This window comes from Sphingomonas sp. S6, assembly GCF_043498045.1.
Taxonomy (GTDB): Bacteria; Pseudomonadota; Alphaproteobacteria; order Sphingomonadales; family Sphingomonadaceae; genus Sphingomonas.
The window spans coordinates 112,838-226,580 of record NZ_JBIEOE010000005.1 but is presented as its reverse complement, the minus strand read 5'-3'; the positions used below and the strand labels follow the sequence as shown (position 1 = coordinate 226,580).

Below are 113,743 nucleotides of genomic sequence, written 5' to 3'. Positions count from 1 at the left end.
GCGTCCCCTCGCCCGTGCCGCAGGCGATCGTTCGAATCGCGCGCGGTTTCGGCTGCCGGTCGCCCATCGGGCGGCGCGGCGCCTGATGCTTTCAGGGGATCATCGTGCCTTCATTCCACTACCTTGCCGCGGCCTCGCTGGCCGCGCTCGCCGCGTCGTCGGCGTCCGCCCAATCCACCGACCCGCGCCGCGCCGAATTGCTGCGCCAACGCGACGCCATCGACGCCGAATTGCGCAAGCTCGACGCGCCGGCACCAGCCGCCACGCCGACGCCGGTTGCATCCACGCCCATCGACACGCCCGCGGCGCCTGGCGACATCATCGTCACGGGACGGGCGCTGACGCTCACCACGCAGGTGACGGGCCAGACCGACACCACGATCTCGGACCGCGAGTTCCGCAACACGCCGGCGCGAACCATCGCGGACATCGTCAAGCTCTCGCCCGGCGTTACGGTCATCGGCGGCAACGGTCCGCGCGACGTGGGCGTGTCGATCCGCGGGTCCAACGCGCGCAACAGTTTCGGCGCGCGCAACATCCAGGTGTTCGAAGACGATTTCCCGGTCACCCAGCCCGACGGCCTCGCGCGCTTCGATCTCACCGATCCGCACGCCTACGGCGCAGTCGACGTCGTCCGCGGGCCATCGTCCGCCCGGTACGGCAATTACGCGATCGAGGGCGCGATCAACTTCCGCACGCGCCGCGGCCGCGACATCCAGGGGGCCGAGCTGGGGCTGGACGCTGGCAGCTACGGCTATCTCAATGCCTATGCGACGATCGGCCACGGCAACGCCGACCAGGACTATGCGCTGTTCGGCAGCTTCGTGCGCGCCAACGGTGCGACGGGCCATACCGGCTATGAGACGGGCACGATCAACGCGCTCGCGACCGTCGCGCTGTCGGATCGCGACCGGCTGACCGGCAAGGTCATCTACAATGAAGGCGAATTCCGCCTTTCGACGCGCCTGTCGTTCAACCAATTCGCCGCCAACCCCTATCAACAGGGGTGCGAGCAAGCGGCGACGGCCGCGCAGGGATGCGGCACGATTTCGGTCCTGGTGAACGGGATCAACGGCACCCGGATCGCCCAGACCGCGACCGAGGGCGACCTTGCCCGCAACGATCGCCGGACGATCGTCGGCGTGCGCTGGGAGCATGATCTGTCGTCGGCGACGACATGGCGCACGCAGGCGCTGTTCGACAGCCGCGTCGTCAACCAGCCGACCGGCGCCACCCCCTTCAAGGGCACGCTCGACAGCTATGCGATCAGTTCGGACGTGACGAACCGTGGGCGCCTGTTCGGCATGGATGCGGTCAGCTTCGTCGGCCTGTTCTACGGCTATCTCGATAACCAGAGCTTTTCGTTCAACAAGACGCCCGCCGGCCGCAACGGCATCGGCGCACCCACGCAGACCGTGTTCGGCGACGTGCGCAACCTCGGCATCCGCGCGCGTGAAGAACTGCGGCTGACCCCGACGCTGACGTTCGTCGCGGGCATCGGCGCCGAACGGTCGATCATCAACATGCGCCAGACCGCTTATGCCTATCCGGTCGGCGCCAGCCCGACGCTGACGCTGGTGCCGGCGCTGCGCCGCTTCGGCAATGTCGCCCCGGAAGCCTCGCTGGTCTGGCAGGCGGACCCGGCGCTGCGCCTGCACGCACGGGTGGGAACCGCCTATGGCATACCGCAATCCGGCCAGCTGTTCGTCACGTCCGCTGGCGTGCCGGGCGACAATACGGCGCTGAAGAGCCAAAAGAACACCGGCATCGATCTCGGCGCCGAACTCAGCCTCGGCCGCACGCTCACCGCCGAACTGACCGGCTATTACGAGTGGTTCCGCAACGAACAGGTCACCCAGTCGGCGGGCGTCAACCTGCTGTCGTTCACCACCAACGTGCCGCGGTCGATCCATCGCGGCGTCGAACTGGCGGTGGAATGGCGCCCCGATCTGATCGAGGGCAGCTACGTCCGCGGCAATTACAGCTACAACGACCAGCGCTACACGCAATATCTCGAACGGCTGACGTCGGGCGCCGTGTCGTCGGTCTTCGATCGCGACGGCAACCGCATTCCCGGCGTGATCCCCACCTTCGCCAACCTTCGGGCGGGCTATGACCGCCCTGCCGGTCCGCTCGCCGGGCTGGGCGGGTTCGCCGAGGTGACGTGGCGTTCGCGCTATTGGATCGACAATGCCAATTCGCTGCGCGTGCCGGGCTATGCGCTGGTCAACCTCAACCTGCATTACGATCCGCCGGCCGGCGCCGGATGGTGGTCGCGCCTGTCCTTCTACGCCTCGCTCGAGAACCTGGCCGACACGACCTATGTTGGCTCCGCATCGATCATCGCCAACAGCCTGGCCGCGAACGGCACGCTCAATCCGGCAGCGACCCTGCGCGGCGTCACGGGCTCGATCTATGCGGGCCAGCCCCGCACGATCTACGCCGGCATCAAGGGACGGTTCTGATGGCACGCGACACGCAGGGCCGCACCGCCCAGGCAGGCGGCTTCTATTCGTCGGTCTGGCGCTGGCATTTCTACGCGGGGCTGTTCTGCATCCCGTTCGTGATCTGGCTGGCGCTCACCGGCACGATCTATCTATGGCGCCCGCAGATCGAATCCTGGCTCGATTGCCCGTACGATCGCCTGCCCGTCGCCGGCGCACCCGCCTCTCCGGACGCACAGGTCGCCGCGGCCTTGCACGCCGTGCCGGGCGCCACCTTGCGCAAATATGTGATGCCCGAACGGCCCGACGCCGCAGTCCGCGTGCTCGTCACGCGGGACGGCGCGGACCGTCGCGTCTACGTCGATCCCCACTCGCTGGCCGTGCTCGGCATCGTGACGGAGGAGCAGCGCCCCATGCGGCTGGTCTTCCGCCTGCACGGCGAGCTGCTGGCCGGAGCGACCGGCAGCTATCTCGTCGAGATTGCCGCCTGCTGGGCGATCGTGATGCTGCTGACCGGCCTGTATCTGTGGTGGCCCCGCGGGCGGCGTGGCCTCGCCGGCATCCTCTACCCCCGGCTGCGCGCGAAGGGGCGCCTGTTCTGGCGCGACATCCATGCGACCGCGGGCATCTGGGTCACGGTGTTCGCCCTGGGACTGATCCTCACCGGCCTGCCGTGGGCCAAGGGTTGGGGGACCTACCTCACCCAGGTCCGCCAGGTCACCGGTACATCGCAGGGCCCGGTGGACTGGACGATCGGCGGCAAGGCTCCAAAGGCCGATGCCGTGTCGGGCGAGCATGCCGGGCATGGCGGCATGACGATGCCGGCGCCGCCGCCGGCGCCGGGCGATCTTGCCCGCGTCATCGCCACCACCCGTCCACTGGGCCTCGCCGGACCGGTGCTCATCACGCCCCCTGCGCAGGGCGGTGCTCCCTGGTCCGTCGCCTCCGACACGGCAGACCGTCCCTTGCGCAGCACGCTCAAGGTCGACGGCACGACCGGCCGGATCGTCAGTCGGACGGACTTCGCGCAACGCCACTGGATCGATCGGGTGATCGGCTACGGCATCGCGGCACATGAGGGCGCGCTGTTCGGCCTCGCCAACCAGCTGCTGGGCACCGCCACGGCGCTGCTGCTCGTCCTCTTGTCGGTGTCGGGCGCGGTCATGTGGTGGCGGCGGCGGCCGATCGGCCTGCTCGGCGCGCCCCTCCCCGTCGGCCGGGCGCGGTTCGGCGCCGGGCTGGTCGTCGCGATCCTCGCCCTCGCGCTGTACCTCCCGCTGTTCGGTCTGACGCTGATCCTCGTCCTGCTGTTCGAGGGGGTCGCCCGCCGATGGCTCCCCGGCCCGTCGCAATGGCTGGGCCTGCGATCCGCCTGACGTGGTCGCCCAGCGTCATTCGGGGGCAAACCGGCAGCTTGCCCGCCCCCGGATGACGCCAGCACGTTGATCGCCGCCCCCGGCCGGCGTATCGCGGGGCATGACCCGCACGCAGCCCTGGCGAAAAGCCCTGATCGCGCTGTTCGTCGCGATCGTGGCGTTCACCGGTTATCACGCGGTTCGGACGGTCAGCGATGCCATCTATTGGAACGCGCACCGCGACGAACCGATCGAGCCGTGGATGACGATCGGCTATGTCGCGCATTCCTATCACGTCCCGCCGCACATCCTCCACGCCGCGCTGAACCTGCCGCCGACGCCGGATCACCGGCCGCTCGCCCGCATCGCGCGCGACAGCGGACGGTCGATGTCGCAGGTCGAGGCGAAATTGACCTATGCGATCGTGCACGTCCGGCCGCCATATCCGCCCCCCGGCCCGCCGCCGCCGCCCGCCGCCCCATCCCGATCGGCGTCGTCCGCCCGATGACCGACCAACTGCTCGAACTGCTGACGACCTATGGGCTGCCGGCATTGTTCGTCGCGATGATCCTGGCGGCGGCCGGCATGCCCTTCCCCAGCTCGCTGACGCTGGTGGCGATGGGATCGTTCGTCGCGCAGGGGGAATTGTCGTTCTGGCCCGTCGTCGCCGCGGGCTCGGCCGGCGCCGTCATCGGCGACCAGATCGGCTATGCCTTCGGGCGCTACGGCGGACGCCCGCTGCTCGCGGCGGTGACCAGGCGCATCGGCGGGGCGGACAAGGTCGAGCAGGCCGAGGCCTATTCGCGCAAATGGGCGGGATGGGGCATCTTCTTCAGCCGTTGGCTGATCGGGCCGCTCGGACCGTGGATCAACGTCACCAGCGGCCTGACCGAATATCCCTGGGCGCGCTTCATCGCGCTCGACGTGGCGGGCGAGGTCCTGTGGCTGGTGATCTACGTGTCGCTGGGCCGCGCGTTCAGCGATCAGGTCCAGACGATCGCCAGCCTGCTCGGCAACCTGACCTGGGTGATCGTCGGCCTGCTGGCCGCCGTCCTGCTCGGGTGGAAGCTCTTCGGCCGATCACAGGCGCCGGGCGTCGATCCAGACTCCAGCCGCGCATAGGGCATAGCCGCTGGACCGACGCGGCGGCGATCAGCGCTGCTTCTTCGTGATCGTCGCGGTGAAGTCGGGGTCCTTCTTCGCCACCCAATCGACGAATTTGCGCACGTTGGGATGATCCAGCAGGCCCGCGACATTCATGCCGTGCCGCTGCAGTTCGGAATTGGTGAAGTTTGCGGTCAGCGTCTGCTGGCAGATCGGATGCATCGGCACGACGTCGCGGCCCCCGCGGCTCTTGGGCACCGGATGGTGCCAGACGATGGTCTTGCCCGTCGGCCGGCCGCACAGCCAGCAGGGCGGCGGCGCGGCCGGCGTGTCGTCTTCTGCGGGAAGGTGATCGTAGGGATCATATTTCGAACGTCTGGCCATAACGCGATCCGATTGCTTCGATTGCCCCCGCCTGTAGCGAAGCGATCCGCCGCGTCCTAAGGAAAGCGGCGAACAGGGTCCGATCGCCGCGGACCGATCGGGGAATATCATGACAAATCCGTTGAAACCTTGGGACGCGGCGTTGGTCCGCCGGTGGCTGGAACGTCGGCACGCCGCCGCGCGGCTGGATCAGGCCGCGGCGGACCGGCAAGGCTATGACGCGCGCGACGATTACGACAAGGCGGCGGCCGAGGAATGGGTGTGCCGCACGTTGAAGGATGACGATAGCACGACCGACCAGGCCGCCTTCGCCGCCCGCCTCAAGCAATTGATCGCGCAGGAAAATTATCCCGCGACCGGTCTGAATGACGAAGACCGGTTCGAACGGCACGTCCGGACCTATCTGCGCAAGGTCGCCAAGATGACGAAGGCGAACGAAGGCTTCGCAAAGACGCTGCGCCACCAGTGAACGCGGCGGCCTCCGGCCGCTTTGACCATTCCCGAACCTCCGACCTCCCCTCGCGCACGACCGGCGGCCTTGCCCACGCCTGCCATCGTTCGGCAGCGCAAGCTTCGACACTGGTAGGACCAAAAAGCGCTAGTGAGTCAGCTAGCCGCGTTGACGCGTGTTACAGCTCAGCCGATGAATGTCCACAACATCGCATATCTGGTACTACCAGAAGAGAGAGGTGCCGTGGACGTTTGGGCGCAGAATTACGATCCGTTGGGCAATATCTGGCTTTCCAGCCTGGTCGCGGCCGTGCCGATCATCTTCTTCTTTCTGGCGCTGACCGTTTTTCGCCTGAAAGGCTATGTCGCGGGAACGATCACCGTAGCGCTGACGCTGGCTGTCGCCATCGCGCTCTACGGCATGCCGGTGCACAGTGCGCTCGCCGCCGGCGTGTTCGGCTTCTTCTACGGCTTGTGGCCGATCGCCTGGATCATCCTGGGCGCGGTGTTTCTCTACCGTATCGCGGTGGCGACCGGCGCATTCGACATCATCCGGCAATCGATCCTGAACGTCACGGAGGATCAGCGGCTGCAGCTGCTGCTGGTCGGCTTTGCGTTCGGTGCCTTTCTGGAAGGCGCGGCGGGGTTCGGCGCGCCGGTCGCGATCACCTCGGCCTTGCTCGTCGGGCTGGGTTTTCGTCCGCTCTATGCCGCGGGCCTGTGCCTGATCGCCAACACCGCCCCCGTGGCGTTCGGGGCGATGGGCATTCCGATCGTCGTCGCCGGACAGGTGACCGGCATCGACCCGTTCCTGATCGGACAGATGGCGGGGCGGCAGTTGCCGCTGCTGTCGGTCCTCGTGCCTTTCTGGCTGATCCTGATCATGGACGGCCCGCGCGGGGTACGTGAGACTTGGCCCGCCATTCTTGTCGCCGGTGGGTCGTTTGCCATCGTCCAATTTCTGACCGCGCAATTCATCGGGCCGGAGCTGCCCGACATCACCGCGGCGCTCGCGACCCTGATCACCCTGCCCATCTTCCTGCGCTTCTGGCAGCCCAAGCGCATCTTCCGCTTCGACGCGGCGGAGGTCGCCGCCGACGGCGCGGTGCCGGTCGCGCCGGTCACGGCGCAGACGGTTCGCCATTCGCCCGCACAGATCGCCTGGGCCTGGTCGCCGTTCCTGATCCTGACCGTGTTCGTCACGCTGTGGAGCATCGCCCCGGTCAAGGCGCTGTTCGCTGCCAACGGGCCGCTCGCACACCTCGTGCTGAAGCTGCACGTGCCATTCCTCGACAAGCTGGTCGCCAAGGTGCCGCCGATCGTCCCGCAGGTCACGCCCTATGAAGCGGTGTACAAGTTCGACTGGCTGTCGGCGACCGGCACCGCGATCATGCTGGCGGCGATCGTCACCATCGCCTTCCTACGAATGAAGCCGGCAGACGCGGCGCGCACCTTTGTCGAGACGTTGAAGAGCCTGCTGATCCCGATCTATTCGATCGGCATGGTTCTCGCCTTCGCGTTCCTCGCCAATTATTCGGGGCTGTCGGCGACGCTCGCGCTGGCATTGGCGCATACGGGATCGGCCTTCACCTTCTTCTCGCCGTTCCTCGGCTGGCTGGGCGTGTTCCTGACCGGATCGGATACCTCGGCCAACGCGCTGTTCGCCGCCCTCCAGGCCAATACTGCGCACCAGATCGGGGTCAGCGACGTGCTGCTGGTCGCGGTCAACACGACCGGCGGCGTCACCGGCAAGATGATCTCCCCGCAGTCGATCGCCATCGCCTGCGCCGCGGTCGGGTTGGTCGGCAAGGAATCCGACCTGTTCCGCTTCACCGTACGCCACAGCCTGCCGCTCTGCGCGCTGGTCGGGATCATCACCACGGTCCAGGCCTATCTCCTATCATGGATGATCCCATGAGCGTGCCAGCCAGCGTATCCCACCGGGCGGAAACCGCGATCGAGGCGCTGATCGCCCAGCGCAAGCTGCTGCCCGGCGCGCGCCTGCCCTCCGAACGATCGCTGGCCGAGACGCTGGGGGTATCGCGCAACATCCTGCGCGAGGCGATGAACCGGCTTGCGGCGCAGGGACGGATCATCATCCGCCCGCGTGCCGGGGCGATCTTGGCCGAGCCGTCGGCGCAATGGACCGAGCAGATGATCGCCGAACCGCTGGCCCCGCTGGTCGAGGCCAATCCGGGCTATGGCCATGACATCTTCGAGGTCCGGGAGTCGCTGGACGGCACCGCCGCCTATCATGCCGCCCGGCGCGCGGATGCGGTGGACAAGGACCGTATCCGCCGCCGCTTCGACGCGATGGAGAAGCTGCACGGCGCGGGCGACGTCGCGGCGGAGGCGCATGCCGATGCCGCTTTCCACCTCGCCATCGCCCATGCCTCGCGCAACGCGGTGCTGACGCATGTCATGTCCAGCCTGTTCGGGCTGCTGCACACCAGCATCTCGCAGAGCCGCGAAACAATCTACGCCGTGCCGCGCACGTTCGAGGCGCTGTCGGCGCAGCACCGCGCGATCATGGAGCGGATCGTGGCGGGCGACGCGGACGGCGCGCGCGATGCGGCCGACGTCCATCTCGAATTCGTGCGCACCACGGTCCGGCAGGTCGAGGACGACTTGGCCCGCACCGAGCGCGCCACCGCCGCGCGCAGCGCCGAACTCTCGTTATAGATTGGGAACAACCCGATGATCATCTCCGCCCCGACCGACTATCGCGAAGCCGCGCGCCGGCGCCTGCCGCCGTTCCTGTTCCACTATATCGACGGCGGCGCCTATGCCGAACATACGCTGCGCCACAATGTGTCCGACCTGTCCGAGGTGGCGCTGCGCCAGCGGGTGTTGCGCGACGTCGCCGATATCGACCTGGGCACGACGCTGTTCGGCCGGTCGGTCGGCATGCCGATCGTCCTCGCCCCCGTCGGGCTGACCGGCATGTATGCCAGGCGCGGCGAGGTGCAGGCGGCGCGCGCGGCGGCGAGCAAGCAGGTGCCCTTCACCTTGTCGACCGTATCGGTCTGCGCGATCGACGAAGTGCAGCGCCAGTCGCCCGCGCCGATCTGGTTCCAGCTCTATGTGCTGAAGGATCGCGGCTTCATGCGCGACGCGTTGGAACGCGCGCAGGCGGCGGGGGTGGAGACGCTGGTCTTCACCGTCGACATGCCCGTCCCCGGCGCGCGCTACCGCGATGCGCATTCGGGGATGTCGGGACCGGGGGCTGCATGGCGGCGGATGCTGCAGGCGGTCACGCACCCCCGCTGGGCCTGGGATGTCGGCATCCATGGCCGGCCGCACGATCTGGGCAATATCTCCGCCTATCGCGGCGCGGCCACCGGCCTTGAGGACTATATCGGCTGGCTGGGCGCCAATTTCGATCCGGGGATCGGCTGGCGCGACCTGCAATGGATTCGCGATGTCTGGAAGGGATCGATCGTCATCAAGGGCATCCTCGATGTCGAGGATGCGCGCGAGGCGGTGCGTTTCGGTGCGCAGGGTATCGTCGTGTCGAACCATGGCGGGCGACAGCTCGACGGCGTGCTGTCGTCTGCGCGCGCCCTGCCCGCCATCGCCGACGCCGTGAAAGGACAGCTGACGATCCTCGCGGACTCGGGGGTGCGATCGGGGCTGGACGTGGTGCGGATGCTGGCGCTGGGCGCGGACGCGGCCATGCTCGGCCGCGCCTTCATCTACGCGCTAGCCGCCGATGGCCAGGCGGGGGTCGCCAACCTGCTCGATCTATTCGACCGCGAGATGCGGGTGGCGATGGCGCTGACCGGCGTGCGGACGATCGCGGACATCGATTCGACCATCATCGCGCGCTGACGCCGACCGGGCCGGCGACGCGCGCCGGGCCTCTCGATAAGGGGATATCACATGCCGCATGTTCGGCAGCGGAAGACCTGTGCCCTATTGCTGTCCGGCGTGGCGCTGATCGCAGCGACACCCGCTGCCGCGCAATCCGCCGAGGACTACCAGGCGCTGCGCAGCAAGGTGGCGCAGTTACAGCAACAGCTCGACGCGCTGCAACGCGCGCTGGATGCGACGCGCCCACCCGCGCAGCCCGTGCCGGTCGCCGCCGCCACGCCCGCCCCCACCGCGCCCAGCCCGACTGCGCCCAGCCCGACTGCGCGCGTGGCCATGCCAGACCCCCTGCCCCGCCCAGTGGGCACCCCGTCGATCACCGCGCAAGGCGGCACGTCGTCGCTGCCGTCGGGCTATGGCTTCCGCATCGGCGAGACCAGCTTCCGGATCGCGGGCTTCATCAAGGGCGACCTGATTGTCAGCCGCTACGGCAACGGCGATACTGCGACCAACCCGCTGGGGCGCGAACTGTCGCTGCCGCAATCGATCCCGGTCGGCGGGCGGCGATCCGGCATCCTCACCGATGCCTCCGCCAAGCAATCGCGCATCGCCTTCCAGACCGCGACACCGGTCGGCACCCAGTCGCTGACCACGCTGATCGAGGCGGATTTCCAGGTCGCACCCGCGGTGGCCGGCGGGGAACGCGCGCTCAATCCCTATACCTTCGGCCTGCGCCGCGCCGTCGCGGGCTATGGCGGTTTCGCGGTCGGACAGGATTGGAGCAACTTCCAATATGTCGCGGCCCTGCCCGAGACCGCCGATTTCGTCGGCGTCACCGACGGCACCGTGCTCGTCCGCCAGATGCTGCTGCGCTACAGCCGCCCGATCGGCAACGGATGGACCGTGTCCGCCTCGATCGAAAACCCCGAAACCGTGTCCGCGATGGCCGGCGCGACCGCGCTGTCGGACAATGACGATGACAGTATCCCCGACCTCACCGGGCAATTGCTCTGGTCGGCCAGGGGCGCCAGCCTGTCGCTGACCGGACTGTTCCGATCGATGCGCGTCGATCCCGCCAACGGACGGCCAGCGGCAACGGCACAAGGCTATGGCGTGTCGCTGGCGGGCATCGCACCGCTGCCCACCGGCAAGGGCGACGATATCCGCTTCATGATGACCGGCGGCCGCGGGCTCGGGCGTTATGTCAGCGCCAATGTTGCGGCCGATGCGATCTATCAGGCGGCAGACGACCGGCTCGTCCCCGTGCCGCTGATTGCGGGATTTGCGGCGGTCCGCCATGTCTGGACCGGCACGCTGCGCAGCACGTGGATGGGGTCGTTCCAGCGCATCTGGAACCCGGCGTCGGCCTCGCCCCTGTCGACGCGGCAGGTGTGGGACACGGCGATCAACCTGTTCGTCTCGCCGTTGCCGCGCCTGGATCTGGGCGTCGAAGCACGCCTGTCGCACCGGGAGCTGGCCAATGGGTCGGCGGGAACGCTCGATCGCCTGCATGTCACGGTCAAACAAGGTTTTTAGTTCGCGCCCTGTGCCGGCGCCTCCATGGCGAGGCCACAGCCCAGCCGTTTTCCGCAGACATAAGGATGGACACAGCGGCCCCGTGCCTCGTTTACAGGGGGCATCGCATGCAAACGCCGGAGTGCCTCCCATCTTCAACATCGTCTTTGCCATACCGGCGCTGATCGTCATCGCGCGCTGGTTGTGGCCCCTGCCGCTGCCGCTCTGGGCCAAGATACCGGCCGGCCTCCTGATGCTGGCGGCGTCACAATTTCACCTGTGGAGCCGCTTTTCGTCGGGTTCGGTCTTTGCCCCCGAATTTCCGCGCCCCATCGTCATTCTCTTCAACTGGGCATTCGGTGCTCTGGTGCTGCTCGCCGTCTTCCAATTGGTCCTCGACCTCGGCGCACTTCTGACGATGCTCGTGCGGCAGGCGGCGATCCGCGAGCCGGACGTGCTGCGCTACGCCGTCGGGGGTCTCGCCGCGATACTCGCCGGGATCGGTGTCGCCAACGCGCTGCGCGTTCCGCCGATCAAGGACGTGACGGTGGCGATCCGCGACCTGCCGTCATCCTTCGACGGCTATCGCGTCGTCCAGCTTACCGATCTGCATATCAGCCGGCTCTTTACGCCCCGCTGGGCGCAGGCGGTCGTCGATCGCACCAATGCGTCGGGCGCCGACCTGATCGTCGTCACCGGCGACTTCATCGACGGGTCGGTGGATATGCGACGCGACGACGTGGCGCCCCTGCAGCGGCTGCGCGCACCGGACGGCGTCTATGCCATTCCGGGCAATCACGAATATTTCTTCGATTACGGCGCATGGATGCGGCACTTGTCGGGCCTGGGCTTCCGCATGCTGACCAACGCCCACACGGTCGTCGCACGCGGCGGGGACCGTCTGGTGGTCGCCGGGGTCACCGACCTGTCGGCCCCCAGCGTCGGCGAGGCGGGGCCCGATCTCAGCCTCGCGCTGCGGGGTGCCCCCGCCGGCGCGCCGGTCATCCTGCTCGACCACCAACCTCGCAAGGCGCGCGACGCCGCCGCACGCGGAGTCGCGCTGCAACTGTCCGGGCATACGCATGGCGGCATGATCCGCGGGCTCGACCGGCTCGTCGCGCGCGGCAACGCCGGCTTCGTGTCGGGCCGTTATACGGTCGGCGGGATGACGCTGTACGTCAGCAACGGCACCGGCCTGTGGCCGGGCTTTGCGCTAAGGCTCGGCGTGCCGTCGGAGATCACGCGCCTCACCTTGCGCCCCATGCCATAGGGCCACGCACCGCACTCGGCGGCCAAGCCGTTGAAACAACGGGCCATCATCGACGAACGGCCTTCCCCTGATGGCGGGGGAATGCTCTAACCTCCCGATGACCACCCTTCGCTTCCGTACGGTTCTGACGCTGCTGGCCGGCTTCGCCGCGACGCCGCTCCTGGCGCAATCGACGTACGATCAGGTCGATCCGATGATCGGCACCGGCGGCGAAGGCCATACCTTTCCCGGCGCGGTCGCGCCGTTCGGCATGGTGCAATTCTCGCCCGACACGGACACCACCTGCGTCCTGCGCGCCTGCTACAGCCATGCCGCCGGCTATCGGTACGAGGATCCGACGATCCAGGGCTTCTCGCTGACGCACTTTTCGGGCGCCGGGCATTCGGATCTCGGCGATGTGCTGATGATGCCCGTTGCCGGCAACGTCGTTCCGATCGAACCGGGCGATATCGGTAAGCCCGGGACGGGCTATCGATCGCGCTACGACCATGCGGCGGAGGTTGCGCGGCCGGGCTATTATGCGGTCGCCCTGAAGGATCGGGGCGTCCGCGCCGAACTCACCGCGGGGACGCGGATCGGCGTCGCCCGCTATCGCCCCACCGCCGGGGCGCAGCCGATGCATCTGCTGCTCGACCTGCGCAGCTCGCTCTACAATTATCCGGGCAAGGTCCTGTGGTCGTCGATCCGGCTGCGTCCCGACGGCATCGTCACCGGTTGCCGACAGACGCGTGGCTGGGCGCCGGATCGAAATTTGTGCTTCGCCATCCGCTTTTCGGCGCCGCTGACCGGCCACGCCTTTGTCTCGACCGAGACCGACGTCGCCTACAAGGGCTTTCAGGGTCCCGGGCGCGGCAGCGACGCGGTGGCCGAACGCGCCGGGCGGGCGCTCGTCGCCCGGTTCGATTTCGGCACCACCGATCGCCCGATCGAGGTGACCAGCGCCATCTCCTCGGTCGACGAGGCGGGCGCGATCGCCAACCTGCTGAGCGAAACCGGCGATTTCGACGCGATCGCCGCCCGAACCGCGACGGCATGGCACGCCGCGCTCGACGTGCTGCGGATCGACGCGCCCGCGCCCATGCAACGATCGGTCGCGACCGCGCTCTACCACAGCCTCCTCGCCCCGTCCGTCGCCGGCGACGTCGACGGCCGCTATCGCGGGCCGGACAATCAGGTCCATCGCGCGGACGGCTATACGTTCCGATCGACCTTCTCGCTGTGGGATACGTTCCGCGCCGAACATCCGCTGCTGACGCTGGTGCAGCCGGCCAGCACCACGCGCGACATCGTCCGCTCGCTCATCGCCAGCCGCGAACACAGTCCCGACGGCATCCTGCCCGTCTGGCAGTTCCAGGGGCGCGAGACGTGGACGATGATCGGCTATCACGCCGCTCCGGTGATCGCCGATGCCTATTTGAAGGGCATCCGGGGGTTCGACGCCGATGCCGCGCTGGCGGCGATGGTCGCCAGCGCCACCTATGCGCCCTATGCCGGTCTCGGCGAATATATGGCGCGCGGCTACGTGCCAATTGACCGCGAACCCGAAGCGGCATCGAAGACGGTTGAATATGCCTATGACGACTGGACCATCGCCCGCATGGCGCGTGCGATGGGGCGCGCCGACGTCGCCGCAACCTTCGCAAAGCGCTCGGAAAATTGGCGCAACAGCTTCGATGCGAAGACTGGATTCATCCGCGCGCGCAAGAGCGACGGGACGTTCCGCGTGCCGTTCGATCCCACCGCGATCAACTACGGATCGGATTATACAGAGGGCAATGCCTGGCAATACAGCTGGTTCGTGCCGCAGGACCAAGCCGCGCTCGTCCGCGCGCTGGGCGGCGATGCGGCGACCGTCGCGAAGCTGGATGCGATGTTCGACTTCGACACGTCCAAGCTCGACTATAGCCATGCCGAGGACATCGCCGGACTGATCGGCCAGTACATCCACGGCAACGAACCTAGCCATCACGTCGCCTATCTGTACAATTACGCCGGCGCGCCGTGGCGCACGCAGGCGCGGCTGACGCAGATCGTCGGCAGCCAGTATCGCCCGACGCCTGATGGCCTGTCCGGCAACGACGATCTGGGCCAGATGTCGGCATGGCTCGTCTTTACCGCCTTGGGCTTCTACCCGGTGACGCCGGGCAGTCTGGAATATGTCATCGGTCGGCCGTTCGTGAACCGGGCGGTGCTGACGCTACCCAACGGCCGGACACTGACCGTCATTGCCGACGGACTCGACGACCGACACCCCTATGTCGGTAAGGTCCTGCTGAACGGAACGCCCGTCACCCGCGCCTATGTACGCCACGATGAGATCATGGCGGGCGGCGAATTGCGTTTCGTCATGCAAGCGGCGCCGAACACCACCTGGGCAACGCGCCCCGCGGATCGGCCCTATTCCAGCAGCCGCGCGCGCTGAGCCGCGCCCCGCCGTCAGGACCGTCGCAAACCGAGCCGCCACAGCCCGGCCAGCAGCAGCGTCACTGCGCCCCCGGCCCCTGCAACGAGCACCGCGGGCCGCTGGCCGAGCCGCACCGCCGCGCGATCGAGCGCGACCTCCACACCGCCCGCCAGATTGACCAGCCCCGGCACGACCTTCGTGTCGAAGACGTATTTGGGCGCTGAAGGACCAGTGGTCTTTTTCAGCATATAGTCGCGGCCGACCGTCATGGCATTTCTCCAAATAATTTCGCTGCTTAACATGGGTTTGGGATAGTTGGCGCCACCCATCGGTTAACGTGACGAGCGAGCGAATGTTTCGCCGCGACCCGCCGCAGCGCCGGCAGGAGATGCCCGATGCCCGGAACCTACAAGCCCTATCGCCTCCCCTCCGGCGGCTGGGGGTCGGCGCGATCGGTCGGCAATATCCTGCGCCGCGAGGGCGTGCTCGGCAGCGCCAGCATTGCGCTGTCGCGCCACAACAAGGTCGACGGCTATCAGTGCAACAGCTGCGCCTGGGTGAAGCCCGCGACGCCCCTGCCCTTCGAATTTTGCGAAAACGGGGTGAAGGCGGTGGCGTGGGAGCTAACCGCGCATCGCTGCACCCCGGCCTTCTTTGCCGAACATACGGTCAGCGAATTGCTCGGGTGGGACGATTACCATCTCGAACAACCGGGCCGCCTCACGCACCCGCTGCGCTATGACGCGGCAAGCGACCGATACGTCCCCGTCTCTTGGGGCCATGCGATCGAGGAGATAGCCCGCGAACTCCGCGCCGTGGAAGACAAGCAGCACGGCACCGTCTTCTACAGCTCCGGTCGTTTGTCGAACGAAGGCAGCTATCTGTATCAACTGTTCGCCCGGCTTTACGGCAACAACAACCTGCCCGACAGTTCGAACATGTGCCACGAAACGACCTCGGTCGCGCTGCCCGCCAGCATCGGCCAGGGCGTCGGTACGGTCGATCTCGCCGATTTCGCCCGTACCGACTGCCTGATGTTCTTCGGCCAGAATCCGGGCAGCAATTCGCCGCGCATGCTGCATCCGCTGCAGGAAGCGAGCGAACGCGGCGTCCCGATCATCACCTTCAATCCCTTGCGCGAGCGCGGGCTTGAGCGGTTCCTCAACCCACAGTCGCCGACCGAGATGCTGACCGGCAAGGAGACGCGGATCAGCTCGGCCTATCATCAGGTCAAGAACGGCGGTGACCTGGCCGCAATCGCCGGCATCTGCAAGGCGGTGCTCACACTGCACGATGCGGCGCTCGCCGCGGGCGAGCCCCCGGTCCTGGACCTCACCTTCATCGCCGATCACACGCACGGCTTTGAGCCCTTCGCCGATTGGCTGCGCGTACAGGATTGGGACGAGCTGGAGCGCCGCTCCGGCCTGCACCGCGCCGACCTGGAAGCGACGGCACACACCTATGCGCACGCGCCCTCAACGATCGGAGTCTACGGCATGGGGCTGACCCAGCATCGCGCCGGCGTGGAAACCGTCCAGATGCTGGTTAATCTGCTGCTGATGCGCGGCAATATGGGCCGATCGGGCGCCGGCATCTGCCCGGTGCGCGGCCACAGCAACGTGCAGGGCCAGCGGACGGTCGGCATCACGGAGAAGCCCGAGCTGTTTCCGCTCGACCGGCTGGGCGAGCAATTCGGCTTCGAACCGCCGCGCGAAGCGGGCTACAACACCGTCGAGGCGTGCGAGGCGATCCTCGAGGGCACGGTCAAAGCCTTCTTCCTGCTCGGCGGCAATTTCGTGCGCGCCATTCCCGACCACGGCCAGATGGAGCCCGCCTGGCGCCGGATGCGGCTGACCGTCAACGTGCTGACCAAGCTCAACCGCACCGCGCTGCTGCCCGGCGAGATCAGCTATATCCTGCCCGTCCTCGGTCGCCTCGAAATCGATGAGACCGCCGCGGGCCAGCAGGCGGTGTCGATCGAGGATACCTCCGCCTGCGTCCACGGCAGCCGCGGTCTACGCACTCCCGCCTCGCCGCATCTGATCAGCGAAATCCGGCTGCTGTGCGAACTCGCCAAACAGGTGTTCGAGCCCAATCCGAAGGTCCGCTGGGACACGTACATGACCGACTATGCCGAGATCCGGCATGAGATCGCCTATACGCTCCCCGAAAGCTTCTGGGATTACGATCGGCGCATGTGGGAACCGGGTGGCTTTCAGCGCGACCTGCCGGTCAAGCGACGCGAATGGCGCACCGACACCGGCCGCGCCAATTTCGTCACGCCGCAGGCGCTGGACGAAGATCTCGACATGCCCGACGTCGGCCATGACGTGCTGCGCCTGATGACGCTGCGCAGCAACGATCAGTTCAACACCACCGTCTATGGCTACACCGACCGGTTCCGCGGGATCGACGGCATCCGCAACGTCGTGCTGATGAACCAGTCCGACATCGATCGGCGCGGCCTGAAGGTCGGCCAGGCGGTGACGCTGCGCACCGTTGCGGATGACGGCGTGGACCGGCATCTGTCGGGCCTGATCGTCGTCGCCTATGACATTCCGGTCGGCTGCATCGGCGGGTATTATCCCGAATGCAACGTGCTGATGCCGGTGTGGCATTATGCCGTCGGCAGCAAGACCCCCGCCGCCAAGTCTATCCCCGTGACGGTGACAAGCGACGGCGACGCGATTCTGGAGCCCGGGATGGTCGACCGGTCCGCCGAACGCCCGGTCGACTGATCTGCGACACAAAGGCCGCCCGTGCGTTGACGCATCAAACCGGACAAGCGAGACGACCCATGGACTATATCAAGCTCGGCAATACCGGCCTCGACGTGTCGCGCCTGTGCCTCGGCTGCATGACCTATGGCATCCCCGATCGCGGTAATCACGCCTGGACGCTCGACGAGGAGATGAGCCGGCCACTGCTGCGCCAGGCGGTAGAGGCCGGGATCAACTTCTTCGACACGGCGAACGTCTATTCGGACGGGACATCGGAGGAGATCGTCGGCCGAGCGCTGAGGGACTTCACACGGCGTGACGAGGTGGTGATCGCGACCAAGGTTCATGGCCGGATGCGCCCCGGTCCGAACGGCGCAGGCCTTAGCCGCAAGGCGATCATGACGGAGATCGATGCCAGCCTCACCCGGCTCGGCACCGATTATGTCGACCTCTACCAGATCCACCGCTTCGACCATGACGTGCCGATCGAGGAAACGCTGGAGGCGCTGCACGACGTCGTGAAGGCGGGCAAGGCGCGCTACATCGGTGCCTCGTCGATGTTCGCCTGGCAGTTTGCGACGATGCTCCACGTCGCCGAGGCGCACGGCTGGACGCGCTTTTCGACCATGCAGAATTACGTCAATCTGCTCTACCGCGAGGAAGAGCGCGAGATGCTGCCGCTGTGCGCGGCAGAGGGGATCGGCGTGATCCCGTGGAGCCCGCTGGCGCGCGGACGGCTGACGCGCGACTGGGACGAAACCACCGCCCGCTCGGACACCGACGAATTCGGCCGAACACTCTATGCGGCGACGCAGGAGGCGGATCGCAAGGTAGTCGAAGCGGTCGCGGCGGTCGCTGCCGAGCGCGGTGTGCCCCGTGCGCAAATCGCGCTCGCGTGGGTGCTCGCCAAGCCCGAGGTGTCGGCACCGATCGTCGGCGCGTCCAAGCCGGGGCACCTCGACGACGCCATCGCGGCACTCGACCTGGAGTTGTCGGACGACGAAATCGCCCGGCTAGAGGCGCCGTACGTGCCGCATGCGGTGGTCGGCTTCTCGTGACCGAAGCTGCGGGCGGATCGACAGGGGTCCGCTGAAACGCCTATTCCTAAGTCGGCCGGTTCAGCGCGGCGATACCGTCGCCGACCGGCCGGCCCGGTAATCAGCCGCGCAACCAATTGGCCGTGATCTCACCCCTATGCCCCTCCGGCGCCAGCACGGCGCGCAGGGCCTCCAACAAGGGCGGCAGCGCCTGGGTGAAGGCGTAAGGCGGATTGACAATGAACAGGCCGGCGCCGTTGTAGATGCCGGGCTGATCCTCGTCGTACAGCCAATGCTCCACCGTCAGGAATTTCGGGATGGCGAGCCTGTGCAGCTGCTCTTTCCACCGCGAATGCGTGGCGCGGTCTTTCAGCGGATACCAGATGACGGTCACGCCATGCGCCCATTTGCGGTGAGCGGCGGCAAGGGTGGTGACGATACGGTCGCGTTCGTCGGTCTGCTCATAGGGCGGGTCGATCACCACCACGCCGCGTGCGGTGCGGGGCGGCACCACCGCCAGCCAGAATTCATAGGCGTCGCGCTCGTGCACGGCCGCGGGCGTATCGCGCATCGCCCGACGTAGCGTGCGGACATCCTCGGGATGTTTCTCGTTCAGGATCAGGAAGTCCTGCGGGCGCAGCAGCTGCGCCAGAAACCGCGGCGACCCGGGGTAGAGGTTTGGCTCGGCCGCGACATTCACCGCCTGTACGGCGCCACGATAGTCGTCCAGCATCGGGTTCTGATCGGCAAAGGCCCGCAGCACGCCGTGCGCGGATTCGCCAGTGCGCTGGGCATCATCACCGAACAGGTCGTACAGCCCGCAGCCGGCATGGGTGTCGATCAAGGTCAGCGCGGTCTGTTTCTGCTGCAAGGCCTGTACCAGCGCAATCAACAGGCTGTGCTTGACCACATCGGCGCTGTTGCCCGCATGGAAGGAATGGCGATAATTCACGGCGACTGTAGTTCCTGACGATCCAACCCATACGCGCCGCGACAGGTGGCACCGCGCAAGGCGGCGGATGTAGCCCATCGGGCGCGAATAAAAAGGCGATTGGACCGGCCGCGGGCTACGCACGGCTTTCGCGATCAGGCAGGATCGCGGTCGTGCCCGGCTCGCGTCGACCGGTCAATTGCCCTCGGCATCGACCGAAAACACCACCGGCTTGCCCCGCGACGTCGGCTCCCAACCCGCCGACAGAGCGGCACGCACGCATCGCGAGATCGTCGCGTCATCCAGCTGGAGACGACCGCGCGGCAAGCCCTTCAACAGCCGCTTGGGCGGCGGAAATTCCACCCAGGCTTCGCGCTTGGCATCGCGTTGCAGCAGTGCGATCGTCATGCCCTTCCACCCTTCGTCGTCCGACTGATGCGGTTCGCGTTGCAGGTGCCATTCATAGGTGGCGCCGTCGACCATGACGACGCCGTCGGTGTTATGCGATTTGGACATGCTGGCGGCTCTAGCATGCATTCCCGGTCAGGGCACGGGTGGCCGGTGTGCGGGTACGCGGCGCCCATTGGCGAGGATCGCTCTGATGAATGCGACCCGCGCCACACCGCCTCGGGCAACGTCGATCAGGATCGCCTCGCGTCCCTCTTATGATGCCGGGTGACGCGGACGTCGCCATCGACTATATCCGTGGCGAAACCGAAGGAGCCATGACCATGAATGACCGGAAGATCAGCGCCACCCGCCCTGCCCTTTCCGTCTGCCGTGGTCTCTATGTCGAGCTTTCTCACCCTTTCCAATCTCTCCGCCGCCACGCCTGACGGCCGACCGCTCTTCCATGATCTGACCTTATCAGTCGGTGCGGAGCGCATCGGCCTGGTCGGACGCAACGGATCGGGCAAATCGACGCTGCTGCACATCATCGCAGGCGACGCACTTCCCCTGTCCGGCACAATCCGCCGCACGGGCACGGTCGGCCAGCTCGCCCAGCTTTGGCACGAGGGAGATAGCGTCGCCGAAGCGCTTGCCGTCCACGAACCGCTGTCGATCCTGACCAGGATCGAAACCGGGGATGGCACCGCCGCGGACTTCGACGCCGCCGACTGGACGCTGCCGGTGACGATCGACGCCGCGCTCGCCGATGTCGGCCTCGACGGCACCGCCTTGGAGCGTCCGATGGGAAGCCTGTCCGGCGGCGAGCGGACGCGGATCGGCATGGCCCGGCTGGCGATCGCCAAGCCCGACCTGTTGCTGCTCGACGAACCGACCAACAATCTCGACGCCGAAGGCCGGGCCGCCATCGAGCACTGGATTGCCGGCTGGCGCGGCGGCCTGTTGGTCGCCAGCCACGATCGCGCGCTGCTCGAAACCATGGACCGCATCGTCGAGCTCAGCCCAATTGGCAATCGCATCGTCGGCGGCGGCTGGTCGGCCTTCGCGGCGGCACGCGATGCCGAACGCGCGCTCGCAGAGGCTGAACGGACCCGCACCGATGCCGCCCTTCGCACCACCCGCCTTGCCGCGCAGTCCGCGCGCGAGGCCAAGGACCGACGCGACAAGGCCGGGCGCGCCTTCGCCGCCAAGGGGTCGGAGCCGAAGATCCTGCTCGGCCGCCAAGCCGAGCGCGCAGAGAACAGCAGTGGGCATGGCCGCCGCCTCGCCGAAAGGCAGATCGAGGAGGCCGTGCAAGCCCGCGCATCCGCCCAGACGCGGGTCGAGGTGCTGACACCGCTGACGATCGACCTCCCCGCCACCGGCCTCCCGTCGCAGGCCGAGATACTATCGATCGAGCGCGCGACCGTCGCATATGGCGACCGACAGTTCGGACCATGGTCGCTGACGATACGCGGCGCCGAGCGTGTCGCGCTGACCGGCCGCAACGGTGCGGGCAAATCCACCCTGCTCCGCCTCGCCAAGGGCGAGCTAGCGCCGGCCAGCGGTAGTGTTCGCCGACGCGCCGATCGGATCGCGATGCTCGACCAGCATGTCGGCCTGCTGGACGCCGCCGACACTATTGTTGGCAACCTGCGCCGCCTCCACCCCACGTTGGACGAGGAAGCCGTCTATGCCGCCTGCGCACGCTTCGCCTTTCGCAACCGCGACGCCCAGCGGATCGTCGACACGCTGTCCGGCGGGGAGCGACTGCGCGCGGGATTGGCCGCCGCGCTTTCCGGACCGCAGCCGCCCTGGCTGCTCATCCTCGACGAGCCGACCAACCATCTCGACATCGAGTCGATCGAGGTTCTGGAACGCGCACTGCAAGGGTTCGACGGGGCGCTGCTCGTGGTCAGCCACGACGATCGCTTCCTGAACGCGATCGGCATCGAGCGGTCCGTGCCCGCTTAGGCCGTCACCTGTTCCACGAGACTATCGGCGAGCCCCACCGCGCTCAAAGGGCGTAGAGGATTACCGGTACGACCACGCCCGCGACGAGCATGATGATCGCCTCTCGCCGCGTCGTGCGCAGGTAAAGCGCGATCGCGCACCCCGAGATCGCCGAGATTGCCAAAGCGATCGCCATCAGGACGACGAACAGACGCAACACGATATGCTCGCGTGGTGCCGGGGACGCTGGTCCGACCGATGCCGGAGCCACGACCGCCGCGGGTGGCTTGGGCTTCGACAGCCGCTGGTGCTTGTGCAGGCTCGCCGCCGCGGCCAGCCAGGCGGGAACCGGCCCATGCTTGGCTTCGTGCAGCTCCAGCGTCTGGAGCGCGCCCGTTACGGCAAAGAACAGGATCGCGGGGGTAAAGAACAGGCCGATCAGCCGGTGATAACGACGCAGGGTACGCGCCCACTGGCCGCGCGGCCGGGGAGAAGAGGAGGGAATGGCCATGAGGTTCCTTGAAAGAGTGGCCGAGACGACCCGCGCCGTCCCGGCCCGGCATCAGAAGCCCGCGCCGAGCGTCAGGCGGATGGTGCGCGGCGTGCCGACGTACAGATGCGTCTCGCCCCCTGTCGCCCAATAGGTCTTGTCGAGCAGATTGTCGGCGGTCACCCGGACGGTGATCGCATGGGCGTCCGCGCGGGTCAGGCGATACGCCGCACCCAGGCTGACCGTGGCATAGCCGGGCAGGAAGACCCGGTCCTGCAGATCGTCGGACCGACGGCCGGTATAATAGACCCCGCCGTTCAATTCGGCGCCCTCCAGCCACTGCGGGCGGTAGGCCAGGAAGGCCGACCCGGCATAGCGCGGCGCGTTGATGACATGGCGGTTGTTCTGCGCCGCGACGCTGGTCTTCACCTGCACCGCATCGAGAAACTGCCACGACACCGCCCCCGTCAGCGCGGGCAGGATGCGCCCCTGGAACGACGCCTCCACACCCCGGAACCGGGCGCGGCCGTCGCTGACGAAGACGTTGCTGGCATCGACATAGGTGGAGGGCCGGTCGATGTCGAAATAGGCCAGGCTGGCGGTCGCCCCGGCGGCGTCGGCCTTGACCCCGACCTCCTTCTGGCGGCTGACCAGCGGCGGCAGGATCGCGCCCGCATTGGCGGCGGTCAGCGGCGCGGTGCCCGCACTCTCCAACCCCTCGACGTACGAGGCATAGAGGCTGGCCTGGCGAACCGGATGGACGATCACCGCAACCATCGGCGACACCTTGTTCAGTTGGAACGGCGCGCTACCGACCTTTTCCACGCGGAAGTCGGACTGACGCACCCCGCCGATCACGGTCAGCGCGTCACCGACATGCGCGGTGTCCATCAGGTAGAAACCCTTGTCGTCGGTATATTGCTTGAAGGCCGCCGACTTGGGCGTGAACTTCAAGTCCGAGGTCGGGACGGCAGGCGGCACGAAATAGTTGCTGACCCCGGTAAAGCTGCTGGTCGCGGCGGCCCCTTCCCAAAGATGGTTGGCCGCATAGCCGGCCAGTATGTCCTGGCGCAGGATGCCGGTGGCAATGACGCCGTTGATCTCGGCGCGGACGCTATTGTTGCCGAAATCCTCGCTGGGGCTGACATAGCCGATCAGCGTCGCGGCACCGGTCGTATAGTTGGTCGGGTTGATGTCGACGATCCAGCGGCTGCGATGCAGTCGCGCGATGCCGCCGTCGACATGGACCGACCAGGTGTCATCGATCCGGTAGTTGAGCCGCGCCAGACCATTGGTCACGCGCCCGAAATAGGCGGCATCGCCGGGGGCGAAGCGGAGATGCGGGTCGGGATAGGGCGGCAGGGTCACGGTACCGCCGATGCCCTTCACGGCGCCGACCGGCCCCGGCAGCATGACCGCACCGGGCTCGACCATCTTGCGCTCGTAGTGCTCGATATCGAATTGCAGCGACAGCCGGTCGGTCGGTCGCACGTCGAAGGCGCCGCTGGTCAGCCAGCGATAGCCCCTCACGCCGTTGAAGGGCGTTTCTAGATGCGCCGCATAGCCGTTCAGCCGCATCCCGAACTGGCCGTTGCTGCCGAACAACCGCCCGATATCTGCACCGATGCCATACGTTCCCTCGACATCGGTATCGACGCGAAAGTCCGTAACTGGATCGCGGCCGGCCCGCTTGGTGACCATGTTGACGATCACCGACGGGCTGGTGAAGCCGTAATAGAGCGCAGACACGCCCTTCAGCGCCTCGACCCGTTCCTTGTTCTCGATCGGGATCGGCAGATAGTTGATGATCGGCAGCGTGCCGTTCAGGCGGAAGTTGGTACGTGGATTGGCAACGACGCCGCGCGCGGCATAGCTGTTGGCGGTCAGCGGGCTGTTCCCCTGCTGGGTAATGCCCGCGACGTTGCGCAGCGCATCGTCCAGCCCGCGTGCGTCCTGCGCCCGCAGCAGGCTGCTGTCGATCACCGTCACGGTCAGCGGCGTGTCGAGCAGCGACTGGTTGCGGAATGCGCCGACCTGCGTCTCGGTCGGAGCCGCGCCCTTGTCGCGGTGGCCGGTGACCAGGATGTCGCCGTCCTTTGCAAAGCCGGTCTGCGGGTCGGGATCGACAGGATCGGCCCAGGCCGCCGATGGCGTCGCGAGCGTCAGGATCGACGTCAAAAGGATAGCGTTGCGATACCGGCGCATTCGCCGGCCGCTCTGGCCGTTCGTCATGATGATTGCCCCTCAAGCTGTGTTGCCGGGGCCGCTAAGCCTGCGTCATGTCACTTCTGTTGCAAAGCGAATAGGTTGGGAAAATGTATAGGAACCGCACGCGACCTCAGTCGTGCGGCGCGCCCTCGACTTTGAGGCGAAGGACGGCGCACAGCCCCGGCCCGGCATCCTCCAGCGTCAGGGTCATGCGATGCATTTCCGCAATCGCCGCGACCAGGCTCAGCCCCAATCCATGCCCCGGCGTCGCCCGGCTGGCGTCGAGTCGGATAAAGCGCTGGAGCACACGCACCCGATCCGCAGCGGGGATGCCCGGCCCGTCGTCCCGCACCGACAGCAGGATCGCGTCCTCCCCCTGGTCCAGCGTCACGAACACGCGGGTTTCAGGCGGGGTATGGATCGCGGCATTCTCGATCAGATTGACGAGCGCCTGCGCCAGCAACTGCCGATCGCCGACGATGGCCACGCCCTGTGCCACCGCCCAGTCCAACCGCCGCCCGCCATCGCGCAGCGCGGGCTCGTAGCTTTCGCACATGTCCTCGACCAGCGCCGACAGGTCGATCAGCCCGAAGCCGCGCCGCCCGCCACCCGCTTCGATCTCCGAGATGCGCAGCAGCGCTGCGAAGAGGTCGAGCACATCGTCCGCCTGTGCGACGATTGATGCCAGTCGTGCGCGGCCTCTGTCCGATCCGTCCCACTCACCAGCCGCCCGCTCAGCCTCGACCCGCAACCGGGTCAGCGGCGTGCGCAGGTCGTGTGCGATGTCGCTCGACACCTGCCGCAGATTGCCGATCAAGGCGCTGATACGATCCAGCATCGCATTGAGGACCGTGGCCAGGCGGTCGAACTCGTCATCGCCCTTGATCGGCATCCGCCGCTCCAGTCTGCCGACCATGATCGCGCGTGCGGTATCGGCCATCGCCTCCAGTCGGCGGCGCAGATACCCGCTCAGCAGCAGCGCGCTGGCGATGCCCAACATGGCGACGGCCAGCCCCTGGAACACGAACAGCCGGGTGATCGGCGCGGCCGCCGCCCCGACGGCATCTCCGGCGGAGGCGATGACGACGGTCGATCCGTCACCGAGCCGAACCGAGAAGATCCGCGCCGGTATGGGGGCGATATGGCGGAGATGTAGCATGACCTGGCGCCATCCCGGCGGCTCGACTGCGAGAACCGCCGCCCCTGCAATCCGGTGGCCATCGCGGGCGAACACGGCACGCAGCAGATCGGGCATCATGTCGGCCCGCTGTGCCATCGCCCCCACCAGCCCGACACGGCCGCCCTTGCGAAAATGATGGACCAGACTGCGCGCGTCGTCGGTGATCCGCTGGTCGACCTGTCGCTGCACCGTGACGTGGAAGGCGTGGACCACCAGCCCGCCGAGCAACGCGGTGGCAAACAGGATGGCGGCGGAATGGATCAGCGCGATCCGCAGCGTCCCCGTATGCCGCCACCGCAGCAGCCGATCAAACCCCATCGCGCATCCGATAGCCGGCGCCGCGCACCGTCTCGATCGCCTCACCGCAACCCGCATCGGTAAGGCGCGTGCGCAAGCGGCTCAGGTGCGTCTCGACGATGTTGGTGCGGGGATCGAAGTGCAGCTTCCACACGCTTTCGAGCAGCATGGTGCGGGTCACCAGCTTCCCTTGCGCCCGCAGCAGTTCCTCCAGCAACCGGAACTCGCGCGGCTGCATTGGAACCGCCGTCCCCTGCCAGCGAACCACGCGGTCGAGCAAATCCAGCGTCAATCCGCCCCAACCCAGCGAAACTTCGGGACCATCCTCGTCCTTCTTGGCCGCCCATCTCCGCCCCAGCGCGTTGATCCGCGCGGTCAGCTCTGGCAGTGCGAAGGGCTTGACCAGATAATCGTCCGCCCCCGCCTCCAGCCCCTCGACCCGATCTTCGATCGCGCCGAGCGCCGTCAGCATCAGGACAGGCAGATGCCGGTCGCGCCGCCGGATGGCGGCCAACACGCTCATCCCGTCACCGTCCGGCATCAGCCGGTCCAGCACCGCCAGATCGAACGGCTCAGCCTCCAACAGCGTCAGCGCATCACGGCCGGTCGACGCGATCCGGACATAATGCCCCGCCGAACCGAGTCCGACGCCGATATTCTCTGCGGTGGTCGCATCATCCTCCGCCAGCAGGATTTTCATCAGCTGCTAAGCCCCGTCGCCAGAACCGCGCGATAGACAATGGCGAGTAGCAGGCGTGATGGCGGCATGGACCTGGAAACAGCGAGACAGGGAACGGCAATCGCGAAACCTCTTCGACGATCACGGCAAGGGCGACGGCGCCCCTAAAGTCTGTTGATGACCGCGACATGACGGTGCCCGCACCAGTCGTCGTCCGCGCGCGCCCATCGGCGCCGTCTGCCGAAGCCTTCCCTGCGGGCACTGCCACTGGCTAACGCTGGCAGCGGTCCCAGCAGTAGCGGTAGCGCAACTCGGCGGTGCCGCCTGGCGCAACGATCACCCTCCACGTCGGCGCGCCGTCGACGATCGGCAGCGTCGCGTCGATCGCCTCGATCCGCTGACCGGCGGTGCCGATCGGCACGTCGACCGACGCAGGCGCGACACCGGCGTTGGTCAGCACCACGCGCATGATGTCGGCAGAGATACGCTCCTGCATGACCGTCACCTGCGTGCTGATGCCTGCGGAAATGCGAAAGGACTCCCCTTCAGCACGGTCCGTCAACGCGCCCTGACCGAGCAGCAGCCGCTCGCCGTTGCGCGCGGCATAGACCGCGGTGCTGCCCGCCGGCAGCGGCAGCCCGAGACCGGCGTCACGACGATTGCGCAGCGCGAGGACGATGCGCGTCGGCGCGCTCGCGACGGGTTGTCCGGGATAGAGACGGACGCGATACCGCCGATCGAAGGGAACGCCGGCGCGGGACAAGAGCGCGACCTGCTTCTGCGCGCGCGGCGCGACGGTGACACGCATCGGCACCCTGTAGAGCTTGAGGTCGCCGAGGTTCTCCGGTGCCGGCGGTGCCGGTGCCGGCTCCGGTGCCGGCGGCGGCGGCGGCGGAGGCGGCGCTGCCATTCGCGAACCGGTGACGACGATGTCGTCGGCCTCCTCGAACGTCTCCTCAGGCAGATCGGACGTCGTCGTGCCGAGCGGATAGCAGGACAGCGACAGCGCGGCGACAGCCCGCTCGAGCCCCGGCGTCCATACGCGGTTGAGCCTGCCCGCGACCGCACTGAGCTGCGCGTCGGGGAAGCGCTCGGGATTGGCGTTGGCGAGCGTCAGCCAGGCGAACAGGTCGAGCGTACGACCGTCGGGCGCGACGGTGGCGACATAGCTCGAACGCCAGTCGAAGCCGCTGGCGAGGTAGCTCAGCTTCACGGTGACGGTGCGCGCTACCGGGCTGACCGTCGAGACACTGAGCACGGGCTTCGCCGAAAGTCCGCCGGGCACGCCGGCGAAGCTCAGTCGTTCGGGCAAGCCCGAACAGCGCAGCGTCTCGATCCCGGCGCGCGTCTTCAGCACGACGCCTTTCGCAGGGCCGGCGATGATCGTCGCCTGTTCGGAGACACGGCGGCCGGTGGCGCGATCCGTGCGCGTCAGCGTCACGGTGCGGCCAAGCGTACCGTCGACCAGCGCGGCAGGCGACAACAGGCGCGCATCGCGGTTCTTTTCGAGGACGCCACCGGGCAACCCCTCGACCACCGCACTCACCGGTACGATGCCCTCGGCAACGCCCTCAAAGCGCAGGGTCGATGCGCCTTTCGGCACGGCGATACGGCGGGTTTCGGTGACCAGCGCGAAGCCTTGCAGATAGCCGAGGTTCATCGCGCCTCGGCCGTAGGGCGAGCGGTAGACGGTCAGTGCGACTGTTGCGGGCGCCGGCGACGTCACGACGCCCGGTATCGCAGGCAGAGGTGCGGCGCCGATCGCGATGAGCGCCGGCAAAACCGTCAGCAGCGCGCGCATCAGTAGCGCGTATCGAAGGTCGCGGTGACCACCGCCTCCCCATTGGCGGGAACCGGCACCTGCCATGTCGCGCTGCCGGCATTGGGTCGATCGCTCTTGCGGCTCTCCTCGGTGATCCGCGTGTCGGACCAGTCGAGGCCCGACTGCACCAGTTCGACCGTCACGGCGCGCGGCCGCGCATTGGTCAGCGTGTAGCGCATACGCGTCCGCCACCGGTCGCTGCCGAGCCGGGTGCGTTCGACCACGGTCGGCTGCACCTTCACGTCGAAGGCATCGCCGGTCGGCAGCGCGATGGTGGAGCCTTGCGGCGTGTGTTCGATGCGGTTCTCGCCGGTAAATTGCGGCTGGCCACGCGCGTCGCGGATGTAGACGCGCACCGTGCCCGCGGGCAGCGCATCACCAACCCCGCCGGCGCCGCCGCGATTGGAGAAGCGGAGCACGCTCTGCGCGCTGCGCGGGGCGTCCGCCGTGCCGAGCCAGCCGTTGTCGAAGCGATAGCCCGAGCTGGCGGCGACGCCCTTCACGTCGAGGAAGCTGACCTGCTTGGTCTGCTTGTCCGCGATCGTGGTCCGCTCGGCGAGCGGATAGAGGTAATAGTCGCCAAGCTGCTCGCGCGCCGACGTCTCGCTGCCGGCCTGGGTGCGCACCGGCCGCCGCGGACGAACCGGGGCATCGTGCTCGTCGTTCGCGCTGCCCACCTCGCCTGCGACGAGCAGGGTTTTGGCATTGGTGAAGGTGGTGCCGCTCGTGTTGCGCAGCGTTACCCAGCCCTGCACGTCGATCGTGCCAGCCTTGTCGTCGAACAGCGCGACGTAATCGGCGCTCCAGCCGAGGCCGCGGGTGAGATAGGACAGCGTCCCAGGCCGCGATCCCGGTCGTGCACTGGCCAGCGTCACCGACAAGGTCGGGCGTGCGCGCAGCGATTCCGGCACGCGGTCGAACACCGCACGTACCGGCAGGCCGTCGTCGCGCAGCACCTCGATCCGCCCATTGATGTCGAGGACGACACCGCCGTTCACCGCCAGCACCCGCGCGCGCTCGCGCGTTTCGGCACCGGTGGCGGGGTTGGTGCGGACGAGCGTGATCGTCTCGCCCACCGCCTTCTCCATCAGGCTCGACGGGCTGAGCAGATCATAGTCAAAATTCTGTTCGACGATGCCGGCGTCAGGCATCGTGAGCGATACCGTCTCGGGTCGGATCTGGGCGCTGACATCGGGGAAGGACTGACGGACGCGCCCCGCGGCGAGGTTGAGCTGGCGAACGTCCTGCACCAGCGCGACGTCGCCATTGTAGATCGTGACCGACACGTCGCCCTGCGCGCTACCCGCTCCCGGGACAGCGGCCGGTGGCGGGACGGTCGTCGGGGATACCTGCGCGACCGCGTTCGTCGGTAGGGCGAGCAGGCCAGCGATCATCCACCCGTTACGCATGTCTCGTCTCCCCCGGCGCTTATCCGCGGAGCATGCGATGGCGCCGGCGCCGGCGCAACGCGTAAACGTCAGGGGATAGCGTCGCCGGCATGACGGGGAAGCAAGGCGGTCACCCGGTTGCGACCCGAACCCGACATTCGTGCCCGCTTCCCAATGGCGGTCGCCCCTTAATCACCCCGGCGCTCCACGCTAACTCAGCCGCGTTTTCTCCGCCGTGATCCGTTCGATCAGCCGTGCGGCAACCGTCGCGCGGATCGGTTCCCCGGCGGCGATCTTGCGCCAAGTGTTATAGCTGATGCCGAAACGCGGCTGGAGCGCTTCGTCGGTGCGACCGGGGCATTGCGCGACGATATGGTCGACGATTTCGCCGGGTAACGTGCACATGCCCATCACGCACCATCCCGGCTGGCGGCGGCCGTGGCTTTGTGGCCGGCGATCGCCTGATCGATGTCGGCGCTCAGGCAATTACGCCATTCGGCGTCATAGCGGATCACCCCCTCGCGTCCGACGACATAGGGGTTGGGCTCGCCAGCGCGGCGGCGTTGCAACGCGGCGACGCGGGTGAGACCATCGTCGCCCACGGTGTGGTTCGACAACACCACATCTGCCTGCATACGGTCGGTGTAATCGGCGAAATGGTCGAGCGAATGGCGAAAGGTCATCAGCGACGCGACGTCGCGCGGCGATCCCTGCCCACCGAACAGCGACGCCATATGCGGCACGCCATGATCGCTGACCGGGAACAGCAGCGATATCGTGCCCGGCGTGTGCCCCGGCGTCAGCAGTGCGGTCACCGAGCGACCGCCCAAGGTGATGACCTGCCCGTCCTCGATGAAGAAATCGTCCGCCGCCTTGACCGGCAGCGTCCCCATCGTCGGCTTGCCGGTCCAATCCGCACGGCTCATCCCGATCTTCGCGCCCGACAAGGCCTTCAGATACGCAGCACCGCCGAAGTGGTCGAAATGATTGTGCGTGATGACGATGATGCGGATCCGCTTAGGGTCGAGGCCCAGCGTCTTCATATTGGCCACGATGACGTCGCGCGCATCCGCCTCGCTGGTCAACGCGTCGAGCAGCAGGATGCCGTCATCGGTATCGATCGCCCAGATGTTGTTCTCGGCGGTGCCGATCGAATAGACGCGATCGAACACCTCGATCGGCTTGGGCGCAGGGGCTTTCAGCGGGCGTCGTTCGCGCACCGCCTGGCAACGATAATAGAGCGTCACGGGCCAGAGCTTGCCGCCCGCCTCCGCAGCGAGATCGGCATAAGCGCGCGCGCCGGGCGCCGTATAGCCGCCGATCCGCCGCATCTCCTCGACCGTGTGGATTTCGGGGCGTCCGCCGTTGGGCGATGCGGCGCGATCCTGCGCCAGCGTCGGCGCGGCGAGCAAGGCCGCGGCGAGCAGCATAGGCCGGGTCTTCATGAGCGCTCTCCTGCGAATGTATCGATATCCGGGCCGGTCATGCGACGACAACCGCATGGGCGCGCGCCTGCCGACCGACGATCAGCACCGCGACGGCGCTCCCCACCGTCAGCACCGCCAGCGGCAGCAGCGCGAGCATATGGCTGCCGGTACGGTCGTGGATCAGTCCGTAGACGTTCACCATCAGCCCGCCGCCGATCAGGTTGGACGTCGCGTTGATCGCGGCGATCCCCGCCGCGGCGGTGCCGGCGGACAGCCAGCTTGAGGCCATGCTCCAGAACGGTCCCTTGAAGCAGTAGGCGCCCATCAGCACGAAGGTGAGCAGCAGCACTGTCGGCGCGAGGCCGGTCAGCGCGAACGTGCCGAGCACGCCCACCGCGATCAGCAGCAGCGGCAGCGCGGTATGCCAGCGCCGCTCGCCCGTGGCATCGGAATGCCGCCCCCACACGATCATCGCGATCGACGCAATCCCGTAGGGGATCGAATTGACCAGACCGGTCTGAACGTTGGTCAGCCCATAGGACTTGAGCAACTGCGGCTGCCATACCCCCAGCACGCTGCCCGCAGCCGACGCACCGCAGCAGGCCAGCACCATCGCCCAGAACGCCGGGGTGCGGATCAGCCCCCAGGCGGATCCATGCACCATCGGCCGGCCGTCGCTTGGCGCGACGGTGGCGGCCGCCAGCCAGCGCTTCTCGTCCTCGTCCAGCCAATCGGCCTGAGCGGGCCGGTCGGTAAGGACACGCAGGCACGCGAGGCCGAGGAGTACGGTCGGCACGCCTTCGCACAGGAACAGCCACTGCCAGCCATGCAGCCCGCCGAGCCCGTCGAGCGACAGCAGCACGCCGCCCAGCGGCGAACCCACGAAGCTCGACAGGGGAATCGCCACCGCGAACAGCGCCAGCGTCCGCCCGCGATACAGCGGCGGCATCCAATAGGTGAGGTACAGGATCACGCCGGGAAAGAAGCCCGCTTCCGCCGCGCCGAGCAGGAAGCGCATGACGTAGAAGGATTCGACGTTCCACACGAACGCCATCGCGGCGGAGACCATGCCCCAGCTCACCATGATCCGCGCGATCCAGCGCCGTGCGCCGACGCGCTGGAGCATCAGGTTGCTCGGCACTTCCATCAGGAAGTAGGCGACGAAGAACAGGCTGGCGCCGAAGCCGAAGACCGTGCTGCTCAACCCCAGATCGGCGTTCATCTGCAGCGATGCCATGCCGATGTTGGCGCGGTCGATGAACGCGAGCAGGTAACAGAGCATCAGGAACGGCAGCAGCCGCCACGTCACCTTGCGCATGACCCGCGCTTCCAGGGCGTCGGGGGTCCCGTCTGGGCTCGTCATCACCACTTCCTCTCGTTGATCCGCGCGCCCCCTCTTGCGGGTGGACGTCGCGGATCGGTCAGGCGGCCGTCGCGGCCAGCGTATTCACCAGGTTGCGCGGCTCGATCGCCCCCGTCGTCAGATAGGCGGCGATCTGGTCGACCACGCTGATGCCCACCCGAATACGCGCTTCGCGCGTGTTGGCGCCGACGTGCGGGCTGACGACCAGATTGTCGAGCGCCCAGAACGGATGATCCGCCGCCGGCGGTTCGCTGGCGAACGTGTCCAGCCCGGCACCGGCGAGCGGTCCCGATTGCAACGCCTCGACCAGCGCGGTCTCGTCGATCAGCTCGCCGCGCGCCGTGTTGAGCAGGATGCTGCCGGGCCGCATCGCGGCCAGCGCGTCGGCATCGATGAAGCCGCGATTGTCCGGCGTCAGCGGACAGTGCAGGCTGACGATGTCGCTCTGCTCCAGCAACTCGCGCACCGTGGCGCAGCGGATCGTGCCGACTGGGAGCTGCGCGTCGCCCAGGTACGGATCGTAGATCCGCACCGTGCCGCCAAAGGGCGCCAGCAGGTGGAGGAAGGCGCGGCCGATCGCGCCCAGCCCAACCAGGCCGATGCTCTTGCCGGTGATCTCGGTGCCCGCATAGGTCGGCTTGTCCCAATGCCCCTCCCGCACGCGGCGATCGAGCCAGGCGGTCGACCGTGCGGCACTCATCAGCAGCGCCAGCGCCTGTTCGGCGACCGACTGCGCGTTGGCGCCGCCGGCCACTACCACGGGGATGCCCCGCGCCGATGCCGCGGCGCGATCGATGCCGTCGACGCCGACGCCATGTTTGGCGATGATCCGCAATGTCGGGATCCCCTCGATCACCGCGCGCGACACGACGCCCATCCGGACGACGATCGCCTGCGCGCCGATCGCATTGGCTGCGGCGATCATTTCGTCTGCGTCGGCATAGGGCTTGAGAGGAACCAGCGTCAGGCCGTGCTCCGCCGCCGTACGCATGGCCGCGTCGCTCAGCAGCGGTCCGGCGATCAGCGCCGTCATGTCGGTAGCCTGGCTCGTCACGTCCCTCTCCCTGGCGGTTTCTCCGCTCATCGTCTCTTCATAGCCGCCTACACCATAGCCGCAACATTATTCTGAAACGTCGTTGCGTTTTATTTTATCCGCAGATACAAGCCGCTGGCGACGGGCGCAAAGCTCGCATCACATTCCAGGAGAGGCATATGCTCATCGGCCGCATCGCCAATAATCGTCATCTACTGCTCGCTGGCGTCAGCGCCGCCTGTCTGTGGGTGTCGGCAGCCCATGCGCAGACCGCCCCGGCCGCGGACGCGAACCCGGCGGCACAGACCACCCCCGTTCCCACGGCCCCCGAAGCGGTACAGACCCAGGAACCGCAGACCGCTGAAGCCACGCCCGCCGACACCGCCACGCCGCAGGAGGCGCCCGAACAAGGCGCCGACATCGTCGTGACGGGATCGCGCATCGGCCGCAGCGGCTTCACGACGCCGACACCGGTCACCGTCATCAATTCCGATCAGCTGGTGAAGAGCGCGCCCTCCACCCTCGCCGAGTCGCTGCGCAACCTCCCGGCCCTCACCGCGACGTCGGGTCCGCAGCGCGCCAGCGGCACGCAGGGCGGCGGTCAGTCGTTCCTCAACCTGCGCAACCTCGGCGCGGTCCGCACGCTGACGCTGCTCGATGGCCGTCGCTTCGTCGCCGCAAGCCAGTTCGGCACGGTCGACGTCAACCTGTTGCCCGCCGGCCTGATCCAGCGCGTCGACATCGTCACCGGTGGCGCGTCCGCCGCCTACGGGTCGGACGCGGTCGCGGGCGTCGTCAATTTCGTGCTCGACACCAAATACGAAGGCCTGAAGGGCGAGGTGTCGTCGGGCATCTCCGGCGAAGGCGACAATGCCGAAAAGCGCGCGATCCTGACCGGCGGCGTCAGCACGGCGGGCGACCGCCTGCACCTGATCGCCAGCGCCGAATATTACAAGAACGACGGCATCCTCGAAGGCAAGCGCGACTGGGCGCGGCGCGGCACCAACCTGATCAACGGCCCCGCAGGCGGCCCGGTCCAGATCCTGGCGAACGACGTCCGCAACCTCGGCACCTATGGCGGCATGCTGCTGACCGGCAACGGCGGCACCGCGGCGCAGAACGCCCTGTTCCGCGGGCTGCAATTCGGCCCCGGCGGCACGGTCCTGCCCTACAGCTTCGGGTCTTACTCCACCTCGACGCAGCAGATCGGCGGCGACGGCGTGAACACCGAACTGTTCCAGGAAATCAACCGCCCGCTGGAACGCTGGTCCACCTTCGGCCGCGCCGAATACGACCTCACCGACAATCTCTCGGTGTTCGGCGAGGCCTCCTACGGCTGGACCGACACGCGCTATTCCACCTCGACCAACCGCCATCAGGTCCAGAACCCGATCACGATCCGGCGCGACAATGCGTTTCTGCCGCAGCCGATCCGCAACCTCCTCGCCGCCAATCCCTCCGTCACCAGCCTCACCATGCTGCGCTGGTCGGTCGAAGGCGGCCTGACCGATGTCGCCGTCACCACCGACACGCGCCGCTTCGTCGGTGGCTTCAACGCCAAGGTCGGCGGGCTGAAGATCAACGGCTATTACCAGCACGGCCGCACCAACCAGCGCACCGACGTGCTCAACAACGAGATCACGGCGAACTTCACCCGCGCCGCCGACGCAGTGGTCAATCCCGCGAACGGCCAGATCGTCTGCCGCTCGACGCTGACCAACCCCAATGACGGCTGCGCGCCGTTCAACGTCTTCGGCGAAGGCTCGCCGTCCGCGGCGGCCCTTGCCTACACCCGCGGCACCAGCCGCACCGACTCCGTCTTTACCGAGGACGTCGCCGCGCTCAACGTGTCGGGCACGCTGTTTCAGGGCTGGGCCGGCCCGATCTCGTTCGCGACCGGCGCCGAATATCGCAAGGAAACGGCAGAACTGTCGGTCGATGCCTTGTCGCGCGCCGGCGCCTTCCTGTTCGCCAATCCGCAGCCCTGGTCGGGCAAGTATGACGTCCGCGAAGGCTATGTCGAAACCGTCGTGCCGCTGCTGCGTGACCTGCCCTTCGCCAAGTCGGTCGAGTTCAACGGCGCGGTCCGCTACACCGATTATTCGACCAGCGGCGGCGTGACGACGTGGAAGGCAGGGCTCAGCTGGACGCCGTTCGACGCGCTGCGCCTGCGCGGCACGCGCTCGCGTGACATTCGCGCGCCCAACCTGTCCGAACTGTTCACCAGCGGCCGCACGCAGTCGGCGACGATCGTCGATCCGTTTAAGAACAACATCCGCCTGTCCGGCATCTTCGTCACCACCGGCGGCAATGCGCAGCTGCAACCCGAAAAGGCGGATACGCTGACGCTCGGCGCGGTGATCCAGCCGCCGATGATCCCCGGCTTCAACCTGTCGGTCGATTATTACGACATCAAGATCAAGGACGCGATCGGCACGCTGACCGCGCAACAGACGGTCGACCAGTGTTTCGCCGGCAACCAGCTTGCCTGTAGCCTGGTGCAGCGCGACGGCGGCGGCAACCTGACCGGCCTCGTCGCCTTCCCGATCAATTTGTCGGAGCTGGAAACCAACGGCCTCGACGTCGAGGCGAGCTATCGCGTGCCGCTGTCGTCGATGATGGACACCGACGCGACGCTCAACCTGCGCACCGTCGTATCCTATGTCGGCAAGCTGTCCTCGACCACGCCGGGGTCGGCGCCGATCGATCGCGCCGGCGAAGTGGGCATCAGCGCCAACCCGCATTGGCGCTTCAACGCCCAGGCCGATTTCTACAAGGGCAATTTCAACCTGTTCAACCAGGTCCGCTTCATTGGCGGCGGCCGCTACGACGTGACCCGCGGTCCGTCGCAGATCGACCTGCAGAATATCAAGGCGCAGGCCTATTGGGACCTTCAGCTTGGCTACAAGCTCGAGAATGTCGGCCTCAAGGGCGCGGAATTCTATCTGAACATCCGCAACGTTCTCGACACCGATCCCCCCGCCGCACCCGGCGACGGCACGATCGCGCTGGCGACCAACACCGGCCTGTACGACACCACCGGACGTCTGTTCCGCGTCGGTTTCCGCTTCAACTTTTGATCCCCATTCCGGCCGCGCGCCCGCGCGGCCGGCAGGAGCCAATTCCTCATGTCGATCGGTTTTCGTGTCCTTCCCCTCACCCGTCGGATCGATGCCGACCTGGTCCGCCAGTTCGCCGACCTGCCCGTCGCCAACGTCAGCGACGCGATGAACCGCATGGCGGCCGGCGGCGCGGCGCTGCGGCCGATGCATGGCGGCGGCGTGCTCGCGGGGCCGGCGGTCACGGTGAAGGCGCGGCCGGGCGACAATCTGATGCTGCACAAGGCGCTCGACATCGCCGCACGCGGTGACGTCGTAGTGGTGGATGCGGGCGGCGATCTGACCAACGCCCTCATCGGCGAACTGATGGTGGCGCACGCGCAGAGCCGCGGCCTCGCCGGCATCGTCATCTTCGGCGCGATCCGCGATGTCGCGGCGATCCGCGCGGGCAGCTTCCCGGTCTTCGCCGCCGGCGTGACGCATCGCGGCCCCTACAAGGATGGCCCGGGCGAGGTGAACGTACCGATCGCGATCGACGGCATGGTAATCCCTCCGGGCGACCTCATACTCGGCGACGACGATGGTCTCGTCACGGTCGCCATCGACGATGCCGCGACGGTCCTCGCCGCCGCATCGGCCAAACACGCTGCGGAAACGGCGCAGATGGACAAAATCCGCCGCGGCGAAAACCCGCGGGCATGGGTCGATGAGACCCTCAAGCGTCTGGGCTGCGAAGGCGTGTGATGACAGACCCGGCTCCCTCCCGCTATCGGGAGGGAGAAGGGATCAGCATGGCGACGATCATCAAGGACCGGGGCATCAAGGACCGGGGGATCAAGGACAGACCGGCGCTGGAAGGCGTCGCCGCCGCCGAACGCGCGCTGGAACTGCTCACCTGCTTTCGTACCGGCGACAAGGCGCTGACACTGGTCGAGCTCGCCGACCGCACCGGGCTGGTCAAGAGCACGATCATGCGCCTCGCGATCAGCCTCGAACGGTACAATCTGCTCGTCCGCCTGCACGATGGCCGGTATCAGCTCGGCAGCGGCGTCGTCCGGCTCGGGACGATCTATCAGGAAAGCACCGACCTCGAACAGCATGTCATGCCGGTGCTCGCCAGGCTCGCCGCCGACACGCAGGAAACCGCGACCTTCTACGTCCGCCACGGCGAAGTGCGTCTGTGCCTGTTCCGCGTCAACTCGCCCAGCAGTCTGCGCCTCGACGTCGCACCGGGCACCCAGCGGCCAATGGATCAGGCCGGTTCCGCCCAGTTGCTGCGGCTGTTCGCGGACTGGCCGGACACGAAGCCCGACCTCCCGACGCTGCCGATCTATACCGCCGGCGCCACCACGCCCCACGTCGCGTCCTGCTCCGTCCCGATCATCGGCCAGGGCAATCGACTGGTCGGCGCACTGAGCCTCGCCGGACCCGACGCGCGTTTGACCGAACAGCGCGGCGCCGAGGTCGCGCTCCAGCTGCTACGGTCCGGCCTGGAACTGTGTCGCGCGCTGGGCGGCGACGCGGAGGCGATCTACCGGGTTCCGATCGCACTCGCGACGTAACCTACGCGGGCTGGCCTCGATGCCGCCCCGCTTTCTTTCGACGGATTATTTCCGCATCAGTGGCGCTTCGCTGCCGATCGACGGTGATGCCCCCGGTGGCGGAGCGCTCACGTTCGATTGCGATCGTAGCATCTTCGCCGCCTCGGCGCGGATCGCAGCCTGTACCTGCGGACTGGTGAGGTCGACGGGGCCGCTATACTGGTTACCAGGTATCGCACGGCTGTTCGCGACAAGCGCCGCGGGGCGCGCCGGCGAGCCGTCCGCGAGTTTGTAGCGCGTGGCCATCGCCCCGGGGCAGACCTCTCCGGTGGCGGCGAAAAAGGCATCCGCGCTTTTGATGTCCTGACACATGCGCGCCACCGCGACATTGTCGAAGCCCATGGCATGCCACGCGGCCGCATCGGACCGGCGCTGGCACCCCTCGTCGCTCTTGCCGACATTGATGTTGAAGGCGATGGGACCGCCCGCGGCGCCTCCGCCACTGCCGATCAGACACGGATTGGCACCGCCGAAATAGCTGCCCTGGGCGCTCGGCGTCGTCCATGTATGCCCGCCGTAGACGACCTCCTGCCGCGCCGGAACGTCCGTCTGCGGCCCGGTGATGGCCATGACGTTGACCGTATTGCTCGATTGCGCCTCCATTTGCTGCGCCGTGGCACTCAGTGGCAGGAGCGCGAGAACGGCGGCTGGACCCAGGACACGTTTCATCTTCCCTCTCCCTCTTCAAGAAATGGGGTGGCGGCCACGCCACCCCGAGTTTGGTCGATCAGTCGACGTCCCAGCCCAGCGAGCCGAAGCCGAAGGCGGTGGCACCTGCCGCCCCGGCCACCGTCCAGTCGGTCGAGGTGAGGTTGAACTGGTCGGAGTGGGTCGCATCGAACGAGCTGACCAGTTTGAAGTCGGCGGTGCTCTGTCCGAAGTTCATGACCTGCATGTTGAGCGCAGCCGAACCACCGGTCAGACCGCCGTACAGGCCCGCGTTGAAGCTGGTGGTGGTGATGGTGCCGTTGTTCGCCGCATCGATGTTCGCGGCGATCGACGACCCGGACGTACCGACGCCGCCGACGACGGCATAGCTCGATCCGGCCGGCACGCTGCTGATGTTCATCGTGCCGCCGAAGCCGCTGCCGGACGATGCCGAGATGTTGCGGGTGACATCGACGCTGAGCGTCTGACTGTTCGTCCCGCTCACCGCCGAGGTATCGATGGCGCCGTTGGTGAAGCCGCCGGCACCGATGCCGATGCCGGCGCCGCCGGTCACCGTGCCCGATGTCTGCGCTGCGGCGGGCACGGCGATCGCGAATGCAAGAACCGACAGCGAACTGTAGATAGCTTTCTTCATGGCAAGTGCTCCTGTTGACCAACTGTCGTTGGGTGAACGGCCGGCGAAGATTTCGCCGTCCGGCCTGGAACACACCGCGCGGATCGGCGGGCCGCACGATGACGGACAGGCAGATCCCGCGGCAATGAACCGCGCGCGACGAACGCGTCCGTAACGACCGCCGCAGATATGTGTGTTTCGTTTCGATCGGCAGTGCCGCTCGCACCTGGGGGAGGCGCGAGCGACGACCGCCGGGATTCAGGACGGAAGTGGCTGTCGTCCTGATCGGCCAGCCATCGTGGCCACGCCGGGCACCACGCGGGGGGCTTTGGGGCAAGCCCGGCGATCCCGGAACCGATCCGGCAGGATGGAGCCCGGCCGCCCGCGACGGTCGGCACGGGCGTCCATCCTGAGGGCGGGCATCAGCCGGCCGTGCCGATCGTCGGTTTTCCCTTTCACCGCCCGATGCAGAATTGTGTCCGGCATGACGCACCTCCTGCCGCTATCGCTACGACCGCCAGGGCCTCCCGAACATTCGCGCGATTACGGATCACCCTGCGGCATGCGATCCGTATTGTTTCGGAATTGCTGGACATGCCGCTGTGGCAGCAGGGTGCGCCCCGGGGGCGGACGCTGGCTCGTCCCGCTCATGAATTGCCTAGGCGAGGAGCGTCGCATCATGTCCGTCGAAGCATCGCCGGTCTCTCTGACGATCCAGTGGAAGGACCTGCCCGCGTCCGTCCGGATAACGGACCACCCGGACGGCGCGATACGTACCGATCGGCTCCACGGTGGCGGTCTGGACGCAGCCTCGCGATTGCCTGTTACGATTCCCGCGACCACGGACGACGGCCGGATCGTCAGTCTCTACATCGCGTCCGACGAAGACCGTTCGTTCGACATCGTCACCCAGACCGAAGCCGTGCATCGGTCGCGCAACCTCGTCTCGCTGGCCATCGCGCTTGCCCGCCTGTCATTGGCCCCTCTGGGCGCCAATGCCATCGTGGCGGCCTTCATCGATCGTCTGCGCAGCCTGGATGCCGTTGCGCGGATCGGATGCGAGGTTACGGGCGATTATTGCTCGATCCAGCAGGTTACGGCGCAAGTCACCGCCCGGTTCGACGATCCGCAGCGCCCCCGCATCGTGCAATCCGGATCGTCCGTTGCGCTGGCTGCGCGCTGGGCGAACCTGATTGCGATCGTTCTTCACGAACTCTGCGCAAACGCCATTCGGCATGGCGCCCTGACCAGCCCGTTGGGGCGGGTCGATATCCGATGGGCCCTCGTGCGCAGCGAGGCGGAGGACGACACCCTCCATCTGACGTGGCGGGAAATCGACGGTCCTCCCGTGTCCATGCCGGCGAAAACGGGGTTCGGCTCGCGCCTCCTGCGCGATCTCATCGCGTCCAACCGCCGGTGCGAGGCCATCATGCGCCTGCCGCCGAGCGGGCTAGTGTACAGCCTGAGCATCAAGCTGATGCGCGACGAGAGGCGCGAGTGATCCCACGCCCAGCCGGTCGAGTTCGACGCCGAGGCGGATGAGTTCGGCTGTGCTGCCCGCGCCCGTCTTTTCGAGCAGATGCACGCGGTAGGTTTCGACCGTCCGCGGACTGATGCCGAGGGCGCGCGCCGCCTCCTTGCTGGTCGCACCCTGGCTGATCAGATGCAGCACCTGCCGTTCGCGCGGTGACAAGGCGTCCAGCCGTTGCCGCGCGGCCATCCGATCCTGAAGCAAGGATTTGGCGCCCGCCACCGCTTGGCCGATCACCGACGCCTCGAACGGCTTTTCGATGAAATCGAACGCACCCGCCTTCAGCGCGTCGACGGCGAGCGGTATATCGGCATGGCCTGCGATCACGATGACGGGGTCCGGCCGGTCGAGCGGCGGCAGAGCACGCACGAGCGCGAGGCCCGACGACCCGGGCATGATGACGTCGCAGATGATGACGCCGATCGGCAGGGAATCCAGCGTATCGAGGAACAGGTCGGCGCTGCCGAACGATCGTGCCGGCACACCGGATGTCGCGAGCAGCAGCGATAACGAGCGGCACATCTCTGGCTCATCGTCGATGATATAGATCGGCAACTCGTGCTGCATGATGGGTCCCCTATGCATCCCGTCGTGGTAGTGAGAGCAGGAATCGTGCGCCGCCCAACGTCGACTCGTTGTCGCACCATATGCGGCCCCCATGCGCCTCCACGATGCTGCGGCAGATGGTGAGGCCGATCCCTACCCCTTCGGCTTTCGTTGATTGGAATGGTGCGAACAGATCGCGATCCTCCTTGAGCGGCACGCCCGGGCCACTGTCTTCGACGGCAATGGTCAGCGTGTCGGGATGCTCGCTCCAGCTGCGCAGTCCGATGGAGGGCGACGGGCGATTCTCGACAGCCTCTGCCGCGTTGACCAGAAGGTTCAAAAGGACCTGCTGAATCTGCACCGCATCGACCAGTATCTCTGCGGCACCCCGGTCGATACAGGCTTCGAACTGCGCCCCGGATTCCTTCACGGCGAGGTGCGCCAGCCTGACGACGTCTTCCATCAATGCGTGAACGTCCAGCCATTGCAATGTCGGCGGCCGCCGGGCGACGAACTCGCGCAGCTTGCGCAGCACCGCTGCCGTGCGAAACACCTGCCGCAGCGCGTCCCCGAGCGCCTCGTTCGCGGGCGCGACCTGTGGCGTCTGGCCGGCGAGCAGCGCCTGCGCGACGCCCAGATAATTGGCGATCGCGCCCAAAGGCTGGTTGAGCTCGTGCGCGATCGACGATCCCAATTGCCCCAGCGATGTGGCTCGCGCGATCCGGTAGAGCCCGCGCTGCGTTTCGGCCAGTTGCTCGGCGGCCTTGATCGCCTCGCTTTCGTCGCGGAGGTACAGCATGCTGTAGGCGCGTCCGGCGAGGGGGATGGGCTTCGACAGAACCCGCACGTGCAGCGTCCGTCCATCCGCGGTGATCGATCGATGCGGCGCTGCGGCGTTGCGTGACGACGGCGGCACGAACAGGTCGAGCGGCAGCCCGGCGAACGCGCGGCGGTCTATGCCGAACAGTTCTGCCGTCGCGTCGTTCACGGCGGCAATGCGATCGGCGGGATCGACCACCAGCATCGCCGCCGGCGAATCGTCGAACATGATCTGCAACGTCTGTTCGCGTCGCCGCGCATGGGCCGCGGCCCGCTGTTCCCGGCGCCGTGCGCGCTGCATCAATTCGCCGGTTATCGACAGGGCCGCCCCAAACGCGGTGACGATGACGAGGTTGCGACCGGTGACCAGCGGGCTTGACGGACTGGCGAACAGCGTCGTCCCGGTGAGGGTCACGCCCGTCGCGACGAGGCCCGACACGAAGCCTTCGTTCAGCGACGCATACAGGATGGCCCCCAGGCAGAACAGAAAGGGCAGCTCCACGCCCGCAAACACCCGCGCGGCCCAGGTCACCAGGATTGCGGCAGCGGCGACCGTGATGGAGGACGCGGACAGCCGGGCCGCGGGCGGGGGGCGACGATCCTCATCGATCATGGCCCAGAATCGTTGCATTCGTTTGCCCCAGGTCCGATACGGCACTAACCCATTGCGAAACGGAGAACAATGTTTGGCGCTAATCCGGCGCCTGCCTCCCATCCCAAAATGGGGCAAGACGCCAAACGACCCGGCAGCGACCGTCTGATGCGACGATCGCCGACGACGCAGTGCAGCCGAACAAACTGCACCGCAAACCATACGCCTTGACCAAATGCCACGGCGCCCCCCGGTCCGGCCGACGCCGGCGCGCAATCATTGGCATCAGCGCAGTGGATGGTACGGCGCTCCCGCGAAGCGGGACCAAACCGTCGTCCGGTGGCAACTGGAGCCCGACCGCCGGTGTCGCCCGTGACGACATCAGCGTCATGGCCCGACCGACTCGACCGCCCATCCCTTTCGGGACGCCCTGCTAACGGCGGGTTAGCCCACGGATGATGTCGAGAAGCCGATCGATCTCCTCGACCGTGTTGTAATAATGAGGCGAAACGCGGACCAGCGATGGCAAGCCGCGCTTGATGCTGTCCATCAGCGTGCTCGACGGCACCGACACGGACACGTTGATCCCCTGCGACGCCAAGAGCGCAGCGACTCCATTCGCTTCGCGACCATCGATCGCGAACGTCACGATCGACGCCAGCTCCCGTCCAAGATCGAATGTCTTCACGCCGTCGATGTCCGCCAACCCCTCCCGCAGGCGCGAGGACAGGTATCGATTGCGCGTCGCGATCCGGTCCAACCCAAGTTCCAGCGCATAGTCGATCGCAACGCCCAAACCCTCCCGTGCCGCATAATCGGACTCCCAGCTCTCGAAGCGGCGTGCGTCTGGTCTGAGGATGTAGCGATCCGGACCGCTCCACTCCGCGCCGAACAGATCGATCATCGCGGGCTCGGTCCGCTGTATCAGATCGCGTCGCATATAGAGGAAGCCGGTTCCCCGCGGTGCGCGCAGGAACTTACGCCCCGTCGCCGTCAGCATGTCGCAACCGATGGCCTGCACGTCGATCGGCATCTGTCCGACCGCCTGACACGCGTCCAGCAGATAGGGAATGCCATGTCGCCGGGCGATCGCCCCGACCGCCTGTGCGGGATTGATCAGGCCGCCATTGGTCGGAACCCATGTGATCGCGATCAGCCGCACGCGTTCGTCGATCATCCGTTCCAATGCGGCAGGATCGAGCACACCCGCTTCGTCGTCCGGAATCGTGTCGATAACGGCGCCCGTCCGCTTCGCCACCTGAAGATAGGCGAGATAGTTCGCCGCATATTCGGCCGTGGTCGTGAGAATGCGATCACCGGGACGGAAGGTTTGCGCGTAGAAGGCCCATTGCCAGGCCACCGTCGCATTTTCGGCCAGCGCTATCTCGTCGCTGCCAGCGCCGATCAACCGGGCGACGCTGTCATAGACGCCTTCGATGTGTCCGGCGCGCTCGGCCTTGGTTTCATAGCCGCCGATGTCGCCTTCGCGACGCAGATAGTCGATCACCGCGTCGATCACGGGGCGCGGCATCAAGGCCGCACCCGCGTTGTTGAAATGAATACGGTTTTGCGTGCCGGGCGTGTCGGCCCGCAGCCGCTCGATATCCTGTTCGCTGAAGTCGGCGCTCGGAGTGATCATAAAGCCATTATTGCGTGCCCGACGGGCACCGCAATCCCTTCTCATTTTCTATCCAGACGGAGCCCCCAAACAGCCGGTTGCGGCGTGGACGTCGCCTATCGCCGTGCGCCGATCCAGCGCGACAGCGCGAGCCCTCCGCCCATCGCGACAAGCAACAGCACGACCGGCTGCGGCGCGGCGACGAGATTGACGAAGGCGGGCCCCGGACAGATTCCGGTAAGTCCCCAGCCGATGCCGAAGACCGTCGCCCCGATCACCAGCTGCGCGTCGATCCGTCGCACATCCTGCCCCCCGCCCCCGTCGCCACCCCCGTCACCTTCGCGTCGGCGCGCATAGGCGAAGAAGGGTGCCGCGGTCGCGATCGCTCCGATCATGACGAGGGCAAGGCTGGGGTTCCAGTCTCCCGTCACGTCCAGAAACGCACGGATGCGCGCCGGGTCGGTCATGCCCGATATCACCAGGCCGATGCCGAAGAGCAGGCCGAAGGCAAAGGCAGTGAGGACAATTGGATGAGGCCGGGTCATTTCGTCACCAACACGGTCAGGATCGCGCTGAGCATGAACACCGGCACCGCGACCAGCGACCGCGGCGACAGGCGGGCGATCCCGCAGACGCCATGCCCGCTGGTGCAGCCGCCGCCGAACCCCGCACCGAACCCGACGAGCAGGCCGCCGCCGATCAGCAGCGGCAGGCCCATCGCGTCGATCGCCGCTGCCCCGCGCATCGCACCCAGCGCTGTCGCGCCCACCCCTGCCATGACGAGCCCGGCCAGAAAGGCGAGCCGCCACCACCGATCGGGGCCAGTGATGGCCTGTCGATAGATGCCGCTGATGCCCGTGATCCGCCCGGTCATGATCCGGAACCCGCCGGCCGCCGCCCCTATGACCACACCGCCCGCCAACGGCATCAGCGTGTCAGCCAGGATCATGCCACCTCCTTCAGAAGCGCTTGCCGAACGACAGTCCGATCGACGTCTCACCTAAATCGATATCGGCCTCGCCGCCACCGAAAGACGCGGGGATCGAACCACGACCCTCGACCCGCCGTTTCGGGGCGTGCATCGCGAAACCGGTGATCTCGACGCCCGAGCGCGTCGTATAGGTCGCTCCGAGCGTGAAGTGGTCCTGCACAACCCCCGGCGCGAGGATGTTGAGGAACGTCTGCGACGGCGGCACGGGATTGTCCGAATGGCCATAGCCCGCGCGCAGCTGCCAGCGCGGACTGGCGGTGACGCTGGCGCCGACCTTGATGACGTTGACGTCGCGCCAGCCAAAGCCGGGGCCGCCCGCCGCTCCGAACGGCACGCCGCGGAACAGGGGGGCCAGCGGATTGCCCACCGCACCCACCCCGACATAGTCGATCCGCTTGTAATCCGCCGCGATGGTCAGTGCGGGCACCGGCTTCACCGCGAGTCCCGCGCCATAGGAAGCGGGGATGTCGAAGCCGCCACGATCCGCGAACAACCCGGCATAACGACCGAACCGTCCAGTCGCGATCTTCGACTGGTAGAAGGCGCCGACGCTCAACCAGTCGGCAAGCTGCCCCAGATAGCCGATACGCACGCCGACGCCTGCGGACCAGCTGGTGCCACGGTCGGTGAAATGCTGCGGATCGGCGGAGGCGGCGGCGAAGGGCTGCAGGCCGTTCGCGCGAAAGCTCTGCACCGCGATCACCGGCGAAATGCCGATGCCGTGACCGGGCGCGATCCGCGCCGACAGGGTCGGCGACACGAACAGCTGCTGCAGATTGACTCCGGCCGGGCCGGTCGCGCCGAAGCGCGCGAAGGGATTGGTCTTGTAGTTCGTGTTCATCCCGCCATTGCCGCTGATGGCGATGCCGACCGCGACCCTGTCCGACAGCGGCCGAACATAGCCGATCTCGGGCAGCACGAACGGATTGCTGCCATTGCCGCTGAACCGCGCGTCCGGCCCTGCCGCGTTGCCTCTGATGCCTGCGCCGCGATCGGGAACGAAGATCTCCACGCCACCATCCAGGCGATGCCCGATGAATGTCCCCGCCGCCGGGTTGGACACGATCGAAAGGGCGTCCTGCGGCAAGGCGATGGCGACGCCGCCCATGCCCTTGGCCTTGGCGCCGACGCCGTTGAGGAAGTAGCCATCGGTCGCAAAGGCCGGCGTCGCCACCCCCAGCGCAAGGCCAGCGCCTGCCGAACCGACCTTCACGAGTTTGCGTCCCCACATCCGCGCCGCCCCCTATTCCTACCGTATTGATAGGCTATTATGGGAGCGCGCAGGGCAGCAAGATATCTTGGCTTTACCGCCAAAAATGCATCGTATCCGACGTATTCGCGATCATTGAATAAGGATATCACCTTGGACACAGGTCAGACAGGGACTGGACCTGCAATTACCGCCAAGGCACCATAAGCATAAATTCTTCGCGATATGCGCATGTTACATGTACTGCCAGTGCAAAAACTAGACCGACATGTCCGAGGGAATGACGGCATCGGAACGCCCCCGCCCAAGCAGCGGCTTCGCCAGAACAACGATCCAACCATGCCAGTCGAGAGGCAGCACGCGACACGCCCTCGATCCGCACGCGACGCGAAAAAGGCCGCCCCCGCGCAGGCCCGGCCGTCCTGCAGGGTCTCACCGCAGCGTGTTCACCCCATGCTGCGCGCGGCCTTCCGGTCCGCAACCCTGAGCGACAGCCGACCTTCCAAATAGGCCCCGAACGCACGCCAACAACGATGCCGACAGTATCGAGCGGTCGCATCACCGCCGCCGCGTGATCGTCTGCGTATTGGTATATTCCGCCAAGCCTTCCAGCCCGCCTTCCACGCCCAGGCCGGACTGCTTCATGCCGCCGAACGCGGCGAACGGCGTCAGATGCTGCGCCTCATTGACCCAGACGGTGCCGCTCGCGATCCGTTCGGCGACCGCATAAGCGGCGTCCTCGTCCGCACCCCAGACCGATGCGCCCAGACCATATTCGCTGGCATTGGCGCGGGCGATCACGTCCTCGACGTCGTCGAAGCGGATCAGCGGCAGCACCGGGCCGAACTGCTCTTCCTGCACGATGCGGCTGTCTTCGGGCGGATTGTCGATGATCGTCACTGGGATGAAATAGCCCGGCGCGTCGGATGCCTCACCGCCGACGAGGAACGTGTAGCCCTTGTCCTTCGCGTCCGCGATCAGGCTCAGCACGCGCTCATATTGCAGTCGGTTGTTGATCGGACCGAACTGCGTGCCCTGTTCCGAACCGTCGCCCACCTTCACCGTCTTGGCATAGGCGACCAACGCCGCCTTCAACGGTTCGTACACGGCCTCGTGCACGTACATCCGCTTCGTCGCGATGCAGATCTGGCCGTTGTTGGTGAAGGCCGCCCAGAACAGCTTTTCCGCAATCGCCGCGACGTCGGCGTCGGGCATCACGATTGCCGGATCGTTGCCGCCCAGTTCCAGCGTCACGCGCTTCAGCGTCGCCGAGGCGCTCTGCATGACCCGGCGGCCGGTCGCGGTCGATCCGGTGAAGCTCACCTTGTCGATACCGGGATGCTCGGTCAGCCACGGTCCCAGCCGATCGCCGCCGGTCACCACGTTGAGCACGCCAGCAGGCAGGATCGTCGCGGCCAGCTCGCCGAACTTCAGCGTGGTCAGCGGCGTGAACGGCGACGGCTTCAGCACCATCGTGTTGCCCGCGAGCAGCGCCGGCCCAACCTTGAACATCGCGAGGATCATCGGGAAATTCCACGGAGCGATGGCGCCCACTACGCCGATTGGTACATGCCGCGTCTCGCTGTAGCGTTCGGCCGTATCCTCGTTGACCGTTACCGGCAGGTCGAGCGTCGCTGCACCCTTCAGCCACATGCCCGCGCCGCCGACTTCGCCCTGGGCATCGGCGTGGGGCTTACCCTGCTCGCGCGTCAGCAGGCGCTTGAACGCATCGAGATTGGCGAGGATCGCATCGCCCAGCGCGTCGATCATCCGGCGGCGTTCCGCGATCGGCGTCGCCGCCCAGCCGGGGAAGGCATCGCGCGCCGCCTGCACCGCCGCATCCAAATCCTCGCGCGACGCCTCCGGCGCCTGTGCGATCACCGCTTCGGTGGCGGGATTGACGACGTCGAATGTGTCCGAGCCGGGCACCGACCGGCCGCCGATGGTCATGGTGTAGGGACCGTCGAAATCCATCTCGCTCTCCTGTGCGGCGGCTCCGCGGCAAGCGGGCAGCACCGTGTGCAACGGGCGTAGCAGATCGCCGCAGCCGTGCAGCGGTGCGCGCAAGAAATGTGAAAAAGCGAAACAAGGCCATGCAAAGCACCGGACGAAGGGCTGCGCTACACAACAGCATGGAAGAGGCCACCCGAGAGCCTCTCCATCACAAGGAGAGGACCATGATGTCCAGGTTCGCCACGGCCCTGCTTGCCGGCGCCGCACTGACATGTCCTGCGATGGCGCAGGCCCAGATGCAGCCTCAGTCCACGAACAGCACTGATCCGGTCGCGACCCCGCCGGCCGCCCCCGTTGCGGATGACCAGCAGCAGCCCGCCGCCACCCCGGATCAAGGCGGCGACATCGTCGTCACCGCGCAGCGCCGCGAACAATCCGTCCTCGCCGTGCCGATCGCGATCTCGGCCATCGGCAGCAACACGCTGACGACGAAGGGCATCACCAATTCGGCGAACCTCGCCGCCGCAGTGCCCAACCTGCAGGTCAGCAGCCCCTATGGCTCGACCCAGCCCAATTTCTCGCTGCGGGGGATCAGCGTCGCCAACGAATATAATTCGAACCAGGCCTCGCCGATCGGCGTCTATGTCGACGACGTGTACCTCGCCAGCCGCACCGCGCACGGCATGGGCCTGTTCGATCTCGAACGCGTCGAGGTGCTGCGCGGTCCGCAGGGCACGCTGTTCGGCCGCAACACCACCGGTGGCGCGATCAATTTCATCACCAAGGGGCCGACGCTCATCGGCAGCGAAGGCTATGTCGAAGGCGGCTACGGCAACTTCAACACCTACACCGCGCAGGCGGCGATCGAGACGACGATGGTCGAAGACCAGCTCGGCCTGCGCATCGCCGGCAATTATGCCAAGGGCGATGGCCAGATCGAGAACGTCTTTCCGGGCGGCCGCGACGGCAATTCGCAGGACACGCTGCAGGGTCGCGCGACCCTGCGCATCCGCCCGGGCGCCGGCCCGCTCGATATCAAGCTGAAGGTCTATGGCGGACGCGACCGCGGCGCGCAGGCGGCGATCCATGGGCTGCTGCCCTATCGCACGGGCCTCGGCTTTTTCCAGACCAATGAAAACCGCATGGGGCTGAACCGCACCGAAGCCTATGGCGCATCGGCGACGATCGCCTACGAATTCTCGCCGAAGCTGACCTTCACCTCGATCACCTCGCGCGACGGCGGCAAGCAGAACCTGCAACAGGCTGCGGACGGCTCGCCGCTCGACGTGCTCGACATCAACTGGCGCTCGTCCTTCCAACAGTTCAGCGAGGAAGCGCGCTTCAACTACAGCGCCGACCGGCTGAAGCTGGTCGCCGGCGGATTCTACGGCTGGGATCAAGTCACCACCGACAATACGTTCAACATCGGCCAGGCGCTCGGGCCGAACGTCAACGGCGGCTTCTTCCAGCATTACCGCCAGGTGCGGCGCAGCTACGCCGTGTTCGCGCAGGGCGATTACGACCTCACCAGCCGCCTCGTGCTGACGCTGGGCGCGCGCTACACCTGGGATCGCAGCCAGTATCGCGACGGCTATGCCTATCTGTTCGCCGGCAATGTCGGCGGCGCCCAGACGCCGTTGGCGACGACGGTGCCCTGCCCTGGCGTGCCCGGCACCTGCGCCTACAATCCGGCGGCGCGTTTCGCGCTCGACGGCAGGAACAACGCGCTCACCGGCCGCGTCTCCCTCAGCTACACGCTCGACGGCGGCACCTTGGTCTACGCCAGCTACAACCGTGGCTATCGCTCGGGTGCGTTCAACGGGGGCGGCTACACCTCGTCGGCGGGCATCAACTATATCGCGCCCGAACGGGTCAACGCTTATGAGGTCGGGCTGAAGGGCCGCTATTTCGACAATGCGCTAACGCTGACCGCCGCCGCCTTCTATTACGATTATGCCAATCAGCAGGTACAGGACACGCGGCCGGGCCCGGTATCGTTCTTGGTCAATGCGCCCAAGGCGGAAGTCTATGGCGCGGAGGGCGAGGCGCGGCTGCGTGTGTCGCCGGCGATCGTGTTGACCGCTGCGGCGGGTTACCTCCATTCGACGTACAAGCAACTGACGCTCCAGAACACGGTGCTCGACGGCAACGACCTGCCGTTCGCGCCGCGCTTCACCGCACAGGGCGGAGTCGATGTGACGCTGTTCAAGAACGGCACCAACGGCCTCACCGTGTCGCCCAGCGTCGCCTATTTCTCACGCCAGTATTTCTCGCCGTTTAACGCGATCAATGCGGCGGGCACCGGGCAGCGGAACAGCGAGCTACAACAGGGCGGCTATGCCAAGGTCAATCTGACCGCCGCGCTGACCATGGGTCGCTTCACGATCAAGGCGTTCGCCAACAACCTCTTCAACGCGCGCGTCTATGCCTATGGCCTCGATCTGCGCGGGGCGGGCTTCCCCTACAACTTCCTCGTTCCCGCGACGCCGCGCACCTACGGCGGCTCGATCCGGGTGGCGTTCTGATGGCGACGCTCCTCGCCACCGACCTGAAGGACCCCGGCCTGTACGAAGCCGGGGTGCCATGGGATCTGTTCGCGCAACTGCGGCGCGAAGACCCGGTGCATTGGACCCCCGAAAGCGACGGCGCCGGCTTCTGGTCGGTCATGCGGCACGCCGATATCGTCGACGTGTCACGCCAGCCGCAGCTGTTCTCGTCGGCATATGAGAATGGCGGCCATCGCATCTTCAACGAAAACGAGGTCGGGCTGACCGGTGCCGGCGAGTCTGCGATCGGCATCCCCTTCATCTCGCGCGATCCGCCGATCCACACCCGCTATCGCAAGTTCATCATGCCGGCGCTGTCTCCCGCGCGGCTTGGCGATATCGAGGCGCGCATCCGGACGCGGGTCGCAAAGCTGGTGGCGGACATCCCGCTCGGCGAGACGATCAATCTGGTCCCGGCACTCGCCGCGCCGCTGCCGCTGATGACGCTGGCGGAGCTGCTCGGCGTGTCGATCGACCTATGGCCCAAGCTGTACGACTGGACCAATGCCTTCGTCGGCGAGGACGATCCGGAGTTCCGCCAGAGCCCCGAAGCGATGGGAGCGACACTGGGCGAATTCTTCGCCTTCGGCCAGGAGCTGTTCGAGGCGCGCCGCGCCGAACCGACCGGCGACATCGCCTCGCTGCTCGCCAATGCCGAGATCGACGGCGCACCGGTGCCGTTCCGCGATTTCATCGGCAATCTGATCCTGGTGCTGGTCGGCGGCAACGAAACGACGCGCAACTCGCTCAGCCACAGCGTTGCCGCCTTTTCGGCCAACCCGGACCAGTGGGATGCGATCCGCGCCGACCGCGACGTGCTGAAGACCGCCGCGCCGGAGATGGTCCGCTATGCCAGCCCCGTCATGCACATGCGCCGTACCGCGATGGAGGACACGATCGTCGGCGGTCAGGCCATCGCGAAGGGCGACAAGGTCGTGCTGTGGTACATCTCTGCCAATCGCGACGAAAGCGCCTTCCCCGACGCGGACCGCTTCGACGTCCGCCGCAAGGGCGCGCAGCATGTTGGTTTCGGCGCCGGCCAGCACGTCTGCGTGGGATCGCGCCTTGCCGAAATGCAGCTGCGCATCGCGTTCGACACGCTCGCCGATCGTGTTACATCGTTCGACGTGCAAGCGCCGCCGCGACGGTTCCGGTCGAACTTCATCAACGGCCTGAAGAACCTCGACGTCATCCTGCGGGCTGCGTGATGGAGAGGGACGCGACGGGCATGCCCAGCAACGAAACGATCATCGCCAAGACACTGGGCCGCGCGCCCGATCGCAGCGTCAACATCGGTGCGTGGCAATTCGCCCGCTGGCGGCAGTTCATCGGCAGCTACGAACTGCCTGCGCTGGTCGATCCCGTCTTCGTCGTCCATGTCGGCGGCAAGCCCGACACCCGCCTGTGGGAAGCGGATCAGTGGAGCAAGTCGCGCTCGATCCCCGGCTGCGCGACAATCGTGCCCGCAGGGGTCAGCACGGGCTGGCGGATCGACGGCGAACTCGACGTCGTCACCGTCTCGGTGCCGATCGACGAGTTGCAACGGCAGAGCGCGGTCGAACAATTTCGCGCGATGCGCTTCGCCTTCGCCGACCCGCTCGGCATCGCGCTGACGCGGCAAATCCTCGGCGAATTATACGCCGCGCAGACCGACGAACGCGCGAACTACATCGATACGCTGCTCGGCGCGCTGCGCGCGCACACGCTGCGGGGCACCACGCCGGTCACCGACGCCGCCTTCCCCAGCACCGATTTCTCCGCCTATCGCATCCACCAGATCATGAACGACATTCTCGCCCATCCCGAAGGCGATCATACGCTGGAGGCGCTGGCGCAGCGAGCGGGCCTGACACCATCGCATTTCTGCCGTGTGTTCAAGAAATCGACCGGCACGACGCCGCACCAATATGTGATGAAAGCGCGTCTCGATCGCGCGCAGGAACTGCTCGGCGCATCCGACATGTCGATCGCCGCCATCGCCGACCGGCTGGGCTTCACCAGCCAGAGCCATTTCACCCGAGCCTTCCGCCAATATGCCGGCCAGACGCCCAGCGGCTGGCGCCATACGATCCAGTAGGGACAGTCATGCAGACCATCGCCGCGGTTGCCCGCACACCCAAGGGCGCATTCTCGATCGAGGAGGTCACGGTCGAAGCACCGCGAGCCGGCGAGGTCCGCGTCAAGATCGCCGGGGTCGGCCTATGCCACACCGATCTAGTCTTTCGCGACCAATTCGCCCCCTATCCGCTGCCCGCCGTGCTTGGCCATGAGGGCGCCGGGGTGATCGAAGAGGTCGGCGATGGTGTCGAGGGGCTGGTTGTCGGCGACCGAGTCGTCCTCGGCTTTTCCAGCTGCGGCCATTGCGCGCGCTGCCAGGACCATTTGCCCAGCTATTGCCGCGATTTTCCGCCGCTGAATTATGCCGGCATGCGGCTGGAGGATGGGTCGACGGCCTATTCCGCCGGTGGCGAGGCGATCGCCTCGCACTTCTTCGGACAGTCGAGCTTCGCTGCCCAGGCGATCGTCCGCGCGGGCAATGTCGTGAAGGTCGAGGATGCGGACGCACCGCTCGAAATCCTCGGCCCGCTCGGCTGCGGGTTCCAGACTGGCGCCGGCGGGGTGATGCGCTCGATGGCCTGCCCGGCGGGCAGCTCGATCGCGATCATCGGCGGCGGGCCCGTTGGTCTCGCCGCAGTGATGGGCGCGAAAATCCAGGGCTGCACGACGATCGCACTGGTCGAACCCGTCGCGGCACGCCGCCAGATCGCGCTGGAGCTCGGCGCCACCCACGTCATCGACCCCAAATCCGGCTCCGTCACTGAGGCGTTGCGTGCCATCATCGCCGATGGCTTCGACTTCGCCTTCGACACTAGCGGCCGGGTCGAGGCGATCGAGGCGGCGCTCGGCGCGCTGGCCTCCCGCGGCATGATCGGACTTGTCGGTGTTCCCCCGAAGGCGGAGGATGCCGTCTCGATCAACATCGCCGCGATGATCACCTTCGGGCAGCGCGTCGTCGGGATCATGGAAGGCGACAGCGATCCGCAGACCTTCATCCCGCAACTGATCGCGGCGCATCGCGACGGTCGCTTCCCGTTCGATCGGCTGGTCCAGACCTTCCCGCTCGCCGAAATCAACGAAGCCATCGCGGCCCAGGCGCGTGGCGAATGCATCAAGGTCGTGCTCATCCCCTGACCCGGCCAATCGACATTGAGATCATCGGCGGCTGCCATGCCGTCGATGCCGAATGCCGGACCGCGCAAACCGTCAACGGCGCTGTGATCGGTATGCAAGCCACCGGCAACGATTCGCAACGCGCTCGACGATGCTACGACAGCGCTGAAAACGCTGACGAGCAGCTGACGTAGCGCGATCAGCGGCAGTATTGATCGCGCAGGATGCGCTTCAGCAACTTGCCCGTTGGCTCGCGCGGCAATTCGGCCTGGAACACCACGCACTTTGGCGTCTTCACCCCGCCCAATTCGCGCCGGGCAAAGCTGCGCAGCTCCTCCGCCAGCGCATCGTCCGCCTGCACGTTTGCGGCCGGCTGCACGATCGCGAGCACGCTTTCTCCCATCTCGTCGCACGGTACGCCGATCACCGCGACATCGGCGACCGCGGGATGCGTCACCAGCAGATTTTCGATTTCCTGCGGATAGACGTTCACCCCGCCCGAAATGATCATGAAGCTCTTGCGGTCGGACAGAAACAGATAGCCGTCCGCATCGACATGCCCGATGTCGCCCAGCGTCGCCCAGCCTGAACCATTATGGGCCTCCGCCGTCTTCACCGGATCGTTGAGATATTCGAAGCGCGGCCCTTCGCCGAAAAAGACATTGCCCGTTTCGCCGGGCGGCAGCTCGACGCCCGCATCGTCGACGATGTGGATATTGCCCAGCACCGCGCGCCCGACCGACCCCGGCTTGCGCAGCCATTCCTCGCTCGACAACGCGGTGATCCCGCAGCTTTCGGTGCCCGAATAATATTCGTGAACGATCGGCCCCAGCCATTCGATCATCGCGCGCTTGACCGGCACGGGGCACGGCGCCGCCGCATGCACCACTGCGCGCAACGACGATACGTCATAGCGGCGGCGCACCGCATCGGGCAGCTTTAGCATACGCACGAAATGCGTCGGCACGAACGTCGCCTGCGTCACCCGATGCTGCTCGATCAGGCGCAGCGCGTCCTCCGCGTCGAACCGCTCCATGACGATCACGGTCCCGCCCAGCTGCTGCACCGCCATCGCCCAGCGCAGCGGCGCCGCGTGATAGAGCGGTGACGTCGACAGATAGATGCTGTCCGAACCCATGCCGTACAGGCCACTGCCCATCCGCGTCAGCGGCGTGTCCGCACCGATCGGCCCGGTCGGCAGCGCCGCCTTCACCCCCTTCGGCCGCCCGGTGGTCCCGGAGGAATAGAGCAGATCGGTCCCCGCGCTTTCGTCCGGGATCGGGGTGATCGGCCGCGCCGCCACTGCCGCGGACCAGTCCGCCAGCCCGTCGCACGCGCCCGTCCAGCAATAGGCCGGCACATCCGGCGCCTCTGCCAAAGCCGCCCGCGCCAGTTCGGCATAGGCTGGCGAGACGACCAGCAGCTTCGCCCCGCAATCGCGCAGGATATAGGCGATGTCGCGCGCGCTCAGCTTGTTCGAGATCGCGGTCTGGTACAGCCCGGACCGCTGCGCCGCCCAGCCGAACACGAACACCTCGGGCGCATTGGCGAACACGGTTGCGACGACATCGCCACGGGTCAGGCCCAAAGCCCGCAACTGCCACGCGCTGGCATTGGACTGCGCATCCAGCGCGGCGAAGCTGATTCGCTCGCCCGACGTCGCCAGCACGATCGCGGCCTCTTGCGGATGATGGACGGCATGGTCTGCCGGATGCATCGCACCTCTCCCTTATCGTTATGACCAGGTCGAACCACAGCGCAGCATCGCCCCGCAATCGCAGCGCAAGAAATGTGAAAAGCGGCGCGAGTGCCGGGCAAAGCCCAAACGCCTCCCGTCCGCTATCCCGGCAGGTACGGCGACCCGACAACCGGGCGCTATTGGAGAGGCAGACGTGATCCTGACCGAAGACCAGATCGCCATCCGCGACATGGTACGTGCCTTCGCGCAAGATCGTCTTCGCCCGGCAAGCGCCGGTTTCGAAGCTGCGGGCGGCTACCCGCCGAATCTGTTCCGGCAGCTCGGTGACCTTGGCCTGATGGGCATGACCGCGCCCGCCGCCGCCGGCGGGGCCGGCACCGATTACGTCTCTTACGCCCTTGCCCTGATCGAGCTCGCTGCGGCCGACGGCGCACTGTCGACGATCGTGTCGATCCAGAATTCGATCATGGTTTCGGGCCTGCTCAAGGACGGCAGCGAGGCACAACAGGCACACTGGCTGCCGCGACTGGTATCCGGCGACGCGATCGGCGCCTTCGCGTTGACCGAGAGCGATGCGGGCTCGGATGCCGCGGCGATCCGTACCAGTGCAACGCGCATCGATGGCGGATGGCGCCTGAACGGCGCCAAGCAATTCATCACGTCGGGCAGGATCGCCGGGGTGGCGATGGTGATCGCCGTCACCGATCCCGCCGCGGGGCGCAAGGGCATGTCCGCCTTCCTCATCCCCACCGACACGCCCGGCTATATCGTCGACAAGGTCGAACATAAGCTCGGCCAGTCCGCCTCCGACACCTGCGCGCTGCGGTTCGTCGACTGCGACGTCCCGGCCGATGCGCTGCTGGGCGAAGAGGGCCGCGGCTATGCCATCGCGCTCGCCAATCTGGAGGCGGGACGCATCGGCATCGCCGCCCAGTCGGTCGGCATGGCCCAGGCCGCGCTCGACATCGCCGTCGCCTATGCCCGTGATCGCCGCAGCTTCGGCAAGCCGATCATCGACCATCAGGCGGTCGGCTTCCGCCTCGCCGACCTCGCGACGCAATTGGAAGCGGCGCGACAACTCGTGCTGCACGCCGCAGCGCTGAAGGACGCGGGCGAGCCTGCACTGACCGCCGCATCGATGGCGAAGCTGTTCGCGTCGGAGGCAGCCGAAAGGATCGTGTCCGGCGCGATCCAGACGCTTGGCGGCTACGGCTATCTCGAGGAATTCGGCCTCGCCCGCATCTATCGCGACGTCCGCGTCTGCCAGATCTACGAAGGCACGTCGGACATTCAGCGTATGGTGATCGCCCGCGCCCTGTGATGGCGCCCTCCCAAACCCACCAACCCGGAGAGACGACAGGATGAACATCGACGGCATTGCGGCGATCGTGACGGGCGGGGCCTCCGGCCTCGGCGGCGGCACCGCCAGACGGCTTGCGGCACAGGGTGCCAAGGTCACGATCTTCGATCTCAACGCCGATCTCGGCACGGCGCTGGCGCAGGAGATCGGCGGGCATTTCGTTCGCGTCGACGTGACCGACGAACAGGCGGTCGCCGATGCCATCGGGCAAGCGGAGGGCATCAACGGCAAGGCACGCATCCTGGTGAACTGCGCCGGCATCGGCCCGCCCGCGAAGGTGATCGACCGCGACGGCAACGCGCTGCCGCTCGCGTCCTTCTCGAAAATCGTGACGATCAATTTGATCGGCACGTTCAACGTCCTGTCAAAATTTGCGGCAGCGCTCCACACCGCGGCGCCGATCGGCGAGGAACGCGGCGTCGTCATCAACACCGCCTCCGTCGCCGCCTATGACGGTCAGATCGGGCAGGCTGCCTATGCCGCATCCAAGGGCGGCGTGGTCGGCATGACGCTGCCGATCGCGCGGGAACTGGCCCGCTACGGCATCCGGGTGATGACGATCGCGCCCGGTATCTTTTGGACGCCGCTGCTCGCGACGCTGCCGCAAGAGGCGCAGGACAGCCTGGGTGCGCAGGTGCCCTTCCCCAGCCGCCTCGGCCAGCCGGACGAATATGCGCGACTGGTCGAATCGATCGTGACCAACCCGATGCTTAACGGCGAGACGATCCGCCTCGACGGCGCGATCCGGATGGCGCCACGATGACCGCGCCCACCGAACGGGCGCGTACGATCGGCGCGGCGGTCGAGGCCTTCGTCCGCGATATCGTCGCACCCTACGAAAGCGACCCGCGCCGCGACGCACACGGGCCAAGCGACGCACTGGTCGGCGAATTGCGCGACAAAGCGCGCGCGGCGGGCGTGCTCACCCCCCACATCCTGCCCGATGGCACGCATCTGACCCAGCGCGAGACCGCCTATGTCCTGCGCCGGTCCGGCCTGTCCCCGCTCGGCCCGATCGCGGTCAACACCGCCGCGCCGGACGAGGGTAACATGTACCTCCTCGGCAAGGTCGGCAGCGACGATCAGAAGCGCCGCTTCCTCGATCCGCTGGTGCGCGGCGACGCGCGTTCGGCGTTCTTCATGACCGAACCGGCGGCAGACGGCGGCGCCGGTTCGGATCCGTCGATGATGCAGACCACCGCGACGCTCGACGGCAATCACTGGGTGGTCAACGGTCGCAAGGCGTTCATCACCGGCGCCGAGGGCGCGAAGGTCGGCATCGTCATGGCGAAGTCGGATGCCACCGACGGCACCGGGGGCGCCTGCATGTTCCTGGTCGATCTGCCCGACCCGGCGATCACCATCGAACGCGTGCTCGACACGATCGACAGCTCAATGCCCGGTGGCCATGCCGTGGTGCGGATCGACAATCTGCGCATCCCCGCCGACCAGATGCTGGGGCACAGCGGCGAAGGGTTCAAATATGCCCAGATCCGCCTCGCCCCTGCCCGGCTGTCGCACTGCATGCGCTGGCTCGGCGCGTGCGTCCGCGCGCATGAGATCGCGACCGATTACGCCAATCGCCGGCACGCCTTCGGCAAGGTGCTGATCGATCACGAAGGCGTCGGCTTCATGCTCGCCGAAAATCTCATCGACCTGAAACAGGCCGAATTGATGATCGACTGGTGCGCCGACGCGCTGGACGGCGGTGCCAACGGCGGTCCGGAAAGCTCGATGACCAAGGTCGCCGTGTCCGAAGCGCTGATGCGCGTCGCCGACCGATGCGTGCAGGTGATGGGCGGCACCGGCGTCACCGGCGATACGATCGTCGAACAGGTGTTTCGCGAAATCCGTGCCTTCCGCATCTATGACGGCCCGACCGAAGTCCACAAATGGAGCCTCGCCAAGAAGATCAAGCGCGACTGGAAGGCGGCGCAGGCATGACGCACCGCGACATCCGGATCGCGCGCGAAGCGCAGTTGACGCTTCCCCGGCTCGAAGCGAACACTGCGCTGAACGCCGAAGCGCATGACGCACTGGCCGCGTTCGATGCCTTCGCCGCCAGGCGCGCGCCCGTCTGGACCGGGCGATGACCGAAGCGCTCAGCCAGACCGCCAACGCAGGCACCACCGCGGTCCGTGACGCCCACCGTTTCGACGAGGCCGCGCTCGCCCGCTGGATGACCGAACACGTCGATGGCTTCGCCGGGCCGCTGATCGTCGATCAGTTCAAGGGCGGCCAGTCCAACCCGACCTATCGCCTGACGACGCCCGGCGCCGCTTATGTCGTGCGCCGTAAACCGCCGGGACCGCTGTTGAAGGGCGCACACGATGTGTTGCGCGAAGCGCGCATACTCACCGCGCTGGCGAACACCGACGTGCACGTCGCGCCGGTCCGCGGCATCTGCGCCGACGAGGGCGTCATCGGCACGCCGTTCTTCGTGATGGGGCTGATCGAGGGGCGGATCGTCTGGGATGCGACCTTCCCCGACGTGCCGCGCGAAGACCGCGCCGCCTATTTTGACGCGATGAACGCGACGCTCGCGGCCCTGCACAGCGTCGACTATGCCGCCGTCGGCCTCGGCGATTACGGGCGGCCCGGCAATTACTTCGCGCGGCAGATCGCCCGCTGGTCGAAACAATATCAGGAAGATGCCGACGCCGGCCGCGATGCGGACATGGATGCCCTGGTCGCATGGCTGCCCGCCAACATCCCTGCGGATGACGAGACGCGAATCGTCCACGGCGATTTCCGCTGCGACAACATGATTTTCCACCCCACCGAACCGCGCATCCTGGCGGTACTCGACTGGGAACTCTCCACGCTTGGCCATCCGCTCGCCGATTTCGCCTATCATGCAATGATGTACCGGATGCCGCCCGACATCGTCGCCGGGCTGGCCGGCGCGGACATCGCCGCGCTCGGTATTCCCAGCGAGCGGGATTACATCGCCGCCTATTGCGCACGCACGGGCCGCGCCGCCATTCCCGACTATGATTATTACGTCGCCTTCAACATCTTCCGCCTCGCTGCGATCTTCCACGGCATCAAGGGCCGCGTGATCCGCGGCACCGCCGCCTCCGCTCACGCCCGCGAGCGCGCCGCGGCCTTCCCCCGCCTCGCCCGTCTGGCCCGCCAGGCCATGGAGAGTTGCCGATGAGCACCATCCTGCTGCGCCGCGACGGCGGCATCGCGCATCTCACGCTCAACCGACCAGACGCCGGCAACGCGATCGACCCGACGCTGGCCGAAGACCTCGCCAGTGCCGCGACGGACGTCGCCGCAGATCCTGCCGTCCGCTGCGTCTTGCTCACCGGCACCGGACGGCTGTTCTGCGCGGGCGGCAATGTCGGCGGCATGGCGGCAGCGGGCGAGGATGCGCCGCGCTTCCTGCGCGACCTAGCCGATACGCTGCACGGCGCGGTCGTGACGATGGCGACGATGGCCAAGCCACTCGTCGTCGCGGTCAACGGTCCCGCCGCCGGCGCCGGCCTCAGCCTCGCGCTGTTGGGGGACGTCGTGATTGCGTCGCGCTCGGCGCATTTCACCGCGGCCTATATCGGCATAGGGCTCACCCCCGACGGCGGGATGAGCTGGCTGCTGCCCCGCCTCATCGGCCTGCGACGCGCCCAGGCGATGATCCTCACCAACGCTCGCATCGGCGCAGAGGAGGCGGAGCGCATCGGCCTCGTCACCCGCACCGTTGCCGACGCCGATCTGGCGGACGAAGCGCAGCGCACCGCGCAGGCGCTGGTCGCCGCCCCCACCGCCGCGATCGCGGCCGCGCGAAACCTGTTGCTCGAGGGCGCGACCGGCACGTTGCGCAATCACCTCGACGCGGAAGCCGCGACCATTGCCGCCGCCGGCGCGCATCCCGAATCCCGCGAAGGGGTCGCAGCCTTCCTCACCCGCCGCAAACCCGTTTTTCCAGGAGCCTGATCATGGCCGATGCCTATATCGTCAACGCGGTCCGCCTTCCCGGAGGCCGTCGCAACGGCCGGTTGTCGACCATCCATCCGGCCGACCTCGCGGCCAGCGTCCTCGACGCCCTCATCGATTCCACCGGCATCGATCCTGCTGCGATCGAGGATGTCATCATGGGCTGCGTCACCCAGGCGGGCGAACAGTCCTTCGCCTTCGGTCGCAACGCCGTCTTCGCCTCGAAACTGCTCGACAGCGTGCCCGCGGTGACGATCGACCGCCAGTGCGGCTCGTCGCAACAGGCGATCCAGTTCGCCGCGCAGGCGGTCATGTCGGGCACGCAGGATATCGTTATCGCGGCCGGCGCCGAAAGCATGAGCCGCGTGCCGATGTTTTCCAACATGTCGCTTCACAAGAAGGAAGGCATCGGGATTGGCCCGGTCAGCGACAGCATCGCCGCGCGCTTCGGCGTCGCCGAATTCAGCCAGTTCGACGGCGCGGAAGCGATCGCCCGCAAATACGGCTTCGATCGCGAGACGCTCGACCGCTACGCGCTGGAAAGCCATCGCCGCGCCGCCGCTGCCACCGAAGCGGGCGCATTCAACGCGGAGATCGTGCCGATCATGGTCGACGACGAACCGCATTGGCGCGACGAGGGCATCCGCATGGACACCACGCTCGAAGCGATCGCCTCGGTGAAGCCCTTACGCGAAGGCGGTGTCATCACGGCCGCGAATGCCAGCCAGATTTGCGACGGCGCCAGTGCTGTGCTGGTCGTCAACGAACGCGCACTGAACGCGCACGGCCTGACGCCGATCGCCCGCATCGTCGATCTGACCGTCACCGCGGGCGATCCCGTCATCATGCTGGAAGAACCCTTGTTCGCGACCGACAAGGCGCTGCGCAAGGCCGGCCTTTCGATCGACGATATCGATCTGTACGAGGTGAACGAGGCGTTCGCCCCGGTGCCGCTCGCCTGGGCGAAGCATGTCGGCGCCGATCCCGACAGGCTGAACGTCAACGGCGGCGCGATCGCACTCGGCCACCCGCTGGGCGCGAGCGGGACGAAGCTGATGACCACGCTGATCCACGCGCTGCGCGCGCGCGGCAAGCGCTATGGCCTCCAGACCATGTGCGAAGGTGGTGGCATCGCCAACGTCACCATCGTCGAGGCGCTCTGATGGCGCTGCGCACACGCATCACCGACCTGCTCGGTGTCGAACATCCGGTCGTGCAGGGCGGCATGATGTGGGTCGGCCGCGCCGAACTGGCCGCGGCGGTGTCCAACGCCGGCGGCCTCGGCATCCTCACCGCCCTCACCCAGCCGACGCCCGACGATCTGCGCCGCGAGATCGAACGCTGCCGGACGATGACCGACAAGCCATTCGGGGTGAACCTCACCATCCTCCCCTCGGTATCCCCGCCGCCCTATGCCGACTATCGCCAAGCGATCATCGACATGGGTGTCACCATCGTCGAAACCGCCGGCCATCGGCCGCAGGAGCATGTCGAGCATTTCAAGGCCCACGGCATCACCGTCATCCACAAATGCACTGCCGTCCGCCACGCGTTGTCGGCCGAGCGGATGGGCGTCGATGCCATTTCGATCGACGGCTTCGAATGCGCCGGCCACCCCGGGGAGGACGATATTCCCGGCCTCGTCCTGATCCCCGCTGCCGCCGACAGGGTGCGCGTACCGATGCTGGCGAGCGGCGGTTTCGGCGATGGCCGTGGCCTCGCCGCCGCGCTCGCGCTCGGTGCCGATGGCATCAACATGGGCACACGCTTCTGCGCGACGGTCGAAGCGCCGATCCACGACGCCGTGAAGCAGTTCATCGTCGCCAATGACGAGCGCGCGACCAACCTGATCTTCCGCCGCTTCCACAACACCGGCCGCGTCGCCAAGACCAGCGTCTCCGATCGCGTCGTCGATCTGTCGAACCACCCCGAAACGACGTTCGAGGACATCCGCCCGCTGGTATCCGGCGCGAACGGGCGGATTGCGCTCGACACGGGCAACATCGACGCGGGTCTGATCTGGGCCGGCCAGATCCAGGGCCTCATCCACGACATTCCGACCTGCCGCGACCTTGTCGCGCGCATCGTGCGCGACGCCGAATGGATCATCGCGTCGCGCCTGACGAACTGCATCGTCGCGCCGCAGGAGATGGCCGCATGACCGCGATCACCGTCATCCTGCGCGACGGCACCATGCGCCAGGTCGAAGCCACGGCAGGCATGAGCGTCATGGAGGCGATCCGCGACGCCGGCATCGACGAACTTCTCGCGATGTGCGGCGGATGTTGCTCCTGCGCCACCTGCCATGTCTATGTCGAAGACGGCGACGACACGCTGCCACCGATCAGCCCGGACGAGGACGATCTGCTCGACAGCAGCGATCATCGCCACGCGCGCTCCCGCCTTTCGTGCCAACTGATCCTGACGAATGCCGACGCGGCCCTCCGCGTCCGCATCGCCCCGGAGGATTAGCCATGGCCGAAGCATCCGGGCCACTCGTCGGCCTTCGCGTGGTGGAGTTCGTCAGCATCGGTCCCGGCCCGCATTGCGCGATGCTGCTCTCCGATCAGGGCGCGGACGTCGTGCGGATCGATCGCCCCGGCGGCAACGGCTGGCCCAATCCGATCATGGATCGCGGCCGTACGGTCATGACGCTCGACATCCGTGGCGACGAAGGGCGCGAGCAGGCGCTCGCCCTCTGCGACAAGGCCGATGTGCTGATCGAAGGCTTCCGCCCCGGCGTCATGGAGCGCCTCGGCCTCGGGCCCGACGTCCTGTGCGGGCGGAACGACCGGCTCGTCTACGGCCGGATGACGGGGTGGGGGCAGGATGGCCCGCTCGCCCAAACGGCCGGCCACGACATCACCTATATCGCCATGACAGGCGCGCTCGCCGCGATGGGCCATGCCGGCGAACGGTCGCCCCCGCCGCTCAACCTGGTCGGTGACTTCGGCGGCGGCTCCATGTTCCTCGCCTTCGGCATCATGGCCGCCTTGTGGGAGCGCGAACACTCCGGCCGCGGGCAGGTGGTCGACGCGGCGATCGTCGACGGCGTCAGCAACCTCATGACCATGTTCACCGGCCTGACGCCATCCGGACGCATCTCGCTGCACCGCGACCGAAACCCCCTCGCCGGCGCCGCCCCCTATTACCGCACCTACGTCTGCGCCGATGGCCGTCAGATCGCCGTCGGCGCGATCGAACCGCAATTCTGGGCCCGGCTGCTCGCGACGCTGGGCATTGCCTGCGAACGCCCATCGGACCTGCAACGCGAGGCGGCATGGCCCGAAACCACACGGCTGCTCGAAGACGCATTCGCCAGCCAGCCTCGCGCCTACTGGACAGCCCTGTTCCGCGGAACCGACGCCTGCGTCTATCCCGTCCTCACCACGCAAGAGGCGGTCCACGACCCCCATCTCCAGGCGCGCGGCACGTTCGTCGATTACGACGGCATCACACACACCGCGCCAGCCCCACGCTTCTCCCGAACACCAGGCGCCATACAGGACGCGCGAACCGCCGATCACCTGGACACGCCATGGAACGTCGCCTGATGCGGGCGTGAGGAGACGTCTCGCCCACTCGCAGTCGTCCGAGGCTGAGCGCTCGGCCGCATGACCGAGCGTTGGCCTACCGCGCGTGCTGACGGGAAGCGGAGAGGTTGAACTCTAGCTTGAGCTAATCAGGCACAACGACAAAGGTCAGCCCTTGTCCCAGAGCAGCTCGAACCGTTTCACCACAGAACAGTATGCCGCATGGGCCAGTCTTCAGGCAAGCGTCCCATCGCCTAAACGGCTGAACCCTGACGCCAACACACACCATGTTTTTGCATGTAATTTCACGTCGGATCATCCAAAGCGCTTTAATTAGGAGGACCACGCACCCGTCGCGTGAGAAGGCACCGCGCGGACCTACACGTGGCCGCTGGCGGCGGCCACGCGTCGACCGGTCAAAAGCCCAGCCGGACAGACATGCTGGGCCGCGCTGCCACCTCGGCCCTCAATCGCGTTACGAGATCCGCCGCATCGGCGGCGGGCCAAAACCGCAACTGCCGCGCCACCACAGCGAAGTCGCCGGGTGTCAGTCCTTCCACGGCGCGCAGACAGGCCGGGGCGGGCTCTCCGAAAAAACGCTGGAAGGCCGCGGCAGCCCGTTCGGCACCGAGCGGTTTCAGCCGAAGTTTGAAGACGAACCGCCGCAATGTCGCCGGGTCCAGCCCCGCCTCATGGTTCGTCGCCGCGACGACCGGCAACGGATGCAGGTCGAGCCACGTCAGCAGTTCATTGACCTGTCCCACTTCCCAACTCGTTCGCGCCGTACTGCGGTCGAACAGCAGCGAGTCCGCCTCGTCGAACAACAGCACCGCCTCACGCCGCCGCGCCTCGGCGAAGGCATCGGCGATCTGCGCCTCCGTCTCACCGACCCATTTGGACAGCAGGTCGGATGCGCGCTTGACCAGCAGCGGCCGGTCGAGCGCCCGTGCCAGATGATGCGCGAAGGCGGTCTTGCCGGTGCCCGGCGGACCCGTCAGTAGCAGCGACACGTCGCCTGCCCCGCCACCATCTGCCATGGCCGCGAATAGGCGATCGACCGGCCGATCGGTTTCAAACAGGTCGAGGTCGAACGCCGCCGGGCCGGGCGGTGGCAGCGTGCCACCCCGCAGTGCCCGGACCAGCGCTTCGGCCGCGACGATGCCGCCATCTTCTTCACCGGCCAGTTTACCCGCACGCGCCGCCATCCGCAGAACCGTCGCTGCCTCTGGTGCGGCGTCGAGCAACGTGGCGAAGGCAGGACCGGGCGTTACATTCTCCTCTCGCGCCACCCGGTCGAGCATCGCCGCCGCTGCCGCGCGCGACGGCAGGTCGAGCCGCAGCACAAAGCTCATCCGCCGCAGGATCGCCGCATCGACATTGCCGATCGCGTTGGTCGTCCAGATCACCGGCACCGGGTTGGCCTCCAGCAGCCGGTTGACGAAGACCTTGCTGCCCTCGCGCCGACTGAACCAGTCGCCGCCCGCGGACGGACTGGCATCGCCGATCAGGTCCTCCATCTCGTCGAACAGCAGCACCGCTGGTCCCCGCCCGCCGAGCAGACGTTGTGCCAAGGCCAGCGCCGCGACGCGTTCCCAACGGCGGGGTTCCTCGCCGTCCTCGTCCGCCTCACCCACACCGTGCAACACCGCGCCTGCTGCTGCCGCCAACGTACGCGCGAGCTCGGTCTTGCCGGTGCCAGGCGGGCCGTAGATCAGGATGTTGACCCCCGCCGCCGACTCGCCCAGCGCACCGCGCAGCAGGCGGATAAGAAAGTCGATCGGTTCGACATGCGCAAAGGCGTCGAGCCCCAGCGTGGCCGCTTGCCGCCGACCGACCAGCGTGTCGAGCATCGCCTCCTCGCTCGCTGGAGCCCGGTCGAGCAGACGTTGCAAGGTCCAGCGGATCTCGACATCCGCCTCACCCTCACGGGTTGCTGTGAAGCAGGCCAGGCCCAGCCGCGTGACCGCACCCCGCCGCGCCGCGCGGTCCGCGTCCTCCGCACCCGCCCCGGCCATCTCGCCGAGGAGTTGCGGCAGGTCATGCCCGTGACGGCTGAGCAATCGCGCCAAGGCACCAACGCGCGGCAGTCGGTCGCACGCGACCATCAGGCGCAGCAGCGCCGCATCGATCGGCGACAATCCCAGCAACCGCGCCAGCGTACCCGCGAGTTCGAGCGCCTCCGCCCGCACCGGTTCCCCACGCGGAGCAGACAGACCGGCGAGTAAGCCTTCCCAGTTCCATTCGCCTTCTATGTCGGGCAGCAGCCAGGGCCGATGCGGCTCCGCCCATTCCAGCAGCGCCTTGGCGAGCGGTGCCGTGGCGGGCAACGCGCCCGCCGTCCGGAGCATCAGGCCCCGGACGATATCCAGTTCGTCCATGTCGTATCCACGCGTCTCTCAGGCCGACGGCGCAAGCGCGCGCGTCGACGTGTTTCCTGTCGAATAGGTGAGGTGCGGCAGGGGCGGATGCCGGCCCGCCGCCAACGTCGTGGGACGTTTACGCGAAAGGCCGGAGACCGCCGACCCGTGCACCGCAATGGGCGGCAAGGTCGAACACAGCATGTCTCCGTACGGCCCGCCAGTTGGTGCGGGCTGACAGGGTTGATAGCAGAAAGTCGTTACGCTCGCAATCCGTCAGCCGATCGTCACGGCATTCGCCCCTCGCGCCTGCTGCTCGAACCGGGTGCGTCGCCCGGTGAAGCGCTCGATCACCGTCGCCGCTGTGCGGGCATGCTCGCTCGGCTTCACCGTGGTGAACACGCCGCCGCCTGCTAGAGCCATCGGCAACAGCAACTGGTCGGCGAGATACGGCCCGGCAAAGGCCTCGCACCCTATATAGCCGCGCATCCGCCCCACCGCCGTCTTCGCGACCCGCTCCGCCGTCACGCCCAGTTGCGCGAAGCCGCTCACAATCTCGGTGACATGCTCGAACTGTGCTTCCAGCAACAGGATGTTGCCCGGCCCCTGTTCGACCGGCAGTTCGCGCATGAAGCATTCGCGCTCTGACCAGTCGAACGCCTTGCGGACTATGGCGATCTCGCGTTCGGCGATCGACATGGGCAATCCGGCGAACAAGGCGCAAGCCGAGACGCCGACCGCCTCGCCGCGCGTCAGGCATTCGATCGGCCTAAGCGGGCCTGGGGCGATGTCCACCTCGATCCGCCCGCCGCCACGCGGGTAGAAGCCATGCCGGACCAGCCGCGCTTCCACCTGCCCGCCCATCCGCAGGACGATCGGCAAGAAGCTGCGCTGGATGAACTCGAACGGCGGGGCCAACATGTTGTGGGTCCCACCCTCCAGCACCAGCCGCGACGGACCGTCGGCGAGCAGCAGCGGCATCAGCACCGTCTGCAACACCAGACCCGTCGATCCCGCCGTTCCGACCGAAAAACGATAGTCGCCGGCCGTCACCCGGCCGGGACGAAAGGTCAGGTCGGACGATCCGACGACCAGCCCCTCGCACGTCGCGCTGCCGATCGCGCACGCCGCCTCGATCGCGGTGACATGCTGACGCATCAGTCCCGGCTTCGATCGCTTGGCGCGGACGTTGGTGATACGGACCGGCTCCCCGGTAACAAGCGACAGCGCGCACGCATTGCGTACGACCTGTCCGCCGCCTTCGCCCTCGCTGCCATCAATCTCGATCATGATATTCACTCTGACCAATGGTGTGCGTCGTCCACGGCCGCCTTGGCGGCCGGTGAAGCGGGGCAACAGGCCCCCGGCCTGTCGCTATCTCCCGCTTCACCCTTTGACGCACACCACCTGTTTCAACGTGTGGACGATCTCAACCAGATCGGCCTGGGCGGCCATCACAGCTTCGATCGGCTTATAGGCCTTGGGCGTCTCGTCGATCACGCCCTCGTCCTTGCGGCATTCGACGCCGGCGGTGTCGGCGATATGCTCGTCGAGCGTCACCAGCTTCTTGGCCGCCGTCCGGCTCATCACCCGGCCCGCGCCATGGCTGCAGCTATCGAACGAGTCCGGGTTACCGAGCCCACGGACGATGAACGACTTGGCGCCCATCGATCCGGGGATGATCCCCATCACGCCCTTGGCCGCGCGCACCGCGCCTTTGCGGGTCACCAGCACGTTCTCGCCGAAGTGGTTTTCGCGCGTGACGTAATTGTGGTGGCAGTTGACCGCCTCCAACTCCGCCTCGAACGGCTTGGCGATGACCTTGCGCATCGCGGCGATGACGTTGGTCATCATCATCCGCCGGTTGAGCGCCGCATAATCCTGCGCCCAACCGACCGCCTCGACATAATCGTCGAAATGGTCGGTCCCCTCCGGGAAATAGGCGAGGTCCTCATCGGGCAGGTTCAGGTGCCATTTGCGCATGTCCTGCTTGGCCAGCTCGATGAAGAAACTGCCAATCGCATTGCCGACGCCACGCGACCCCGAGTGCAGCATCACCCACACCCGCGCCTCTTCGTCGAGGCACAGCTCGATAAAGTGGTTGCCGGTGCCCAGCGTCCCCAGATGCACGAGGTTGTTCGTGTTCTTTAGCCGCGGGTGCTTCTCGCAAATCCGGTCGAACCGCTGGACGAGCGTCGCCCAGGCCGAGACGATCGCAGGCGGCGGGCTGCCCCAACTGCCATTGTCGCGCTTGCCCCGGCCGACGCTGCGACCGTGCGGCACCGCCTGCTCGATCGCCGAGCGGACACCCTCGAGATGATCGGGAAGGTCGCTCGCCATTAGCGAGGTGCGCGCCGCCATCATGCCGCAGCCGATATCGACCCCGACCGCCGCCGGAATGACCGCGCCCTTGGTCGGGATCACCGACCCCACGGTCGCGCCGATGCCGATATGGACGTCGGGCATGGCGGCGACATGCTTGAAGATGAACGGCATCTGCGCCGCCCGCGCCAATTGCGCCCGCGCGCCGTCCTCGACCGGCACGCCACGCGTCCACGCCTTGATCGGCACCCCGCCGGGGACGTCGGTGTATTCGTAAGCGGTGGCGGTCATCGTCTAACTCCTCGGACTTACCTTTGAGGCGGCCGGCCTATTCCGGCCGCCTCTGCCGCGTGTCGAACCATTCAATGCCATGTGATCCGACGAGCAAGGCTTTGCGAGGAGCGTGCCAAATGCCGCGCAACAGTCGAAAATCTTGCCTATCTACTTCGTAATTGGGAATTTTCCCCGCACTTCGATCATGAGCGGGTCAACCTACACCTCAAGCGGTTACGATCGACATGGATCGTAGTTTATCCTATCATATCGCCATGAAGCCCACTGTCGCTATCGGTTTTCTTGGCTCGACGCTCGATGCCGCTAAGTTCGACGCCGGGCGGTGGAGCCGATGGCGGCCGACGGTCGGCCTCACGATGCACGAGGACCTGCGGGTCGACCGGCTCGTTCTGATCCACGGGACCCAGCATGCGCGCCTTGCCGCGTTCGTGGCGCTCGACATCGCCTCCGTGTCGCCGGAAACGCGGGTCGAGATGCAGGTGATGGACTTCGCCGACCCATGGGACTTCGAGGAGGTCTATGGAAAGCTGCTCGACTTCGCGCGAGCCTATCCGTTCGATCCGGATGCGGAAGACTATCTCGTCCACATCACGACCGGTACGCACGTCGCACAGATCTGCCTCTTCCTGCTGACCGAGGCGCATTATCTGCCGGGTCGCCTGCTTCAGACACAGCCTGCCCGTGGGTCTGGCGGCGCGGCGGGGACGTGGAACATCATCGACCTCGACCTGTCGCGCTACGACAGCATCGCCACACGCTTCGCCGCCGACAGCGCCGAGAGCACCAGCTTCCTGAAATCCGGCATCGACACGCGCAACGCGGCCTTCAATGCGATGATCGACGAGATCGAGCAGGTCGCGGTCCGCAGCCGCGCGCCCTTGCTGCTGATGGGGCCCACCGGCGCGGGCAAGAGCCAGCTCGCCCGGCGCATCTACGAACTGAAGCGGGTCAAGCGGCAGGTGAAGGGGCCGCTGGTCGAGGTGAACTGCGCGACGCTGAAGGGTGACAGCGCGATGTCGGCCCTGTTCGGCCATCGCAAGGGCGCCTTCACCGGCGCCGCCGCGGACCGCGCCGGGCTGCTGCGCACCGCCGACACCGGCGTGCTATTCCTCGACGAGATCGGCGAACTCGGCCTCGACGAACAGGCGATGATCCTGCGTGCGATCGAGGACAAACGGTTCCTGCCGGTGGGCGCCGACCGCGAAGTCGACAGCGACTTCCAACTGATTGCCGGTACCAATCGCGATCTTGCCGCCTGCGTGGCGGCGGGGACGTTCCGCGACGATCTGTATGCGCGGCTGAACCTCTGGACCTTCGCGCTGCCCGGCCTTGCCGAGCGCCGCGAGGATATTGCGCCCAACCTCGACTATGAACTCGACCGCCATGCCGAGCGCGAGGGCGACCGCATCACCTTCAACAAGGAAGCCCGCGACCGTTATCTCGGCTTCGCGACCAGTGCCGAGGCGCGCTGGCCGGGCAACTTCCGCGACCTTGCCGCCAGCGTCACCCGCATGGCGACCTTCAGTCCGTCGGGACGGATCAACGTCGACTGCGTCACCGCCGAGATCGCGCGGCTCAAGCGCCTTTGGACGGGCGGGGCGGACGCGCCCGATGCACTCGCCGATCTGCTGTCACCCGAGCAGTTGGACGCGCTGGACCCGTTCGATCGGGTCCAGTTGGCCCATGTGGTGGAGACCTGTCGCGAGAGCCGCTCGCTGTCCGAAGCCGGCCGCACCCTGTTCGCCGCATCCCGCCGTCAGCGCACCTCGACCAACGACGCGGATCGCCTGCGCAAATATCTGGCGCGCTTCGATCTGAGTTGGGCGAACGTGATGGGCGATCGCTGAACCTGGGGCATACGGGGCGGCCTATGCCGCCCCGTGCCGCTCAGGCCGCCGCCGTGATCCTGGTCCATCCCGTGCGGAAGGCGCTGATCTCGTCCGCCCAGAGTTGATGGGCCGTGTCGACGAGATCGGGGTGCTCACCGGCCCATCCGCTCGGCAGGTGCTGCCGCGCCAACACGCAGAGGTGGACATGCTGCCGGGCGGTGCTCAGTCCGTCACCGGGCACGTGCAGCACTGCCATCGTCGACAGGGGACGACCGCCCGCCAGATGAACAGCCGCATAGGCCGACGCCATGTCGAGCAGGTCATGCGAAGGCATGTTATACTCGCCTTTGATGGTCAGGATCGCGGCGAGCAGCCGCTGATGCGGCCGAACGTTCGAATCATAATCCTCCAACAGCCGCCACAGCGGGGTATCGGGCGCCCCCTGCGCCAGGATCAGTCGATGGTCGCGAGCCGTGACGGGCAAGCCGCACGATGTCCGCGGCGCATCGGCTTCCGGTTTGAACGGCGCCAGCTTGCTGCCGAACACTGCCATGACGTGGTTGACGCTCTGCCGGGATCGCGGGCGCAGCAGCGCATAGCCGACGGCCTCACAGCCGGGTTCGCGCACGTCATAGATCATGTCCATGACCTCGGCCGGGCTGTGCCACGGTACGACAGCCGCATTCTTGGTCTTCATTGTCTTTGTCACTCCGGCGGCGTGGGCTGCACACGCGTCGCCTTCTTTTCACCCTGACGGTACAGCCGCCAAGGCACACTCCTGCTTTTCTCCTGGTTCCGGCGCTCGCCTGGCGCCCGGCCCCTCGCCCATGAGGCGAGAAACCGGGGGGAAAATCTATATCGCTCGGCCCTTTGCTCAGGCGGGGCGGGTTCGCATTACGCCTTTCGCCGCGCTTACTTTGGTCCACGACTGCCACCGCTGACTTAGGCTTGGTTGATGCCGGTGGAAGCACGTTTGCTTGCGGCACGCGCTCGGGCATCGCCGTTCGTTTCGCGACGGGGATCGGTCGTTTGATCACGTTCGCCGATGGTGAGGCGGCCGGAACAGTCTGGCCCGGGCTTGCAGGCATATCGTCATTCGCACCTTGGGCCGGTCGCGCCGGCGGGAGGGGCGAAAGCGACGGCCCAACGGCAGCAGCGGGCGGCGGAGAAAGGCGCTCAGCGAGAGCCTTATCCGGTTGCGGGAGCGACGGCTGAAGCGCGCGCCACCGCTGCGCTAGGTCAGCGTCCGCCAGCGCATCGGCGAGGCCATATTTGACGGCCATGGCGAAGGTCCGTTCGCGAAATTCGGGATCGCCCGCCACAATCACCCGGCGAGCCGATTTTCGAACGGCAAGACGAAGCGCTGCCAGCATGGCCGCCTCGTCCCGTGTGATCACGTCGATTGCCTCACCCCTGTCGAGGAAGGCTGTGGGACCATCGGCTTTCCGGGCGTAGCGGACGCCGTCCGAGCAGGGATAGGCATGAAATCCATCGATCGACGGCAGGTCGGCCGAGCGCTTGCCGCTCCCCACTCCGAAACTGGGGAACGCCCTTGCGTTATGGCGATGACGCCACGCTTCGGCAAAGGCACCTTCCCCTTGCTCATAATACCAGCTTTCCAGATTTGGAGCGGGCCGTTTGGGCACCTTTTGCCTGGCGAGGGCAGCCGCGCGTGCACGATCGGTGGCATGCTCTGACGATGCGGCGTCGCGCTTGGCTTTCTGCCACCTCTTCCACCGCTCGAGCTCGCCGCGATATTCATCAGCCCGGAAGGCCTTCTCTAGCCGATCCCCCTTCGCGTCACGGGCCACCATTTCCACAGCTGCCGCCCGCGGGACGAAGTCCCCAAGGCGCTTTTCCAAGCGCACGCGGGTGATCGACCGATCAACGGCCGATGCTCGTACCTTCTCGTTTCCAACCGACAGGATGACGCCGTTCGTCCCGATGGCGTCATAGCTGATACCAACCTCGGCGAGCGAGCGATGCAACGTGCCCCACGATCGCGCTGCCCGGATCAGGGGCACGGCTTCCTCCTGGGCGATGCGTTGCGCGGAACGATAGCCCGTCCGGGTTTCGAACGCCGCGGCCTTCAGGGAGATCGGTTTCCGATCCGCATCGACGCGCGTCGCTGCCCCGGCACTCATCACCACCCGACCATCGAACACCTGATAGCGAGCATCGGCTTCGGCCTGCCAGCCAAACCGATCGACGATCAGGGCAACCGCCTGATGCGCTGCCTCGAGCGTGAAGCCGTCGTTGATCTCGATCATCCGCCGGGCAAGCGGATCATAGCGGTTGAGCGCGATATGGACGTGACGATTGTCGGTGTCGCCATGGCAAGCATAGATGCACGGCTGGTCGCTGACGCCGAGATGCCCGAGGAACATGCCGACCGCTTCGTCGATCTCGGCGGGTGTCGGCAACTCGCCCTCACGCCAACTCAGCAGCCAGTGGTCGATCGGATTGGGGCTGCGGGTCGCCGCCTGCGCGACGGCGATCATCTCGGCGCGTTGCCCCTCGATGGCGGTGCTGACGAAGTTGCGACCACCGATATGGAACAGGCGCTCGCCTTTCGTGCCGCCGAGCTTCTCGCGCAGCATATAGGCGACCTGATAATCCTTCTCCTCGCTCTGCTTCTCGGGCTGCCGGAGATAGTCGACAAGGTTGCGGGCATGCCTCGCCCGCTCGGTGGTCGCATTGCGCCCGGCCGGGCGCGCCGGGATGCGTTTCACGATCACGGGGTGTCGGCCTTTTCATCGCCATCCACCACATCGTCCAATTCGTCGACCAACCCCAGGATCGCGGTGCACACGTCGCCGAGCGTCGTGGCGATCACGAACTCGTCGACATCGTGCGTCTCGGCCAGCTGCTGGATGCGGCGACCCCCGACGTGCAGCGCGGCGATCTTGCGCAGGGCATCACGATTGCGCACGCCGCCACCGAACAGACGGGCGCGAACGTAGGTGGAAATTCCCACTTCGCCGGCCTCGCTGACCAAGCGCTGCCGCTCCTCGGCAGTCACCCGGAAGACGATGCGGTTGCCGGAATCCTTCCTCGGCGGACGCTTGCCGCGCGCCTTCCGAGGAGCTCGGCCCGCGTCATTCTGGCTCACGCCGTTTCTCCTGCGACAAGCCTTCGGCGCGGAGCAGGCCCCGCTGCGCAGCCGGTGGTGTCATACACCACCCATCCTGCTACCCTATTTCCTCCCTCTTCAGCGCGCAGGCGAGAGCCGGAGCGCATGCTCCTTCTCACCTGGGTGCGCACCCTCGTTCTTCTGTTCTGCCCAGCCCACCGGAGCCGCTTGGAGCACGTCATGCGCGGTCCCCCTTCGCGCGCGTCGGGCGCGCCTGCCGCAGTTTCTGCGGCAGGAGGCAGATGGTCCGCTGGTCCGCCAGATGTCCAGTCACGATCGGGATCTTCGCCACCGTGGCCTTGAGCTTCTCGAGCGAGGCCCGCCCGGGATAGCGCGTCATGCTTCGCCACCTGTACCCTTGTGGCCGAGCAGGTCGTTGCGGAACTCGATGAAGACCTCCTGGTCCTTCAACTCGTCCGAGACGGTATGGCGGGCGGAGTGCATCGCCTGACCGCGCTTCCGGTCGGGCACGCTCGGCGCGATATAGATCCACCACAGCTTGTAGAAGACGTCGCCGAGCTTCCGCTTGGTATCACCGCCGGGCACGAACTCGGGAAACAGCAGCGTCTCGCCAGCTTGGCGCATCGCCTCGACATAACGCAGGAAGCCCAACCGGATCAGCTCATCGGCGATGACGATCACGCGCCGCGCGGACTTGTTCTTGATCCGCCCGGTGATGGTGGGGCGGATCAGCAGATACTCGATGCCGTGCCGCTCCTCGACATCGTCGAGCATCAGCTTGGCCAGTTCCTCGCGCCGCGCACCGGTGTACCAGACGAGCAGGAGCAGATAGAACAGGCCATCGTGGATGACCTTGGGACCGGGCTTCAGTCGCTCCTCGGTGCCGACGCAGCCCGTCCAGGGCGGCAGGCGGAAGATCGCTTCGCCTTGCTCCCGCGTATAGCGAAGCCGCGCCTCGCGTTCGTCCTTGTCAATCGGGGCCGTGAACTCGCCGAAGTCGATCGGCTCTGCGATGGGCACCGCCTTGCGGGTGAAGCTGTGGATCTGGCCCAACTTGTTGAAATGCTTGTTGGCGGTGCCGGTGGACAAGCCGATCTGATCCATCGGCACGTCGCCATTCTCGACCCGATCGGCGGACACGGCCGCCGCCTGTTCCAGGCTCTGCCCGAGGTCGTGGTCGCTAGCCGCCTTGCCATAGTTGACGGAGAGCTGATCGAACCATTTGTCGAGCTTGACGATGTCCGCTTAGGCAACCCGCCACATCGGCGTGCCGGGCGGCAACGACTTCTGCAACAGCACGGCGGCCCAGCGGATCTGGCGGAGCGTCTGTTCGCCGACGCTGTCCTTCTCGCGCTTGCCGCCTTTGCGATGCTCCAGAAGGCGGGGCGTCGTTGCGATCATCCGCTCCGCTGCCTCGACGGGGGTGCAATGCAGCCAGTCCTCTGGCACCGCCGGATCAACACCGACCGGCGCAGAATGAGAACTAGCGACCGGCGAAGGCGATGGCTGCGCCGGTGCAGGCGTGGCCGAACTGTTAGGTGGCACCGTCCCGGGCGTGGCCGCACCTCGAAGCTGCGCCTCTGCGGCGGCATAGACGTCGCGGTACGCCGGGTAGAGGGCTAGTTCCAGCCTCCAACGCAGCCGGTCATCGACTGCGAAACCAGCAGCGGCGAGATGGCGATCGATCTCGTCTGGCCGGATCGGGCTAACGCCGCGCTCCTCGCGCATCGCGATGATGGAGCGCAGATCGGCGATCCGTTGCGCGCTCCAGCCCTCCGCCTCCAATTTGCGCTCGTCGCCCGGCAGGAAGGACATATGGCCCCCCTGGTTCTTTAGGTGCTCGAAATAATCAATGAAGGCCAGATTGGCGGCCGAGTGGTGCTCGACATCGTATGGCGTCGATCGCTGCAGGGTGCAGACCTCGGCCAACCGCTCCTCGTACATCGCCTTGGCGATCGCCTGGAGCTCCTGCTCGGTGATATCGGTCTTCTGCCTGGCCCGCCTGTCGAGCATCTCCAGCACCCTCGGCGTCACCGCCGTGAGCGCCGCCCCCATGTTGCGCGCGGCCTTCCGGTCGGTGGTCCGCAGCGACAGCCGGACATCTAGGGTGCCATTATCCAATTAGCGGTGGAATTCGGCGCCCCCAGGAAATGTGCCCGCGCCGATATACATGCTGAAGACAGTCCAAAACCGCAGCCTTCCCGGCCAGCGCATTGGCACAATCTGATGCACAATTGTGCAGGTGCCAACCGCCGACCCTGATAGTCAGCCAGCGTCTTCGAACACTTAGCAGCCAATTGGCTGGGATTTCAGGCAGATGGCTGGGGCGGCAGGATTCGAACCTGCGTATGACGGTACCAAAAACCGTTGCCTTACCGCTTGGCGACGCCCCACCGGGAGGCGCGCCTTATAGCCGGCGGGCGGCGTGTGAAAAGCCCCAACACGCCGGGTTTTCGCGTGGCAGCCACGAAAACCCGGCCCCGCGCCCTCAATCCAGGCGTTCGAGCCAGCCGTGCGGGTCGGCGGCGCGGCCGCGCTGGATCGCGGAGAGCGCGTCGAGCATGCGCTGCGTCAGCTGGCCGGTGCCGCCGCTGCCGATGGTGAAGCGGCCTGTTGCCTCGACCACCTGGCCGATCGGGGTGACGACCGCCGCGGTGCCGCAGGCGAAGGCTTCGGTCAGGCGGCCGCTCGCGGCGTCGGCGCGCCACTGGTCGATGCCATAGGGCTCTTCGCGCACCGTCAGGCCCTGGTCGCGGGCGATACGGATGATCGAATCGCGGGTGATGCCGGGCAGGATCGTGCCGGTCAGCGGCGGGGTGACCATCGATCCGTCGTCGAACACGAAGAAGACGTTCATGCCGCCCAGTTCCTCGACCCAGCGGCGCTCGACCGCGTCGAGGAACACGACCTGGTCGCACCCTTGCGCGATCGCCTCCGACTGCGCGGCGAGGCTGGCGGCGTAATTGCCGCCGCACTTCGCCTCGCCCGTGCCACCCGGCGCGGCGCGCGTGTAATTCTGGCTGACCCAGATCGACACCGCACGCGCGCCGCCCTTCCAATAGGCGCCGACCGAGGATGCGATGACCATGTAGAGATATTCGGCGGAGGGCTTCACGCCCAGGAACGCCTCGCTCGCATACATGAAGGGCCGCAAGTACAGCGCGCCGCCGTCGATCTGGGGAAACCAGTCGCGCTCGGTACGGACCAATTGGCGGCACGATTCGAGGAACAGCTCCTCGGGCAGTTCGGGCATCGCCAACCGGCGCGCGCTGTTGTTGAAGCGGCGCGCGTTCGCGTCCGGACGGAACAGCGCCATGCCGCCGTCATCAAGGCGATAGGCCTTCAGCCCTTCGAAAATCTCCTGCGCGTAATGCAGAACCGCGGTCGACGGATCGACCGTCACGGGCGCACGGGCAGTGATCACCGCATCGTGCCAGCCCTGCCCCTCGGTATAGCGGATCACCGCCATATGGTCGGTAAAGACGCGGCCGAACCCCGGATCGACCAGCCGCGCCGCCCGCTCGTTGGCGGCCACCGGCGTGGTGCTGGGATCGAAGCGAAAAGCGGCCGACCCGGCCGTCGAAGGCGCATTCATTTGATTTCTCTCAGACATCAGGGGTTGCAGACGCGTAGGGACGGTGTCTAAACCGGTCAACATGGCTGCCCCAGCTTCTTCCGCATCCGCCCAATTCCTGCGCGAACCCGAACTCCGTCGAGGCATGGAACTGCTGTATTTTGGCCATAGCCATCTCACCCGCTCCGTCGACCAGGGGCTTGCTGCCCAGGGATTGGGCCGCGCGCACCACCGTGCCTTGTATTTCATCGCCCGCAAGCCCGATCTGACGGTCAGCGAGCTGCTGGCGATGCTGGCGATCACCAAGCAATCGCTGGGTCGCGTACTCAACGAGCTGAGCGACCGCAAGCTCGTCACCGCCCGGCCTGGCGAACGCGACCGCCGCCAGCGGCTGCTGCGCCTGACCACGGAGGGTGCCGAACTTGAAAGCGACCTGTTCGAGGCGGTGCGCGTCAAGATGGCGCAGGCCTATCAGGCCGCCGGCCAGGAGGCGGTATCGGGCTATTGGGCGGTGCTGGAGGGCATGATCCCCGAGGCCGAACGCGCCCACGTGCAAAAGCTGGGGCTCTAACCCGCACGCCTTCGCCGTTCGGCCGCCCGGCGGCCGTTCAGCGCGTTTCGGCCGCCATCTCGCGGTTCCGGCGCGCGGAGGCGGCCAATGTATCGGTCAGCAGCGCGACCAGCCCGTCGGCACGGTCGAGCACGTTTAGCCCCTGCCGCGTCGATCCGCCCGGGCTCGCCACGCGATCGGCGAGCGTCGCGGGCGGGCCGTCGGCGTCGGCCGCCATGACCGCCGCGCCCTCCAGTGTCGCGAGCGCCAGCCGCGCCGCCTGATCCGCCGGCAACCCCAGCGCCGCCCCCGCCTGCGCCAGCGCATCGGCGAAGCGGAACACGAAGCCCGGCCCACAGCCAGCCAGCGCGGTCACGTCGTCGAACCGCGCCTCGTCCGCGATCCATTCGACATGGCCCAGCGGCCGCATCCAGGCGGTCACCTCGTCGCGCACGGCGTCGTCCGCGGTGGAGGAATAAAGCGCCACCACGCCCTTGCCGATCGCGACGGGCAGGTTCGGCATTGCCCGCACCACCGCCCCGGCGCGGCAGAGCGGCGCCAGCGTCGCCTCCTCCACTCCCGCCAGGATCGACACGAGCAGCCGCGGCGCATGGCCCGCGATCGCACCGCCCGACAGGCTGCGCAGCTGCTGCGGTTTCAGCCCGAGCAGGATGACGTCATACGCCCCGTCCTCCGCCGCCGGCACCGCCGGCACGACGCGGACGCCCTCGGGCATCGCACGGCCGCTGGGGCTGACGACGGTGACGTCGCGCGCCGCCATTCCCGCCGCCAGCCAGCGCCGCAGCATCGCGCCGCCCATATTGCCGGCGCCGATCATGAGCAGCTTCACGGCCTCAGGCCTCGCCCTGCGTCTCGATCAGCGCCGCGGCCAGCGCCTCGCGCGGCGTCTTGCCGCCCCACAGGACGAACTGGAACACCGGGTAGAAGCGCTCGCACTCCTCGATCGCCGATTCGACCAGCAGCTCGGCCGCGCCCAGCGACATCGTGCCCTCGTCCTCGCCGTCGATCATCGCCGCATGCCGATACAGCAGCACGCCGGAGGAGGACCAAAGCTCGAAATGGCCGATCCATAATTGTTCGTTGACCAGCCCGATCGCCTCATAGACGCCGCCGCGCCGGTCGTCGGTCACCTTGATGTCGGGGAAGGCGAGGAATTGCAGGACGCTGTCGTCCTCACGCCACAGCGCGCGCAATTCATAGGTGGTCCAGCTGCCCTTGACCGTCGCGACGATCTCGTCGTCATGCCGCTCATGCTCCCAGCCATGCGCGGCATAATAGGCCTCGAGCATGTCGATGGGGGCGGCGGGATCGGTATCGTGTTCAGCGGAATCGAGCATTATCGTGCCCCTTATCGCACGACGAGGCTGCCGAGGCAAAAAGCCCCGTGCAACCCCGTCGTGGACAAGCCTGTCGATAAAGCTGTGGAAAAGTGGGTCAGGCGCCCCAATCAGGCAACCGGCGCCGGTGCGGTGGCGAGCTTCGCCTCCAGCGCGTTGATCCGGGCCTTGAGCGCGTCATTCTCGTCGCGGGCGGCGACAGCCATCGCCTTCACCACCTCGAACTCGTCGCGGCTGACGAAGTCGAGGCCGCCGATCCATTCGCGCATCCGCGTGCGCGCGCCGGATTCCGCCTCGCGCCCCACACCGGCCAGCGTGCCGGCGGCGCCGTTCATCAGCTTCACGAAATCATCGAACAGGCGGTTGTCGGACTGCATATCATCGGTTCCCGGCACATAAGCGTGCGTATCGTCACAGCATCTGGGACGTGTGCGCCCCTGGCACAAGGGTTTCCGCACCGGGGTTGAGCTGGCCGATCCGCCAGGTCAGCACGCCCGCAAAGCTGATCCACACCATATACGGCACCATCAGCCACGCCGCAGCGGTGCGAATCCGCCCAAACAGCACCGTCGTGACGATCGACAGCAGCAGCATCGCGACGATCACGACCAGCGCCGCGCCGATACGATGCGCCCCGAAGAACAGCGGCGTCCACGCGAGGTTCAGCGCGAACTGCACCGCAAACACGGCCAGCGCCAACCCCCGCCCGCGTGCGCCGCGCGCATGCAGGATCACCGCGACGGCAAGGCCCAACAGGATGTACAGCGACGTCCAGGCGACCGGAAACACCCAGCCCGGCGGCGTCAGCTCGGGCTTTTGCAGCGCGACATACCAGCCATTCTCCGATCCCGCCGGCACCGCGCGACCCGATGCGAAGCCCAGCAGCAGGATCAACGGCACGGTCACGATCGCCCAGCGCAGGAACGACATTCGCAGCTGACCCTTGGACGCAATCCCGCTCACCGACGCTTCCTCCGCATGTCTTTCGCGCCCCTTGTCGCGTGGCGACCGGTTCGTAAAGCGTCCGTTACGATTATCGTTCCGTCATGGCCCGTTTCGGGATGCCGCGACCAGAAATTCGACATTCCCTTCGGGCCCCGTGATCGGACTTTCGGTGACGCCCGCGACGCTCCAGCCGCTCGCCTCCAGCCACGCGACCACTTCGTCGCACACCCGCGCATGCACGGCAGGATCGCGCACTACGCCGCCCTTCCCCACTTCCTCGCGCCCCGCCTCGAACTGCGGCTTGATGAGGGCGAGCAGGCGGGCGCCGGCTTTTGCAAAGGTCATCGGCCGTTCCAGCACCTTTGACAGGCCGATGAAGCTCGCGTCGCAGACGATCAGGTCGACGGGCTCAGGAATATGCGCCTCCGTCAGGATGCGCGCGCTGGTCTGTTCGTGGACGATCACGCGCGGGTCCTGGCGCAGCTTCCACGCGAGCTGGTTGGTGCCGCTGTCGACCGCATAGACGCGCGCCGCGCCACGGGTCAGCAGCACGTCGGTAAAGCCCCCCGTCGACGATCCCACGTCGATCGCCACCGCATCGGTCACGTCCCAGCCGACATGGTCTAGGCCATGCGCCAGCTTGATCCCGCCGCGCGACACCCAGGGATGATCGCGCCCGCGCACGTCGATCGCCGCGTCGTCGGGCAGCGCCAAGCCCGGCTTGTCGATCTTGCGCGTGTCCGAAAACACCAGCCCCGCCATGATCAGCGCCTGCGCACGCGTCTTCGATTCGGCAAGGCCGCGGTCCACGAGCAGCTGGTCGGCACGGATCTTCGCCATCAGGGCTCCGTAGCGAGGGCACCGGCCGGCGTCACGCCCCCTGCTTTGCGAGGACCGCCCCCCGCCCCCAACGTCATTCCCGCGAAGGCGGGAATCCAGACGCGCTACCGCCGCGATTCCATCGCAAGCGCCAGAGGTTATGCAGTCCCGCCTCCGCGAGATTGGCGGCTCTTGGCCCCCTCCCGCTCCACCCGTCGCATCCCACCCTCCATCAGCCGCGACTCTATTGCCGATCGGAATAGTAGGATTATCTTCCACATCGGGAAGCATGACCGTACGGCGTGTCCCGACACGCCGGCCGGCCCCGCTGTCCCCCATGGAGGGAGATGCAGCATGACCGGATTTTCCCATTACGACGCAACCTTGCCGACCATCCTGACCGTGCCCGGCCTCGGCGGCTCCGGGCCTTCGCACTGGCAGACCCTGTGGGAGGAGGCGCGGCCCGACACCGTCCGCGTCGAACTCGGCATGTGGCATACGCCGCATCGCAACGCCTGGGTGACGAAGCTCGACCAGGCGATCGCCCGCGCGGAAGCTCCTGTGATCCTCGCCGCGCACAGCCTCGGCTGCCTTGCGGTGGCGTGGTGGGCGGAACTGTCCCCGCAACCCTATGGCTGGCCGGTGGCCGGCGCGCTGCTCGTCGCGCCCGCGGACGTCGATCGCCCGAACGCACCCGACGAACTGCGCGGCTTCGCGCCGACGCCAAAGACGCCCCTGCCCTTCCCCTCGATCGTCGTCGCGTCGAGTGACGATCCGTGGATCACGATCGACCGCGCGCACAGCCTCGCGGCGCAATGGGGCAGTCATTTCGTCGATGCCGGTCCCCAGGGCCACCTCAACGCCGCCAGCGGAGTCGGCTGGTGGCGCGAAGGGCAGGAGTTGCTCGACCGCGTGATCGCCGCCGGCACCGACGGGCACGGCCATGCCCGCTCCCCCGGCGACGCCCGCTCGATCCTGGCGATCAACGCGACCGACGCCGCGCAGACACACTATCTCGGCCGATAGCTATCCCGCGACGGGCGCAAACGGGTTCACGATCCGAACGCGCCCGTCGATCAACAGGCCGTCGTGCATATCCTCGGAATACAGCGTGTCGCACTCCGCCGTCAGCGCCGCCGCGGCAATCATCGCATCGTAGACGGACAGGCGATAGCGTTCGGCGAAGCGCAGCCCGAGGCGATGGAGGTCTGGCGTCAGCGTGATGATCTCCGGGCAGCGAAACGTCACGGCCTGCGTCGCACGGGTGACCTGCTCCCAGGTCCACCGCCGTTTGCGCAGCAGAACATTGGCCAGTTCGTTCAGCGACTGGACGCTGATCACGCCACCATCGTCCAGCAGTCGCGAGGCGGCGGCACCCCGCGCGTCCTCGTCGAAGGTGTAGACGAGCACATTCGTATCGAAGAACGCGCGGGTCACCGCGCGTTCGCTTCCTCCCGATCGAACTTATATCCGGGGGGGAGCGGGTTGGTGCTGCGCAACTCCCGGATCGTGTCCATCGCCCACCGCCGCTGTTCCTCCGTCACCGGAATGGTGATCGGATTGGATTTGGCGACCTTTACCTGGTCGCCCTCGTGCAGCCCCAGCGCCGCGACGACATCGTCGGGCACCTGCACCACATAACCATCGGCGGTCTTCTCGAGCTTCATGGCCCGTCGCATACCACGAAACCGGCCGCCGTGCGAGCGGCCGGCCGTGGGCCTCCGCCGTCAGCGCTTCGCGTCGAACGTCAGCAAAGACGGCTCCGCCGGCACCCCGTCCAGGCTCTTGAAGTTGCCATATTGTGCGCTGTTGAAGCCCACTGCATAGGCCTGCCCAGCCACCGCAGTACATTGCATCGTAAAGCTGCGCCCATCCACCGACCGGCGCGGCGTGCCGTCGCATTCGGGATAGGCGCCGCGATCGGACTTTACGAAGGAAAAGTCCCCCGGCTGCATCGGTCGATCGAAGGTGACGCCGAGCGTGAACGGCCCCGGCGGGATCGTCGCGTGCATCGCCGGCGTCGTCGTCTCCACATAGGGCACGTCGGCGGCGCGCCGGTACAGATAGGCGACGAACGCCGCGCCCTGGCCGGTGTCGTCCCCGCCGACCGAAAAGCTCGATTCATCAGTGAACCCCAGCGTCCGCACGCCGGAGAAGGCGACCTGCTGTACCTCCAGCAACGCCGCATTGGCGGTGCCGCCCGGTGTGATCCGCCCGGCCACTTCGCACAGATCCGTCGCGCACAGGACCCGCAGACTGGTAACCCCGTCGACCCTGCCGAACCGGTTCATCAGCCGCGTTTCCGCCGGCGCGGCCCAGCCGGCGTCACGCGCTTCCCGGCGTACCCGCGCATGCAGTGCCGCCGCGTCATGGGGCTTGTCCACCACCAGAGAGCCGAGCAACGGATCGGCCGCCTGCCCCCGTTCCTGCTGCCAGCCGATGCCGCCCAGCAGCACTGCCGCCGCCGCTATGCCGAGTCCCAATACCATCGGACGCACCCCTTTCCGTGTCGTGCACGCCGCACGCTGCGGCAGGTCCGGCACGGCCTCTGGCGGCACGGCGGCGGCGGGGGCCACCCCGATTTTTGCGTCACAATTTTCTTGGGCGGCCAGCGCGCGGGCGAGATCACGGCTGCTGCCCGCGCCCGTCTTGCGCCGCGCCTCGCGCAGCCGCTCGTTCACCCCGTGGACGCTGAGGCCCAGCGCCGCCGCCGCCGTCTTCGCGGTATGCCCCGCCGCGAGCAGCGCCAGAATCTGCCGCTCCGCCTCCGTCAGCGAGGCGAAGCGGTCCGGCTCAGACACCGCGGTCCTCGCGCGGCTCCGCCTCCAGCGCCCGGCCCTTCGCCGTCGCCGCCTTCATCGCCCGGTACATGCGCACGTTGACCGCGATCAGCATCACGACCGCCAGGCCGATGATGATCGCGGCCTTCAGCGGTCCGCTCACGCGCGCGCGCCCTCGTGCACGCCCGTGCTGTTGTGGCGCAGCGCGGTCAGCACCGTGCTGACGATATGATCGGCGTCGAGGCCCGCCTCGGCATATTGCTTCTCGGGCTTGTCCTGATCCTGGAACGTGTCGGGCAGGCGCATCGTGCGCAGCTTCAGCCCGCCGTCGATGAGCCCTTCATCGCTCGCCAGCGTCAGCACATGTGCGCCGAAGCCGCCGACCGCATTCTCCTCGATCGTCACTGCGACCTCATGGGTCGTCAGCAACCGGCGGATCAGCGCCTCGTCCAGCGGCTTGGCGAAGCGCAGGTCGGCGACCGTGGTCGACAGCCCCTTTGCCTCCAGCGTGTCGGCGGCCTTCAGCGCTTCCTCCAGCCGCGTGCCGAGCGACAGGATCGCCACCGTCTTGCCCTCACGCACGACGCGGCCCTTGCCGATCTCCAGCCGCTGCGGCACCTCCGGCAGATCCACGCCGACGCCCGCGCCACGTGGATAGCGCACCGCGATCGGCCCGCTGTCGTGGCAGGCGGCGGTGTGCGTCATATGCACCAGCTCCGCCTCGTCCGCCGCGGCCATCACGACGAAATTGGGCAGCGTCGCCAGATAGGTGACGTCGAACGATCCGGCATGCGTCGCGCCATCCGCACCGACCAGCCCCGCGCGATCGATCGCGAAGCGGACGGGCAGATTCTGGATCGCCACGTCATGCACCACCTGGTCGTAGGCGCGCTGCAGGAAGGTCGAATAGATCGCGCAGAACGGCCGCATCCCCTGTGCGGCGAGGCCCGCCGCAAAGGTGACGGCATGCTGTTCCGCGATTCCCACGTCGAACGCGCGATCCGGGAATGCCTTGGCGAAGCGGTCGACGCCGGTGCCCGATGGCATCGCCGCCGTGATCGCGACGATCGTCGGGTCGCGCTGCCCTTCCTTGACCAGCTGGTCGCCGAACACGTTCTGATATTGCGGCGGCCCCGGCGGCGCCTTGGCCTGCGCACCGGTGATGACGTCGAACTTTTGCACGCCGTGATACTTGTCCGCCGCGGCCTCGGCGGGGGCATAGCCCTTGCCCTTCTTGGTCACGACATGGACCAGGATCGGGCCTTCCTCGGCATCGCGCACGTTCTCGAGCACCGGGATCAGATGGTCGAGGTTATGCCCGTCGATCGGCCCGACGTAATAGAAGCCCAGCTCCTCAAACAGCGTGCCGCCCATCGTCATGCCGCGCGCGAATTCGTCGGTCTTGCGCGCCGCCTGGTGGAACGGCCGCGGCAGGCGGCGGGCGAAGCGCTTCAGAATATCGCGCACGCCCAGGAATTCGCGGCTCGACACGATGCGCGACAGATATGCCGACAGCCCTCCCACCGGCGGCGCGATCGACATGTCATTGTCGTTCAGGATCACGACCAGCCGGTTGCCTGCCTGTTCGGCGTTGTTCATCGCCTCATAAGCCATGCCCGCAGACATCGACCCGTCGCCGATCACCGCGATGCCGCGCCCGGGCGTGCCGGCCAGCTTGTTCGCCACCGCAAAGCCCAGCGCCGCGGAGATCGAGGTCGACGAATGCGCCGCACCGAACGGATCGTACTCGCTCTCGCTGCGCTTGGTGAAGCCGCTGAGGCCGCCCCCCTGACGCAGCGTGGGGATACGATCGCGGCGCCCGGTCAGGATCTTGTGCGGATAGCATTGGTGCCCGACGTCCCAGACCAGCCGGTCGCGCGGCGTATCGAAGACATAGTGGATCGCGGTGGTCAGCTCGACCACGCCCAGTCCGGAGCCGAGGTGGCCGCCGGTCGTCCCGACCGCGGAGATCGTCTCCTGCCGCAGCTCGTCCGCCAGTTGGCGCAGCTGCTCGGGCTTCAATTTTCGCAGCTCTTCCGGGGTGTTGACGGTATCGAGCAGCGGAGTCTCAGGGAGTTCGGCCATCCGACCCGTCTACGCGCTTCGCCATCGGCTGTCGATTGGCAGCGCGAACCAGCCTCAGTCGCAGTCGGCGCAGCGCCCCCGCACCTCGATCACGGGACGAACTGGTGTAAATCCAGCAGCTTGCGCGGCAGATCGCACCCCGCGAGTGACGCTGTCATCGTCCAGATGCACGGTTCGTCCACAGGAATCGCACACCAGAAAGATGCAGTCGTGCAGGCAATCCGGGTGCGCGTTGGCGACGTATGCGTTGGAGCTTTCGACCTTGCGCGACAGGTTCGCGGCAACGAACACGTCGAGGATGCGATAGATGCTGTTGGCGGCCACCCGCCGCCCCTCGCGCTGCGATAGCGCATCGGCGATGTCATAGGCGCTGGCCGGCTTGTCGAACGCCGCCAGCGCCGCGAACACGCTGGCACGCATCGGCGTCCATTGCTCGCCCGCTTTTTCCAGCGTCGTCTGCGCGGCCTTCATCAGGTCGTCGCCTTGCGGCTCGTGGTGATCGTGATGCGCGTGGCTGGCCATGATGCTGAAATAAGGCGCGGCCGGCCCGGCGGCAAGCGGCGTCAGTGCCCGGCGCGGCGGTTCAGGTCGTGCCCGAAGGCGAGCAGGCCGACGCCGATCACGGTCCACAGCGTCTCCGCGCCATGGCCGCCCTCGTGCGGCAGGCTCATCGCGCCCGCCATGATCCCCAGACCGAACGATCCCATTGCGGCGGGCATGATATAGCCATGCTCCATCACCCCGCGCCCCAGCGCCACCGCGCCGAGCAGGATCGCGATGCTGAGACCGATCTCGTGGAACAGCGGATTGAGCAGCAGCCCGCCCGCCGCGGACAGCATGGCGAGCAGCACCGCACTCGCGATGCAATGGACGACGCACAGCCCCGACAACGCGATCGCCGCGCGATCGAGCCCCGCCCAGCCGAAGCTGCGCACGACCGAGGTCGTATGGGAGTGAGTCCTATGGTCCATCCGAGCCGACCATCTAGGCGCACCCGCGCTGCGTTACAACATTACATCTCCGAATTTTACTGCGAGGAGCGACGCCGTCACTGCGGCGCGCCGGGCGGGGCGAGCCGGATCGCCGTATCGGGATGCACCGACTGGATTCCCGGAATATGCGTCAGCCGTCGCCGCAACGCCGCGCCGTCCTGCGGTCGCCGGGCCGTCACCGCAAATCCACCGATGCTCGCATAGGGATATAGGATCCTGCCGCCCGCGCGCTCGATCCTGCGCTGCACCCTCGCCCGCTTTGCAGGCGTCGCGCAATCGCACGATACGATGAACGTCGACGGGGCGGACGCGCCGTTCGCCAGCGGCCGGGCTAGCAACGGCGCGGGCACGCTTGCGGCCGCCACCAGCAGCGTCAAGGCCCATCCACGTCCGACCATATGCGTCATGCCATCGTCCTTCCTGTGATATGGCGCGATGCTATCCGCCCCGGCTGTACAGGCGATGAAGCCGCACGGCGGCGTCACCCCGCCGCATAGGTGACGCAGGCCATCACGCCGATCCCCGCCATGCTCGCCAGCCCCGCGCCATAGCCGCGCGCCCCGCCGCGGCTACGCGGCAGCAATTCGGACGCGCCGATATACAGAAAGCCGCCGGCGAACAGCGCGAGCAGCAGCGACAGGTGATGCGCGTCGATCCGGATCGCCTGCCCGATCGCGACGCCCGCCAGCGGCGCGGCAGCATTGGCGACCAACCAGCGGTGCGCCCGCTCCGGCCGGCACGAGGTGGACGATAGGCCGATCATATTGGCGCCGTCCGCCATGTCGTGCGCCAGCACGGCCGCCGCCACCAGCCACCCGGTCGACTGCGACACCTGGAAGGCAAGACCGATGCCCAGCCCGTCCATCAGACTATGCAACACCAGGCTGACGCGCCCGACCATCGCGCCTCCCGGCAGGCGGTGCAGCAGAATATACAGCGCCATGCCGATCGCGACCGCGCCGAACACCAGCTCGCTCGCGGCTCCGCCGCCCTCCACCGCCTCGGGCAGCAGGTCGAGCAACGCCAGCCCCACGACCATCCCGCCGGTCAGACCGAACAACAGGTCCTGCCGCCGCCCGAAACGCATGGCGAGTCGCCCGCCGGCATAGGTCGATCCGACGGCGGTGATCCCCAGCAGATACGGGACCAGCATCACCGTGCAGCCCCCATCGGCCCGGACGCCAGCGCGACCGGCACCCGCACGTCTTCGTGCATCATTACCTCCATGATATAATATATCATGCGTTAGGTGCGGTCAGAGGCCTTGTCCAGTGGGAGGTGGGACTCGGGCGTCAAACCCATGATCGGCACCCGATGCCGTCCCATCATTCCTCCCCTGCTACGACAGTATGCGGCTGGGCATGACGGAGCGGAGTCAGGACAGTGTCTCGTTATCGGGGACGTTCCTATCCGCCCCCTCCGTCACCGCCTTCGGCGGCGCGACCTCCCCCTGGCGGGTGACGAGATTGCGTACCGCCCCCGGCCTCACCCGGCCTGCGCGTCAGCCACCACGGACGGCCCGCCCGCCTCGTCTGCGAACAGCCACATACGCGCCTCGTCCTTGTCGGTGAAGAACCGGAACTCCGGGCGGTTGCGCGTTGCGCGGACCGCTTGCATCCGCGGCATGACGTCGCCCGTGTACATGGCGACCCGCCGCGATCGGACGATCGGATTCTCCATGATCTTGGTCAACGCGGCGATGACCTCCTGGCTCTGCGTCATCGCGCCGGTATAGTCGCACAGGCTGATCGGCGCCCGCCCGGTGGCCTGGATACGGCGCCCCGCTTCCGTAACAGCGCGATGGAATTCGCCGATGGTGTCGAGCGTCCAAAAGCCGAAGATTGTACTTTCGAAACAGCCGCGTTCGATGTCTACCGTCACGTTAAACATCGAAAACTCCCGCCCAATCCTGGACATGGTCTATCGCGATTTGGTTACGGGAACGTGCATGACCTATATTGGCGGAAATTATCGCTGTCCTATTCGGAAAAAAGCGTGGACAGTCGACACATGACTGATTCGGTCCGGCACGATCCGTTGCCGGCATCCTGTTCCGTCGTAGGACGTCCCTCGCCGCTCCGGTCGATCCGCCCCTTCGCATGGGAGGGCTTCGGGACACACCGTATCGTCCACTTCGTCCACTTCCACGCTCGTTTTGGCGGTTTACACGCCGCTGGTCGGCGGTCGGGAACAGGCGTATGAGCCACGCCATGCTTCAACCCAGCGCCGCTTTCCTTTCCCGTGCCCGCCCTCGCAGCGTGGCGCGATGGCTGTTCGTCGTCGCCGGCCTGATCGTCGCGATGGTCGTGATCGGCGGCATCACCCGCCTGACCGAATCCGGCCTGTCGATCACACAATGGAAACCGATCAGCGGCACCATCCCGCCGCTCAATCAGGCGCAGTGGCAGGCCGAATTCGACAATTACAAACGCATCCCCGAATATGCCGCCTTCAACCGCGACATGACGCTCGCCGGGTTCAAGCACATCTTCTTCTGGGAATATCTGCACCGCCTGTGGGGCCGGCTGATCGGCGTCGCTTTCGCCCTGCCGCTGCTGTGGTTCGCGGTCCGGCGGCAGATTCCGGCGGGCTACGGCTGGCGCCTCGGCGCGCTGCTGGCGCTCGGCGGCTTTCAGGGCGCGATCGGCTGGTGGATGGTCGCCTCTGGACTGTCGGTGCGCACCGACGTCAGCCATATCCGCCTCGCCGTCCATCTGCTCACCGCGCTGACCATCCTCGCCGGCATCGTCTGGACCGCGCTCGACCTGATGGCGCTGCACCGCGATCCTTCGGCCCCGCCCGCACGGCTGACGCGCACCGCGGTGCTCGCGCTCGCGGCGCTGGTCGTGCAGCTCGTCTACGGCGCGTTCACCGCCGGGCTCGATGCCGGCTATGCCTTCGCCAGCTGGCCGCTGATGGGGGACGCGCTGTTCCCCGCGGGCGTGCCCATGGTCGACCCGGCGTGGCGCAACGCGGTCGACAATCCCGTCGTCGTCCAGTTCTTCCACCGCTGGTGGGCATTCGCCACCGCCGCCGCTTTGGTCTGGCTCGCGATCCGTGCGACGCGCAGCGGATCGAAGGCGGGGCTGTGGGTCGTATTGCTCGTGACGCTGCAGATCGTGCTCGGCATCGCCACGCTGATGAGCGGCGTGCAGATCGACATCGCCGTCGCGCATCAGGGCAATGCCGCACTGCTGCTGATCGCCACCGTCTTTGCCGCGCATGCGATCGGGGGCCGCGACCGACGTTTTAGCTAAGCGGCGGCGGCCTGTGGTATTATTTTACCCGTCAGCAAACCCGCTGTTTGCTTGACTTTCGCGGGGCCCTCCCGCATTGGCACCCTCAACCACGCCGCTTGGAAACAGGCGGCGTGTCTCGTTTCAAACCGAAAGGTCTCGCCCATGAAGGCGCTCATGAAGACCACCAAGTCGGCCAAGCCGCATGAGGTGGAAAAGAAGTGGCACATCATCGACGCCACCGACCTCGTCGTCGGCCGCACCGCGTCGATCATCGCCAACATCCTGCGCGGCAAGCACAAGACGTCGTTCACCCCGCACGTCGACTGCGGTGACAATGTGATCGTCATCAACGCCGACAAGATCCGCTTCACGTCGAACAAGGCGGCGAAGAAGGTCTATTACAAGCACACCGGCTATGCCGGCGGCATCAAGGGCATCACCGCCGCCAAGGTCCTCGAAGGCCGCTTCCCGGAGCGCGTTCTTGAAAAGGCCGTCGAGCGTATGATCCCGCGCGGTCCGCTCGGCCGCGAGCAGATGCGCAACCTGCGCATCTTCAAGGGTTCGGAGCATCCGCACGAAGCCCAGAACCCTGAGGTTCTCGATATCGCGGGCATGAACCGCAAGAACAAGGTGGGCGCGTAATGACCGACAATCGCCAGTCCCTTTCCGACCTCGCCTCGCTGACCCAGCAGGCGGCCCAGGCTCCCGCCGCCGCTCCGGCGACCAACGGTGCCGAAGGCGAAACCGCCGCGCCGGTGCAGACCCAGCCGACCACGCCGCTGCGTCAGCAGGAACTCGACAAGTTCGGCCGCGCCTACGCGACCGGCCGTCGTAAGGACGCCGTCGCACGCGTCTGGCTGAAGCCGGGTTCGGGCAAGATCACGATCAACGGTCGCGATCAGGAAGTCTATTTCGCGCGTCCGACGCTGCGCCTCGTCATCAACCAGGTGTTCGGCATCACCGAGCGCGAAGGTCAGTATGACGTGATCTGCACCGTCAAGGGCGGTGGCCTCTCGGGCCAGGCCGGCGCGGTCAAGCACGGCATCAGCCAGGCGCTGACGAAGTACGAGCCGATCCTGCGCTCGCCGGTCAAGGCCGCTGGCTTCCTGACCCGCGACAGCCGTACGGTCGAGCGTAAGAAGTACGGCCGCGCCAAGGCGCGTCGCAGCTTCCAGTTCTCGAAGCGTTAATCCGCGGGCGGCTTTGGATTGTTTCGGCAATCCAAAGGCTCGCCACGGCGGCCATCGACGGCGGCATCGCTGCCTTCGTCTGACGTCACGGACTTGCTCCGTGACGGCGCGGCCCGAAGCCAAAAACGAAAAGGCGGCCCGGCAACGGACCGCCTTTTTCGTTGCCATCAAAACAGCTTACGCACCGACAGCTTCACGATCCGCCCATACCAGTCCAGAAACGACGGCTGGAAGGCATAGGGCGTCGCCCCGGTCCGGTCCCGAACCTGCACCCGGTTGTTGAGCAGGTTCTGGACCGTGAATTGCAGCGTCATCCGCTTCGCCCAGTCGGCCTTCGGCGCCAGCTTGGCGGCATCGAACGTCGAATAGAGCGAAAAGAACATCCTCGGCGAAAAGCGCAGGTCGGCGCTCGGAATGTCGCTGCGGATCCGGGTCGGCGCCTTCCACAGGCCGAAGATGCCGCCCTGCACCGCCCCCACCGAACCGCCAATGGCACCCTGTGCCTCGAACCGCGACCGCTCCTGCACGCTGCTCACCCCATCGCCGGACAGCGCATCGAACACCGGCTGTCCCGGTCGCAGCATCACCTGATCGTCCAGCCGCAGCGTCGCGGTGACGAAGCTGTACAGCGACGGCCGTTGCCGCGGCGGCGGCGGCGGCGGAGCGGTGCTGCCGGCCGGCGCGGCAGGCGGCTTGGACACGGCGCCCAGCGGCGTCCACAGATTGATCCGCCCCTCCAGCTTGCGCTCCCGTTCGAAGGCGACGTTGATCGGCCGCAGGTCCGCCGTCAGCAACTGGCCATTGGCATCGCGGCGGAACCGCTCCGGAAACGCCGCGAGCAGCGCCGGGCTGCCCCGGACGATGTTGACCGTCTGATCGTCGATCCGGGTCTCGATATAATTCAGCGCCAGCCGCAACTCGCGTGCCTTCATCGGCTTCCACGTTGCACCCACCGTGCTGACGCGCCGCCGCTCGGGCGCCAGATCGGCATTGCCGCCGCTCGTCAGGGTGACGAGCGCATTGGTGCCGGTCGCAAAGTCGAAGAAGGCGACGTTGGCGATCGTGACGACCGGCTGGGTCAGTTGCGCGATGTCCGGCGCGTTCTGCGTCACGTTCAGCGACGCGGTGACCTGAACCGGCGCAACCGGGGTCCAGGTCAGCCCCAGATAACGCGACAGTAGGCTGCCGTAATTCGACACCGACGATACGCCGAGCGTCGCATTGGCCGACAGCGTGCCGATCGCGCCCAGCACGCCGCGTTCCCGCGACGCGATCGGCAAATCGACATTGGCACTCGCGCTCCGCACTGCCCGCGTCAGGCTCCGCGCGGTCCCGTCGCTCCCGGCCAAGGCGCCATTGCTGCCGGTGCGCGCATAATCCGCGGTCAGCGTCATCCGCGCCTCTCCCGCGGGAAGCGTCACGACGGGCCCCGTCGCCGTCGCGTTGCTCGACAGCGTCTCGGCAACGGATCGGCTGCGGTTGGTCAGCCGTGTCGCGACGTCCTGTGCCGCAAAGCCGCGAAACGGATCGGCGCTGGCCGTGATCGCCGCCTGCACGCGTGTCAGGTCCACCCCCTGGTCGAGCATGAAGCGGGTGAGCGCCCGATCGTAATTGCCCGTGACGGTCCACAGCCAGCGCTTCACGCTCCCCTGCACCGTGCCGCCCGCGTGCAATTGCAACCCCCCGCCCGACTGGCGCAAGACGCCGGCCTCGGGCAGATTTCGGTACAACAGCACATCGGTGCCGAAGGGAGAATACGGATTGCTGCCCGGCACGCGCAGCACCGCCGTGGCAAGGCCACCCGGCCGCGCGCCGCCCTTGGCGTCCATCGACACGTTGAGCGATGCCGTCACCGTCTTACCGATCGGTACGGCCTGCGTCGCGTTGATCTTGATCTCGTCGTTCGACTGCAGCGCCCCGTAAGGCGCCATGTCGAACCGACGCGGCACGTTCGCCGCCACGGCATAGGCCGACAACAGACCACGCTGGGCCGGATCGAGCGGCACCGGCGCCACCGTCACGCGCTGCCCCGCCAGCGCATCGAGGGTCGGCGACAGGCTGGTGCCGCCGATCCCGGTGACGTTGCCGGTCGGATCGAACAGGCTGTCGGGATCGGCAAAGGTAGGACGCCGGGAATAGGGCAGCGGATCTTGGCGAAGATACTCAATCGTCGCTACGAAACGCCGGTCGCGATCGATCCGCGTCGGACTCAGCGACAGTGTCGCGGCGCTGCCGCCGCCATCGGTCGTGGTCGACGCGCTTTGCTCGACGGCCAGTGCCCGGAAATGCGGCTTCGTAATGAAATTGACGAGCCGTGCGGTCGGCGGAAAGCCGAAGCGCGACGCCTCCGTCTCGGGCAGCACCTCGGTCCGTTCGATCGCCTCTGGCGGTAGCGTCTGCACCTCCTGATAGCCGGAAATGCGGCGCCCGTTGAGCAGGAACACGGGATCGGCGCCGCTCGCCGAGGTGGTCAACGGCTTCAACTGCCGCAGGATATCGTCGATGTTGGTGCCGAGCGTCCGCAATTGCCCGGCGTCGAGCACCGCCACCGGCTCCACGTCGCCGATCGCCGATCCACGCGGTCGCTTGCCGGTGATGACGATGTCGCCCGTCTTCGTCTCGTCCGCCTGTGCTGCGGCGACCCCCGGAACCAGAACCGCAGCGCCCACGAAAACGCGCAGACAGCCAAGACGCGCGCCATGCATGACCGCTTCCCCCCAAGCCCGGTCGCGATGCTCCCGACCGACCCGACTTTTGGCAGACAATTGCGGTGAAAGATTGGTCAGAGCCGGACGATACGTGTGCCTAGACGCTCCGCTTCTTCGGGGTCGTGCGTCACCATCAGGATCGGCAGGCGGACCTCGTCGCGAACGCGCAGGATCGCGTCCATGATCTCGCCCCGCCGCGCCCGGTCGAGCGACGACAAGGGTTCGTCGAGCAGCAGGAAGGCAGGATCGCTGAGCAGTGCCCGGCCGATCGCCACCCGCCGCGCCTCGCCACCCGACAATGTGCCCGGCCAGCGCCCCAGCAGATGGCCGATGCCCAGCATCGCGACGGCAGCGTCGAGGGCGCTGTCGTCCTTCGCCCCGTACAGCAAGTTCGCGCGCACCCGGCGGTGCGGGAACAGGCGCGGGTCCTGAAAGACATAGCCCGCCCGCCGACGCTCGGGCGGCAGGTCGATGCCGGCCGCCGCGTCGAACACCACCGTATCGCCGACCACGATCCGGCCCGCGTCTGGGCGCAGCAGGCCGGCAACCATGTTGAGCACGCTCGTCTTGCCGATGCCGGACGGGCCGAACAGCACCGTCAGCCCCTCGCCTGCCTCCAGATCGATCGCGACGCGCGTGTCGCCCAGCGTCTTGGTGACGCGCACGTCAAAGGACATGCAGCCCCCGTCGCACGCGCCGGGTCAGCAGTTCGGACGCGAGCAGCGCGATCAGGCTCAGCACCACCGCGATTCCCGACAGCCGCCACACGCTCGCCTCCGCCCCCGGCTGTTGAAGTGCCGAATAGATGGCGAGCGGCAGCGTCTGCGTCTGCCCCGGCACGTTGGAGACGAAGGTGATCGTCGCGCCGAATTCGCCGATCGATCGCGCGAAGCCCAGCACTGCACCCGCCAGCACGCCGGGCAGGCTAAGCGGCAGCGTCAGCGTCCAGAACACGCGGGCTGGCCCCGCCCCCAGCGTGCGCGCGGCGCTTTCCAGCCGCGGGTCGACCGCCTCGATCGACAACCGCATCGCGCGCACCATCAGCGGCATCGCCATGATCCCCGCCGCGATCGCCGCGCCGGTCCAGCGAAACAGCACGCTGACCCCGAACCAGCGTTCGAGTAGCGCGCCGGCGGGGCCGTTCGGGCCGAAGGCGATGAGCAGCAGCCACCCCGTCACCACCGGCGGCACCACCAGCGGCAGGTGGACGATCGCGTCGAGCAGCAACTTGCCCGGAAACCGCCCGCGCGCCAAAGCCCACGCCAGTGCGAAGGCGACCGGCAGCATCGCCGCCACCGCCACCCCACCGACGCGCAGGCTCAGCCCGACGATCCCCCATTCCTCCGCCGATAGCATCAGCGGGGCAAGAACCCGTATCGCCAGAAGATCGCCTTACCCGGCGCGCTGATCAGGAAGCGGCGGAACCTCTCGCCTTCGGGGTTCGTCGATCGGGCAAGGCGTGCGATCGGATAGGTGACGGGCGGATGGCTGGTCGCCGGAAACACGCCTGCGATCCGCACCTTGGCCGACGCCTTAGCATCGGTGGCATAGACGATCCCGAGCGGCGCTGCGCCGCGTTCGACCAATGTCAGCGCCGCGCGGACGCTGTCGCCGCGCACCACTTTGGGCGCGACCGCACTCCACACGCCAAGCGATTTCAGCGCCGCCTCGCCATATTGGCCGGCCGGGACCGGCGCATCCGCCATGGCGAGCGGCCCCGCACCCAGCACCCGCGCCAGCGCGGCGGGCGGACGCACCGGGATGCGCACGGGATTGTCCCTCGCCGCGACCACCACCAGCTGGTTGCCGAGGAAGGTGACGCGGCTGGCCGGCACGATCAGTCGCTTCGCGGCGAGCGCATCCATCCACTGCTGGTCCGCCGACACGAACAGATCGGCATCACCCCCCGCCTCTACCTGCCGCGCCAGAGCAGACGATGCCGCAAAGGAGATGACGGGCCGCGGGTGGCCTCGCTTCGCCCAGGCGTCTGCCGCGGCGGTCATCGATTCCTGCAGACTGGCCGCCGCCAGCACCAGCGGCGGCTTAGCCTGCGCGATCGCCGGGGCGGCGGCGAGCAGCGACGCCAAAAACAGCAACGGACGGATCATGCAGGCTCCCTAAACGCGTGCAGCCGTTCGTAAACCTAGCGCGCGGGGAAGGCGATGCCATTCTGCCAATGTTTACCGGCTAACGGCGCGGCAGCCTAAACCAACATCGCCATGTCAGCAGCGCGCACGGCATGCATGAATGCGGCGAGCTTGACGGCGTCGAGATGGCCGTCCGTCCGCACACCGGAGCACAGGTCGAGCCCATATGGCCTTACCTGGCGGATCGCCTCGCCGACGTTGCTCGCGGACAGGCCGCCGGCCAGAAACACCGGACGCGTGCTGGTGCGAACGAAGTCGGCGCTGATCGCCCAGTCATGCGCCCTGCCCGTGCCACCCAATTCGGCGATCGCCGCATTCGGTCGGCCGGAATCGAGTAGGAATGCGTGAACGTACGGCGAATACAGAGAAATCATGTCGAGTGCTTCGCGGCCCTCCACATGGATCACCTGTACCCGACGGACGTGGGGGAGGCATTCCGCAAGGTTGCGAGATTCCGCGACATCGATGTGCGATACGATTTGCACCGTCGTCGGCTGCGTTCGCGACACGTGCGCTGCAATCGCATCGGCCGTGGTTTCCGACGTCAGCAGGAACGTGGCGACGGGCGGCATGGCGGCCGCGGTGATGTCGGCAATCCGATCATCGGGGATCGGCCCGGGACCCGATGGCATACGCGCCACCAGGCCCAAAGCATCCGCCCCGGCGGCTGTCGCCATATCCGCCTCGGCCCGTGACGCGATGCAACACACCTTTACGCGTGTTCGGAACACAGCGCGCTCTCCCTCACCCCGCCTGCACGCGGCCGGTGCGTTGCAATTTGCCCCAGCCGACCATCGGCCCGCGCATCGCCTGCGTGATCGCCTTCAGCACAACGTAATACATGATCTGGCGATAGCCGACGCGCTGCGGGATCAGCAGCCACAACAGGCTCCACTTCTCGCGCCGTTCCAATGCGAAGGCGACCGTTGCCGCCAACAGGTCGATCGTCGTAAACACCGCCCAGAAGGTCAGCATCGTATAGACGTCGTGGCTCGTCTGCGCCCAGCCGTGCGCCTGCACGTCCAGATAGGTGACGACGAAGCTGACCAGCAGCGCCAGGTCGATGATCGGGCTGATCGCGGCGAGCAGGATCTGGAACACGATCGCCTGCGGCAGGCCGATCCAACCGAGTCCGCGCGGATGGCTGCTGCCGATCGCCGAGCGATGCTTCCACAGGCATTGCAGCGTGCCGAACGCCCAGCGGAACCGCTGCTTGGCGAGTGCGCGGAACGTCTCGGGCGCCTCGGTCCACGCCACTGCATATTGATCGTAGCGGACGGCCCAGCCAGCGCGCTGGATCGCGATGGTGAGGTCCTGATCCTCTGCCAGCGTATCGTGCGGATAGCCGCCGACCTGCTGGATCGCCGCCAGCCGCCACGCGCCCACCGCGCCCGGCACCACGGTGATCGCATTGAGGCGGGCGAACGCCCGCCGCTCCAGGTTCTGCGCGGTGATGTACTCCAGCGCCTGCCACTTGGTGACGAGGTTCACGCGGTTGCCCACCTTGGCGTTACCCGCGACCGCGCCCAGCTTCGGATCGTCGAACCAGCGGGCGAGGCGCGCGATCGTCGTCGGTTCGAACTGCGTGTCGGCGTCGAGCGCGATCACGATCTCGCCCTTCGCCTGCGCCAGCGCCGTATTGAGCGCACGCGCCTTGCCGCCGTTCTCCAGCGTCAGCAGGCGGACGCGCGGATCGTCGCCGAATGCCTCCGCCACGACGGCGGAGGTGCGATCCTTCGACCCGTCGTCGATCACGATCACCTCGATCGCGACATCGGTGGAGGCGAGCACGCCGCGCACCGCGCGTTCGATCACGCGCTCTTCGTTATACGCCGGGATCATCACCGTCACGAAGCGCGTGGGGTCGATCGCCGGGAACACCTCACGCCCCTCGCGCCGCGCCTGGATGAGCGCCAGCGCCGACAGCGCGAGCGCACGCAGGATGCCGACGGTGATTGCGATCGCGAACATCCAGTGCAGCGCGACGACGATGAAGCCCAATGCGCTGAATAGCCCGAGGTCGACGCGCGCGGCGAGCTGGTCGCTTGCGCTGATCGGCGGCATCGATGCGTTGCGCGACAGGCCGGCGAGTGTCGAGACCGGCACGAAGTGATAGCCCATCGCGCGCAGCCGATCGATGATCACCGGCAGCGCCGCCACCGTCTCGGCACGGTTACCCCCGGCATCGTGCAGCAGGACGACGTTGCGGCTGCAGTCGACGGGCGAATCGTTGGTGCAATTGGCGGGGCCATCGGTGACGCGCGCGATCGTCCGGTCGATGATCGCCTGCACGCCTGGTCGCTTCCAGTCGTCCGGATCGACGTGCAGACCCACCGAGACATAGCCGCGGTTCTGCGCCTGGAGCACCGGCCCCAGTTCGTCCGCGGTGCTCGGCTCGGCATCACCGAAATAGGGGGCCCGAAACAGGCGTAGCGATCGGCCGGTGAAGGCCTGGAACAGGCGCTGATTGGCATTCAGCTCGAACAGCACCTGCCCCGGCGACGAGGTCGCGAGATTGGGGTGGGTATAGGTGTGGCTGCCGATCTCATGGCCTTCCATGATCATCCGCTGCAACAACGGCCGCTGCGTCAGGGCATTCTCGCCGACGATGAAGAAGGTGCCGGGGGCATGTTCACGCTTCAGAACGTCGAGAATCTGCGGTGTCCACTTGGGGTCCGGTCCATCGTCGAAGGTCAGCGCGAGCAGCTTCTTGCGATAGCCGGTACGATCCACCTCCAGCGGCGCCGGCAGGCGATCGAAGCGCACGTCGGTGATCGCGCCATTGGGGCCGGTGACCACGGACCGCTGGCCGGTGACGGGCGTGCCGGCGACCTTCAGGATTTCCCCCGGTCCTTCGATATCGACGTCGGTGCCCGCCGGGATCGTATCGATGACACCGGCCGGCGGCAGCGTGCGATGATCGCGGCCGAACAGCTTCCACACGCTGGGGTCTTCGGCACCCAGGCGCCACAGCGCGATGCTGCCGATGCCCGCGCGCTGCAGGAAGGTCATCTCGTTATAGGCGGACGCCGCATCGAGCAGCCAGACGACATGGCTCTCGTCGCCCTCTTTATAGGCGAAGCTGCTGTTGCCGCTGACCGGGTCAAAAGTCGGAACCGTGCCCGAATCGCGTGCGGCCTGCCACGCTTCCTCGACGCTCATCGCGTCGTTGCCGGCGGGCGACCAATTGTAGGCATAGGAGCCGATCGCCACGACCAGCTTCTGCGGCGGGATCCCGCGCGAGGCATTGGCGACCTGTTCGACGAACCAGTGCTGCGACGCGATCGGCCCCGGCTCGCCCGACGTTTCATGCTCGTCATACGCCATCAGGAAGATCTTGTCGGTGACCTTGGCGTAGGCGGGCAGGTTCCATTCCGGATTGCCGACCGGCGCGGCGATCGCGACCACCCAGCCGCGGGGGGCGAAGCGGCGCTGCGCATCCGCCAGGAACGCGCGGTAATCGGCCTGCGCACTGGCGGGCAGATTTTCGAAGTCGAAGAAGGCGCCGCCCGCACGATTGTTGGCAAGCCAGGGCACCAGCTTGTCGAGGAAGGCCGCGCGCGCCTTCGGATCGGCCATCAGTGCGGCAGTGCCCTTGCCGTCCCAATTGCCGTTCAGCGCATTCTGGATCATCGGCAACACCACCGGACGGTGGATCGCCTTGTTCAGGATGGTGCGGCCGGCGGTGTCGCGGAACACGGTGATCTGGTGATTGGGGCCCGTCACGGAGACCCAGCCGGGGATCACCCAGTCCAGTTGCTCGACATGACGGCGAAGGCTCGCGGCGCTCGACGGATCCCAGGGCGTGTGGAATGCGATGGCCAGCGTCGGATTGCCCGATGCCGCGGGCTTGCGCGCCGCGGTGCCGAACAGCTTGTTCTCATAATAAGCGATGCTGCGCCGCGCACGCCGCAACACGCCATGCGGCGCCGCCAGCCGCTGGAGCGGTGGCCGTTCGACCTCTACGGGCAGCAGCGGCGCGACCGGCACCGCGCCGATCGACACCGCGAACATCGCGACCGACAGCACGAGCAACAGGACGAACGCGACGACCGCCAGCGTAAACCGCCGTTTACGCCGACCGCTGGCATCGTAGAAAACCGAATTCTGGGACATTGGCGACACTCCGGCGCCCGCCATGCCCGACGATCGATGGCACGATCAAGACATCAGAATGACAAACCGTTCATGCAGACGACGCCTATTGCTTCGTCGGTCCAAATGCGTGCGCCCATTACCCGTTCTTTACAGCACGATGCCCTCGAACGACTTGTGCCACCCCGACAGGGAGACTGCCCCTTTTCTCTTCACCCCGCGATCCGATGCCTAAACGGTCAGGATCGTGCTGCCCCGCGTCTCGCCTGCCTCCAGTGCCCGGTGCGCGTCCGCCGCATCCTCTAGCGCAAAGGTCTGGCCGATCTCGGGCCGGATCGCGCCCGATCGCAGCATCGCATAGAGCCGCTCGATCCCCGCCTGCCGCTCATCGGGCGTGACATAATAATCGAACAGCGTCGGACGGGTGACGAACAGCGACCCCTTGGCCGCCAGCACGCCCAGGTTGACGCCCGTCACCGCGCCACCGGCATTGCCGTAACTGACGATCAGGCCGCGCCGCGCGGTTACGGCCAACGTGCGCTCCCAGCTCGCCATGCCGACGCCGTCGAACACCACCGCGACGCCCGCGCCGTCGGTAATGTCCTTGACGCGCGCCACGACATCCTCGTCGCGGTGGAGCAGGACGTGATCCGCACCAGCCGTCCGCGCATGCTCCGCCTTCTCATGCGTGCCGGCCGTCCCGATCACCGTCGCGCCGATCGCCTTCAGCCAGCCGGTCATCAACTGCCCGACACCGCCCGCCGCCGCCCAAACCAGCACCGTCTGCCCCGCCTGCACGCGCGCGCAGCGGTCCACCAGGGCCTCCACCGTACACCCCTTCAGCAGCATCGCGGCGGCGGTGCGATCGTCGACATCGTCGGGCAGTCGGAAAAGCTGGTTCGCGGCGACGTTGCGTGCCGTGGCGTAGGCGCCACGCGACGGCCCGAACGTGCCGACCCGATCGCCGACCTTCAGTCCGTCGACGCCCTCGCCCACCGCCTCGACCACACCCGCCGCCTCGCTGCCGAGGCCCGCCGGCAGGTCGACCGGATAGACGCCGCTGCGATGATAGGTGTCGATGTAATTCAGGCCGACCGCATGATGGCGCATCCGAACCTCGCCCGGGCCGGGTGGCGGCAGGTCGACGTCGACCCATTCGATCACCTCCGGCCCGCCGGTGCGGGTGATGCGTGCGACGCGTTCGCTCATATGCCGTCCGTCCTTCTCGTGCCCCGCCCCAACCCGCGATACGCGTTTCGGGTTGCAACCGATCCCGGCACATCGCACTATCGATGGAAATCCGATGGAGAGCGATGCGATGACTGATCCCCTCACCTTCTACATCGACGGCGCCTGGGTGGCGAGCGAGGGCGGCCGCCCCTATGACGTGATCGATCCTTCGACCGAACAGCCAGTAACGACGATCACGCTCGGCACGCAGGCCGACGTCGACAAGGCGGTCGCCGCCGCCGCTCGCGCGTTCGAGACGTTCTCGCAGACCACGCCGGACGAACGCGCCGACCTGCTCGACCGCGTGATCGAGGTGTACAAGAGCCGCATCCCCGATCTTGCCAAGGCGGTCAGCCAGGAAATGGGCGCGCCGGTGGGCTTCGCGCAGGCGGCGCAGGCGCCCGCGGGCCTTGGTTACCTGATGGGCACGGTGAAGGCGTTGCGCGAATTCACCTTCTCCGAACAGGTCGGCAAGGCGCGCGTCGTCCACGAACCGATCGGCGTCGTCGCGATGATCACGCCCTGGAACTGGCCGCTCAACCAGATTTGCGCCAAGGTTGCGCCCGCGCTTGCCGCCGGCAACACGATGATCCTCAAACCGTCCGAGGAAGCGCCGAGCTGCGCGCGGATCCTTGCGGAAATCCTGCACGAAGCGGGCGTACCGGCGGGTGTCTTCAACCTCGTCAACGGCGACGGCCCCACGGTCGGTGCAGCGCTGTCGACCCACCCGGGCGTCGACATGGTGAGCTTCACCGGATCGACCCGCGCGGGCATCGCGGTGGCGCAGGCTGCGGCGGCGACCGTCAAGCGCGTCCATCAGGAATTGGGCGGCAAGGCCCCCAATTTGGTGCTGGAGGGCGCCGACCTCGCCGCCGTCCTGCCGCCCACGCTGCAGGGCGTGCTCGCCAATTCGGGCCAGAGCTGCATCGCACCCACCCGCCTGCTCGTCCACGACAGCCAGGCCGAGGAAGCGGCGCAGGTCGCCAAGGCGATCTTCGAATCCGTGCCCGTCGGCGACCCGGCCGAGATGGGCGCGCATATCGGCCCGGTCGTCAACAAGGCGCAATTCGACAAGATTCAGGCGCTGATCCAGTCGGCGATCGATGAAGGCGCGAAGCTCGTCACCGGCGGCCCCGGCCGTCCCGACGGCCGCAACGCGGGCTATTACGTCCGCCCGACCGTCTTCGCCGATGTGACGCCCGACATGCGCATCGCGCGCGAGGAGACGTTCGGCCCGGTCGCGACGATCACCCGCTACACCGACCGCGACGAGGCCGTGCGCCTTGCCAATGCCACCGAATACGGCCTGTCCGCGGCGATCTCCGGCGATCCGGCGGAAGCGGCCAAGGTTGCGCCGCGGCTGCGCGCCGGCCTCGTCACGATTAACGGCTGGAGCGGCCCGGTGGGCACGCCGTTCGGCGGCTTCAAGCAATCGGGCAACGGCCGCGAGGGCGGCAAATACGGCATCGCCGACTTCATGGAGCTGAAGACGATCGTCGGCGAGCCGGCATAACCAACTGAACGTCCGTCATCCCCGCGAAGGCGGGGATGACGGGCCTTGGGGGCAGGCCTACCGCTTCCGCGCGAACCAGATCGTGTGCATCGCGCCCTTGCCGTTGCTCCGCGCGCGGACGCTGACCTCGTCGACGTCGAACCCGGCGTCGCGCAGCCGTCGGGTAAAGGCCGCGTCCTTCCCCGCGGACCACACCGCCAATATGCCCCCCGGCGCCAGCGCCACCCGCGCCGCCGCCAGCCCGCGATTCGAATAGAGCCGGTTGTTCTCGGCCCGCACCAGTCCGTCGGGGCCGTTGTCGACGTCGAGCAGGATCGCATCATACGTCCCCGCCCCGATCGCGTCGGCGACATCGCCCATCCGCACCGTCACGCGGGCATCGTCCAGCCCGCCCGCGGTCAATTGCGCCATCGGCCCACGCGCCCATGCGATGATCTCCGGCACCAGCTCGGCCACGGTGACACGTGCATCCCGCCCCAGTGCCGCCAAGGCCGCGCGCAAAGTAAATCCCATGCCGTATCCGCCGATCAGCAGATGCGGGGCCCGAGACGCCAGCCGTTCGATCGTCATGACGGCGAGCGCCTCTTCCGACCCGCTCATCCGGCTGTTCATCAGCTCGTTGCGCTCCAGCACGATCATGAAGTCGCCACCGCGGCGGAACAGGCGCAGCGGCTCGCCGCCCGGCACCTCGGCGGTTCCCAGTAGCTCGCGCGGGGTCATCGATCGCGTCCTTCGTTGCGGCGAAAGGCGCCGCCCTACACGCTCGGCTGCGACGCGGCGAGCATGATCGGCGCGCAGCGTTTTGGAGAATGACGCGTTTTGCTGTAACGGCACGCCGCCGAGGTCGCTACGTCGACCCGTCAGCCCGACAATAAGGAATACCGTTCACCACATGGCCGCCTACAAACCCCAGACGTTCCAGGAGCGCGCCGCGCTGTCCGCCAAGGCCAAAGAGGCCGCGCTGGAGAAGCTGCGCAACCGTCCGCAAGTCGACGAAGCGATACTCGCCGAGCGTATCGCCGCCGCCGAAGCCAAGGAAGCTGCGCGCGCCCAGGCGAGCGCCGAAAAGAAGGCCGCCCGCGAACAGGCGATCGCCGAGAAGAAGGCCGCGGCCGAAGCCGCGCGCATCGCTGCCGAGGAAGCTGCCGCCAAGGCCAAGCCCCGCATCCCGACGGAAGCGGAAATGAAGGCCGCCCGCGATGCCCGCTACGCCGCCCGCAAGGCCCGCGTCGGCAAGCGCTAATCCCGCGTGGGTGACGGCGCGGCACATCGTCGCTCAGGCGAGTCGCCCGTCACACCCACCGGAACCCCACCGTCATCGCGTCCCTGGTGGTCGCAGTGACGGATCGAGGAAATCCCGCATACGCTAAGCGCCCAAACGCATACGATATTAGTGTGTTGAACAAATAACACACTGCTGTTAGCCTGCCCCGATCGGCAACTTGGGGAAGGATCGCCATGTATAGCGAAAGCGACATCGATGGCGCGGTGGCGGCGGGGGCGATCTCCGCCGACGCCGCGGCGGCGCTGCGCGCGCACATCGCCGCGGCGCATGCAGCGCCGGCGGTGGACGAAGAGCATTTCCGTCTGCTCACCGGCTTCAACGACATCTTCGTCTCGATCGCGATCGTGCTGCTGCTCGTCGCGGTGGGGCAGATCGGCACCGCACTTGCCCGGCCACTGGGCGGCGTGTTCGTCGCAGGAATGGCCTGGATGCTGGCCGAATATTTCACCGCCAAACGCCGAATGGCGCTGCCCAGCATCCTGCTGCTGATCGCCTTCGTCGGCGGTGTCGCTGGCGGTCTGTTCGAGGGCGTGCAGGCCGTCGCGCCGAACCTCGGCGATCGCGCGGGGGCGCTGGCGATCGCGGGCATCGGCTTGGCCACCGCCGGCGCGGCCTGGCTGCACTGGCGTCGCTTCATGGTGCCGATCACCGTCGCCGCCGGAGCGGCCGCATTGGTCGCAACCGCGATCGGCCTGATCCTCGCCGCCATCCCCGACGTGAAGGATGCGGTCTGGCCGCTGCTGCTGGTCGGCGGCCTTGGCGTCTTTGCCGCGGCGATGCGCTGGGACATGAGCGATACCGAACGTAAGACGCGTCGGTCCGATGTCGCCTTCTGGCTGCACCTCGCCGCTGCACCGATGATCGCGCATTCGATCTTCCAGATGCTGGGCGTGTTCCGCGGCGATATCGGTGCAGGGATGGCCGTGGTGGTGCTGGCGCTATACGTCTGCTTCGCCGCCATCGCGCTGGCGGTCGACCGGCGTGCGCTCCTGGTGTCGGGACTCGCCTATGTGCTGGCCGCGCTCTACGCGCTGTTCCGCAGCGCCGGCGCCATCGAACTGGGCGCGGCGCTCACCGCCTTCGTCATCGGATCGGCGCTGCTGAGCCTGTCCGCTTTCTGGCAGCCGATGCGCCGCGCCGTTGTGACGGCGCTGTCGCAATCGCTCCGCCGCCGGCTGCCACCGGTGCAATACGCTTGATGAGACTGGGGGAGGCGCCGCCTTCCCCGTCGTCCTCTGATCCGAGCTGCCGTCACCCCGGCGAAATCTGATGTCTCTCGCGACTTCCGCTGCTCGCTGTAACACGGAGATCCCAGCCTTCGCTGGGATGACGGCCAATGGGCGACCCCCCGGTCCCTCGGCCCCCGTCAGTCGACCAGCTTCATCAGCCGCCGCTCGATCGGCGCCAGGACCGGGCCGAGTTCCTGGCCCCGCTTCAGGACCATGCCCTGCTCGCCGATGAGGGCCCACATCCCCTGCCGCGCACGCAGCGCCGGGCGTTTCTCGATACGGAATTCGGGACGTTCGGCGGTACGACGAAAGGCGGCGAAGACTGCGGCATCCTTGCCCAGCTCCATCGCATAATCCTTCCAATGCCCGGCCGCGACCATGCGGCCGTACAGATCGAGAATGCGGTTCAATTCGACGCGTTCGAACCCGACCTGCCCCGGCTCGCGTCCCAGCGGAAACGGCGTGACGATCCCCATCAGGCCCCGCCCGTCACGCTCTGTCACGCTCCGCATGGGGCGCGGCATCATCCGCCCGTTCGGCGAGCAGCGCGTCCAGCCGTTTGCGCATCGATTCCAGCTCGCAGCGCATCATCTCGATCTTCTGCGTCGCCGGGTCGAACATCTCGCTGCACGGCGTGCCATAGGGCACGAAGCGCGACGGCGTTTCGGCCGCGCCGCCCTCCACCATGGTCGGCCGCGCCGGGATGCCAACCATCACCGCACCGGCTGGCACGTCGCGGGTCACCACCGCATTGGCACCGACGCGCGCACGCGGACCGACTAGGATCGGCCCCAACACCTGCGCGCCCGATCCGATGATGACGCCATCGGCCAGCGTCGGGTGGCGCTTGCCCGCGACGCCGTTGTCGGGGCTGGTCCCGCCCAGCGTCACGCACTGATAGATGGTGACGTCGTCGCCGATCTCCGCCGTCTCGCCGATCACGACGAAGCCATGGTCGATGAAGAAATTGCGACCGATCGTCGCGCCCGGATGGATGTCGATCGCGGTCCATGCCCGCGCGAAGTGGTTGACGGCACGCGCCAGAAAGAACAGCCGACGCCGGTACAAAGCGTGCGCGACGCGGTGTAGGCCCAGCGCCCAAACGCCCGGATACAACAGGATTTCGGCACGCGAATGCGGCGCCGGATCACGCGCCCGGATCGAATCGAGATAGGCGGCAAGCCGTCCGAACATCCGTTACTTCCCCTTGCCCTTCCGGCTCGTCATCCGACGCATGTAACGCTTCGGCGGCGTAATTTCCATGGTTCCACCGCATGCCCGTTGGCAGAGGCCCCGTGGCTTGGGGGCGGCAAAGCCCAGCTATGTTGTCGGAATTGGCCATAGCGGGCACGATGCTGCCAATGCGTCTTTGCCGGGCGCCGGGAGTTACCGCCTTCGATGCCTGATTTTCTGACTGCGATCGACTGGTCCCAGGTGCTGCCGTTCATCGCGATCGGCTTTGCGGCGCAGGTCATCGACGGCGCGCTTGGTATGGCGTTCGGCGTCATCAACTCGACCTTGTTGGTGACGGTGATGGGCGTTCCCCCCGCGGTCGCCTCCGCCAGCGTCCATGCGGTCGAAACGTTCACCACCGCAGCATCGGGCGTCAGCCACGTCGTACACCGCAACGTCGACTGGAAGCTGTTCCGGCGGCTCGTCATCCCCGGCATGATCGGCGCTGCGGCCGGTGCAAAATTGCTCAGCATGATCGACGCGTCGGTCGCCAAGCCGTTCGTCATGGCCTATCTCGCGTGCATCGGCCTGTATCTGCTGTTCCGTGCGGTCCGCGGCGAGATCAAGCCGCGCAAGCCTCGCGTCGTCGCGCCGCTCGGCCTCGTCGGCGGCTTCCTCGATGCCGCCGGCGGCGGCGGCTGGGGTCCTGTCGTCACCTCCAACCTGCTGATCCAGGGCGCGACGCCGCGCCATACGATCGGCACGGTCAACACGGCGGAATTTTTCCTCACCGCCACCGCCTCGGTCACCTTTTTCGCCGCGCTAGGCTGGTCCGCCTTCACGTTGCACACGCTCGGCATCCTCATCGGGGGCCTCGTCGCGGCCCCGTTCGGCGGCATTCTCGCCAAGCGTGTACCCACCCGCCACCTGATGGCCCTAGTCGGCGTGCTGCTGACCCTCACCAGCGCCTGGTCGATTTATTCCGCACTTGCAAAGTGATGCACTCGCGTTTGCGGTAGGAAACAGCCAGAGCCCCCGTACTAATCGATCATATCGATCATGCGGCGCAAACAGATCAATTTTGCATCGCAGCATGAACGCCTATATCGGCTCCACACCATTCAACGGAGACGACCCATGGCCCTCATCGGCAGCAAGCTGAAGCCCTTCACCACGCAGGCCTACAAGGAAGGCAAGTTCGTGTCGGTCAGCGACACCGACGTGCTCGGCAAGTGGGCGGTGTTCTTCTTTTACCCGGCCGACTTCACGTTCGTCTGCCCGACCGAACTAGAAGACCTCGCCGACGTCTATCCCACGCTCCAGAAGATGGGCGTCGAGGTGTACAGCGTGTCGACCGACACCCACTTCAGCCACAAGGCGTGGCACGACAGCTCGCCCGCGATCGGCAAGATCAACTATTACATGCTGGGCGACCAGAACCACGTGATCAGCAACAACTTCGAGATCCTGCGTGAAGGCCAGGGCCTGGCCGACCGCGGCACGTTCGTGATCGATCCCGAAGGCGTGATCCAGCTGATCGAAGTGACGTCGGAAGGCGTCGGCCGCAACGCCGCCGAACTGCTGCGCAAGATCAAGGCCGCGCAGTATATTGCGGCGCATCCGGGCGAAGTCTGCCCGGCGAAGTGGGAAGAGGGCGAAGAGACGCTCGCTCCCAGCCTGGACCTCGTCGGCAAGATCTAAGCCGGCTGCCCCCCCCCGGGGCCACGGCACGCGCGGCCCGGGGCGGACCATCCGCCTCGGGCCGTTCGCTTTTTTCGTAGACTCATTCCTTTCGGGAGCCTCCCATGCTCGACGCCAATCTGACGCAGCAGCTCAAAGCCTATCTGGTTCACGTTCGCTTCCCCGTGGAGCTGGTCGCGAGCCTGGGGCAGGACGCCAAGTCGCAGCAGATGCGCGAGCTGCTCGACGAGATCGCCGCGCTGTCGGACAAGGTCAGCGTCACCACTGGCGATGACGACCGTACCCCCAGCTTCCTGATCAGACGTGCTGGCACGGACATCGGCGTCCGCTTCGCCGGCCTGCCGATGGGCCACGAATTCACCTCGCTAGTGCTCGCGCTGCTCCAGGTCGGCGGCCACCCGTCGAAGGCGGCGCAGGACCTAATCGAGCAGGTCGTCGCGCTCGACGGCGATTATCATTTCGAAACCTATTTCTCGCTGTCCTGCGCCAATTGCCCCGACGTCGTGCAGGCGCTGAACCTGATGGCGGTCCTCAACCCCCGCGTGACGCACACTGCGATCGACGGCGCGCTGTTCCAGGACGAGGTGGCCAGCCGCAAGGTGATGGCGGTGCCGACCGTATTCCTGAACGGCGAACCCTTCGGTCAGGGCCGGATGGAGCTGGAACAGATCGTCGCAAAGCTCGACACCGGCGCCTCCGCACGCGCGGCCGAAAAGATCGGCGCCAAAGACCCGTTCGACGTCCTCGTCGTCGGTGGCGGCCCCGCCGGCGCCGCCGCGGCGATCTATACCGCGCGCAAGGGCATCCGTACCGGCATCGCGGCGGAACGCTTCGGCGGGCAGGTGCTCGACACGATGGGGATCGAGAATTTCATCTCGGCGCCGCACACCGAAGGCCCGAAGCTCGCCGCCGAGCTGGAACGTCACGTGCGCGACTATGACGTCGACATCATGAACCTGCAGCGCGCGGAAAAGCTGGTGCCGGCGGGCGCCGATGGCCTTCACGAAATCGTGCTGGAAAACGGCGCGTCGCTCAAGGCCCGCACCGTCATCCTGTCGACCGGCGCGCGCTGGCGCACGATGAACGTGCCGGGCGAGGCGGAATACCGCAACAAGGGCGTCGCCTATTGCCCGCATTGCGACGGCCCGCTCTTCAAGGGCAAGCACGTTGCGGTGATCGGCGGCGGCAATTCGGGCGTCGAAGCGGCGATCGACCTTGCCGGCATCGTCGCGCACGTCACGCTGATCGAATATGACAGCGAATTGCGCGCCGACGCGGTGCTCCAGCGCAAGCTGCGTAGCCTCGCCAACGTGACCGTCCTCACCTCCGCGCTGACGACGGAAGTCCATGGCGATGGCGACAAGGTCGTCGCCCTGTCCTACCGCGACCGGAATAGCGAGGCCGTGCATCGGGTCGATCTTGCCGGTATCTTCGTGCAGATCGGCCTCGTCCCGAACACCGAATGGCTGGCAGGAACCATCGCGCTGTCGCCGCGCGGCGAGATCGAAATCGACCACCGCGGCCACACCTCGCAGCCCGGCATCTTCGCCGCGGGCGACGTGACGACCGTGCCGTACAAACAGATCGTGATCGCGATGGGCGAGGGTTCGAAGGCGGCGCTGTCGGCGTTCGATCACCTGATTCGGATGCCGGTGGAAGAGACGCGCGACTGGGAAGAAGCGGCGGAGTAATTCCGGAGCGAAACGATCGCCCAGTAAAACCCGTCACCCCGGACTCGTTCCGGGGTGACGGTTGGTGTTGGGCAGCCGCCGCGCCAACCGACAGTCCGGCTAGTCCGCAGGACTTAGGACTGGCATCCCCCTTCCCGCCCCACTATCTCGCACGGCCATGGCGGCGACCTACCTTCCTACGCTGAAACAGCTGCAATATCTCGTCGCACTGAAGGACCATGGTCATTTCGGCCGCGCGGCCGAAGCGTGCTTCGTCACCCAGTCCACGCTGTCGGCGGGCCTGCGTGAACTCGAAACGCTGATCGGCGTCACCCTCGTCGAACGCACCCGCCGTGTCGTCCGCTTCACGCCGCTGGGCGACCGGATCGCCGACAAGGCGCGCCGTGTGCTGCGCGAAGCGGAGGAATTGGGGGATATCGCTCGCGCCGCCGGCCGCCCCCTGTCAGGCGAGATGCGGATGAGCGTGATCCCGACGATCGCGCCCTTCATGCTGCCCCACATCCTGCCCCGCTTGCGTCGCGATTATCCCGACCTCAAGCTGTTCCTGCGCGAAGAGCCATCAGGCGCCGCATGCGAGGGCTTGCACAATGGTCGCACCGATTGCGTGCTGCTCGCCCTGCCCTTCGCGTGCGGCGACGTCGCCAGCCAACCCCTGTTCGACGACCGGCTGTTCGTCGCCTATCAGCCGCAGGACATGCCGTCGGACCCGCCCGCCGTGCCCGCCGCGCTGATCGACGAGACCCGGCTGCTGCTGCTCGAAGACGGCCATTGCCTGAAGGACCATGCCCTCTCGGCATGCAACCGCCCGGAATTGCGCGCGGAAGCGACGATGCTCGGCACCTCGCTGCACACGATCGTCCAGATGGTCGACAACGGCCTGGGCATGACGATGCTGCCCGAAATGGCGCTGAAGGCGGGCATCCTCGATCACACCAATATCGTCGCCAAACCGCTGGACGCCGACAATGCGGTGCGGCGTATCGCATTGGTCTGGCGTCGCGCGTCCCCGCGCGAAAAGGATTTCCAGCTGCTTGCCGAGGCACTGGCCGAAGCCCGGTAAGGGCCGAGAAATACAGGAGTGCGCGTGACCCGACCCAACGCCCGATCGATCCGCCGGCTCGGCCCGTCCGTCCTGCTCGCCAGCCTTGCCGGCTGCGTGCCGCCCGCCACCGCGCCGGTGGTCGCACCACCGCCCGTCGTATCCGCCCCGGCACCGGTGGCCGTCGACCCCAGCCGGATGGAATCGGAGGCGACGATTGCCCAGTCGGTCGCGACGACGCCCGGCCTCACCACGCTCGCGCGTGAGTTGCGTGTCGCCGAGCTCGATCCGCTGCTGGCGGGCAACGGCCCCTACACGCTGTTCGCCCCCACCGACATGGCCTTCACCCGCCTGGCGCCCGGCATCGCAGGCGATCTGCTTGCGCCGGAGAACCGGCCGACGCTCGTCGCGCTTCTCCGCTACCACATCGTCCCCGGCACCATGACCACGGAGCAGCTGGAGGCGCGCATTGCAGCAGGCGGCGGGCGTGCGACACTGACGACGCTTGGCGGCCAGCCGCTGACCGCGACGATGACCGGCGACGTCATCACGTTGACCAGCGCCAGCGGCAATCGCAGCTATGTCGAGGCCGCGGATGTCGCGCAGGCGAACGGCGTGATCCACGTCGTCAACGGCGTGCTGGTGCCGCGGCTGCCGTAAGCTTCCTGCGCCACCCACTCCGTCATTCCCGCGAAGGCGGGAATCCAGACGCGCTACCGTCACGGCTCAGCTCGAAACGTTGGAGCTTATGAATCCCCGCCTCCGCGGGAATGACAGAGCGGCTCTAACGCTTGCCCCACCGCGCCGCCGCGTCGGCGTCACTATCGCGCGCCTCCACCCAGCGCGCCTCACCGCCGCGGGTCTCGCGCTTCCAGAACGGCGCATCGGTCTTCAGCCGGTCGATCAGATAGGCACACGCCTCCAGCGCCGCCCCCCGGTGCGGCGCGGCCGCCGCCACGAACACGATCCGCTCGCCCGGCGCCATCGGCCCGACGCGGTGAACGATCGTCGCCGCGCCCAGCGCCCAGCGGGCCGTAGCTTCCTCCGCCAGCCGCGTCAGCGCCGCCTCGGTCGCGCCGGGATAATGTTCCAGCTCCAGCGTCCCCACGCCGTCGTCGCTGCGGACGAGGCCGGTGAAGGTCGCGACCGCCCCGGCGCCGTCAGCGCGTTCGACCCCGTCCATCTCCGCCGCCAGATCGATCGGCGCGGGCGACACGTGGACGCGGATCATCCGCCGGTCACCGGCGGGAATAGTGCCACCTCGCGCGCGCCGGCGATCGGCGCGTCGAGCGTCACGAACGCCTGATCCACCGCCGCTCGCAACCGCGCCCGATCGGTCAGCGCCGCGCCGGACGCATCGTCGCGCGCCGCCAGCCAGTCGACCAGATCGGCAACGCTCGCCA

107 protein-coding genes and 1 tRNA gene (1 of these 108 only partly in view) are annotated in these 113,743 nt (G+C 67.1%); 46 read left to right on the top strand and 62 right to left on the bottom strand.

All coding sequences use genetic code 11. The features are described 5' to 3' along the window. Window positions 1–104 precede the first annotated feature (104 nt). The 4 genes from ACGVWT_RS10910 to ACGVWT_RS10895 all read left to right on the top strand — a co-directional run bounded on the left by ACGVWT_RS10910 (window position 105) and on the right by ACGVWT_RS10895 (window position 4,921). On the top strand, window positions 105–2,465 hold the full coding sequence (locus tag ACGVWT_RS10910) for a TonB-dependent receptor (protein ID WP_315462344.1): 2,361 nt from the start codon (window positions 105–107) through the stop codon (window positions 2,463–2,465). Next, on the top strand, window positions 2,465–3,820 hold the full coding sequence (locus tag ACGVWT_RS10905) for a PepSY domain-containing protein (RefSeq protein WP_315462345.1): 1,356 nt from the start codon (window positions 2,465–2,467) through the stop codon (window positions 3,818–3,820). Before ACGVWT_RS10910 ends, ACGVWT_RS10905 begins: the two co-directional genes overlap by 1 nt. A 100-nt stretch (window positions 3,821–3,920) precedes the next feature. Next, a complete protein-coding gene (locus tag ACGVWT_RS10900; RefSeq protein WP_315462346.1) occupies window positions 3,921–4,307 on the top strand; it encodes a hypothetical protein in 387 nt (128 codons plus the stop codon). After that, on the top strand, window positions 4,304–4,921 hold the full coding sequence (locus ACGVWT_RS10895; protein ID WP_315462347.1) for a DedA family protein: 618 nt from the start codon (window positions 4,304–4,306) through the stop codon (window positions 4,919–4,921). Before ACGVWT_RS10900 ends, ACGVWT_RS10895 begins: the two co-directional genes overlap by 4 nt. A 30-nt stretch (window positions 4,922–4,951) precedes the next feature. On the opposite strand, the gene ACGVWT_RS10890 is transcribed toward ACGVWT_RS10895, so the two are convergent. Beyond that, window positions 4,952–5,287 (bottom strand): hypothetical protein, encoded by a 336-nt coding sequence (locus tag ACGVWT_RS10890; RefSeq protein ID WP_116461514.1) that lies wholly within the window; start codon window positions 5,285–5,287, stop codon window positions 4,952–4,954. A gap of 109 nt (window positions 5,288–5,396) precedes the next feature. Between ACGVWT_RS10890 and ACGVWT_RS10885 the strand changes: the two genes are divergently transcribed. The 7 genes from ACGVWT_RS10885 (at window position 5,397) to ACGVWT_RS10855 (ending at window position 14,754) form a co-directional block, all read left to right on the top strand. Next, window positions 5,397–5,756 (top strand): hypothetical protein, encoded by a 360-nt coding sequence (locus tag ACGVWT_RS10885; protein ID WP_315462348.1) that lies wholly within the window; start codon window positions 5,397–5,399, stop codon window positions 5,754–5,756. A gap of 225 nt (window positions 5,757–5,981) precedes the next feature. Further along, window positions 5,982–7,655: an L-lactate permease gene (gene lldP, locus ACGVWT_RS10880; RefSeq protein ID WP_315462349.1), complete on the top strand. Its 1,674-nt coding sequence runs from the start codon at window positions 5,982–5,984 to the stop codon at window positions 7,653–7,655. Beyond that, complete coding sequence (locus ACGVWT_RS10875; protein WP_315462350.1) at window positions 7,652–8,419, top strand: FCD domain-containing protein; 768 nt, start codon at window positions 7,652–7,654, stop codon at window positions 8,417–8,419. Before lldP ends, ACGVWT_RS10875 begins: the two co-directional genes overlap by 4 nt. Before the next feature lie 15 nt (window positions 8,420–8,434). Continuing rightward, window positions 8,435–9,568, top strand: coding sequence for an FMN-dependent L-lactate dehydrogenase LldD (gene lldD / locus ACGVWT_RS10870; protein ID WP_315462351.1), 1,134 nt, complete (start codon window positions 8,435–8,437; stop codon window positions 9,566–9,568). Between the two features lie 51 nt (window positions 9,569–9,619). Next, window positions 9,620–11,083 (top strand): porin, encoded by a 1,464-nt coding sequence (locus ACGVWT_RS10865; protein WP_315462352.1) that lies wholly within the window; start codon window positions 9,620–9,622, stop codon window positions 11,081–11,083. Window positions 11,084–11,204: 121 nt separating this feature from the next. After that, window positions 11,205–12,332 carry a metallophosphoesterase gene (locus ACGVWT_RS10860; protein ID WP_315462353.1) on the top strand — a complete coding sequence of 376 codons (1,128 nt, stop codon included), beginning with the start codon at window positions 11,205–11,207 and terminating at the stop codon, window positions 12,330–12,332. 97 nt (window positions 12,333–12,429) lie between these two features. Next, the gene (locus ACGVWT_RS10855) at window positions 12,430–14,754 is read left to right on the top strand and encodes a GH92 family glycosyl hydrolase (protein ID WP_315462354.1); all 2,325 of its coding nucleotides are present in this window, start codon (window positions 12,430–12,432) and stop codon (window positions 14,752–14,754) included. A gap of 14 nt (window positions 14,755–14,768) precedes the next feature. Here the strand turns inward: ACGVWT_RS10855 and ACGVWT_RS10850 are convergent, their stop codons facing one another. Then, entirely contained in the window at window positions 14,769–15,005 is a 237-nt protein-coding gene (locus ACGVWT_RS10850; RefSeq protein WP_315462355.1) for a hypothetical protein, read from the bottom strand. A 126-nt stretch (window positions 15,006–15,131) separates the two neighbouring features. Between ACGVWT_RS10850 and ACGVWT_RS10845 the strand changes: the two genes are divergently transcribed. Together ACGVWT_RS10845 and ACGVWT_RS10840 are read left to right on the top strand one after the other, a co-directional pair. Continuing rightward, a complete protein-coding gene (locus ACGVWT_RS10845; RefSeq protein ID WP_315462356.1) occupies window positions 15,132–17,474 on the top strand; it encodes an FdhF/YdeP family oxidoreductase in 2,343 nt (780 codons plus the stop codon). Window positions 17,475–17,533: 59 nt separating this feature from the next. Next, entirely contained in the window at window positions 17,534–18,514 is a 981-nt protein-coding gene (locus ACGVWT_RS10840; RefSeq protein ID WP_315462357.1) for an aldo/keto reductase, read from the top strand. Between the two features lie 100 nt (window positions 18,515–18,614). On the opposite strand, the gene ACGVWT_RS10835 is transcribed toward ACGVWT_RS10840, so the two are convergent. After that, on the bottom strand, window positions 18,615–19,445 hold the full coding sequence (locus ACGVWT_RS10835; RefSeq protein WP_315462490.1) for a 23S rRNA (adenine(2030)-N(6))-methyltransferase RlmJ: 831 nt from the start codon (window positions 19,443–19,445) through the stop codon (window positions 18,615–18,617). 174 nt (window positions 19,446–19,619) lie between these two features. Further along, window positions 19,620–19,940, bottom strand: coding sequence for a hypothetical protein (locus tag ACGVWT_RS10830; RefSeq protein ID WP_116461505.1), 321 nt, complete (start codon window positions 19,938–19,940; stop codon window positions 19,620–19,622). Between the two features lie 273 nt (window positions 19,941–20,213). Between ACGVWT_RS10830 and ACGVWT_RS10825 the strand changes: the two genes are divergently transcribed. Continuing rightward, on the top strand, window positions 20,214–21,785 hold the full coding sequence (locus tag ACGVWT_RS10825) for an ABC-F family ATP-binding cassette domain-containing protein (protein ID WP_315462358.1): 1,572 nt from the start codon (window positions 20,214–20,216) through the stop codon (window positions 21,783–21,785). A gap of 43 nt (window positions 21,786–21,828) precedes the next feature. Here the strand turns inward: ACGVWT_RS10825 and ACGVWT_RS10820 are convergent, their stop codons facing one another. From ACGVWT_RS10820 to ACGVWT_RS10775, 10 genes are all read right to left on the bottom strand, one after another. Continuing rightward, complete coding sequence (locus tag ACGVWT_RS10820) at window positions 21,829–22,275, bottom strand: hypothetical protein (RefSeq protein WP_315462359.1); 447 nt, start codon at window positions 22,273–22,275, stop codon at window positions 21,829–21,831. Between the two features lie 51 nt (window positions 22,276–22,326). Continuing rightward, window positions 22,327–24,486: a TonB-dependent siderophore receptor gene (locus ACGVWT_RS10815; protein ID WP_315462360.1), complete on the bottom strand. Its 2,160-nt coding sequence runs from the start codon at window positions 24,484–24,486 to the stop codon at window positions 22,327–22,329. Between the two features lie 106 nt (window positions 24,487–24,592). Then, the gene (locus tag ACGVWT_RS10810; RefSeq protein WP_315462361.1) at window positions 24,593–25,960 is read right to left on the bottom strand and encodes a HAMP domain-containing sensor histidine kinase; all 1,368 of its coding nucleotides are present in this window, start codon (window positions 25,958–25,960) and stop codon (window positions 24,593–24,595) included. Next, window positions 25,950–26,639: a response regulator transcription factor gene (locus ACGVWT_RS10805; protein WP_315462362.1), complete on the bottom strand. Its 690-nt coding sequence runs from the start codon at window positions 26,637–26,639 to the stop codon at window positions 25,950–25,952. Before ACGVWT_RS10805 ends, ACGVWT_RS10810 begins: the two co-directional genes overlap by 11 nt. Before the next feature lie 250 nt (window positions 26,640–26,889). After that, window positions 26,890–28,419: a DUF4139 domain-containing protein gene (locus tag ACGVWT_RS10800; RefSeq protein ID WP_315462363.1), complete on the bottom strand. Its 1,530-nt coding sequence runs from the start codon at window positions 28,417–28,419 to the stop codon at window positions 26,890–26,892. Then, window positions 28,419–29,849, bottom strand: a complete 1,431-nt coding sequence (locus ACGVWT_RS10795; protein WP_315462364.1) for a DUF4139 domain-containing protein — start codon at window positions 29,847–29,849, stop codon at window positions 28,419–28,421. The genes ACGVWT_RS10800 and ACGVWT_RS10795 overlap by 1 nt, the downstream gene beginning before the upstream one ends. Before the next feature lie 189 nt (window positions 29,850–30,038). Next, window positions 30,039–30,233: a hypothetical protein gene (locus ACGVWT_RS10790; protein WP_315462365.1), complete on the bottom strand. Its 195-nt coding sequence runs from the start codon at window positions 30,231–30,233 to the stop codon at window positions 30,039–30,041. A 5-nt stretch (window positions 30,234–30,238) separates the two neighbouring features. Further along, complete coding sequence (locus ACGVWT_RS10785; protein ID WP_315462366.1) at window positions 30,239–31,273, bottom strand: MBL fold metallo-hydrolase; 1,035 nt, start codon at window positions 31,271–31,273, stop codon at window positions 30,239–30,241. 37 nt (window positions 31,274–31,310) lie between these two features. After that, window positions 31,311–32,618, bottom strand: a complete 1,308-nt coding sequence (locus ACGVWT_RS10780) for an MFS transporter (RefSeq protein ID WP_315462367.1) — start codon at window positions 32,616–32,618, stop codon at window positions 31,311–31,313. Between the two features lie 58 nt (window positions 32,619–32,676). Next, the gene (locus ACGVWT_RS10775; protein WP_315462368.1) at window positions 32,677–33,672 is read right to left on the bottom strand and encodes a hydroxyacid dehydrogenase; all 996 of its coding nucleotides are present in this window, start codon (window positions 33,670–33,672) and stop codon (window positions 32,677–32,679) included. A gap of 158 nt (window positions 33,673–33,830) precedes the next feature. Here ACGVWT_RS10775 and ACGVWT_RS10770 point away from each other — a divergent pair, with 158 nt between their 5' ends. From ACGVWT_RS10770 to ACGVWT_RS10760, 3 genes are read left to right on the top strand one after another with little or no spacing between them, the layout of a single operon-like run. Then, window positions 33,831–36,731 carry a TonB-dependent siderophore receptor gene (locus tag ACGVWT_RS10770; protein ID WP_315462369.1) on the top strand — a complete coding sequence of 967 codons (2,901 nt, stop codon included), beginning with the start codon at window positions 33,831–33,833 and terminating at the stop codon, window positions 36,729–36,731. A gap of 48 nt (window positions 36,732–36,779) precedes the next feature. Continuing rightward, entirely contained in the window at window positions 36,780–37,454 is a 675-nt protein-coding gene (locus ACGVWT_RS10765; protein WP_394426316.1) for an RraA family protein, read from the top strand. 47 nt (window positions 37,455–37,501) lie between these two features. Next, complete coding sequence (locus ACGVWT_RS10760; protein ID WP_315462371.1) at window positions 37,502–38,272, top strand: IclR family transcriptional regulator; 771 nt, start codon at window positions 37,502–37,504, stop codon at window positions 38,270–38,272. Window positions 38,273–38,317: 45 nt separating this feature from the next. Here ACGVWT_RS10760 and ACGVWT_RS10755 read toward each other — a convergent pair whose 3' ends face one another. Continuing rightward, window positions 38,318–38,980 (bottom strand): hypothetical protein, encoded by a 663-nt coding sequence (locus ACGVWT_RS10755; protein WP_315462372.1) that lies wholly within the window; start codon window positions 38,978–38,980, stop codon window positions 38,318–38,320. Window positions 38,981–39,038: 58 nt separating this feature from the next. After that, window positions 39,039–39,614 (bottom strand): hypothetical protein, encoded by a 576-nt coding sequence (locus ACGVWT_RS10750; protein WP_116461491.1) that lies wholly within the window; start codon window positions 39,612–39,614, stop codon window positions 39,039–39,041. A gap of 658 nt (window positions 39,615–40,272) precedes the next feature. On the opposite strand from ACGVWT_RS10750, the gene ACGVWT_RS10745 reads away from it, so the two are divergent. Next, window positions 40,273–41,094, top strand: coding sequence for an HWE histidine kinase domain-containing protein (locus tag ACGVWT_RS10745; protein WP_315462373.1), 822 nt, complete (start codon window positions 40,273–40,275; stop codon window positions 41,092–41,094). On the opposite strand, the gene ACGVWT_RS10740 is transcribed toward ACGVWT_RS10745, so the two are convergent. The 7 genes from ACGVWT_RS10740 to ACGVWT_RS10710 all read right to left on the bottom strand — a co-directional run bounded on the left by ACGVWT_RS10740 (window position 41,044) and on the right by ACGVWT_RS10710 (window position 48,874). After that, entirely contained in the window at window positions 41,044–41,691 is a 648-nt protein-coding gene (locus ACGVWT_RS10740; RefSeq protein WP_315462374.1) for a response regulator transcription factor, read from the bottom strand. The two genes, ACGVWT_RS10745 and ACGVWT_RS10740, sit on opposite strands and share 51 nt — an antisense overlap. A 10-nt stretch (window positions 41,692–41,701) precedes the next feature. Next, entirely contained in the window at window positions 41,702–43,102 is a 1,401-nt protein-coding gene (locus ACGVWT_RS10735) for a sensor histidine kinase (RefSeq protein ID WP_394426309.1), read from the bottom strand. A gap of 412 nt (window positions 43,103–43,514) precedes the next feature. Then, complete coding sequence (locus ACGVWT_RS10730) at window positions 43,515–44,720, bottom strand: aminotransferase class V-fold PLP-dependent enzyme (protein ID WP_315462376.1); 1,206 nt, start codon at window positions 44,718–44,720, stop codon at window positions 43,515–43,517. Window positions 44,721–44,815: 95 nt separating this feature from the next. Next, on the bottom strand, window positions 44,816–45,244 hold the full coding sequence (locus ACGVWT_RS10725; protein ID WP_315462377.1) for a DUF6691 family protein: 429 nt from the start codon (window positions 45,242–45,244) through the stop codon (window positions 44,816–44,818). Next, window positions 45,241–45,648, bottom strand: coding sequence for a YeeE/YedE family protein (locus ACGVWT_RS10720; protein WP_116461486.1), 408 nt, complete (start codon window positions 45,646–45,648; stop codon window positions 45,241–45,243). The genes ACGVWT_RS10725 and ACGVWT_RS10720 overlap by 4 nt, the downstream gene beginning before the upstream one ends. A gap of 10 nt (window positions 45,649–45,658) precedes the next feature. Then, window positions 45,659–46,921, bottom strand: coding sequence for an outer membrane protein transport protein (locus tag ACGVWT_RS10715; protein ID WP_315462378.1), 1,263 nt, complete (start codon window positions 46,919–46,921; stop codon window positions 45,659–45,661). Between the two features lie 537 nt (window positions 46,922–47,458). Next, window positions 47,459–48,874: an aldehyde dehydrogenase family protein gene (locus ACGVWT_RS10710; protein WP_315462379.1), complete on the bottom strand. Its 1,416-nt coding sequence runs from the start codon at window positions 48,872–48,874 to the stop codon at window positions 47,459–47,461. A gap of 203 nt (window positions 48,875–49,077) precedes the next feature. Between ACGVWT_RS10710 and ACGVWT_RS10705 the strand changes: the two genes are divergently transcribed. From ACGVWT_RS10705 to ACGVWT_RS10690, 4 genes are read left to right on the top strand one after another with little or no spacing between them, the layout of a single operon-like run. Continuing rightward, complete coding sequence (locus tag ACGVWT_RS10705; RefSeq protein ID WP_315462380.1) at window positions 49,078–51,378, top strand: TonB-dependent receptor; 2,301 nt, start codon at window positions 49,078–49,080, stop codon at window positions 51,376–51,378. Further along, window positions 51,378–52,607: a cytochrome P450 gene (locus ACGVWT_RS10700; protein WP_315462381.1), complete on the top strand. Its 1,230-nt coding sequence runs from the start codon at window positions 51,378–51,380 to the stop codon at window positions 52,605–52,607. Before ACGVWT_RS10705 ends, ACGVWT_RS10700 begins: the two co-directional genes overlap by 1 nt. Before the next feature lie 20 nt (window positions 52,608–52,627). Beyond that, a complete protein-coding gene (locus ACGVWT_RS10695) occupies window positions 52,628–53,476 on the top strand; it encodes a helix-turn-helix domain-containing protein (protein ID WP_394426302.1) in 849 nt (282 codons plus the stop codon). An 8-nt stretch (window positions 53,477–53,484) separates the two neighbouring features. Next, window positions 53,485–54,591: an NAD(P)-dependent alcohol dehydrogenase gene (locus tag ACGVWT_RS10690; protein WP_315462383.1), complete on the top strand. Its 1,107-nt coding sequence runs from the start codon at window positions 53,485–53,487 to the stop codon at window positions 54,589–54,591. A gap of 178 nt (window positions 54,592–54,769) precedes the next feature. Here ACGVWT_RS10690 and ACGVWT_RS10685 read toward each other — a convergent pair whose 3' ends face one another. Beyond that, entirely contained in the window at window positions 54,770–56,287 is a 1,518-nt protein-coding gene (locus tag ACGVWT_RS10685) for an acyl-CoA synthetase (RefSeq protein ID WP_315462384.1), read from the bottom strand. A 178-nt stretch (window positions 56,288–56,465) separates the two neighbouring features. On the opposite strand from ACGVWT_RS10685, the gene ACGVWT_RS10680 reads away from it, so the two are divergent. From ACGVWT_RS10680 to ACGVWT_RS10635, 10 genes are read left to right on the top strand one after another with little or no spacing between them, the layout of a single operon-like run. After that, on the top strand, window positions 56,466–57,590 hold the full coding sequence (locus tag ACGVWT_RS10680; protein ID WP_315462491.1) for an acyl-CoA dehydrogenase family protein: 1,125 nt from the start codon (window positions 56,466–56,468) through the stop codon (window positions 57,588–57,590). 40 nt (window positions 57,591–57,630) lie between these two features. Beyond that, entirely contained in the window at window positions 57,631–58,392 is a 762-nt protein-coding gene (locus ACGVWT_RS10675; RefSeq protein WP_315462385.1) for an SDR family NAD(P)-dependent oxidoreductase, read from the top strand. Continuing rightward, complete coding sequence (locus ACGVWT_RS10670) at window positions 58,389–59,573, top strand: acyl-CoA dehydrogenase family protein (protein WP_315462386.1); 1,185 nt, start codon at window positions 58,389–58,391, stop codon at window positions 59,571–59,573. The genes ACGVWT_RS10675 and ACGVWT_RS10670 overlap by 4 nt, the downstream gene beginning before the upstream one ends. Then, window positions 59,570–59,722 carry a hypothetical protein gene (locus ACGVWT_RS10665; RefSeq protein ID WP_315462387.1) on the top strand — a complete coding sequence of 51 codons (153 nt, stop codon included), beginning with the start codon at window positions 59,570–59,572 and terminating at the stop codon, window positions 59,720–59,722. The genes ACGVWT_RS10670 and ACGVWT_RS10665 overlap by 4 nt, the downstream gene beginning before the upstream one ends. Continuing rightward, complete coding sequence (locus ACGVWT_RS10660) at window positions 59,719–60,789, top strand: phosphotransferase family protein (protein ID WP_315462388.1); 1,071 nt, start codon at window positions 59,719–59,721, stop codon at window positions 60,787–60,789. Before ACGVWT_RS10665 ends, ACGVWT_RS10660 begins: the two co-directional genes overlap by 4 nt. Then, window positions 60,786–61,568: an enoyl-CoA hydratase/isomerase family protein gene (locus ACGVWT_RS10655; protein ID WP_315462389.1), complete on the top strand. Its 783-nt coding sequence runs from the start codon at window positions 60,786–60,788 to the stop codon at window positions 61,566–61,568. The genes ACGVWT_RS10660 and ACGVWT_RS10655 overlap by 4 nt, the downstream gene beginning before the upstream one ends. A 2-nt stretch (window positions 61,569–61,570) precedes the next feature. Continuing rightward, on the top strand, window positions 61,571–62,731 hold the full coding sequence (locus tag ACGVWT_RS10650; protein ID WP_315462390.1) for an acetyl-CoA C-acetyltransferase: 1,161 nt from the start codon (window positions 61,571–61,573) through the stop codon (window positions 62,729–62,731). Further along, window positions 62,731–63,729 carry a nitronate monooxygenase family protein gene (locus ACGVWT_RS10645; protein WP_315462391.1) on the top strand — a complete coding sequence of 333 codons (999 nt, stop codon included), beginning with the start codon at window positions 62,731–62,733 and terminating at the stop codon, window positions 63,727–63,729. Before ACGVWT_RS10650 ends, ACGVWT_RS10645 begins: the two co-directional genes overlap by 1 nt. Then, window positions 63,726–64,040 (top strand): 2Fe-2S iron-sulfur cluster-binding protein, encoded by a 315-nt coding sequence (locus ACGVWT_RS10640; RefSeq protein ID WP_315462392.1) that lies wholly within the window; start codon window positions 63,726–63,728, stop codon window positions 64,038–64,040. The genes ACGVWT_RS10645 and ACGVWT_RS10640 overlap by 4 nt, the downstream gene beginning before the upstream one ends. A gap of 2 nt (window positions 64,041–64,042) precedes the next feature. Beyond that, a complete protein-coding gene (locus tag ACGVWT_RS10635; protein WP_315462393.1) occupies window positions 64,043–65,122 on the top strand; it encodes a CaiB/BaiF CoA-transferase family protein in 1,080 nt (359 codons plus the stop codon). A 395-nt stretch (window positions 65,123–65,517) separates the two neighbouring features. On the opposite strand, the gene ACGVWT_RS10630 is transcribed toward ACGVWT_RS10635, so the two are convergent. The 3 genes from ACGVWT_RS10630 to ACGVWT_RS10620 form a co-directional block, all read right to left on the bottom strand. Beyond that, complete coding sequence (locus ACGVWT_RS10630; protein WP_315462394.1) at window positions 65,518–67,479, bottom strand: ATP-binding protein; 1,962 nt, start codon at window positions 67,477–67,479, stop codon at window positions 65,518–65,520. A gap of 255 nt (window positions 67,480–67,734) precedes the next feature. Beyond that, window positions 67,735–68,748, bottom strand: coding sequence for an RNA 3'-terminal phosphate cyclase (gene rtcA / locus ACGVWT_RS10625; RefSeq protein WP_315462395.1), 1,014 nt, complete (start codon window positions 68,746–68,748; stop codon window positions 67,735–67,737). Window positions 68,749–68,844: 96 nt separating this feature from the next. Then, window positions 68,845–70,071, bottom strand: coding sequence for an RtcB family protein (locus ACGVWT_RS10620; protein ID WP_315462396.1), 1,227 nt, complete (start codon window positions 70,069–70,071; stop codon window positions 68,845–68,847). Window positions 70,072–70,328: 257 nt separating this feature from the next. On the opposite strand from ACGVWT_RS10620, the gene rtcR reads away from it, so the two are divergent. Then, window positions 70,329–71,921, top strand: a complete 1,593-nt coding sequence (gene rtcR, locus ACGVWT_RS10615; RefSeq protein ID WP_315462397.1) for an RNA repair transcriptional activator RtcR — start codon at window positions 70,329–70,331, stop codon at window positions 71,919–71,921. A 40-nt stretch (window positions 71,922–71,961) separates the two neighbouring features. Here rtcR and ACGVWT_RS10610 read toward each other — a convergent pair whose 3' ends face one another. The 8 genes from ACGVWT_RS10610 to ACGVWT_RS10575 all read right to left on the bottom strand — a co-directional run bounded on the left by ACGVWT_RS10610 (window position 71,962) and on the right by ACGVWT_RS10575 (window position 78,592). Beyond that, window positions 71,962–72,600, bottom strand: a complete 639-nt coding sequence (locus tag ACGVWT_RS10610; RefSeq protein ID WP_315462398.1) for a hypothetical protein — start codon at window positions 72,598–72,600, stop codon at window positions 71,962–71,964. Then, on the bottom strand, window positions 72,533–74,641 hold the full coding sequence (locus tag ACGVWT_RS10605) for a relaxase/mobilization nuclease domain-containing protein (RefSeq protein WP_315462399.1): 2,109 nt from the start codon (window positions 74,639–74,641) through the stop codon (window positions 72,533–72,535). The genes ACGVWT_RS10610 and ACGVWT_RS10605 overlap by 68 nt, the downstream gene beginning before the upstream one ends. Beyond that, window positions 74,638–75,015, bottom strand: coding sequence for a hypothetical protein (locus ACGVWT_RS10600; protein ID WP_315462400.1), 378 nt, complete (start codon window positions 75,013–75,015; stop codon window positions 74,638–74,640). The genes ACGVWT_RS10605 and ACGVWT_RS10600 overlap by 4 nt, the downstream gene beginning before the upstream one ends. Before the next feature lie 199 nt (window positions 75,016–75,214). Next, entirely contained in the window at window positions 75,215–75,376 is a 162-nt protein-coding gene (locus tag ACGVWT_RS10595; protein WP_315462401.1) for a hypothetical protein, read from the bottom strand. Then, entirely contained in the window at window positions 75,373–76,137 is a 765-nt protein-coding gene (locus ACGVWT_RS10590; RefSeq protein ID WP_315462402.1) for a hypothetical protein, read from the bottom strand. The genes ACGVWT_RS10595 and ACGVWT_RS10590 overlap by 4 nt, the downstream gene beginning before the upstream one ends. A 105-nt stretch (window positions 76,138–76,242) precedes the next feature. Continuing rightward, entirely contained in the window at window positions 76,243–77,118 is an 876-nt protein-coding gene (locus tag ACGVWT_RS10585; protein WP_315462403.1) for a hypothetical protein, read from the bottom strand. A gap of 197 nt (window positions 77,119–77,315) precedes the next feature. Next, window positions 77,316–77,390, bottom strand: a tRNA-Gln gene (locus ACGVWT_RS10580). Between the two features lie 95 nt (window positions 77,391–77,485). Then, complete coding sequence (locus ACGVWT_RS10575) at window positions 77,486–78,592, bottom strand: branched-chain amino acid aminotransferase (RefSeq protein ID WP_315462404.1); 1,107 nt, start codon at window positions 78,590–78,592, stop codon at window positions 77,486–77,488. 61 nt (window positions 78,593–78,653) lie between these two features. Here ACGVWT_RS10575 and ACGVWT_RS10570 point away from each other — a divergent pair, with 61 nt between their 5' ends. Next, window positions 78,654–79,142 (top strand): helix-turn-helix domain-containing protein, encoded by a 489-nt coding sequence (locus ACGVWT_RS10570; RefSeq protein WP_315462405.1) that lies wholly within the window; start codon window positions 78,654–78,656, stop codon window positions 79,140–79,142. Window positions 79,143–79,179: 37 nt separating this feature from the next. Here the strand turns inward: ACGVWT_RS10570 and ACGVWT_RS10565 are convergent, their stop codons facing one another. The 5 genes from ACGVWT_RS10565 to ACGVWT_RS10545 all read right to left on the bottom strand — a co-directional run bounded on the left by ACGVWT_RS10565 (window position 79,180) and on the right by ACGVWT_RS10545 (window position 82,264). After that, window positions 79,180–79,971, bottom strand: a complete 792-nt coding sequence (locus tag ACGVWT_RS10565; protein ID WP_315462406.1) for a pyrroline-5-carboxylate reductase — start codon at window positions 79,969–79,971, stop codon at window positions 79,180–79,182. Between the two features lie 4 nt (window positions 79,972–79,975). Then, a complete protein-coding gene (locus tag ACGVWT_RS10560) occupies window positions 79,976–80,479 on the bottom strand; it encodes a YbjN domain-containing protein (protein ID WP_017977954.1) in 504 nt (167 codons plus the stop codon). Between the two features lie 110 nt (window positions 80,480–80,589). Further along, a complete protein-coding gene (locus ACGVWT_RS10555) occupies window positions 80,590–80,856 on the bottom strand; it encodes an accessory factor UbiK family protein (protein WP_315462407.1) in 267 nt (88 codons plus the stop codon). Between the two features lie 34 nt (window positions 80,857–80,890). Next, window positions 80,891–81,409, bottom strand: coding sequence for a TspO/MBR family protein (locus ACGVWT_RS10550; protein ID WP_116462381.1), 519 nt, complete (start codon window positions 81,407–81,409; stop codon window positions 80,891–80,893). Window positions 81,410–81,523: 114 nt separating this feature from the next. Continuing rightward, a complete protein-coding gene (locus tag ACGVWT_RS10545; RefSeq protein WP_315462408.1) occupies window positions 81,524–82,264 on the bottom strand; it encodes a TlyA family RNA methyltransferase in 741 nt (246 codons plus the stop codon). A 333-nt stretch (window positions 82,265–82,597) separates the two neighbouring features. On the opposite strand from ACGVWT_RS10545, the gene ACGVWT_RS10540 reads away from it, so the two are divergent. Next, window positions 82,598–83,269: an alpha/beta hydrolase gene (locus tag ACGVWT_RS10540; protein WP_017977950.1), complete on the top strand. Its 672-nt coding sequence runs from the start codon at window positions 82,598–82,600 to the stop codon at window positions 83,267–83,269. Here ACGVWT_RS10540 and ACGVWT_RS10535 read toward each other — a convergent pair whose 3' ends face one another. The 10 genes from ACGVWT_RS10535 to ACGVWT_RS10490 form a co-directional block, all read right to left on the bottom strand. Then, on the bottom strand, window positions 83,270–83,680 hold the full coding sequence (locus ACGVWT_RS10535; RefSeq protein ID WP_315462409.1) for a PIN domain-containing protein: 411 nt from the start codon (window positions 83,678–83,680) through the stop codon (window positions 83,270–83,272). Further along, entirely contained in the window at window positions 83,677–83,910 is a 234-nt protein-coding gene (locus ACGVWT_RS10530) for a hypothetical protein (protein WP_315462410.1), read from the bottom strand. Before ACGVWT_RS10530 ends, ACGVWT_RS10535 begins: the two co-directional genes overlap by 4 nt. Window positions 83,911–83,970: 60 nt before the next feature. Continuing rightward, window positions 83,971–85,044 carry a helix-turn-helix transcriptional regulator gene (locus ACGVWT_RS10525; protein ID WP_315462411.1) on the bottom strand — a complete coding sequence of 358 codons (1,074 nt, stop codon included), beginning with the start codon at window positions 85,042–85,044 and terminating at the stop codon, window positions 83,971–83,973. After that, window positions 85,037–85,186 carry a hypothetical protein gene (locus ACGVWT_RS10520; RefSeq protein WP_315462412.1) on the bottom strand — a complete coding sequence of 50 codons (150 nt, stop codon included), beginning with the start codon at window positions 85,184–85,186 and terminating at the stop codon, window positions 85,037–85,039. The genes ACGVWT_RS10525 and ACGVWT_RS10520 overlap by 8 nt, the downstream gene beginning before the upstream one ends. Next, the gene (dxs, locus tag ACGVWT_RS10515; RefSeq protein ID WP_394426279.1) at window positions 85,183–87,108 is read right to left on the bottom strand and encodes a 1-deoxy-D-xylulose-5-phosphate synthase; all 1,926 of its coding nucleotides are present in this window, start codon (window positions 87,106–87,108) and stop codon (window positions 85,183–85,185) included. Before dxs ends, ACGVWT_RS10520 begins: the two co-directional genes overlap by 4 nt. A 54-nt stretch (window positions 87,109–87,162) precedes the next feature. Then, entirely contained in the window at window positions 87,163–87,630 is a 468-nt protein-coding gene (locus ACGVWT_RS10510) for a Fur family transcriptional regulator (protein WP_017977944.1), read from the bottom strand. A gap of 41 nt (window positions 87,631–87,671) precedes the next feature. After that, window positions 87,672–88,043, bottom strand: a complete 372-nt coding sequence (locus tag ACGVWT_RS10505) for a MerC domain-containing protein (protein ID WP_017977943.1) — start codon at window positions 88,041–88,043, stop codon at window positions 87,672–87,674. 113 nt (window positions 88,044–88,156) lie between these two features. Continuing rightward, window positions 88,157–88,507 carry a hypothetical protein gene (locus ACGVWT_RS10500; RefSeq protein WP_315462414.1) on the bottom strand — a complete coding sequence of 117 codons (351 nt, stop codon included), beginning with the start codon at window positions 88,505–88,507 and terminating at the stop codon, window positions 88,157–88,159. 74 nt (window positions 88,508–88,581) lie between these two features. Further along, entirely contained in the window at window positions 88,582–89,253 is a 672-nt protein-coding gene (locus ACGVWT_RS10495; protein WP_315462492.1) for a ZIP family metal transporter, read from the bottom strand. 332 nt (window positions 89,254–89,585) lie between these two features. Next, on the bottom strand, window positions 89,586–89,990 hold the full coding sequence (locus ACGVWT_RS10490; protein ID WP_315462415.1) for an STAS/SEC14 domain-containing protein: 405 nt from the start codon (window positions 89,988–89,990) through the stop codon (window positions 89,586–89,588). Between the two features lie 320 nt (window positions 89,991–90,310). Here ACGVWT_RS10490 and ACGVWT_RS10485 point away from each other — a divergent pair, with 320 nt between their 5' ends. The 3 genes from ACGVWT_RS10485 (at window position 90,311) to rpsI (ending at window position 92,529) form a co-directional block, all read left to right on the top strand. Continuing rightward, a complete protein-coding gene (locus tag ACGVWT_RS10485) occupies window positions 90,311–91,357 on the top strand; it encodes a COX15/CtaA family protein (RefSeq protein ID WP_394426273.1) in 1,047 nt (348 codons plus the stop codon). Between the two features lie 144 nt (window positions 91,358–91,501). Further along, window positions 91,502–91,981: a 50S ribosomal protein L13 gene (rplM, locus tag ACGVWT_RS10480; protein ID WP_017977937.1), complete on the top strand. Its 480-nt coding sequence runs from the start codon at window positions 91,502–91,504 to the stop codon at window positions 91,979–91,981. Next, entirely contained in the window at window positions 91,981–92,529 is a 549-nt protein-coding gene (rpsI, locus tag ACGVWT_RS10475; protein WP_315462417.1) for a 30S ribosomal protein S9, read from the top strand. The genes rplM and rpsI overlap by 1 nt, the downstream gene beginning before the upstream one ends. Window positions 92,530–92,696: 167 nt before the next feature. Here the strand turns inward: rpsI and ACGVWT_RS10470 are convergent, their stop codons facing one another. The 7 genes from ACGVWT_RS10470 to ACGVWT_RS10440 form a co-directional block, all read right to left on the bottom strand. Then, the gene (locus ACGVWT_RS10470; RefSeq protein WP_315462418.1) at window positions 92,697–95,234 is read right to left on the bottom strand and encodes a TonB-dependent receptor domain-containing protein; all 2,538 of its coding nucleotides are present in this window, start codon (window positions 95,232–95,234) and stop codon (window positions 92,697–92,699) included. A gap of 77 nt (window positions 95,235–95,311) precedes the next feature. After that, window positions 95,312–95,914, bottom strand: a complete 603-nt coding sequence (locus tag ACGVWT_RS10465) for an ATP-binding cassette domain-containing protein (protein WP_315462419.1) — start codon at window positions 95,912–95,914, stop codon at window positions 95,312–95,314. Further along, window positions 95,904–96,593 carry a molybdate ABC transporter permease subunit gene (modB, locus tag ACGVWT_RS10460; RefSeq protein ID WP_116462394.1) on the bottom strand — a complete coding sequence of 230 codons (690 nt, stop codon included), beginning with the start codon at window positions 96,591–96,593 and terminating at the stop codon, window positions 95,904–95,906. The genes ACGVWT_RS10465 and modB overlap by 11 nt, the downstream gene beginning before the upstream one ends. Then, window positions 96,593–97,345 (bottom strand): molybdate ABC transporter substrate-binding protein, encoded by a 753-nt coding sequence (gene modA, locus ACGVWT_RS10455; RefSeq protein WP_315462420.1) that lies wholly within the window; start codon window positions 97,343–97,345, stop codon window positions 96,593–96,595. The genes modB and modA overlap by 1 nt, the downstream gene beginning before the upstream one ends. A gap of 95 nt (window positions 97,346–97,440) precedes the next feature. Next, on the bottom strand, window positions 97,441–98,094 hold the full coding sequence (locus tag ACGVWT_RS10450) for a phosphoribosylanthranilate isomerase (protein ID WP_394426265.1): 654 nt from the start codon (window positions 98,092–98,094) through the stop codon (window positions 97,441–97,443). A 34-nt stretch (window positions 98,095–98,128) separates the two neighbouring features. Beyond that, entirely contained in the window at window positions 98,129–101,500 is a 3,372-nt protein-coding gene (locus tag ACGVWT_RS10445; protein ID WP_315462422.1) for a glycosyltransferase, read from the bottom strand. A gap of 210 nt (window positions 101,501–101,710) precedes the next feature. Further along, window positions 101,711–102,688 carry a quinone oxidoreductase gene (locus tag ACGVWT_RS10440; protein WP_315462423.1) on the bottom strand — a complete coding sequence of 326 codons (978 nt, stop codon included), beginning with the start codon at window positions 102,686–102,688 and terminating at the stop codon, window positions 101,711–101,713. A gap of 109 nt (window positions 102,689–102,797) precedes the next feature. Between ACGVWT_RS10440 and ACGVWT_RS10435 the strand changes: the two genes are divergently transcribed. Further along, a complete protein-coding gene (locus ACGVWT_RS10435; RefSeq protein ID WP_315462424.1) occupies window positions 102,798–104,222 on the top strand; it encodes an aldehyde dehydrogenase family protein in 1,425 nt (474 codons plus the stop codon). A 57-nt stretch (window positions 104,223–104,279) separates the two neighbouring features. Here the strand turns inward: ACGVWT_RS10435 and ACGVWT_RS10430 are convergent, their stop codons facing one another. Next, a complete protein-coding gene (locus tag ACGVWT_RS10430; protein WP_315462425.1) occupies window positions 104,280–104,942 on the bottom strand; it encodes a spermidine synthase in 663 nt (220 codons plus the stop codon). A gap of 172 nt (window positions 104,943–105,114) precedes the next feature. Here ACGVWT_RS10430 and ACGVWT_RS10425 point away from each other — a divergent pair, with 172 nt between their 5' ends. Then, entirely contained in the window at window positions 105,115–105,465 is a 351-nt protein-coding gene (locus tag ACGVWT_RS10425; protein ID WP_315462426.1) for a DUF6481 family protein, read from the top strand. Between the two features lie 215 nt (window positions 105,466–105,680). After that, the gene (locus tag ACGVWT_RS10420; protein ID WP_315462427.1) at window positions 105,681–106,706 is read left to right on the top strand and encodes a hypothetical protein; all 1,026 of its coding nucleotides are present in this window, start codon (window positions 105,681–105,683) and stop codon (window positions 106,704–106,706) included. A 167-nt stretch (window positions 106,707–106,873) separates the two neighbouring features. Here ACGVWT_RS10420 and ACGVWT_RS10415 read toward each other — a convergent pair whose 3' ends face one another. Beyond that, window positions 106,874–107,212 carry a DUF2794 domain-containing protein gene (locus ACGVWT_RS10415; protein ID WP_017977924.1) on the bottom strand — a complete coding sequence of 113 codons (339 nt, stop codon included), beginning with the start codon at window positions 107,210–107,212 and terminating at the stop codon, window positions 106,874–106,876. Between the two features lie 13 nt (window positions 107,213–107,225). Next, window positions 107,226–107,930 (bottom strand): serine O-acetyltransferase EpsC, encoded by a 705-nt coding sequence (gene epsC / locus ACGVWT_RS10410; RefSeq protein ID WP_116462402.1) that lies wholly within the window; start codon window positions 107,928–107,930, stop codon window positions 107,226–107,228. Between the two features lie 204 nt (window positions 107,931–108,134). Here epsC and ACGVWT_RS10405 point away from each other — a divergent pair, with 204 nt between their 5' ends. The 5 genes from ACGVWT_RS10405 (at window position 108,135) to ACGVWT_RS10385 (ending at window position 113,000) form a co-directional block, all read left to right on the top strand. Further along, entirely contained in the window at window positions 108,135–108,908 is a 774-nt protein-coding gene (locus ACGVWT_RS10405; protein WP_315462428.1) for a sulfite exporter TauE/SafE family protein, read from the top strand. Between the two features lie 138 nt (window positions 108,909–109,046). After that, window positions 109,047–109,610: an alkyl hydroperoxide reductase subunit C gene (gene ahpC / locus ACGVWT_RS10400; RefSeq protein ID WP_116462404.1), complete on the top strand. Its 564-nt coding sequence runs from the start codon at window positions 109,047–109,049 to the stop codon at window positions 109,608–109,610. A gap of 104 nt (window positions 109,611–109,714) precedes the next feature. Further along, entirely contained in the window at window positions 109,715–111,301 is a 1,587-nt protein-coding gene (ahpF, locus tag ACGVWT_RS10395) for an alkyl hydroperoxide reductase subunit F (protein WP_394426256.1), read from the top strand. Window positions 111,302–111,458: 157 nt separating this feature from the next. Further along, complete coding sequence (locus ACGVWT_RS10390; RefSeq protein ID WP_017977919.1) at window positions 111,459–112,361, top strand: hydrogen peroxide-inducible genes activator; 903 nt, start codon at window positions 111,459–111,461, stop codon at window positions 112,359–112,361. A 24-nt stretch (window positions 112,362–112,385) separates the two neighbouring features. Further along, on the top strand, window positions 112,386–113,000 hold the full coding sequence (locus ACGVWT_RS10385; protein WP_243403016.1) for a fasciclin domain-containing protein: 615 nt from the start codon (window positions 112,386–112,388) through the stop codon (window positions 112,998–113,000). 124 nt (window positions 113,001–113,124) lie between these two features. Here ACGVWT_RS10385 and ACGVWT_RS10380 read toward each other — a convergent pair whose 3' ends face one another. Together ACGVWT_RS10380 and moaD are read right to left on the bottom strand one after the other, a co-directional pair. Further along, window positions 113,125–113,571: a molybdenum cofactor biosynthesis protein MoaE gene (locus ACGVWT_RS10380; protein ID WP_315462430.1), complete on the bottom strand. Its 447-nt coding sequence runs from the start codon at window positions 113,569–113,571 to the stop codon at window positions 113,125–113,127. Beyond that, on the bottom strand, window positions 113,568–113,743 hold the 3' portion of the coding sequence (moaD, locus tag ACGVWT_RS10375) for a molybdopterin converting factor subunit 1 (RefSeq protein WP_315462431.1). Its footprint extends 82 nt past the window's final position; 176 of the gene's 258 nt are visible here — the last part of the coding sequence; its start codon lies beyond the right edge, outside the window; it ends in the stop codon at window positions 113,568–113,570. Before moaD ends, ACGVWT_RS10380 begins: the two co-directional genes overlap by 4 nt.

Coding starts and splice junctions, on each gene's coding strand:
- ACGVWT_RS10905 (WP_315462345.1), top strand. CDS start 2,465: ATGGCACGCGACACGCAGGGCCGCACCGCCCAGGCAGGCGGCTTCTAT.
- ACGVWT_RS10900 (WP_315462346.1), top strand. CDS start 3,921: ATGACCCGCACGCAGCCCTGGCGAAAAGCCCTGATCGCGCTGTTCGTC.
- ACGVWT_RS10895 (WP_315462347.1), top strand. CDS start 4,304: ATGACCGACCAACTGCTCGAACTGCTGACGACCTATGGGCTGCCGGCA.
- ACGVWT_RS10890 (WP_116461514.1), bottom strand. CDS start 5,287: ATGGCCAGACGTTCGAAATATGATCCCTACGATCACCTTCCCGCAGAA.
- ACGVWT_RS10885 (WP_315462348.1), top strand. CDS start 5,397: ATGACAAATCCGTTGAAACCTTGGGACGCGGCGTTGGTCCGCCGGTGG.
- ACGVWT_RS10875 (WP_315462350.1), top strand. CDS start 7,652: ATGAGCGTGCCAGCCAGCGTATCCCACCGGGCGGAAACCGCGATCGAG.
- lldD (WP_315462351.1), top strand. CDS start 8,435: ATGATCATCTCCGCCCCGACCGACTATCGCGAAGCCGCGCGCCGGCGC.
- ACGVWT_RS10865 (WP_315462352.1), top strand. CDS start 9,620: ATGCCGCATGTTCGGCAGCGGAAGACCTGTGCCCTATTGCTGTCCGGC.
- ACGVWT_RS10855 (WP_315462354.1), top strand. CDS start 12,430: ATGACCACCCTTCGCTTCCGTACGGTTCTGACGCTGCTGGCCGGCTTC.
- ACGVWT_RS10850 (WP_315462355.1), bottom strand. CDS start 15,005: ATGACGGTCGGCCGCGACTATATGCTGAAAAAGACCACTGGTCCTTCA.
- ACGVWT_RS10845 (WP_315462356.1), top strand. CDS start 15,132: ATGCCCGGAACCTACAAGCCCTATCGCCTCCCCTCCGGCGGCTGGGGG.
- ACGVWT_RS10840 (WP_315462357.1), top strand. CDS start 17,534: ATGGACTATATCAAGCTCGGCAATACCGGCCTCGACGTGTCGCGCCTG.
- ACGVWT_RS10830 (WP_116461505.1), bottom strand. CDS start 19,940: ATGTCCAAATCGCATAACACCGACGGCGTCGTCATGGTCGACGGCGCC.
- ACGVWT_RS10825 (WP_315462358.1), top strand. CDS start 20,214: ATGTCGAGCTTTCTCACCCTTTCCAATCTCTCCGCCGCCACGCCTGAC.
- ACGVWT_RS10820 (WP_315462359.1), bottom strand. CDS start 22,275: ATGGCCATTCCCTCCTCTTCTCCCCGGCCGCGCGGCCAGTGGGCGCGT.
- ACGVWT_RS10815 (WP_315462360.1), bottom strand. CDS start 24,486: ATGACGAACGGCCAGAGCGGCCGGCGAATGCGCCGGTATCGCAACGCT.
- ACGVWT_RS10810 (WP_315462361.1), bottom strand. CDS start 25,960: ATGGGGTTTGATCGGCTGCTGCGGTGGCGGCATACGGGGACGCTGCGG.
- ACGVWT_RS10805 (WP_315462362.1), bottom strand. CDS start 26,639: ATGAAAATCCTGCTGGCGGAGGATGATGCGACCACCGCAGAGAATATC.
- ACGVWT_RS10800 (WP_315462363.1), bottom strand. CDS start 28,419: ATGCGCGCGCTGCTGACGGTTTTGCCGGCGCTCATCGCGATCGGCGCC.
- ACGVWT_RS10795 (WP_315462364.1), bottom strand. CDS start 29,849: ATGCGTAACGGGTGGATGATCGCTGGCCTGCTCGCCCTACCGACGAAC.
- ACGVWT_RS10790 (WP_315462365.1), bottom strand. CDS start 30,233: ATGTGCACGTTACCCGGCGAAATCGTCGACCATATCGTCGCGCAATGC.
- ACGVWT_RS10785 (WP_315462366.1), bottom strand. CDS start 31,273: ATGAAGACCCGGCCTATGCTGCTCGCCGCGGCCTTGCTCGCCGCGCCG.
- ACGVWT_RS10780 (WP_315462367.1), bottom strand. CDS start 32,618: ATGACGAGCCCAGACGGGACCCCCGACGCCCTGGAAGCGCGGGTCATG.
- ACGVWT_RS10770 (WP_315462369.1), top strand. CDS start 33,831: ATGCTCATCGGCCGCATCGCCAATAATCGTCATCTACTGCTCGCTGGC.
- ACGVWT_RS10765 (WP_394426316.1), top strand. CDS start 36,780: ATGTCGATCGGTTTTCGTGTCCTTCCCCTCACCCGTCGGATCGATGCC.
- ACGVWT_RS10760 (WP_315462371.1), top strand. CDS start 37,502: ATGGCGACGATCATCAAGGACCGGGGCATCAAGGACCGGGGGATCAAG.
- ACGVWT_RS10755 (WP_315462372.1), bottom strand. CDS start 38,980: ATGAAACGTGTCCTGGGTCCAGCCGCCGTTCTCGCGCTCCTGCCACTG.
- ACGVWT_RS10750 (WP_116461491.1), bottom strand. CDS start 39,614: ATGAAGAAAGCTATCTACAGTTCGCTGTCGGTTCTTGCATTCGCGATC.
- ACGVWT_RS10745 (WP_315462373.1), top strand. CDS start 40,273: ATGTCCGTCGAAGCATCGCCGGTCTCTCTGACGATCCAGTGGAAGGAC.
- ACGVWT_RS10740 (WP_315462374.1), bottom strand. CDS start 41,691: ATGCAGCACGAGTTGCCGATCTATATCATCGACGATGAGCCAGAGATG.
- ACGVWT_RS10735 (WP_394426309.1), bottom strand. CDS start 43,102: ATGATCGATGAGGATCGTCGCCCCCCGCCCGCGGCCCGGCTGTCCGCG.
- ACGVWT_RS10730 (WP_315462376.1), bottom strand. CDS start 44,720: ATGATCACTCCGAGCGCCGACTTCAGCGAACAGGATATCGAGCGGCTG.
- ACGVWT_RS10725 (WP_315462377.1), bottom strand. CDS start 45,244: ATGACCCGGCCTCATCCAATTGTCCTCACTGCCTTTGCCTTCGGCCTG.
- ACGVWT_RS10720 (WP_116461486.1), bottom strand. CDS start 45,648: ATGATCCTGGCTGACACGCTGATGCCGTTGGCGGGCGGTGTGGTCATA.
- ACGVWT_RS10715 (WP_315462378.1), bottom strand. CDS start 46,921: ATGTGGGGACGCAAACTCGTGAAGGTCGGTTCGGCAGGCGCTGGCCTT.
- ACGVWT_RS10710 (WP_315462379.1), bottom strand. CDS start 48,874: ATGGATTTCGACGGTCCCTACACCATGACCATCGGCGGCCGGTCGGTG.
- ACGVWT_RS10705 (WP_315462380.1), top strand. CDS start 49,078: ATGATGTCCAGGTTCGCCACGGCCCTGCTTGCCGGCGCCGCACTGACA.
- ACGVWT_RS10700 (WP_315462381.1), top strand. CDS start 51,378: ATGGCGACGCTCCTCGCCACCGACCTGAAGGACCCCGGCCTGTACGAA.
- ACGVWT_RS10695 (WP_394426302.1), top strand. CDS start 52,628: ATGCCCAGCAACGAAACGATCATCGCCAAGACACTGGGCCGCGCGCCC.
- ACGVWT_RS10690 (WP_315462383.1), top strand. CDS start 53,485: ATGCAGACCATCGCCGCGGTTGCCCGCACACCCAAGGGCGCATTCTCG.
- ACGVWT_RS10685 (WP_315462384.1), bottom strand. CDS start 56,287: ATGCATCCGGCAGACCATGCCGTCCATCATCCGCAAGAGGCCGCGATC.
- ACGVWT_RS10675 (WP_315462385.1), top strand. CDS start 57,631: ATGAACATCGACGGCATTGCGGCGATCGTGACGGGCGGGGCCTCCGGC.
- ACGVWT_RS10670 (WP_315462386.1), top strand. CDS start 58,389: ATGACCGCGCCCACCGAACGGGCGCGTACGATCGGCGCGGCGGTCGAG.
- ACGVWT_RS10665 (WP_315462387.1), top strand. CDS start 59,570: ATGACGCACCGCGACATCCGGATCGCGCGCGAAGCGCAGTTGACGCTT.
- ACGVWT_RS10660 (WP_315462388.1), top strand. CDS start 59,719: ATGACCGAAGCGCTCAGCCAGACCGCCAACGCAGGCACCACCGCGGTC.
- ACGVWT_RS10655 (WP_315462389.1), top strand. CDS start 60,786: ATGAGCACCATCCTGCTGCGCCGCGACGGCGGCATCGCGCATCTCACG.
- ACGVWT_RS10650 (WP_315462390.1), top strand. CDS start 61,571: ATGGCCGATGCCTATATCGTCAACGCGGTCCGCCTTCCCGGAGGCCGT.
- ACGVWT_RS10645 (WP_315462391.1), top strand. CDS start 62,731: ATGGCGCTGCGCACACGCATCACCGACCTGCTCGGTGTCGAACATCCG.
- ACGVWT_RS10640 (WP_315462392.1), top strand. CDS start 63,726: ATGACCGCGATCACCGTCATCCTGCGCGACGGCACCATGCGCCAGGTC.
- ACGVWT_RS10635 (WP_315462393.1), top strand. CDS start 64,043: ATGGCCGAAGCATCCGGGCCACTCGTCGGCCTTCGCGTGGTGGAGTTC.
- ACGVWT_RS10630 (WP_315462394.1), bottom strand. CDS start 67,479: ATGGACGAACTGGATATCGTCCGGGGCCTGATGCTCCGGACGGCGGGC.
- rtcA (WP_315462395.1), bottom strand. CDS start 68,748: ATGATCGAGATTGATGGCAGCGAGGGCGAAGGCGGCGGACAGGTCGTA.
- ACGVWT_RS10620 (WP_315462396.1), bottom strand. CDS start 70,071: ATGACCGCCACCGCTTACGAATACACCGACGTCCCCGGCGGGGTGCCG.
- rtcR (WP_315462397.1), top strand. CDS start 70,329: ATGAAGCCCACTGTCGCTATCGGTTTTCTTGGCTCGACGCTCGATGCC.
- ACGVWT_RS10610 (WP_315462398.1), bottom strand. CDS start 72,600: ATGAAGACCAAGAATGCGGCTGTCGTACCGTGGCACAGCCCGGCCGAG.
- ACGVWT_RS10595 (WP_315462401.1), bottom strand. CDS start 75,376: ATGACGCGCTATCCCGGGCGGGCCTCGCTCGAGAAGCTCAAGGCCACG.
- ACGVWT_RS10575 (WP_315462404.1), bottom strand. CDS start 78,592: ATGAATGCGCCTTCGACGGCCGGGTCGGCCGCTTTTCGCTTCGATCCC.
- ACGVWT_RS10570 (WP_315462405.1), top strand. CDS start 78,654: ATGGCTGCCCCAGCTTCTTCCGCATCCGCCCAATTCCTGCGCGAACCC.
- ACGVWT_RS10560 (WP_017977954.1), bottom strand. CDS start 80,479: ATGCTCGATTCCGCTGAACACGATACCGATCCCGCCGCCCCCATCGAC.
- ACGVWT_RS10555 (WP_315462407.1), bottom strand. CDS start 80,856: ATGCAGTCCGACAACCGCCTGTTCGATGATTTCGTGAAGCTGATGAAC.
- ACGVWT_RS10550 (WP_116462381.1), bottom strand. CDS start 81,409: ATGTCGTTCCTGCGCTGGGCGATCGTGACCGTGCCGTTGATCCTGCTG.
- ACGVWT_RS10545 (WP_315462408.1), bottom strand. CDS start 82,264: ATGGCGAAGATCCGTGCCGACCAGCTGCTCGTGGACCGCGGCCTTGCC.
- ACGVWT_RS10540 (WP_017977950.1), top strand. CDS start 82,598: ATGACCGGATTTTCCCATTACGACGCAACCTTGCCGACCATCCTGACC.
- ACGVWT_RS10530 (WP_315462410.1), bottom strand. CDS start 83,910: ATGAAGCTCGAGAAGACCGCCGATGGTTATGTGGTGCAGGTGCCCGAC.
- dxs (WP_394426279.1), bottom strand. CDS start 87,108: ATGGCCGAACTCCCTGAGACTCCGCTGCTCGATACCGTCAACACCCCG.
- ACGVWT_RS10510 (WP_017977944.1), bottom strand. CDS start 87,630: ATGGCCAGCCACGCGCATCACGATCACCACGAGCCGCAAGGCGACGAC.
- ACGVWT_RS10500 (WP_315462414.1), bottom strand. CDS start 88,507: ATGACGCATATGGTCGGACGTGGATGGGCCTTGACGCTGCTGGTGGCG.
- ACGVWT_RS10495 (WP_315462492.1), bottom strand. CDS start 89,253: ATGCTGGTCCCGTATCTGCTGGGGATCACCGCCGTCGGATCGACCTAT.
- ACGVWT_RS10490 (WP_315462415.1), bottom strand. CDS start 89,990: ATGTTTAACGTGACGGTAGACATCGAACGCGGCTGTTTCGAAAGTACA.
- ACGVWT_RS10485 (WP_394426273.1), top strand. CDS start 90,311: ATGCTTCAACCCAGCGCCGCTTTCCTTTCCCGTGCCCGCCCTCGCAGC.
- rplM (WP_017977937.1), top strand. CDS start 91,502: ATGAAGGCGCTCATGAAGACCACCAAGTCGGCCAAGCCGCATGAGGTG.
- rpsI (WP_315462417.1), top strand. CDS start 91,981: ATGACCGACAATCGCCAGTCCCTTTCCGACCTCGCCTCGCTGACCCAG.
- ACGVWT_RS10470 (WP_315462418.1), bottom strand. CDS start 95,234: ATGCATGGCGCGCGTCTTGGCTGTCTGCGCGTTTTCGTGGGCGCTGCG.
- ACGVWT_RS10465 (WP_315462419.1), bottom strand. CDS start 95,914: ATGTCCTTTGACGTGCGCGTCACCAAGACGCTGGGCGACACGCGCGTC.
- modB (WP_116462394.1), bottom strand. CDS start 96,593: ATGCTATCGGCGGAGGAATGGGGGATCGTCGGGCTGAGCCTGCGCGTC.
- modA (WP_315462420.1), bottom strand. CDS start 97,345: ATGATCCGTCCGTTGCTGTTTTTGGCGTCGCTGCTCGCCGCCGCCCCG.
- ACGVWT_RS10445 (WP_315462422.1), bottom strand. CDS start 101,500: ATGTCCCAGAATTCGGTTTTCTACGATGCCAGCGGTCGGCGTAAACGG.
- ACGVWT_RS10440 (WP_315462423.1), bottom strand. CDS start 102,688: ATGAGCGAACGCGTCGCACGCATCACCCGCACCGGCGGGCCGGAGGTG.
- ACGVWT_RS10435 (WP_315462424.1), top strand. CDS start 102,798: ATGACTGATCCCCTCACCTTCTACATCGACGGCGCCTGGGTGGCGAGC.
- ACGVWT_RS10430 (WP_315462425.1), bottom strand. CDS start 104,942: ATGACCCCGCGCGAGCTACTGGGAACCGCCGAGGTGCCGGGCGGCGAG.
- ACGVWT_RS10425 (WP_315462426.1), top strand. CDS start 105,115: ATGGCCGCCTACAAACCCCAGACGTTCCAGGAGCGCGCCGCGCTGTCC.
- ACGVWT_RS10420 (WP_315462427.1), top strand. CDS start 105,681: ATGTATAGCGAAAGCGACATCGATGGCGCGGTGGCGGCGGGGGCGATC.
- ACGVWT_RS10415 (WP_017977924.1), bottom strand. CDS start 107,212: ATGGGGATCGTCACGCCGTTTCCGCTGGGACGCGAGCCGGGGCAGGTC.
- epsC (WP_116462402.1), bottom strand. CDS start 107,930: ATGTTCGGACGGCTTGCCGCCTATCTCGATTCGATCCGGGCGCGTGAT.
- ACGVWT_RS10405 (WP_315462428.1), top strand. CDS start 108,135: ATGCCTGATTTTCTGACTGCGATCGACTGGTCCCAGGTGCTGCCGTTC.
- ahpC (WP_116462404.1), top strand. CDS start 109,047: ATGGCCCTCATCGGCAGCAAGCTGAAGCCCTTCACCACGCAGGCCTAC.
- ahpF (WP_394426256.1), top strand. CDS start 109,715: ATGCTCGACGCCAATCTGACGCAGCAGCTCAAAGCCTATCTGGTTCAC.
- ACGVWT_RS10390 (WP_017977919.1), top strand. CDS start 111,459: ATGGCGGCGACCTACCTTCCTACGCTGAAACAGCTGCAATATCTCGTC.
- ACGVWT_RS10380 (WP_315462430.1), bottom strand. CDS start 113,571: ATGATCCGCGTCCACGTGTCGCCCGCGCCGATCGATCTGGCGGCGGAG.